Source organism: Cobetia sp. D5 (genome assembly GCF_035666195.1).
In the GTDB taxonomy this organism is placed as follows: Bacteria; Pseudomonadota; Gammaproteobacteria; order Pseudomonadales; family Halomonadaceae; genus Cobetia; species Cobetia amphilecti.
The window spans coordinates 2,361,136-2,476,478 of the sequence record NZ_CP142020.1 but is presented as its reverse complement, the minus strand read 5'-3'; the positions used below and the strand labels follow the sequence as shown (position 1 = coordinate 2,476,478).

The window sequence follows — 115,343 nt, the reverse complement described above, 5'->3', positions numbered from 1 at the left end:
GCTGGATGATGCCGGTCGCGAGAGGCTGATCCGCACTATCATTGCAGGACTGCCCGGTGCAGAAGAGGGCTACAGCCTGGCGGAATTCCGCGCCGCGCTGGCGGCCTATGACGGAATTGACGCCGCGCGCCTGCGCCAGCATCTGGCCACCTTCCTCAAGGCCATCGTGCCGGTGGCGGAAGAGGTCGGCATTCGACTGGCCATTCACCCCGATGATCCGCCACGGCCGATGTTCGGCTTGCCGCGCGTGGTCTCGAGCATGGTGGATGCCGATTGGCTGCTGGGTGTCGTGCCCAGCCCGGCCAATGGCCTGACATTCTGTACCGGCTCCTACGGTGCCAATCCGGATATTGATCTCAGCATCATGGCGCGCCGCTTTGCCTCTCACATCCACTTCGCTCATCTCAGAGCCACCGGGCGTGACAGCGAGGACAAGCGCTCCTTCCATGAAGCACAGCATCTCGAGGGCGACCTGGACATGGTGGAGATCATTCGTGTGCTGGTGGCAGAAGAGCGCCGCCGCCTGGCGTCTGGTGGAGCCCCCCTGCCGATGCGCCCGGATCATGGCCACCACATCCTGGACGATGCACGCCGCGAGACCCGCCCGGGGTACCCGCTGTATGGGCGCATGAAAGGGCTGGCGGAAATCCGTGGCCTCGAGATGGCGATCCAACGGTTGGCGACCTAGCGGCTGGCGATCCAGCGTTTGGTATAACGGCGTCGCGTGATGACAGATACACAAACGGCCACCTCATGGGTGGCCGTTTGTGTATCTGTATGGTGTCATGCATGCCTCACGTTGTTTTGAGCTTTTTTGCTTGAGGAGCATTACGACGTGAGGCATTGATGCGGAAATGGACTTCGTGCTAAAGATGAGAGCTGGCACAAATGCTGATGGCGCTCATCTCAGAGTTTATTGGTCTTGCATGTTGGCATCGGTGATGACGAAATATTTCTTTACGTAGTTTTCGACTGACCATTCAGTTTTCAAACCTGGCTCCATGACAAAGGCATCGCCGGTAGTGACAAAGTGGGTCTCTCCAGTGCCAAGGTTTTTCACCTGAGCTGATCCTTCTATTATGTAGCAGAACTCGATTATACCATCCATCGTTGCAAGGTGGCTGCCTGCCTGACAGTCCCAGGTTCCGAATCGTGCACCTGCTGCTGTATTGTTGCAGTATAGCCAGACGTTCTGCTGTGGATTTCCGGCTGTGGCGCACGATGAGATATCCTTTTGAAAAGGAGCGACATCGGTGCTGGAAAATGGAATGAATCTGGGGATGGAATTCATATGAGTCCTCTGGGGTTGAAAATAAGAATCGAAGATATCTTCAGTAGAGTGATCAATGATCTTCGAATAACGTTATCGAATAGCTATTTATAACAAGACAACGAGAATCAAAATGAGCACTCGACAGGTAAAGCAGAATTTCTCAGCTAACTTGCAGCATCTTTGTCATTTTTATTCCTCTGCGTCCGAGGTCTGCAGAAAGATCGGAATCAATCGGCAACAGTTCAATCGCTATCTGCATGGTGAATGCTTACCCTCTTTTTCCAACATGAAGAAAATATGTGACTTCTTTGGTGTGGAAAGTGAAGAGATCACTATCGATAATCATGACTTTTGCAAGAAGATATCTCCTGTCAAGGCAGATGATTCCGAAGATGCGACTGCAAAACTTGTAAAACGCATGCATCCCGTCATCACCAACCATGGTGAATCATTGCAGAGATTTGTAGGGTATTATTACCGATACTTCATCTCGCATGGCTACCCGGGGCATATCTATCGGTCGTTCAATCATATTTACCAAGAAGATGGAGTCACGTATCTCAAGCACATAGAGCGCGTGCGCAAGACGGATGTTTCACTCGGCGGTGGCTCTTCTGTCAAATACGATGGAGTCGTCATTATGATGGCCAATAGAATTTTCATTGTAGAGACAGAACCATTTCTGAATGCGACAGTGTCAGAAACCATTCTGGCGCCCAATAATCGACCTTCTGAACATTATATACCTGGTCTACAATTATACGCTTCTGCATGTAGTAACCATTATCCCGTGGCTGCGCGGGTGATCTTTGAGTTTCTCGGCAAGAATATCAATGTCAGGGAAGCAATGCGTAAATGTCGCCTGGTACATCATGAGGAGGATGATATTCCTCTCTCCATTCGTGAAGCGATCAAGAATACAATATCACCATCGGATATGCTGTTGCATCCAGCAAAATTATAGACCTCATGGTGCACTCTCTATCTTCCTTCGTGTATTCATGAAGAGCACAGTAGGGAGGGCTGATGGTTCAAGCCCTCCCTTTCTGATCTATTCCTGAATTGGTTCACGCCCTAGCGTGGTCAATGCTTTATTGATATTGTCAAGCCCGATGGTTTCATAGTAATTTGGCCAGACATTCTTGACTACCTTTTCTCTCCATTCTGATTCATCAAGAGATGTGATCTTCATGCCCTGTGTCTTCAATGACTCAATAGCGGATTCCTCTTCGCGCTGAAGGAACTTGAAGCTCTCTTCTGTTGCGAGTTTCCCTGCTTTGAGAATGGCAGATTGGACCTCTTTGGGCTGAGATTGGAAAATCGACTCAGACATGATCAAAGGTTCCAGAAGGAAGTTGTAGTGCAGCCGAGATAAATAATTCTGCACTTCGTAAAACTTGGATTTTTCAATGTCAATAACCGAGAGGTCTTGTCCATCCACTACTTTTTGTTGCAGAGCAGTAAAGACTTCAGACCATGCCATGGGAGTTGGGTTGATCCCCCAGGCACGGTAAGTATCGATCATGATTTCATTCTTGGGAACACGAATAACCAATCCCTGGAGGTCATCAAGTGTCTTGATTTCTCGTTTTGAGTTGGTCAGATACCGGAAGCCAGATAGGCTCCATCCGACGATTCTAACGCCTGCATCACGCACTGTATTGTCAACGACAGACTGAGTTGCATCACTCTTCAGGACCTTCATGACATCATCTTCATTGTTGAAGATGTAAGGAAGCGTGAATAGTCCAGAGGTCGGGGAAAAGGGAGTGATATTGTTGATTGCGACAACAGAGAAGTCGAGCAACCCCATCGCGGCGTCATTCACGGTACTTTGTTCTGTTCCAAGTTGACTATTGACGAAGAGATCAGTCGAGTACTTCCCATTCGTGAGTGATTCAAGCTCTTCTGAGAACTGGGATGCCATGAAATACTGAGAACCGCTTTCTGGTCCACCCAATGTGATCTTGAATGTTTCATCAGCTTGTACGCAAGAGAATGCTGAGGGGATCATCAATGCAGCTGTCACTATTGATGCGATTTTCTTGAGTTTCATTGTTTCACCTTTTGTAATTATATTGGTTCGAGAATCAATTTTCCTGAAGGGTGCTACGATGGCGAGATTGCCAATATGTCACTTGTGTCTCCATATAGTCGTACAAACCGTGTTTACCATCTGTTCCTCCTATCCCTGATTGCCGGCGCCCTGCATGATATCCTTGCATGGTCTCGATGTTCTCACGATTGACATATACCTCACCAAACGCAAGATTCTCACATGCATATCCTATTTCATTGATGTCATCAGAGTAGACTGAAGAGGACAAGCCATATCTTGAGTCATTGGCCAAGTGAACTGCTTGCAATATATCATCCACGATCATGACAGGAAGTACTGGTCCGAATATCTCTTCTTGCATGATTGCCATGGAATTATCTTCTACGACGAGCAGAGTTGGTTGGTAATGAGCGCCATTCGTCTTCACTGAACGTGATCCACCATATAGTAGTTGTGCGCCATCTGCGATGGAGTCATTTACCATTTTCTCTATCTTTTCGAGCGCATTGAAATTGATCAACGGCCCCATCTCTACCATCTGATCTTCGATGGAATCGCCAAAGGTCGTCTCTTTGAAGGCCTGGGTCAATTTACCCAGAAACTCATCTGCAATGGCTCGTTCTACATATACTCGTTCTACGCAGATACAAGTCTGGCCTGCATTTATGATTTTGGAATCTTTTATGGCTTGCACTGCAAGATCAATATCTGCTTTTCTTGAAACAATGGCGGGAGCTTTTCCCCCTAGCTCAAGGTTGACCTTTGTTATGTTCTGAGAACATGAGGCCATGATCTTCTTTCCTGTTTCAACACTACCTGTAAAACTGATCATGCCGACTTCAGGTTGCTTGCAAAGGTGGTCGCCTGCAAGGCCATCGCCATAGATAATATTGCAGACACCCGGAGGAATTCCGATCTTGTGCAATATATGTGTAAATATATCGCAACAGTCAGGTGTTTCTTCACTTGGCTTTATGATTAGGGTATTGCCCGAAAGAAGAGCAGGGGCAAATTTACGCACTATCATGAAGAAGGGGAAGTTCCAGGGCAGAATGGCACCTACGACCCCGATCGGCTTTCTGCTAAGGTAAAGTGTTTCACCTTCTCTGTCGCTTTCCAGAACTTCACCTTCGATGCGGCGTGCCCACCCAGCAACGTAGAGCAAGTATTGTGCAGCACCTGCGACTTCAGCATTAGCCTGGGGAAGTGTCTTGCCTTGTTCCTTGACAAGCTGGAGAGCGATAACTTCCTGTTGACGCATCACTTCTTCAGCTATGAGGAGGAGGTATTCAGCACGCTTTGTCGTTTTCAGGCGAGCCCACTCAGGTTGTGCATCCTGAGCTGCCATGATGGCCATTCTGACATCATGCTCGTTGCTATTGTGAAAGACACTGATGATGTCTTGTGTGTTGGGGTCAATATTCTTCAGTGAATTTTTTTCACGGTAGTCAGTGAAGCTTGAATTGATATAGTTGTGTATTTTTCTCATGTCATGATCCCTTTAGGCAACGCCAGATATCTTGATATCCCAACGGTCACGTGTTTCTAGGTAGGGTATTACTAGCCCGATGGCGAGTGACTTCGCATCGGAGAAGCGGTACCGCGGAAGATCAGTTGTGGGAATGTCCAAATCTTTTGAGGCTTTCCCCAGCACTCTTTGTGCCATGACTCTACCCATCGTACTGCCCATTGCGACGCCACGACCATTGAATCCAAGTCCTGCAAGAATTCCTGGGGCTGGCTCATGAAGGTGAGGCAGCAGGTCGGGAGTAAAGGCAACACGCCCTCCCCAGAAGTATTCAATGTCATTTTCTGAAATACTGGGGTAGACAGTCTTGAATGCAGTAATCAATCGTCGCTTGTCGGAAGCTAGAGAGCACTCCGGAGTCCTCCCGAGACTGCCGAGAAGGATACGGTTGCGATTGTCTCGTCGTGAGTAGTAAATGACACGTCGCGTATCAGCGATCGTATGGCCTTCGGGCAATATCTTCTTATATTGTTCATTTGAAAGTGGTTTGGTTGCTGCTTGCAAGCTGACAAGGGGAATGAATGTCTTGTTCAATCCTGCTAGTACATTATCCGTATAGCCATTGGTGCAGAAGAGTACCCAATCACTGAGAACGCTGCCATCATGGAAGTTGACACGCCATTTATTTCCTTCAGGCACGACGCTTGTGACTCGTGTGTTTCCATGAATTTTGCCACCCATGGAAGATATTTTCTTGGCCATGCTACGGCAATAGGATAGCGGATGAATACAGCCAGCCGACTTTGTCAAAGTTCCAATCCGATAGGAGTTGGAACCTGATAGGCGAAGGAGTTCTTCTGTATCAATCATCTCGATATCCAGGCCTTCACGTGCCCACCCCTGCTGCATGGAGTGCAGGCTTTTCTCTGCCTTTCGGCAGTGCGCTGCTCTTATCCATCCTTTTTGAACAGGCTCACAGTCAAGGTTATTGCTCTTGATGACTGAAAAGAGTTCGTCAGCGGAGTTGATATAGGCCTGTGACAAGCGTGTGCCGAAGACATCACCGAGCTTGCTTCTCATCTGATCGGGTGTTTCGTGTGCCATTGGATTGACTTGGCCGCCCGTTCTTCCTGATGCTCCAAAGCCGGGCTCCTGGCTGTCCAGAATCATGACATTGGTGCCTTGGCTGACAAGTTCAAACCCGGCTCGTAGCCCTGTGAAGCCGGCACCGATAATGGTGACATCCGCTTGATGATGATCATGCAGCGCAGGATATTCCGTTCTTTCGATTGCTGTCTGGCTCCATAGAGAGATGCCAGGCTTCGAAGAGTTCGTCATGAATTTTTCCTGTTGTTGATATTATGTTTCGAGCATATCAACACGTTCTTGCCGTCTGCCATTCACCTCTTTACGCTGTTTTAAGCAGTTGAGCTGAATATGTTTCGCACATCAATATCTTCAGGAGGTGATGGGGCATTATCTAACAATATTCGTCGAGGGCATTATCCTGATGTCATCATGTTGATGAAGGCTGGAAGGAGATGGTTGGCTGTGATGCGGCAGACACTGATCCTGTTTGAATACAAACGGCCACCCATGGGTGGCCGTTGTCGTTACCGCAGATAGGCGCGCCAAGCCGCGCATGGCTCAATTTTCACTCCTCGACGATGTCGAAAGCCCCATTGGTGCGCACGTAGAGCAGGGTCTCGCCGTTGGCACCGGTGGTGATGTCATGGGTAATCTCGCCCTGAGAGCCGAAGTAACTGCCGGTCGCCAGGCGCTGGCTGTCGTTCTTGCCTTCAGTCTCGTGGGTCAGGTCGCCCTTGATGACCACGGCGCGGAATTCGTCGGCGTGGCTTGTGATCTCACCGGAGAAGTCTGCCGGCAGTTTGACCAGGCGGCCGCTCAGCTGGCCGACGTCCGGGTTGCCCCACAGGAAGGCGGTCTTCGGGCCTTGCTCGGCGTCGTCGCTGCCCGGCAGGTCGATCCAGCGGATGTCGTTGGCATCCAGCCACACCATGTTGTTCTCTGCGACATTCAGCGGCTCTTCGTCATTGTGGAAGGCCTCGGATTCCGGCTGTACCAGATAGGGCCCTTCATTGATCTCGATGTAGGCCATGTTGACCTTGTCTCTGGCCGCGGTGATGTGGGATTCCCCTGCCGGCTGGATCCAGAACGAGCCTGCGGGCAGCCACTGTTCATCGGCGTTCTTGTCATCGTTGTGGACCTCGCCCTGGATGACCACGCCACGGTAGGTGATGTTGTGGATGTGGGGCGGTGAGGAGAAACCTTCGTTGAACTTCACCAGGAAACCCGAAGCGCCACCCTTGGTGCGGTCGCCCCACAGGTCGCCGGCGGCCGGGCTCTGGTCACCGCGCAACGGGTTCAGATAGCCCCAGTCGATGTCGGACTGCTGCACGACTTCACTGGTCGGTGTGAGCGTGGAGTGGTCATCGGCGTGGACGGTCATGCTGGCGAAGGCGACCGAAAGGCCGAGCAGAGCAAGGGAGACGGGACGTTTCATGGTGGCTGCCTATCTGTCTGATGATGGAAAGTAAGGGAAATCGCCGATGCGCTGGCAATCGACGCCGTGAATCCTGGAACGGGCAGGCAGCGGGATATAGCGGCAGATGGAGAAAAGACTTTCAATCAAAGCTTGATAATCTGCCGTTCATCCTGGGCGTGTTATCGGCGTCAGGCCCCGAGGCGATGCCATGGCATGAGGCGTGGCGCTCACCTTGAGGTGAGGAGAATTTCTCGATATTCCGAGACGTCAGGGGATTTTTGGCACTTGTTCGCGCATGCCTTCCAGCCCGGCCAGGTGGGTCGAAATGGCCAGGAACCAGATGCGAGCGGAAAACAGAGGGGTTGCGAAGCAACAAATTGGCAGTTCCGGACATTCCTCAAACAGTTTTCGGAATGTCCGGATTATGTGCCAGGTCAGACGAAATCGGGAGCGATCAGGCGCGGGATCGCCAGCACGAATTCCGGGAACAGGATCATCAACACGATCACGGCCAGCATCACACCCAGGTACAGCATGGTGGTCGCCATGGCCTTGAGCAGGGGGATGCCGCCGATCTTGGCGGAAATCATCAGACACAAGCCGTAGGGCGGCGTGATCAGGCCAAGGCCCAACGCCATGACGCCGATGACACCGAACTGCACAGGATGCACGCCTGCCGCCATCGCCAGCGGATAGAAGATGGGGGCCATGATCGCCATGGCGGGCAGGGCATCCATGAAGGTGCCGATCACCAGCAGCACGATGGTCATCACGATGAGCAGCACGGTCGGGTCCGTGATGCTGACGCCCGCCATCAGCTTCGGCGGAATCTGATAGAAGCTGATCAGATAGCCGAAGATGGCCGCGCCCACCAGACTGAACAGCGACAGCGAGCACAGCCTGACGGTGTCGGTGGAGGCATTGAGCAGCTTGGTGAGATCCAGCTCGCGATAGATCACGAAGCCCAGCACCAGCGCGTAGACCACCGCGATTACCGCAGCCTCTGTGGGCGTCACGATGCCCAGGGTGATGCCGCCGATGATCACGATCGGAATCCCTGAGGCCAGAAGACCATCCTTGCCGGAACTGGCCAGTTCCTTGAAGGAGGCGCGCTTGCGCACCGGCACGTTGTAGCGACGCACGTAGCGGGTATTGAGCAGCAGCTGAGCCACGCCAATCATCACGCCGGGCAGAATGCCGCCAAGAAACAGGCCGGCGATCGAGGTGTTGGTCAGCGCACCCCAGACGATCATGTTGATCGACGGCGGGATGATGGTGCCCATCACGGAGGAGGCGGCGGTGACCGCGACGGCGAAGCTGACCGGATAGCCTTCTCGCTTCATGGCCGGAATCAGTACCGTGCCCACGCCGGCACTGTCAGCGGTGGAGGAGCCGGAGACCCCGGCGAACAGCATGCTGACCAGCACATTGACGTGAGCCAGCGCACCACGGAAGTGGCCGACCAGGCGCATGCACAGCGTGATCAGGCGGTCGGTGATCCTCGCGGCATTCATCAGGTTGCCTGCGAGCAGGAACAGCGGCACGGCCAGCAGCACGAAGGAATCCATGCCGTTGTACATGCGCTGGAACATGATCCAGTAGGTCAGGCGCGGGTCCAGCAGGATCAGCGTGGTCGCCGTCAGCACCAGTGCCATGGCGATGGGAATGCCGATCACGATCAATACGCCCAGCACGCCGAACAGCAGCCAGGGCATCAGGTAGAGCCAGTCCATTGGCATCATGGCAGTGTTCTCCGGTCAGTCACATCATGCGCATGGCCGGCGATGGCGGGAGACAGAACGGCCTCCGTTTCTTCCGGCGTCGCCAGTTCTTCCGCCTCGTTGGGCGTATTGAGTGCCGCCTCCATGGCGGTCATGCCGTACAACCAGGCATGCAAGAGTCGCTGCAGGCTGAACAGCACGATGAAGATGCCGCTGGCGGTGAACACCGAATAGACGTAGATCATCGACAGCCCCGAGGCCATGGCACTGCGGCGCAGGCCCGACAGCGCGAAGTCCTTGCCGTGGATGATGAACAACACCCCCAGCAGCAGGCAGGCGAGATCACGGATCCAGCGCGTGACGAGGTCGGCACGACTGCCACGAGGGAAGGCTTCGAGCACGAAGTGATCGGCATGCAGCACCCCGACGGCGGTGCCCAGCATCACCATCCACTGGAATGCGAAGCGACTGAACTCCTCGGTCCAGAACAGGCGAGGCAGGAAGGCCAGGTTGCGACTGGCGATCTGATAGATGATGAAGACGATGAAGCTTGCCAGCAGCACCAGCAAGATGAGATAGAGCAGACGTTCGAGCGCCCGGTTGAGACGCGAGAGCCCTGTGAGCACAGAAGGCATGGCACTGTCCTCGAGAAGAGTGCGAGGGAAGGAGAGCGACGGCACGAGAGTGATGACACGCGAGGTGACGTGCGCCAGGGGCTGAGGAAGGTGGCGGGGCGCCTGTCCTGAAGCCAGAGATGGCTGCAGGTGAGGCACCCCGCCTGACATGCCTTACTTGACGGCGCGTACCTTGTCGTAGATGTCCTGCAGACCCATCTCGGCGATCACTTCCTTGAGCGGCTCAGCGACGATCTCCTGCATGCGCTCACGGTCGATCTCATGCAGCTTGGCACCCTGTTTCTCCAGCTCCGCGAGGGCTGCCGCGTCCTGTTCCAGCTGCACCTTGCGGGCGTAGGCCGCCGCTTCGTGCGCGGATTCCATCAATGTCTTCTGCTGCTGCTCATCCAGATTGTCCCAGGACATCTTGGACATGGTCAGCAGGCGCACGGTGATGTCGTGCTCAGACAGCGCGATGTTGGGGGCGACTTCGTGGAAACGCATGCGCAGGGTCCATTCCGGCTCGTTGAGCAGCCCGTGGATCGCGCCCAGCTGGATGGCGGTGTAGATCTCCTTCCAGGCCACCACGCTCGGTTCGACCCCGAGTGCCTGCCAGGCGACGATCAGCGGCTTGGTCGGGTTGGTACGCAGCTTGAGGCCCTTGAGGTCATCGAGTGAGGTGACCTCGCGCGAGCTGACGATATGCCGCTTGCCGCCCCCGAAGTAGGCCAGCACCTTCACATCGGTCTCGTCACTGATCTTCTGGGCAATCTGCTGGCCGACATCGCCATCCAGCACCTTCTGCCAGTGATCGACATCGCGATACAGGAAGGGAATCGTGAAGACGTTGGCGGTGGGCGAGAAGTCGGTGATCAGCCCGGGGCTTACGATGGACATGTCCAGCGCGCCGGCCATCTGTTGCTCGAACATCTCGGTCTCATGGCCCAGCACCGAGTTGCCCATGATGGTCATGGTGATGTCGCCATCGGTCTTCTCGGCGAGCAGGTCGCGCAGCCGCTCGGCGCCGAGTTGATAGGCGGTATCTTCGGTGCCGGCGTGGCCGAAGCGCAGCTCCATCGCCTGGGCGCTGGCCGAGACACCGAGCGTGGCGCCCAGCAGGGTGCCGGTGGTGGCGGCGATGGCCAGGCTCTTGCCTAGCCCTTTGCCCAGCCGGGAGCCCAGACGTGAGCGCTGGGAGGGAGAGGTGGGAATAGAGGTAGAGGTGGAGATAGAGCGAGAGGCATTGGTTGGATTGATCCAATTCAGCATGATGGCGTTTTCCTTGGCGTTGTTTGTTGTTGTGCCTTGCATCTTCTGGTCTTGCCGTGTTGCCGTGTTGCGCTTGCCAGACCGACAGTCTCCAGACTGCCGGTCCATGCTCGGGGGCTGCGCGGCTTGTCGATGCTCTCAAGGCATGACGTGCCGTTCAGCTGAAGCTTGGTGTCAGTCCTGCGGGGGCGTCGTCAGGACTCCCGCAGGAGCGGCGTATCTTGAGTTCCGGCGGCATGATGACGCTTTCTCGCTCGCCGCCGGGGTTGGCGATCCGGCGCAAGGCCAGGCGCGCCGCCTGCTCCCCGATGGCGTAGGGGTGCGTGGCGATACTGGTCAGGGGCGGGTCGCCCAGCTCGGCTTCCTCGACGTCATCGGTGCCGATCACGGCGCAGTCGCGGCCGGGCTCGAGCCCCATCTGGCGCAGGCCCAGCATGGCGCCGAAGGCCACCAGGTCGTTGTGGCAGACCACCGCCGTCGGGCGCGGGCTTTCCTGCATCAGACTCTTGATCAGTTCATGGCCGACGCGTCGGGTCACGCCGTTGCCGCGTACCAGACGGCGATAGGCCAGGCCGTGGCGGTCCAGCGCGGCCTGATAGCCTAGCCAGCGGTCATGGCTGACCGAGTGATCCGCGCCGCCGATGAAGGCGATGCGCTGATGGCCCAGGCTGACGAGATGATTGACGGCCATCTCGGCCACGCGCCGGAAATCGGTGCCGGCGTAATCGAAGGGCGGCGCGTCCAGATAGCGCATCACCTGGATGCAGGGCATGCCCCAGTCGGCCAGTTGATGGATCAGGTTGGGGTCCGTGTGTTCGGCGGGGCACAGCAGCAGGCCATCGACGCGATGTTCACGCATGCGCTCGATGAAGCGCTGCTGGCGCTCGGGGGAATCCTCGCTGTTGGCGAGGAATGACACATAGCCTTCCTGGTGCAGGGCGGCATCGATACCCGCGACCATGGAGCCGAAGAAGGGGTTGGCGATGTCATAGACCACCACGCCCAGGGTGGCGGTGCGGCTGCCACGCATGGCGGCGGCGCCACGGTTGTAGACATAGCCCAGCGCCTTGATGGAGGCCTGGACCTTCTCGCGGGTGCGCTTCGCCACCAGCGGGCTTTCGCGCAGCACCAGCGAGACCGTGCTGCGCGAGACCTTGGCGTGGGCCGCGATATCCTGGAGCGTGATGCTGCTCGAGGCGCCCTGAGTCGAATGGCCCTGAGTCGAATGGCCCTGTGATGACGGGTCGGCATCTTCCCGAGCAGGGGGTGGCGTGATGGGCGCTTTCATGGCGTCGTTCCTGGGCATTTTCTTGTTGTCATCCCAAGCCTGGGCTGGGGCGCTGGCGTTTTGGATTGTTCCAATTCCTTGTCGTCAGCATAGAGCAATCCCTCGGCTATCCCTTCAGCACTTTGGTCTGGCAGGCGGGTTTGTGCTAGCGGCGTGTCCAGTGGGCTTCATTGACCGCGCTCAAGGGGGATTCGCCTGCCAGCGCCAGCAGCAGGTTGTCCAGCGCACGCTGCGCCATGGCGCGCCGGGTCTCATGGGTCGCCGATCCGATATGCGGCAGCGCCACGACCTGAGGCAGGCGCGTCAGCGGCGAGCTTGCCGGCAGCGGTTCCTGCTCGAAGACATCCAGCCCCGCCCCGCGAATGCCGTCGCGCTCGAGACACTCGATCAAGGCGCCTTCATCGATGACGCGCCCGCGGGCGATGTTGATCAGAAAGGCGCTGGCGGGCATCAGATCCAGCTCGCGCTTGCCGATCAGGCGTTCGGTCTGCTCGCTGAGCGGGACGGTGACGCACACGAAGTCGCTGGTCTTGAGCAGTGAGTCCAGTTCGACGCGGGTCGCGCCAAGCTCGCTTTCCAGCTCAGGCTTGGGGGAGGCGTTCGAGTACTGGATGCGCATGTTGAAGCCGAGCGCGCCGCGCCGTGCGATCGCCGCGCCGATGCGCCCCATGCCGATCATGCCCAGCGTCTTGCCGTGCACATCCGTGCCGAAGTGGGACGGTGTGAGGCTCTCTGTCCATTGGCCATCGCGAACCTTGCAGGCCAGCTCCACCGCGCGCCGCGCCGTGGCCATGATCAACAGGAAGCCGGTGTCCGCCGTGGTCTCGGTCAGCACATCCGGGGTATTGCACAACAGGATGCCGCGCGCGTTCATCGCCTCCAGTGGGTAGTTGTCATAGCCCACCGAGACCGAGCAGATCACCCGCAGGTTGGGGGCGGCGTCCAGCAGCGCTGGCGTGATCACATGGCCTGAACTGATCAGGCCGTGGGCATCTCGCAGGGCATCGCGCAGCGCGTCTTCCCGCGCCTGTGCGGACAGACCCTCAGGCAACACCACGACATCATGATGCTCGCGCAGGGTGCTCATCTGGTCATCGTCGAGTGCCTTGAGCACGACGACCTTGCGGCGGGGCAGGGGATTGGCCGCGTCGCTGGCCATCTGGCTGGCTCCCTGGGGCGAGTAGTGCTGTGCGTGCATGGAGGTCTCCTTGAGTTCATGAGCGTTCGACACGAACGGATCGACAGGCGCGGATCGCGGCTCAGGACACGAGACTGGCGGCCTCTCCGTTCTCGATCGCCGTGAGTGTCTGGCGATCCGGCAGGCCCTCCATGTCACCGCGCACCTGCACCGCGCGACTGCCCAGCAGGTTGGCGCGCAGCATGGCAGCTTCAGGTGACAGTCCATCGAGCAAGGCGCTGATGGCACCCACCGCAAAGGCATCGCCGGCGCCGACGGTATCGACGACCTGGTCGACGCGCTGGCCGGGAACACTGAAGGCGGCTTCCTGGCCGCCGATCAGCCCACGGTAATAGCTGCCCTCAGGGCCGAGCTTGATGATGACGGCCTTGGCACCTTGTTCGAGGTAGTGGCCCGCGATGGCCTCGGGGGTCTTGTGGCCGGTCAGGCGTTCGCCTTCCGCCAGTCCCGGCAGCACCCAGTCAGCGCGGCTTGCCAGCTGATTGAGGGTGTCGCGCATCTCACGCTCGCTCGACCACAGGGTGGGGCGCAGATTGGGGTCGAACGAGATGCTGGCGCCTGCGGCGCGGGCCTGCTCGAAGAGGTGGAAGGACAGCTCGCGGCAGCTGGGGGAGATGGCCGGCGGAATGCCGGTGGCATGCAGGTGGCGCAGGGCGCTGAAATCGATGCCATCGGCATCGCGTGCATTCATGCGGCTGGCGGCACTGCCCTGGCGGAAGTACTCGACATGCGGGTCTTCGCCCTGACTGGCGCGCGCCTTGAACATCAGGCCGGTGGGCGCCTCGTTGTCCCGGGTCAGGTGGCGGCAGTCCAGGCCATTGTCTTGCAGGGTCTGGCGCAGATAGCACCCGAGACTGTCGTCGCCCACGCGGCTCAGCCAGCCGACATGAAAGCCCAGGCGGGCGAGGCCGATGGCGACGTTGGTGTCGGCCCCGGCGATACGGCGCTCGTAATGTGAGACGTGCGCAAGATCTCCCTCGCTCTCGGCGACCAGCATGGCCATGGCTTCGCCAAAGGCGAGGATTTCCAGTGGCGAGGAAGAAGGGGAAGAGGTGGGCGTCGAAGACGCGCTGGCTTGCTCAGACATCATGGCGTGTCCTTTGTCTTGGAGACATTCCTTGTATTTGTCAGGCATGACGGCGCGGCTGGCGAAGCCGCGCCCTCATGGTAGTGCTGTACCGATAGTGCTGCACCGATAGTGCTGCGCCGTCTTGCTGGTCGCGTGTCACTTGTTGCGTACTGATTGTCGCGTACCCGTTGCCGACAGACTCAGTGCTGGCGCGACTCAGTGCTGGCGCTTGCCGTCCACCAGGCGTGGCAGGTCGGCGCTGTCACGCAGGGTCGGGCTCAGCAGCGCTTCGGGCAGGTCCTGGTAGCACACCGGGCGCAGGAAGCGTTCGATCGCCGCGCTGCCCACCGAGGTGGTGCGGCTGTCGGAGGTGGCAGGCCAGGGGCCACCGTGGACCATCGCCTGACAGACCTCGACACCGGTCGGCCAGCCATTGGCGAGAATGCGACCCGCGCGACGCTCCAGTACCGGCATCAGGCTGCGCGCGGCATCGATATCGGCATCGTCCAGATGCAGGGTGGCGGTCAGCTGGCCTTCCAGGTGCTCGCAGACCGCACGCATCTCGTCCAGATCGCGACAGGCGATGACCAGTGAGCTGGCACCGAAGACTTCTTCCTGCAATGCGGCTTCACTCAGGAAGTCGCTGCCGGTGGTGCGGAACAGCGCGGTCTGACACGGGCTTGCGTTGTCGCCATCCAGCGCACCGCGCGCCACTTCCTGTACCTGAGGCAGGGCGGAGAGTTTCTCCACGCCACCGCGGTAGGCGTCATGAATGCCTGGCGTCAGCATCGTCTGGCAGGCACTGGCCGCGACGTTGTCGGCGGCGGTGTTGAGGAAGCGCTCCAGCGCTTCACCTTCCAGTGCCAGCACCAGCCCCGGATTGGTGCAGAACTGGCCGGCTCCCATGTTGAGCGAGGCGATGAAGGCCTGTCCCAGCGCTTCAGCGCGAGCTTCCAGCGCGGCCGGCATCAGCAGTACCGGGTTGATGCTGCTCATCTCGGCGTAGACCGGAATCGGTTGCGGGCGGGCTTGAGCCGTCTTGAGCAGTGCCGTACCGCCACTGCGCGACCCGGTGAAGCCGACGGCCTGAATGCGCGGGTCATTGACCAGTGCCTGGCCCAGGGTGTTGCCGCTGCCGTAGAGCAGCGAGAAGACGCCTTCCGGCAGGTTGCAGCGCTTCACGGCACGCTGGATGGCGCCGCCGACCAGCTCGGACGTGCCCGGGTGAGCGGAATGCGCCTTGACGATGACCGGACAGCCCGCCGCGAGGGCCGAGGCGGTATCGCCACCGGCCACCGAGAAGGCCAGCGGGAAGTTGCTGGCCCCGAACACCGCCACGGGGCCGAGACCGATGCGCCGCTGGCGCAGGTCGGCACGTGGCATCGGGCTGCGTTCCGGCATGGCCGGGTCGATGCGCACATCCAACCATTCCCCGGCGCGTACGACACCCGCGAACAGACGCAGCTGACCGCAGGTGCGGCCGCGTTCGCCTTCCAGACGTGCGCGCGGCAGGCCGGTTTCCTGCAGGGCGCGTTCGGTGATCTGCTCGCCGATGGCCTCGATTTCCTCGGCGATGGTCTCGAGGAAGCCGGCGCGGGTCTCGGCGTCCGTCTCCCGGAAGCTGTCGAAGGCGTCATGTGCCAGCTGGCAGGCCAGCTCCACCTCGCGGGCACCACCGGCCGGATAGGCGGGGTCCAGTCGTTCGCCATTGGCAGGATTGATGGCATGAACCGGCTTGCCGTCAGCCAGCAGGCTCTGCTGGCCGATGAGCTGATGGCCGCGCAGTGTCGTCTGATCGGAAGGTGACATGAGGCGTCTCTCTTTTCGTTGGGCGTGCTGTGCGTGGGACGTACGGTGCGTGGGGCCTGGGGTGCGTGGTAGGTGCTGTGCGTAGGACGCGCAGTGGGTCAAGGGGGCAGCCGCCTCGACAGGCCAGGCCGGTCGAGGCGTCACCGCCTTGGGGGTTGCGCGTCACTTCACGTCATTCCACCGCGCTGAAGGTGACAGGCGACATGCCTTACGGGCACATCTGGCCGCCGTTGATGTCGATCACCTGACCGGTGATGTAGCCACTGGTGGCGTGGGAGGCGAGGAACAGGAAGGTCGGCGCGCATTCTTCTGAGGTGCCGAAACGGCCCATGGCGATGCTGCCGGCGATCTTGGTGCGCAGCTCTTCGCTCTTGTCGGCATGGAAGACGGTATCGATGGTGCCCGGCGACACGATGTTGAAGCGCACGTTGTCCTTGGTGAATTCCTTCACCCAGTTGCGATGCAGGTTGTGCAGCATGGCCTTGGTGCCGCCGTACAGGGAGGCGCCCAGGCCGCCGCCTTCGCGACCCGCGATGGAGCCGGTGCTGATGACGCTGGCGGTGGTGCCGGAGTCCTTGGCGGAGGCCTTCAGGTGCGGCATGGCGTACTTGGTGGTCATGATCGCGGAGCGCAGGTTCAGGTCCATCACCAGGTCGAAGGCGGCATCGTCCAGACTCTCGAGTCCCGCACGCACGCCCAGGCCACCGGCGTTGTTGACCAGCACGTCCATGCCGCCGAAGGCCTTGGTGAAGTCTGCCACCAGTGCGGCGCAGCCTTCGCTGGTGGACAGATCACGTGCGAAATATTCAAAGCGTGCCCCGGTGGTTTCCAGCTGGGCGATGGCGTCACGCGCGGCGTCATCCTGCTGACGGCTGTTGATGCCGACCACGGCACCCTCACGGGCGAAGGCGACAGCGGCAGCCAGACCAATGCCCTTGGTAGAGCCGGTGATGAGAACTTTCTTCTGCTTGAGATCGGTGAACATGTGGGATTCCTGACGGTGGAAAGCCGTACGCTCTTGGAGGCGGCATGGCGAATGAAAGGTGGAGGGGCCTGCGGCGAGCATCGGCTCCCTCTCGGCACGAGTCACCTTAGCCCAGACAAACAGGATCGACAAACAAATAATGACAACTAGCGAATAGTGCTTTAGTGCAGTCCCGCCTCTCGACTGACATGAGAAGGCTGTTATGAAGCCCGGCTCGCGCGGTGCTGACTGGGGCTGTAGGAAGAGGGGACTGTGCTTATCAGGCAAGAGACTGATTTGTCGTAAAATCCCTGATAAATCCAATAAATCAACGGTTTGTGTCAATTCAAGCGATGCTGCTCGGCTAACGAGCCGCAAGACGTTGCGGCCATTGGATAAGGGTCGCAGGGGCTGGGGTCGGCTATCCTAGGGGTTGATCCGGCCAGCCCGTCACGACCTGCAACCCCCGCTCCCTCCCTGCCGTCCGTTTTTGGATTGGTCTAAAGTTCAAGTTGTCATAACTTGTAAAATTCGTGCATCCCGCTGACACTGATCTGCGTATTCGGGGCAGTCATCGCCAACCCCCAAAACGGCTGCCCCACGCTGCAACGCCACAATCGACACAGCCACGCAACGCCTCCATAACAAGACAACGAGAGAGTCTTCGCCATGCGTAAATTGTCACAAGTCCTCTGTGCCTCCGTGCTGACCCTGTCCGCTTCCTCGGTGATGGCAGCCGACTATCCCTACAAGCCCATCACGCTGATCGTGCCCTGGTCTGCCGGTGGCGGTACCGATGCGGTCGGTCGTCAGCTGGCGGCGGGCCTGCAGGAAGAGCTCGGTCAGCCGGTCAATGTGGTCAACAAGACCGGTGGTTCCGGGGTGGTGGGGCACATGGCCATGAAGATGGCGCGTCCCGACGGCTATACCCTGGGGCTTGGCACGGCAGAGATCGCCACCTATCAGCATATCGGCACCGCGCAACTGTCCTATGAGGACTTCACGCCGATCGCGCTGCTCAACCTGGACTACGCCTCCTTCACGGTGAATGCCGATTCCGAATGGAAGACACTGGATGATGCGCTGTCGGCACTGAAGGCCAACCCCAGTGACTACACCGTGTCCGGTTCTGCGCCGGGGGCGGCCTACCATCTGTCCTTCGCGGGCTTTTTGGATCAGCAGGGCATCAACCCGAATGACGTGACGCTGGTACCCAGCGAAGGCGCGGCACCGGGCCTGCAGGAACTGGCCGCCGGTGGCGTGGATATCGTGTTCTCCTCGCTGCCGGAAATCGAATCCATGCGCCAGTCGGGTCGCGTCAAGGCGCTGGCGGTACTCGCCAATGAACGTGTCGATTCCTTCGAGGGCATTCCGTCTGCCAAGGAGCTGACCGGCTCCGAGTGGAGCCAGGGTTCCTGGCGTGGTCTGGTCGGCCCTGAGGGCCTGCCGGAAGAGGTCACCGCGCGTCTGTCTGAAGCCACCGAGAAGGTCTGGAAGTCCGAGCAGTTCCAGGACTTCATGGCCAGTCGCGGTTACGGCACCGTGTGGGAAGATGCCGAAGGGTTCCGTGCCTTCATGAAAGATCAGGACGAAAAGAACGCTGCCACCATCGAAAAGCTGGGGCTGGCCAACTGAGCACGTCGCATCGCTTCGTGTTCGAACGTTTCCTCCTGAGTCTTCATGAGTAACCGCACATGCGTACCAACGACAAGGTAACGGGTGTGGTGACGGCAGCCTTCGGGGCTGCCGTCATATATGCCTCCCTCGACCTGAAGAACCTGCCGCGCCAAGAATATGGGGCCGGTACCTTTCCCACCGTCATCGGCGCACTGCTGATACTGTTCGGGGCCATCCTGCTCGTCCGTGGGCTGCGCAATCGTGAAGTCTGGTTTGCCTGGCAGCACCCCGTGCCGCTGATCACCTTCATTCTGACGCTGGTGGCCATCTGTGCCTCCATCATCGCCTACATCTATCTCACCCCGGTGGTCGGCTTCCCCGTGGTGTCCTTCGTATTGCTCACCTTGCTGCTCTACACCTTCCATCATCGTCGCTGGATGCCCGCTGCCGGCATCGCGGTGACGGCCACAGGGGTGATCTGGGGCGTGTTCGGCCAGTTGCTGCACGTGCCGCTCGAGCTGGGACTGCTGGAAAAGGTGATCTACTGATGAGTGACTTACTGCAAGCCGCCACGATGGTCTTCACCTGGGAAGTGATGCTGATCATCCTGGCCGCCTCCCTCTTCGGGCTGTTCATGGGCGCGATTCCGGGCCTGACCGCCACCATGGCCACGGCCCTGCTGGTGCCGGTCACCTTCTTCATGGACCCGCTGCCGGCCATCGCCGCCATCGTGTCCGCCACGGCCATGGCGATCGTGGCCGGGGACATTCCCGGGGCGCTGTTGCGAATCCCCGGTACGCCAGCCTCGGCGGTCTATACCGAGGAGGCCTATGCGATGGGCAAGCAGGGCAAGGTGGGCCTGGCACTGGGCCTCAACGTGACCTGCTCGATGATCGGCGGCGTGATCGGGGTGCTGATCCTGGCCTTCTTCGCACCGCGCATCGCCGAGTTCGCCATCCAGTTCACCAGCGATGAGTACTTCTGGCTGGCACTGCTGGGGCTGTCCTGCGCGATTCTCGTCTCGGGGCGTGATCCGCTCAAGGGCGGCATCTCGATGCTGGCGGGCCTGGTCATCGCGATGGTGGGCATGGACAGTGTCTCCGGCCAGATGCGTTTCACCTTCGGCAATTACGACCTGCTGGCCGGTATCTCCATCCTGCCGGTGTTGATCGGCCTGTTCGCGATCTCCGAGCTGATTCGCCGCATGCCCGAGACGCGCAACCCGGCGCCGATCGTACCGCCGGTCATCAAGCGTCCCTTCGAAGGCGTCGGCTCGACCCTGTGGAAGTACAAGGGCGGCGTGCTGCGCGGTGGGGCACTGGGAACCGTGATCGGCTCTCTGCCCGGCGCCGGTGCCGATATCGCCTCCTGGATCAGCTATGCCGTCAGCCGCAAGTTCTCCCGAACGCCGGAGAAGTTCGGCAAGGGCCATCCCGAAGGCCTGGTGTCGGCCAGTTCCGCCAACAATGCCTCGCTCTCCGGTGCCTACATTCCGGCGCTGGTGTTCGGTATCCCGGGCGATACGGTGACGGCGATCATCATCGGCGTCCTGATGACCAAGGGCATCACGCCGGGGCCGGATGTCTTCACCGACCAGGCACCGCTGGTGAACGCCATCTTCATGGTCTTCGTGCTGGCCAACCTGTTGCTGTTGCCGCTGGGCTTCATGGCGATCCGTGGGGCGCGTCACATCCTGTCGATTCCCACCGGTATCCTGTTCCCGCTGATCCTGATGTTCTGCATCGTCGGTGCCTTCGCAGCCAACAATGCCATGTTCGATATCTGGATCATGCTCGGCATCGGCCTGATGGGCTTCTTCATGGCCGAGAACGACTTCCCGGTCGGGCCGATGATTCTGGCGGTGATTCTCGGGCCGATCGTCGAGAGCAACTTCATGCGCTCGATTCTCAAGTCCAATGGCGACCTGACCGCCTTCGTGGACCGTCCCATCGCCATGGTGCTTGCCATCGCCGCGGTGGCGGTGTGGAGCATGATCATCGTCAATGGCGTGAAGGCAGGGCGCAAGGCACCGCAGGCAGAGGAAGCGACTCAGCCCCAGGATGCCTGAACGGGCGTCAGCCGCGCGGCCTTTCCTCAACTGGCAGGGTTTCCGGTAGAATTGCACACCATCCGACATGCCTGAAGGTGGACCAAGAGTGATGAGAAAGGGCGACATGACACGATGAGTGAAGCAGCCAAGCATTCACTGGCGCTGGTGGTCTACGAGAAGATTCTGGCGGCCATCATCAGCGGTGATTACCCCGTCAACAAGAAGCTGCCCACCGAGGCGCGCCTGTGCGAGCTGTATGAGGTGTCGCGGCCGGTGCTGCGTGATGCGCTGGCGCGGCTGCGCGAGGACAATCTCGTCGTCTCGCGGCGAGGCTCGGGCAGCTTCGTCATCAATCGACCCGACAGCGCCGTGCTCGAATTCGCGCGCATCTCCAGCATCGCCGACATTCAGCGTTGCTTCGAGTTTCGCACCAATGTCGAGGCCAGTGCGGCGGGCCTTGCCGCACTGCGGCGCACCCCGGAGCAGCTGGAGCACATTCGCCAGCGCTTCGAAGCCATCAACCAGGCCAATCTCAACCATGATCGCGCCTCGGATGAAGACTTCGAGTTCCATCTGGCGATCACCGAAGCGGCCAGCAATCACTACTACGCCACCGTGCTGCGCTCGCTCAACCAGAGCATCAAGGAGGGCATGAACCTGACGCGCGGCCTGTCACTGCGCGCCTCGGAGGAGCGCCTGCGCATCGTGCAGGATGAGCATCAGGCGATCATCGATGCGATTGCCGACAAGGACGCCTCGGCGGCCGAAAGCGCGATGCGGGCGCATCTCGAAGGCGCGCGCCGACGCATGTTCGAAGGCGTTCATGCGCCTTAGCCTCTCAAGAAGTAAGCCCCACAATAGGCAAGCCCCTCCAGAGGTTAGCCCCTCGACAGGTAAGCATTTCGCCAAGAAGTCATGACCCACGACAATGCCTCTGATCGTCACCGATCAGAGGCATTGTCGTATCAGGAGGCGTGAAAACGCGGCCTGCAGGCACGCAAGCAGCCTATGAAGATAGGCCGAGCACGATGCTCGCAAGGCTAGTGTTCGCCCAGCCAGCGACGCGCCACGGCGACGGCGCGTGGCAGGCTGCGGCACCAGATGAGCTTGTGTGCACGCGTGCGAATGCCGGCCCGGCGCAGCTTGACGATCAGATGGCTCGGAAGCCCCGCCAGAATCAGCGCCACTCGCTGGTGATGCATGTCATCGATCAGGGATTTCAGGGCCACGATGGCCGTGCCATCCATGCTCGGTACATCGCTCATGTCGAGAATCACGACCCGGACCCTGTCATCGACCAGGCGCAGTGAGGTCAGCGCCTTCTCGGCCACGCCGAAGAACAGGGGGCCATCGATGTCGTAGAGCGCGATGGCGCTGCTGTCGCTTCCCTCGCACGGTGTCTGGCGAAGCGCCTCGCCCTGTGGCGTGTCGGTGATCTGGCGGGTCTGCGTCAGCTGCATCATGCGGCGTATGAACAGCGCCGCCGCCAGACCGACGCCAACTGCTACCGCCAGCACCATGTTGAACAGCACGGTGAGGCCGAAGCAGATCAACAGGATCGCCACATCGCCTCCCGGGGCGGAACGCAGGCTATGCACGAAGTGGCGAGCTTCACTCATGTTCCAGGCGACGATGAACAGCAGCGCCGCCAATGTTGCCATCGGCACCTTCCCCAGCAGATCCGCCAGTGCGATCACCGCAAGCAGTACCACCGCGGAATGCACCACTGCCGCCAGTGGTGAACGGGCTCCGCAGCGAATGTTGGTGGCGGTGCGTGCGATGGCGGCAGTGGCCGTAATGCCCGCGAACAACGGTGCTATCAGATTTCCCAGCCCCTGGCCGATCAACTCCGCATCCGGGTCATGGCGCGTTCGCGTCAGTCCATCGGATACCACCGAGCACAGCAGGGATTCGATCGCCCCCAGCATGGCAATGGCGATGGCGGGCCCCATCAATGCACGGATCAGCTCGAAATCCAGTGTCAGCGGCTGGCCATTCACGTCGGGCAGCTGCCAGGGAGCCACCAACGTTGGGGCGATGGGCGGAATGCCCGTGCCGCTGCTGCCCGCCGCTTCCCAGCTGAAGCGAGAGGCGATGGTTTCCACCAGCGGGCCCTGGGTGTCACCGCCGAAGGCGAGGTCGAGCGCATGGGCCGCCAGTGCACCGACGATCAAGCCGACCAGTGGTGCAGGGGCGGGCAGGTGCAGGCGTGGCCACAGCAGCATGACGGCCAGTGAAAAGACCCCGATGGAGAGCTCATGAGGGTTCAGCGTCGGCAGGGCGACCAGAATATGCCCGACATTCTCGACGAAGTGCTCGCTGAGCTGTCCGACACTCAGGCCCAGAAAGTCAGGCACCTGCAGGACGGCGATCACCACGGCGATGCCGGCGGTAAAGCCGAGCACGACCGGATAGGGCACGAACTGGATCAGCCGCCCCATGTGCGTCAGCCCCAGCAGTATCAGAATCGCCCCCGCCATCATGGTGGCGATCAACAGGCCGCCGAGTCCGTACTGCTGAACGATGGGAAACAGGATCACCACTAAGGCCGCGGTGGGCCCGGAGACGTTGACGCGTGAGCCGCCCGTCATGGCGATGATTGCCCCCGCGACGATGGCCGTGTAGAGGCCGTGCTGTGGCGCGACCCCGGCCGCGATGGCCAGTGCCATGGACAGCGGCACTGCCACGGTGCCGATGGTCAACCCGGCCAGGATGTCCTGACGCAGATCGGTGAGGCCGTAGCCTGAGTGCCATGCACTGCGCAGGCCGGTGGCAATCGGGGGCAGGCGCATGGGAGAGCGCTTGGAGGTCATCGGGGCGGGTCCTCGCGGAGGGAATCTCGACGCTGAACCTGGTGCTGGCCGTATCAGGGCATGGCGTGGCATGTCCGAACATGACACTGCGCCAGGCGACAGCAGGCCAGCCGTCTGTGACGGACTGCCCTGTCATGATCACATGATAATTAAATGGTAAAAACATTAACATGTAATTAGCATGATCGTCATTCGCTTGCCCAGAGGTTCGGCGCGGGTTCACAAGGATTGGCTTGTCGGTATCGGCGTCCCGGCATTACCATCTGATGTTAATGATTTCGGGAGAGCTGAAGATGGAAAAGAAGACCGCACGCCTGACCCTGATGATTGACCCGCACAAGAAGCAGGCCTTCGAGCAGCTGTGTGCCTCGCAGGATCAGACGCCGTCTCAGGTCGTCCGTCAGTTGATCCGCGAGTATCTGCAGGCGCATGGCGTCGAGTACGCGTCCCAGCCCGGGCGTCCACAACCCCCATCTTCCTGAACGAGCGGGTTGGGTGGGGCGCTCTGACAAGCCCTGCGCTGATGAGCCTGCTCTGACGCAAGAAACAAGAAGCCCCTGACAGGCGAACCGGTCAGGGGCTTCTTGTTTTTGCACTACCTCACGTAGATGAAGGGTGCAGGCTTATAGGTTTCTCACGGGGCATGAAGGCTTGACCTCAGGAACATGTTCTAGCGTGCGCTGGAAATTTCCATCGTTGCATCCTGCTCTCTCCCTCTTGAGATATCAGGCGATCTCGATCTGATAACGGAACTCGCTGGCGATACCGTAGGAGCGCCTCAGCTCCAACGGAGTGCCATCAAAGCCGCTGGCGATACGGTCGATCACCACGACTGGTGTCTCGAGGGCTACACCTAGCAGCTCAGAGGTAGATGCGTCTGCCACGCCGATGGAGAGTGTTTCCCGCGCATGGGCGACCAGCTGCCCACATAGTGTTTCGTAGGTCGGGTAGAGCAGGTCACCCAGTGCATCCTTCGGGGTTTCGAGCAGTGCGGCAAAGCGCTTCTGAGGGAGCCAGATCCGCTCATGGAACAGCGGTTTTCCCTCCAGGCGGCGTAGACGCTCCAAGTGGATGACTCCTGCTCTGGCTCCAAGGTTCAGTGCCTGCCTGACATGCTGGCTGGCTGGCTCGCTCTCCAATGACAGGATATCGCTCTCCGGAATCCGGGTAATGCCCTGCGAGTCGACCTGACGGAAGAAGCGCGACAACGAATGCGTGAATTCCGGGCGGCGAACGAAGGTACCGCGTCCTTGCTGGCGCTCCAGGATACCGTCCTGCACCAGTGTCTCGATGGCCTTGCGAACCGTGCCGATCGCGACTTCATACTCTCGCGTCATCTCGGCTTCGGTCGGGATGGGGGTGCCCGGCACCCAATGACCCTCGGCGATCTGCAGAAGGAATTCATCGCGAAGGCGCTGGTAAAGCGGTAGTCGGCTGTCCGTTCCAGTGATCCCCCGAACTGACCGTGCTTGCGGCATGCATTACTCCTTTGGTCATGGGTCTCTGCTATCAGCGTAAGTTTTACGCTAACCTGTCACTCGAAATACATATATATGTTTGCATGAATTACGGGAGGCATGGCCTGATATTCCTGCTTCCTGACATACACATCGATAGTGAGTGACCCTGATGACTGTAGATTCACTGACTTCCTGTCGTGGCGTTGATTGCCACGCCCATGTCTTTCTTCATGACCTCCCCATGGTGGAAGGTCGTCGCTATTGCCCTGAGTATGATGCCACGGTCGACGCATATCTGGCGCAGCTGGATTCGCAGGGGCTGTCACATGGCCTGCTGGTCCAGCCAAGCTTTCTGGGCACCGACAATCGTTTCCTGCTGCAGGCGCTTGCCGCATCTCCTGAGCGCCTCAAGGGCGTGGTAGTGGTTGACAGTGCCATCTCCATGGCGGAGCTGGATCGCATGGGAGCGAAGGGCGTGGTCGGCATTCGCCTCAATCTGATCGGTGCGACACCGGCGGACTATCTCGGGGAGGAATGGCTGTCGCTCTATCGTGAGCTGGCGCGCCGCCGATGGCATGTAGAAATCCAGCGCAGCGTGGCCGATCTCGCCGACTTTCTGCCGAGCTTGATCGAGACTGGCGTGACACTGGTGATCGACCACTTCGGCCTGCCGAAGGAGGGTGAGCTTACTCCTGGACTCCCCGATCATCAGCGCTTTCTGACGCTGGTGAGTTCTCCGCAGCTGTGGGTCAAGGTCTCCGCGCCGTATCGCTCGGGCGCAACGCTTGAGCAGTCACGACGCTCGCTCGCCGTGTTGCGCCAGGCCATGGGCAATGACCAGCGGCTGATCTGGGGCAGCGACTGGCCGCACACCCGTTTCGAACACGTGGCCGATCATGCAGCCCAGACCCGGTGCATGCGCGAGCTGTTGTTGAGCCCGGAGCTGATCGAACAGGTAATGATCCACAACCCGCGTCGTCTGCTGCAGCTGTAACTTCATTGTCCTGCCACATCTGCCCTGTCCCCACATAACAAGAGTGTTCGCCATGTCGAGTCTTGTCGTCATACTGGCCATCGTGGTCTCGATCGTCTTGGGCTATCGCTTGCGCCTGAACATCGGTCTGTTCGCCATTGCCTTCTCCTATCTGATTGGCTGCTTCTGGCTTGGAATGTCGCCCAACGAGGTGATCGGCCTATGGCCGCTGAAGATCTTCTTCATCATCTTCTCGGTCTGTCTGTTCTATAACTTCGCCATCGTCAACGGCACGCTTGAGAAGCTGGCGGAACATCTGCTGTACCGCTGTCGCAATGTGCCAGCCTTGTTGCCGTTTGCCATCTTCTTTTCGTCGGTGATCATCTCGGCGTTGGGTGCAGGCTACTACACGGTACTGGCCTTCATGGCGCCCATCACACTTTTGTTGTGCGACAAGACTCGCCTGTCGCTGATCGTCGGTGCCATGGCGGTCAACTACGGCGCGCTGGCGGGGGCCAACTTCGTTTCCAGTCAGAGTGGCATCATCTTTCAAGGCTTGATGACCGGTGCCGGCATCTCGTCCGGTGATGCCTTCCATTACAGTTTCGGCATCTTCCTGGCGACCATGGTCGTGCCCATCGTGGTGCTGGGGCTGCTGGTGCTGTTCTCGCTGCGAGAAAGTCAGGGCGGTGTGCAGATTACTGATGCAGCCCAGCCCTCGCCGATGAACCGTGAGCAGCGACTGACATTGCGTCTGACGTTGCTGTTGATGGTCACCGTATTGGCACCGCCGATCACCGCGATGATCCTGCCGGACAATGCGCTGGTGGCTTACGTCAACGACCGCATCAACATAGGGTTGATTGCCAGCGTGTTCTCGGTGATCGCGTTGTTGATGAAGCTGGGGGATGAGCGCAAGGCGATCGCCTCGCTGCCGTGGGGCACTATCATCATGATCTGTGGTGTCGGCATGCTGATCTCGATTGCCATCAAGGTCGGCACTATCGATCTTCTGGCTTCCTGGGTGAGCGGCAATATTCCGGTCTACGCGGTGCCGATCGTATTTGGAGTGATCTCGGCGATCATGTCGCTTTTCGCCAGCACTTTGGGAGTGGTGACGCCTGCGTTGTTCCCTGTCGTGCCGGCGTTGGCCACCCAGCTGGGAATTGACCCGATGATCCTGTTTGTCGCCATTGTCATCGGTGCTCAGTCCACCGCCATCTCGCCATTCTCTTCCGGCGGTAGCCTGATTCTGGGTTCATGTCCCAGTGAAGAGCGTCGCAATGACCTACTGCCCAAGCTGCTGTTCAAGGCGGCGCCGTTGGGCTTCGGGGCTGCGCTGATCTTCAATTTCCTGTTCGCTTTCGTGTATTGAGGAGCGGAGATTTCTCTCCACCTTCTGTAAGCAGAAGCTCTTGCAAGCTCTGACGCAAGAAACAAGAAGCCCCTGACAGGTTCGCCTGTCAGGGGCTTTCGTCTTCAGGGGCAAGGGTGCCGTCCTGCTTGCTCAGGGGAGCGGGATCATTGGCAGAATCTGGCGGGCGACAGGCTGCGCGCGTATTCCGGCAGGGGGTCGTGCGCCACCGTGCGTGCCACCAGGTCGCCCGTCTCGCCCGAGAGTGTCAGGCCCAGGTGGCCATGCCCATAGGCGAGCAGCAGGCCGGGGCAGCCGGGCATTTCGCCTACTACCGGCAGGCCATCGGGGGTGGAGTGGCGCACGCCCATCCAGTGGCGGGCGACGTCGAGTGGCTGACCGAAGAGTGTCTCGCCCCATTGCTTGAGGGCTTGCCAACGCTCCGGCGAGGCGGGGCGCGATGGCGCGCAGAACTCGGTGGTGCCCGCCAGGCGAATGCCTGCGGCCATGGGCGAGGCGTAGAAGTGATGCGCCAGCCAGCCCACCGGGCGCGAGAGTGGCAGCGAGGTGGCGAGCTCGATGTGATAGCCGCGCTCGCTGACCACCGGCAGACGCTTGCCGAGTCCTGCCAGCAGCGTATTGCTCGCGATACCGGCGCAGATCACCACATGCGAAACCTCCTGCGAGGTGGTGGCGGTGTCGATGCGCCAGCCACCACTGGAAAGCGGCGTGAGGGCATCGACCTGCTGCGCCGTCCACTCAAGGCCGCCTTTTTCGAGCTGTGCGAAGAGCTGGCGGCTGAGTGACAGCGGGCTGGTGAGATGGCGGGTATCAGGGTAGTAGAGGCCGCCTGCCAGTCCCTTCGAGTTGAGCGACGGTTCCAGATCCCGCAGCTCGCTTGCGCCCAGTGCCTGACATTCGACTCCGTCATGACGTTTCGCCTGGGCCATCTTCTCCAGCGATGCCGGGGTGATGGCGGTGTCGCGCTGGATCTGCAGGCAGCCTGTCTGGCTGGCCAGTGCAGTGGGCGCTTTGGTCTGCAGGTCATCGATCAGGGCATGCTGTCGTTCGACGGCATTGGCCAGCAGGGCGATCAGGTCCGCCTTGTGGCGCTGGAAATTGGAGGGCGTTGCCGCCTTGAGGAAGCGCCAGCCGAAATCCGCGAGGGCAGGCGTGTGGCGCAGGGCGATGGCAAGGGAGGGCTGCCTGCTCAGCAGGTGGCCCGGCAGCTGGCGCAGGGTATCGCCGCTGGCCATCGGTGAGGTGGCGTAGTTGGCGATGAGGCCGGCGTTGCCGAAGGAGGTGCCTTCGCCGATGGGGTTCGGGTCATACAGTCGAACGTGATAGCCACGTGCCTGCAAGGCGCGGCAGGTCGCCAGACCGATGATGCCGGCGCCAATGACGGCAATGCTGTCGTGACTCGCCGCTTCGGCGGCGGAGGATTGCGGGGTCATCGCGCGTACTCTCTTTGCCGGTCATGCCGGGCGGATTGCCCGACATGATCGGCGTGATGAAGACGGTGGCAGGGCCATGACAGAGCCTTGGAAGACTCATGGTCGAGCGGCGCAGGCCCTGCCGATGGCTCAGTTGTCGCGGTAGAACTTCCAGGAGGCGATGGCGATGCCCACGGCGGTGAGGATGCTCAGCAGGCAGATCACATACAGGGTCAGTCCGAACATGGTCAGGTCCTCAGGAGTGGGTGGGCTGGGATGGGGCGTTCTTGCCGTTGTGGTCCGGCGCCGCGTTCAAGAACTGGTAGACGAGGGTGAAGACCACGATATTGGCGATGACGCCGGCGATCAGCGGCGTGATGCCGCTCAATGCCTCAAGCTCCAGGCTGCTCCACTTCCAGATGCTGGTGGCCAGTGCCCCGGCGAGCATCGCGGCAATGCCGGCCCGCTTGCAGCGAATCTTGAACAGCACGGCGAAGATGAACGGTAGCAGGATGGTCGGCGCCCACAGCGCGTAGCTCAGCAGCAGCGCATCGATGATCGAGGTGGCGTAAAGCGCGAAGACGATGGCGCCCAGCCCGATGGCCAGATTGACGCCGCGCTCGATCCACAGCTGCTGCTTGCCGGACATGGCGGGATTGATGAAGGGCTTGTAGATGTCGGTCACGAAGATGACTGCTGCCGAGTTCAGGTAGGAATCCGCCGTCGACATCACCACGGCCAGCAGTGAGGCGAGCACTAGACCGGTCAGGCCCAGCGGCAGGGCGTCACGAATCAGTTCCGGCATGGCTTGATCCGGCGAGATCTGCGGATAGAGCACCAGCGCGATCAGGCCGATGGTGGAGCTGACGGCATAGAACAGCAGACCGAAGCCGCCGGCCAGCGAGTAGCCGATCTTGGCATGACGGGAATCCGGTGCCGACAGGGCGCGCTGGGTGTAGGGCGGGACGAGGGTCTCGCCGAGCAGGAAGGCGATAAAGATGCTGATGAACATCAGCGGCGTGTAATCGCCCATGATGCTGAAGTGCTCGGTGGGCAGCGCGGCGATCAGGGCATCGGGGCCACCGATCTTGTCGAGTCCGACGATCATGGTGATGGGCAGGAAGACCGCGAGCATCACGAACTGCACCACGTCGGTCTGGATCACGGCCCACATGCCGCCGGCCGTGGAGTACACCAGCACAACCGCCATGCCGATCAGGATGCCGGTGCTGATCTCGATGCCCAGGATGGCATTGAAGACGGTACCGATGGCCAGCGCCTGAGCGCCGAGGATGCCCACGCAGAAGATCAGCGAGAAGATGCCGGTCAGCAGGCGAGCGCTGCGACCATAGTGATGCGCCATGATGTCACCGACCGTTTGGGCGCCCGCATAGCGCTTGAGGCGCGGTGCGATGTAGAGGCCTGCGATGATGGTGGCGATGGGAAAGGCGGAGGCCGCGAACATGAAGGCGTAGCCCTCATCGAAGGCCTTGCCGGCGCGGCCCATCGAGGCGCCCCCGCCGAGGAAGGAAGCGGCGAGCGTGGCGAACAGCACCGGCCAGATGATTTTGTTGCCGGCGACGGCGAAGTCGGCACTGCTGGAGGTCTTCTTGGCACTGCGGTAGCCGATGTAGAGCAGTATCGCGAAATACAGCAATAGCCCCATGAGGTCGATCATATGCATTGTCTGTGGCCCTTTGTTGTTGGTTATGAGGGTCTGGTCAGCTTCCTCCCGCAGGGGGTATAAGCACAACTAAAGGCTGTCTATTAAGTCATAAGAACAATTTAGAGTCTGCCCGAGAAAGGCTAGTCTCGAGAATCCGGACATGAGTGCCCCGCCGCGAGAGCTTTGTCACAAGAGCTCTGCCACGAGAGCCCTGCCACGAGATGAGAGCCCAGCCGTCATGAAACTCAGACACAACCTGCGTCAATTGCAGATCTTTCAGGAAGTGGTACGCACGGGCAGTCTCTCCCAGGCAGCGCGTCGCCTGGCCATCACCCAACCCGCGGTGAGCACGGCGATCACCAATCTGGAAAGCGAAGTCGGCTTTCTGCTCTTTCGCCGCAACCACTACGGCACCCAGTTGACGCCGGAAGCCGTCCATCTGGCCGAAGGGGTCGACAAGGTGCTGGCCTCGGTGGGCCACCTTGATGAGCTGACCGATGGGCTGCGTGACGGCCATGCCGGCAAGCTCACCGTGGCCTCGATGCCGGGGCTGTCTCCCACGGTGATGCCCCGAGTGATGGCGCGCTATCTGGTTGACTTCCCCGACAGCCGTCTGTCGTTGCAGACGTTCAGTTCGCGCAAGATCGCCGAGTGGGTCGCCGAGGGCCAGTTCGATCTCGGCGTCATCGAGTCGGACGCCGCCATCGAGGAGCTGGTGCTCGAGGAGTATCGGCTGTGCATGGCGCTTGCGGTTCCCGAAGGCAATCCTCTCGCCGAGAAGGCATCACTGAGCCCGGCGGACCTGGCCGGGGAGACCATCATCACGCTGGACCAGCATCACCAGAGCACTCTGAAACTCGCGCGGGCCTTCCAGCAGGTCGGCATGACCTTGCAGGCGAGCATCGAGACCCATCTGTTTCCCTCGGTCGCGATGCTCGTCAACGAAGGGCTGGGGATCGCCCTGATCGATCCGGTGACGGCGGAGGCGATGCTGGCACGTCGCGATTGCCATCTGCGCATCGTGCCCTTCACACCGACCATCACTCTGGATGTCGCGCTGGTCACCTCGCGCTTTCATCCCGTCTCGCGTCAGGGGCAGCGCTTCATGCCCTATCTGGCGGCGGAGCTGGCCGCCTGGCAGCAACGCTCGCAGGACAGGTACGCGCCAGGCGCCTGAGCGGGCGCCTCAGACCGATGTTCTCGGCACTGTGCGCTGCCAGTCACGGCGATGGACTTCCTTGTCATCTTCCCAGGCGATCTGCTCGGCTTCGAGATAGAAGTTCTCGGCGTCGCAGCGCATGCGATAGTGACTCTCGACACGGATGTCGAACTGGCCCGGGGTGGTATCGCCCAGGGCACTGTCACGCCCGTGTTGATCGCGTCCGGCGTGGTAATGCCAGACGATCTCGGCACGCGTGCGATCCGCATCTTCCGGATGCGCGGTATAGCGCTCGGTGCAGCGATGCTCGACACGCATGCCTGTGTCCTCGAAGGTCATCGCCCCCATGTCGTCCTCGACGATGGTGGTGATTTCGCCGCTGGCCACGTCCTCGACCACGCTGCGGCTGGGCTTGGCAGCGCGTTGCTCACTGATATTGGCCGGTTGTGCGGACTCCGGTGCCTCGAAGGGGGTGTCGACAGCCACGCCAGTGAAGACCGGCAGCGCGAGTGACTGCAGGCCCGGTTGCAAGGTCAGTGCCGCACGCCTGGCCGCCGGCCACACCATCGGGAAGTTGGCTGTCGCGAGTGCCACACGCAGACGGTGGCCGGCTGGAATCCGGTAGCCCGCCATGTCCAGTTCAAGCGCCACCTCGATGGGCTCGCCCGGCACCAGTGTCTGGGGATTGTCATGATCGCGCAGGTTGAGGTTGAGTACGCCGTAGGTGATGCGCGCGACCTGACCATCCGGCTGCACGTCACTCAGGCGCACTGCCAGCTGGCCGCAAGTCTGGTCACTGGCCAGTGTCAGCGTGACCCTGGGCTTGCCGAGGATATCCAGCGGCGCATCGAGCGGTTCACTGTCAAAGCACACGGCCAGCGCATCATCGAGACGCTGATCGGCCGGCAGGTCAGGCCCGAACCAGATGGCGCAATACTCGCCCTGATGACGACCAGCGGTGAGGGGAGAATCCACCACGACCGGCCTGGACAGTGCTTGCTGGCCCTGACGTGTGTCGTCGCTCAGGCCTGATTCGCTCAGGGACATCTCGTGCATCTCGACATCGCTGGCGGGCCAGCCATCGGTCTGCACCCAGCGCCCCGGACGCTCGGCATACATCGTCTTCGGCGGCAGGGAGTCCTGCACGTAGAAGGTTGCGGACGGCTCGTCCATCACGCCGTTTTCCTTGCCTTTCAGCCAGTGGTCCCACCAGCGCAGCGCTTCCTGCAGGAAGCCGATGGCCGGATTGGGCACCGCGAAGTGCGGATACTTGTGAATCCACGGGCCGATCAGCGCCTTGCGCGGGCAGCTCAGGTTTTCCATCATCCGCCCGACGGTGTTCTTGTAGGCATCTCCCCAGCCACCGATGGCATAGACCGCCGCTTCGATGTCGGCGTAATTGGTGTTGATGGAGCCCTGCTTCCAGTACGCATCGCGGTGCTGATGCGACAGCCAGGTCTCGGCCAGCAGCGGCATCTCGTCGAGACGCTCCTGCCACATGGCGCGCCACTCATCACCCACCAGACGCGGGTCCGGCGGTGCCGCGGAGAAGCTCAGCATGGTGGCGGCCCAGGCCAGGTTCTCGTTGAGCAGGCAGCCACCCTTGTAGTGGATGTCGTCGGTGTAGCGATCATCGGTGGAGCAGAGGGTGATGATGGCCTTGAGTGGCTCGGGCCGGTGCGCGGCCAGCTGCAGCGAATTGAAGCCGCCCCAGGAGATGCCCATCATGCCGAGCTTGCCGCTGCACCACGGCTGATTGGCGATCCACTCGATCACCTCCAGCGCATCGGACTGCTCCAGTGGCAGATATTCATCCTCCATCAGCCCTTGTGATTCGCCGTTGCCGCGCATGTCGACGCGCACCGAGGCGTAGCCGTGGCCCGCGAAGTAGGGGTGGGTGAGGGCATCACGCGCGATGGTGCCGTCACTCTTGCGGTAGGGCAGGTATTCGAGGATGGCCGGCACCGGCGCCTGCTCCGCGTCTTCCGGCAGCCAGATTCTGGCGGCCAGCTGGGTGCCGTCCGAGAGCGGAATCAGCGTGTGCTCGATCTCGCGGACGCGATGGGGGAAGTCGGTCTTGACGCGCATTCACGTATCCTTGTGTCGTCGGGGCGATGGACGGATGCCTTGTCTCGGGATTACTGCTTGTCACGGGAGTGCTGCTTGTCACGGGAGTACTGCTTGCCGCTGGCCGCGACGCAGGAAATCAGAAGTCGGAAGTCGATGCTGGCGCATGCCGTCAAACGCCGCAAGGCGCCGTGGAGGGAAATCCACGGCGCCTTGCGGCGTCATGCGGGGAGGGAGCAAGGATGCATGGCATTTCAAGGCCATGCATCCCGTTAACCACTGCTTGTCTTGAGTGCTGCCCTGCTGACAGGCACACGATCACATCTGGCTACTCCAGACTTGCCCCATAGCCGAAGCTGGCGGCGGGCTCGGCTGCCGTCTCGACCCACACGCTCTTCACTTCGCTGTATTCGCGCAGCGCATCCAGCCCTGAGGAGCGGCCATAGCCGCTTTCACCGTAGCCGCCGAAGGGCGAGCTGACGTGAATGGTCTTGTAGCCATTGACCCAGAAGGTGCCGGCACGCACCTGACGTGCCACGCGGTGGGCGCGACCGACGTCGCGCGTCCAGACGGCACCGGCCAGCCCGAAGCGACTGTCGTTGGCGATGCGGATGGCGTCGGCTTCCTCCTCGAAGGGAATGGCGACCACGACCGGGCCGAAGATCTCTTCCTGCGCGCAGGCCATGGCGTTGTCACCCAGCAGTACCGTCGGCGCGACATGATAGCCGCCGGTGTCTGGAATGGGCTCTGCTGAGCCATCGGCGAGACGCGCGCCGTCCTCGATGGCGCCGGCAAGCATCGACGTCACATGCTGGTATTGCTTCGCGTTGTTGATCGGGCCGATCTGGGTCGCCGGGTCCTGCGGGTCACCGAGGGTGAATTGCGTGGCGGCCTCGGCCAGCGCAGTGGTGAACTTGTCGAAGATCGAGGCCTGCACCAGCAGGCGCGAGCCGGATACGCAGCTCTGACCGGCGCCGGAGAAGATGGCCGCCTGGGCGCCGCGCAGGGCCACCTCGAGATCGGCATCCTCGAACACGATGTTGGCGGACTTGCCGCCCAGCTCCAGCACGCAGGGGATGCAGCGCTGCGCCGCGGCGGTGGCGATGTGGCGGCCGGTGGCGGGTGAGCCGACGAATACCACCTTGCGAATGTCGCCCTCGGCGATCAGCGCCTGGCCGATGCTATGGCCGTAGCCGGCGATGACATTGACCAGCCCGCGCGGCACACCGGCGCGCTCGATCAACACGCCCAGCGCCAGCGAGGACAGCGCCGTCAGCTCCGAGGGTTTGAGAATCACCGCATTGCCGGCGGTGATGGCCGGGGCGATCTGCCAGCCGGCGGTGAAGATGGGGGCATTCCATGGCGTGATCTGCAGCACGGTGCCCAGCGGCTCGTAGGTGACGTAGTTGAGGTGCGAGGTCGGGACAGGAATCACCTCGCCATGCAGCTTGTCGGCCCAGCCCGCGTAGTACTCGAACATCTCGGCGACCTTGGCCACCTCGACCCGCGCATCGCGAATCGGCTTGTTGGCAGTCAGCGCCTCCAGTTCGGCCAGGGTGTCGGCCTGTTCTCGGACCAGGCTGCCTATGCGGTAGATGGCGCGCCCGCGGGCCTGGGCGGTCAGGGCGGCCCATTGCTGCTGGGCCTCGCGGCTGGCGGCATTGGCAAGCGCTACCTGAGAGATGTCGGCATCCGGGAAGGACAGCATCAGGCTGTCATCCTGGGCGTTGCGCACCTCGATGCTCTCACCGCTACCTTTGATGAACTCGCCACCGATCAGGCTGCTGACGACAAGATCGTCGTCATGAGATTGGCTGCTGTCCTGAAACGCCTGCATCAGTTCGGCGATACGCTGAGTCGTTGAGAATGCCGGGGTCATGTCGTGGGTCAGCATGGCTTATGCTCCGTGGCCGAAGAGAGTCGGGTCAGTGCGTTGCACGATGGCGCAGAAATCCTCGCTGTCATCCAGCGTCGCGCGGCTCTCGTTCCATAGCTGAGCGACGGCGTTGGCGAGGGGCAGTTCCATCCCGAGCTGTTGCGCCAGCTCACTGGCCAGCCCGACATCCTTGCGCATCAGGCCCATGGTGAAGCCGGAATCGTAGGACTTGTTGATCACCCAGTTGGGGAACATCACCTGGCTCGCGCCACTGCGCCCGGATCCCGCATTCACGCCTTCCAGCAACTTCTCGGGGGAGACGCCCGCTCTGGCGGCCATGGCAACGGCTTCCGCCGTGCTGATCAGGTGGCAGGCAGCCAGCATATTGTTGGCGATCTTGGCCACATTGCCCGCTCCACAGCGACCGACATGCACTCGGCTGCCGCTCATGGCCTCAAGCACCGGCATGGCGCGTGCCAGCACCTCATCCTCGGCGCCGATCACCATCGACATGCTGCCGCTCGCGGCGCCCTTGGGGCCGCCGGACACCGGGGCGTCGATGAAGTCGATACCACACGTCGCCAGCGCCGCCGCCACCTTGCGGCTGGTCTCGGGAGTCGAGGTGGTGGTGTCGATCACGATCAGCCCCGGCCTGGCCAGGGCCAGCAGGCTTTCGGCCTGGTGGTCGTCTGCTGCATCGCTGACTGGCGCATCTTCGCCGCCCAGACACAGGCGTTCGACATGCTCGGCCTTGGGCAGCGAGAGGATCACCACATCGCTCTTCGCGAGCAGGTCGGTGAGGGAGTTGACTGGCGTGACGCCTGCCGTAGCCGCCTTGTCACGCGCAGCCTGAGAGAGATCGAACCCGAGGACGGGGAAGTCATGACGGGCGAGAGTCGCGGCCATGCCGCCGCCCATGTTGCCCAATCCGATGACACCGACGGTTGTTGTCATTGTGGCGTTCCTGTCGTGGTGAAAGGGGGAGTACTACCCGGTGACTCGAGTATGGACAGCGCTTCTGTGTTCCAGCAATAATCCCGAACTCACTTTAATGTTGCCTTCAAGGCAATGCTGGGGGCGTGATGAGTCTGGTGCAGGATCGACGTATCAGTCATTTCCATGAGGCTGCCAGACTCGGTAGCGTGCGTGCGGCGGCGGATTTCCTGAATGTGGCGCCTTCCGCGGTCAGTCGACAGATCACCCAGCTGGAGCATGAGCTGGGCATGCCGCTGCTTGAGCGCCATCGTCGCGGGGTCAAGCCGACGGAGGCGGGGGAACGGGTGCTGGAGTATTACCGGCAGCGTCTGGCCCAGCAGGAGGTTCTGCTCGAGTCGTTGCAGTCATTGAAGGGGCTGCAGAGTGGCTCGCTGGTGCTGGCGATCGGTGAGGGGTTCATCGAGGGGCTGGCGGGGCCATTGAGTCGTTTCTCCGCGTGCTATCCGGGTATCGAGCTCAAGGTGAATCTGTGCGGGACCAATGAAGTGATCCGGCAGGTGGTCGAGGACGAGGCGCATCTGGGGCTGGTGTTTCACCCGACTCGCGATCCGAAGATTCGCACGCACGTCTCGCGGCCGCAGCCGGTGTGTGCGGTGGTCAATCCGCAGCATGTCTTGGTTCGACAGTTCAGGGCTCAACAGTTCGGGGCTCAGGAAGGCTCAAGCCGGGCGGCAGGCAAGGCCGAGCCACTGTCGCTGGCGGCGCTGGCCAGTCACTCCCTGGCCCTGCCGGAGGTGTCATTCGGCATCCGCCAGATCGTGGCCCAGGCCGAACATCAGGCCGGAGTGATGCTGAGCCCGACCCTGACCTGCAACGCCCTCGCCATGCTCAAGCAATTCGCGCTGCATGGCGGCGTGACCCTGCTGCCGGAATTCGTGGTCTCCGAGGAAGTCGCCGCCGGCCGGCTGTGTCGAATCCCGCTGCAGGAAGCCCAGTTCGTCACGCCGCATGTGCAGTTGATCAGCCGACTGGGCCGTCAGTTGAGCGATGGCGCCAGTCGGCTGTCGAGCCTGTTGCAACAGGACATGACGGCCTTCAGCCCGTCGGAGGGGGGCTCAGTCGGTCAATCGCGCTGACGGTGAGGGATTCAGTACAGAATTGGCGCGCAGGCGTTCGGCGGCAAAATCCAGAAAGGTGCGTACCTTGGCCACCGCGCCGCGCCCCTCGCTGTGCAACAGGTGGATCGGCAGCGGCGGTGGCTCCAGCTCCTCCAGTACGGCCTGCAGGCGACCCGCGGCGAGATCCTCGCCGACCTGATAGGACAGCACACGGGTGATGCCCCAACCACTGCGGGCCGCCTCGATGCAGGCGGCAATGCTGCTCATCGTTAGCCGGGGGCTCACTCGTATGGTGTGTTCTCCTGCGTGGCCGAAGCGCCACTCCTTGCTGGCATTCATGTTGCTCGAGGCAACGATGCGCAGTCCGGCCAAGGCCTCCAGCGAGTCCGGCGTGCCCTCGCGGGCGAAATAGCTCGGTGAGCCACACACCACGCGCCGTACGCTGCCGACTCTCAGTGCCGAAAGCCCCGAGGACGGCAGGGAACCGATACGCACGGCGATATCGAAGCCTTCCTCGATCATGTTGACCACGCGGTCCACCATGACCACCTCGGCGCGCATCTCGGGGTAGCGTTCGAGGTATTCCATCAGCAGTGGCATCACATGGAGACGGCCGAATTCGGTGGGACAGGTGATGCGCAATACGCCAGTGGGGCGTGTCGCGGCGCCGCTGACACCATCCTCCGCTGCCTGGAGCTCCGCCAGGATGCGCCGTGCATCCGCCAGATACCGCTCACCGATCTCGGTCAGGCGCACGCGACGTGTGGTGCGCGTGAACAGACGTGCGCCCAGGCGGGCTTCCAGGGCATTGATTCCGCGTGTCACCGAGGGGGCGCTCATGCCCAGCGCCCGGCTGCCTGCCGCGAAGCTTTCGGCATCCGCCACGGCCACGAAGACCTCAAGTGTCTGCAGTCGGTCCATCTATGGCTCCTCATGGCGTCGATTATTGTCATTATCTGGAATGATCAATTGTGTCTGCTGAGGATTCTATCAGCCAGATGAGGAGAGTAGTGTGGGGATGTGTTTGATCACCCCAACCGCTGGAGCCTCTTTCATGTCAGCCAATCTGCCCCGCCATCCCTTGCCACCGTTCACGCCAGACACTGCGACACACAAGGTGCGTCTTGCCGAAGATGGCTGGAACAGCCGTGATCCCGAAAAGGTAGCGCTGGCGTATTCGCCGGACACCCGTTGGCGCAATCGCGCCGAATTCGTGACCGGCCGTGATGAGGTGGTGGCCTTCCTGACCCGCAAGTGGGCAAGCGAGCTCGACTATCGCCTGATCAAGGAGCTGTGGGCCAGCGCAGGGAATCGGATCGCCGTGCGTTACGCCTATGAATATCGCAATGACAGCGGCCAGTGGTTTCGCGCCTACGGCAATGAGAACTGGCAGTTTGATGAGCAGGGCCTGATGACCCATCGCCACGCCAGCATCAATGAGCACCCCATCGCGCAGAGCGAGCGCAAGTTCCATTGGCCATTGGGGCGCCGACCGGATGACCACCCCGGGTTGAGCGATTTCGGCTTCTGAGTCGTCATCGCCAGCCACGTTTCCTGCAGCGCACTGCGCTTTGCCGCTCTCGGCTCTTTCCTCTTTGCTTTTTCCTCACATTGTCAGGTGAATCATGAACCCACGCCTTGCTGCCGCGTCAGCGCCCATCCGTCTGTTCCGCAATCCGAAGTCCGGCCACTGTCACCGCGTCGAGCTGATGCTGGCGCTGTTGGACATCCCCTATGAGACGGTGGACCTCGACATGGCTAACGGCGCGCACAAGGCGCCCGACTTTCTCAGGATCAGTCCGTTCGGGCAGGTGCCGGCCATCGAGGACAATGGCGTCTTCCTGAGTGATTCCAACGCCATCCTCGTCTATCTGGCCCAGCGCTATGACGGCGAACGACGCTTCATGCCCAGCGACGCCCTGGCAGCGGCCCAAGTGCAACGCTGGCTCTCGGTCGCGGCCGGCGAGATTGCCGCTGGCCCCTGCACGGCACGTCTGGTGACCGTCTTCGGTGCCCCCTTTGACCACGAGCAGGCCATCGCCCGCGCGCATGCCCTGTTCGTCGTCATGGAGTCCCATCTGGATCAGCGGCAATACCTGGTGGAGGAGCGCCTGACGTTGGCCGACATCGCGGGTTACAGCTACATCGCGCATGCCCCGGAGGGGGGTGTCAGCCTGAGCCCTTATCCCGCCATTCGTGGCTGGCTTGCGCGTATCGAAGCCGAGGCGGGCTTCGTGGGCATGGCGACGAGCCCGGTACTGGCCTGAGCCCCACCGTCATTCTGAGGGTTTGTCCATGAATGAGCATCGGCAGGTATTTCATGCAGGTGAGCGACGTGTCCAGGCACGCGCAGGCGTGCCGGAGCATTATCTCGAGCAGGTCGCCCCCTACGTGCGCGACCGGATGCCTGAGCAGCATGTCGCGTTCTTCGCGAGTCTGCCGGTGCTGTTCATGGGCGTGCCTGACAGCGACGGCTGGCCGTGGGCGGTGGTGAGCCTTGCGCCGCCCGGGCAGCTTTGCAATGCCACGCCCGCTGAGCTGCAGGTGCATGCACGACCGGCGCTGGGGGAATTGCTGGGGCTGGATTTCACTCCCGGTACCAGGGTCGGCGTGCTGGGGCTGGATCTGGCCAGTCGGCGGCGCAATCGCCTGAATGGCACCCTGCTTGCCCCTGAAGCGGTGGCGGGCATGGCGCCCGATGGGCTGCGGATCGGGGTCGATCAGAGCTTCGGCAACTGTCCGCAATACATCCAGCAACGTGAGATCGACTGGGCTGCCGAGCAGGCGAAAGCGCTGGTCAGCCGCGAGGTGGCACTCAATGACGAGGCGACATGGAGCGATGAAGAGGCGCGCGCCTTGCTGGCCCAGGCGGACACCTTCTTCATCGCGACCCGCGCAGGTGAGCTGGACGATGCTGCGCCCAACGGCGTGGATGTCTCGCATCGTGGCGGCAGGCCAGGCTTTCTGCACCTGAATGCCGACGGCAGCCTGTCGTTTCCCGATTTTGCCGGCAATCGCTTCTTCAACACCCTGGGCAATATCGAGCTGGATTCCCGCGTCAGTCTGTTGATTCCCGACTTCATCACGGGCGAGGCGTTGGTGCTCAAGGGGCATGCCCGGGTCGACTGGAACCCCCAGCGGGCAGCGCTGGTCGCGGGCGCCGAGCGCATCGTGGATGTGGTGCCGGAGCAGGTACTGCATGTCGAGCATGCCTTACCGGCGCAGGGGCGTCTGATCGAACTCTCGCCGTCGCTTGAGCAGACCGGTGACTGGCCGGCCCCTGACGAGGCGCCCGTACCCTTGCGTCGTCTGCGCGTCATCGACAAGGTGCGCGAAAGTGACTCGATCACCTCCTTTTATCTGGCGCCATGGCCGCTAGCGGGGCAGGAGCGCGAACCGGCGGAAATCGACGCCTATCACCCCGGCCAGTTTCTGACCCTGCGTCTGGCCTCCACGCCACGCAAGCCCTTGTCCTGCGGCGAGATCGCGGTGATGCGTAGCTACAGCATTTCGCAGGCCTGGCGGGCGGGACAGAGTGCCTATCGCATCTCGGTACGCCGCGACCCCAAGGGACTTGCCTCACGACTGCTGCATGATGAATTCGCGGTGGGCGATGTGCTGGAAGCGACACCCCCGGCGGGGGATTTCGTGTTGCAGGACTTGCCAGCACCTTGCGTGCTGCTGTCATCCGGCGTCGGCATCACGCCGATGATCGCCATGCTGGAGGCCTTGATACAGCAGGCAGAAGCGGGGCATCCGCCGCTCGGCGAAGTGGTCTTCCTGCATGCTGCGCGTAATGGGCGTGAGCTGGCATTTCTCGACACGCTGGAGCGCTGGTCGCGCGCCCATGCGTGGCTGCATCTGCATATCGCCTTGTCGCGCCCGAGTGCGGCGGATCTCGTGGCCGGGCGGCATCAATCTGTGGGCAGATTGGAGCTGGTGAGTCTGGCGGGCAGCCTGCCGGACCTTGCCTCCAGCCATGTCTATCTGTGTGGTTCCGAGGGCTTCATGCGCGAGCAATATGCTTCCTTGCTGGCGCTGGGGTTACCGCGGGAGCGACTGCATCACGAATTCTTCGGGCGTGGTTCGCTGGAGGACGGGGAGGCAACCTCGGTTGCGCTATCGTCAGACTTCCAGGCGAGCTTGCCGGAGCGCACTCGGGTCACCTTCACGCCTCGCGTGGCACCCGGGCAGCCATCGGCCAGTGCTGCGGGAATCACACGACAGTGGACACCCGTACAGGGCAGTCTGCTTGAGCTGGCCGAGCAGTCAGGCGTGAATACCCTGTCCAGTTGCCGTGCCGGGCGCTGTGGCAGCTGCGCATTGCGACTGCTCGAGGGTGAGGTCAAGTATCCCGAGCCGCCACAGGCCAGCGTGGCTCAGGGACAGGTTTTGATGTGCTGTGCCTATCCGGCCAATGATCAGCCGCTGGTCATCCAGACGCTTTGAGCTGCGTCATCGGGTGTGAATGGCTCGGCGTGAATGGCTCGGCGTGAATGGCTCGGCGTGAATGGCTCGGCGTGAATGGCTCGGTGCGAATGACTGGACATGAATGACTCGGCGCGGCTGACAAGCTTGAGGAGAATCAGTGAGATAGCGATAGATCAGTTCATGGTCCTGACAAGTGGCTGGCGGTATAGTACGAAGCGTGTGTCATTTATCCGAGCCTGTCGCAGCTTGTTGCCCGCTCGGCATCACAGACAAGGATTTTCACGATGGCTTCATTTCGTATTCTGACGCATCCCGAGCACGGGACGCGTGCCGTCAAGATCGGCTGGTCATGGCCGGCGTTCTTCTTCGGCCTGTTCTGGGCGCTCTACAAGCGCATGTGGCTGCTGGCGGCCAGTCTGTTCGGCTTCATCGTGCTCAGCTCGGTCTTCATTCCGGCGACGCAGGGAGGGCAGCTGATCTCCAATATCCTGTTCCTGGGCCTCAACTTGACCATCAGCCTCAAGGGCAACCTGTGGTACGCGAGCCTGCTGGAAACCCAGGGCTATCAAGAGCAGGCCCAGGTCTCGGCGCGCAATCCCGATGATGCGCTCGCCGTGTACGCCAATTCGCAAAAGGCCTCTGCTGCCGATATCCGCGATCATGAACAAGGCGGCGCTCGCTCTCAGGATCAGGACCCTTGGGGCGATCAGCGTGACGAGCGGGAGACCGAGCGTGAGCGCAAGGATGGCAGGGGTGACAGAGTTGAAAGAGATGAAAAAGATGATGACGACAACGGCGATGGTGGCTCCAGTGGCAAGGGCGGCGGCAACGCCACGGGCACCTTCATCGGCTAAGGGCCGGACCGGGAAGAGATGAGACGATGAACCTTCAAGGACGATTGACGCGCTGGAACGATGACAAGGGCTTTGGCTTCATCACCCCGGCGTCGGGTGGCAAGGATGTCTTTGCCCATATCAGCGCCTACCAGGGGCGCGGGCGACCCAAGGCCAGCGCGCAGGTGCATTATCAGTTGGGCATGGATGACAACAACCGCCCACGTGCCACCCGCTTTCGCACCAATGGGGCCGGAGCTTCGAGTACGTCCGCTGGGGTCATGTTCGCGTGGCTGATGGCGTTGGTCGTCGCGGTCGTTCTCGGGGCGGGATGGCAGCAAGGGCATCTGCCGTGGATGTTGCCTGCAGCGTATCTGGGCATGAGTCTGGTGGCGTATCTGGCCTATCGAGTCGACAAGCAAGCGGCCACACAGGGTGAGTGGCGCGTAGCCGAGAGCACCTTGCACCTGATGGAGCTGCTGTGTGGCTGGCCGGGCGCGCTGATCGCCCAGCAAAGCCTGCGCCACAAGACGCGCAAGACAAGCTACCGGTTCGTGTTCTGGTGTGCGGTACTGCTCAATATCGCCGCCGTGAGCTGGCTGACTATCTCGCCGGATGCCGCGACCCTTCGTGACCTGCTCGGCTTTCCCGTCATGGCAGGCGAGGCCACGATCAGATGGTCATGAGCGGATGATTGAGCGGCGTTATCGAGCGCATGACAACGACAAAGGGGGCCTATCAAAGGCCCCCTTTGTCGTTTTTGCTCACTAGCGATAGCCATCAGAACGGTGCGAAATCATCCTGATCGGCGCTCGAGGCGACCCAGCGGTCTCTGGCCGGTATCGCCCGGCGTTGCGCGCCCTTTGGCGGTATCTGGCCTCGCTCACCATACAGCCACAGCACCAGGTTGGAGCGCTGGCCGCTGGTGATCGGCTGCGCGGCATGCGGCACATTGCCGCGATGCAGCATGGCCGAGCCGGGCGTGAACGAGAAGCGCACTGCGTCGCCGCTCGCGGCGTCCAGAACGTCCAGTTCAGAGCCCTCGAAGGTCTCGTCGGGCAGGTTCATGTTGATGTTGAGAGTCACGGACGAGGCGTCGGTATGCGGCCGAATCGAGGCGTCCGTGGTGGGCTGATAGTGGATCGAGAAGCCGAAGGACTGGCTGTCGTAGCCGATGATTTCCGGGAACAGCAGCCGCGAGATCGGGCGCATGTAGGTGTCCAGCAGCTGCTGATAGAACGCCTGGAAACTCGGTGCCGCCAGATAGCCCTCTGAGCGACGGTCGAGCATGGCGCCGCGTCGATTGAGCACGATGCCGTAGGGCGGGCGCAGCGGAATGCCGGCGTCCCATGCCTGTTCCAGCATGTTGCGCAGATCAGCAATTCGCTCGACATCGAAGAGCTGGAACTGATAGACGTCAGTGGCGACTTCTGTCATCAGCGCCTTGACGTCCGTCTCGCGCTCGGGATTTTCCCACGCCTGCTTGACGGCAGTGCGCAGCGCCTCGTCGATCAGTCCACTGTCGAGGATGGCGAGGTCGTCTTGCTCGACGGCTTCCCATTCACGCCAGGCGTCACTCAGCAGCTGACGATGGCTGTCCCAGAATTGCTGGACGGAGGGGGCGCGCCGCAGCATGGCCTCGCGGGAAGGAAGTTCGAGCTCGCGGGCCTGCTGTAGTCGAGTGGAATGCAATACAGAGTGGGTCATGGGGTGTCTGCTCCAGAAACTTGCGACATAAGGCTGCCGTTTCGGCGATGTTGGGCAATTTATTACGCCGTGCCTTGTTGATAAACAGGCCCCTGGAGTAAACACATTCAATATTCTGTTGATGATCTCCACACGACAGCAGGCCCGCACACAATGCGGGCCTGCTGTCGTTTGCCAGAGTGATACGAGGCGTGTTGTCAGCTCATCAAGCCGTCGACTACACCCAGGCCGTGGAAGGCGATCATGCCGATGATGCCAGCGAAGATCACGTAGTAGAGCGTCGGCAGGATCGTCTTGCGAAGCGTGACGCCTTCGCGACCCAGGAGGCCGACGGTGGCCGAGGCGGCTACCACGTTGTGGATGGCGATCATGTTGCCGGCAGCCGCGCCGACCGCCTGGAGGGCGACCATCATGGCGCTGGAGATGCCCAGAGCCTGGGCGACGTTGAACTGGAAATCGGCCAGCATCAGGTTGGAGACGGTGTTGGAGCCGGCGATGAAGGCCCCGAGGGCGCCGACACTCGGCGCGAACAGCGGGTAGATATCGCCCACGCTATCGGCGATGAACTGCGCCATCGCCACCGGCATCGACACCAGGTCCGCCTCGTTGACGCCGGAGTTGATCAGGATACGCACCATCGGAATCGTGAACAGCAGCACGAAGCCTGCGCCGAGAATGGTGCGGCTGGATTCGCTGACGGCAGCACTGACGTCTCGCATGCGCATGCGGTGCAGCACGATGGTCAGCAGTACCACGACCACCAGAATACCGCCGGGCAGGTACAAGGGCTGCAGGCTGCCGGAGATGTCAGCCTCCCCGAGAATGCCGCTCCAGCCGAAGCTCCATGAGGTCAGCGCTTCCTTGATCGGCGCGATGACGCGCGACATCACCAGCAGCACCGCGAGCAGCACATACGGCAGCCACCCCATGCCGACCGAGAGCGGCTTGCGGCCCTCGACGGACTCAAGTGTCATGTCCAGCTTGCCGATCCACTCCGCCGGCCAGCTGTCAGCGGTCGGGAAGTCCCAGGTCCGGCTGGGCAGCAGAAAGCCCTTGCGCGCCGCGGGTACCACGATGGCGAGCCCCACCATGGCGCCGATCATCGACGGAAATTCCGGCCCCAGCAGCATGCCGGCCAATACGTAAGGCACCACGAAGCAGACACCGGCGAACAGCGCGAAGGGGGCGACTTCCAGCCCTTCACGCCAGGAGCGATTGGCACCGAAGAAGCGCACCATCACCGCGACCATGATCAACGGCATGCAGATCCCGATGATGCCGTGGGTGATGGCGACCTCAGAGGTCACCAGCTGGAAGTAGGCCTCCCAGCTCGAGCCATTTGCGGCCAGTGTCTCGCTGACACCGGCCTTGTCGAGGCCACCGGAGACCCCGACCACGATCGGCGTGCCGACCGCACCGAAGGAGACCGGCGTCGATTGCACCATCATACCCACCACGACCGCCGCCAATGCCGGGAAGCCCAGCGCCACCATCAAGGGGGCGGCGACGGCGGCAGGGGTGCCGAAGCCGGAGGCACCTTCGATGAAGCAGCCGAACAGCCAGGCGACGATGATGGCCTGTACGCGGCGGTCCGGGCTGATGCCGGAGAAACCGTTGCGTATCGCGGCAATGCCACCGGAATGCTTGAGGGTATTGAGCAGCAGCAGGGCGCCGAAGATGATCCACAGGATCGCGACCGTCAGTATCAGCCCTTGGAGTGATGAGGCCAGGACACGAGTGAAGGTCATGTCCCAGGCCAGCAGGGCGATCAGTGCAGTGACCACGAAGACGATGGGCATGGCGAGGCGGGCGGCCATGCGAAAGCCGATCAACAGCACCCCGGCGAGCAGCAATGGCACAAAGGCCAATAGTGCCAATAGCGACTGATTCATGTGCAGCACTCTCCCTATGTTGCGTGGCGCCCCATGTTGCGTGGCGAACGTCGTTTTATAAGACTTTGTTGTTGGTGGGTGCGTGGTTATGTCGCACCTGACGCTAGCTCAAGGTAAGAGAGTCCATTTGTTTCTGCTACTTGAGGTCATCTGGTATTACCAGTGATGACTCTGTGGTTTATTTGCGCCAACTCATTGATAGTCAATGCCTCTGTGAGGTGTCGCAGCCCCCTCATCACGCGCAGCAGGTCAGTTTATTAGACTAAAAGGCGGCAGTTTACCGGGTGAGAGGCGTCTGCTTCCTGAGCGTGACAGGAAGGGCGTCCGGCCAATGACATCTGCATGTCACGCGCTTCACGTGCCCCAAGTGCCCCAAGTGCCCCAAGTGCCCCAAGTGCCCCAATAGAAGGAGGAATGGCGAACAAGAAGCTGGTCGGGTGGGATTGTCTTGCGCGCCATAAGGGCGGGCTCACGTCTTGCTGGCTTGCGTGAATCCCATCTTCCTGGTGGTCGTCATTGTCTCGAGATGATGGGCGAAGTGGAGACCTATTCAGGCAAGGATATATCCCTGGATTATTCAAGAAGTCGCGCTCGATTCAGTGGCAAGTCACTTGTAGTCGTCATGTCTGTCATGCATTGGCGACAGGTTTTCAAGTTTATCTTTCGTTGGCTGATTGAGGATAACAATTGGATACCATTTAAATAAAAGAAAGTACAAATAAGCCGGCTGTGTATATTTACAGGCTCCGGCCGTGTCTTGATACGCTGTCTTTCCTCAATCAATCACGTCTATGGAGAGCGCATGGCACAATGGGGCACGTTGTTGGTCATTCTGGCAGCCTTCCAGTGGGGGATTACCGGTGGGCTGGGGAGCCAGTTGATGTCGTGGGGCTGGCAGACCGAAGTCATTTCGATCTGGCGCGCCCTGATAGGATTCATCTGCATGTTGGGCTGGATGTTTCTACTGGGCTATCACAAGCGCCCGGCCGACTCCACGCGCGGTCTGTTGGTGTGGTCATTGCTGGCGGGGTTAGGGGTCGCTGGTAACTTCATGTTCTATTTCAAGAGTGTCAATGAAAGCAGTGTCGCGGTGGCTGCTACGCTGATGTATAGCGCACCCATCTTTGTCTATATCGCCTCTTTCCTGGCACGGGTCGAGAAGCCGACGCCGACCAAGTTGGCATCGATCGTGGTGGTGATGATCGGCATCGTATTGCTGACAGGTGTGCTGCAATCCGGTTCTGCTTCTGTCACTACGTCAGGTATCGTCTTTGGCTTGTTGGCGGGCGTGTCTTACGCCGTGTTCATCTTCGCCTTCAAGTCCGCTTCGCGGCATGGCAGTGTGCCGGGCATCCTGGCTATTGCGTTGGGCTTGAGCACCTTGATCATGGTGCCGTTCACGGACATGGGGCAGGCGATTGCGGTGCCCTTCGCCGATGAGTGGTGGGTCTTCATCCTGTTCGGGCTGGTGGGCGGTGGCCTGTCCTTCTATTGCTATGTCTTCGGGCTGCGGCATAGCTTGCCCTCGGTCGCCTCCATCGTCGCCATGATCGAGCCGATCACCGCCACTCTGTACGGCCTATTGATTCTGGGGCAGGGGCTGAGTGCCATGCAGGTAGGCGGCATGGTGCTGATTCTGCTCGCGATCACGGTGCTGAGCCTGGCGCAGAATCGCCCGGATGTGCTGCTGCGCATGCCGCTCGGGCTGCGCAAGGCCAGGCCGAAAGATTCGCAGTCGAATCAGGCGGAACAGGCAAATAGATGAAGCCTTTTGAGCTCTGAACCAGCGCCTTCACTCTGCTTGTGATCGTGATGAATGCAATGCCGCGCGGTACACGATGCGCGAGTCTCGAGGGCAATAGCGAAGGGATGAAGGGGCCTGAAGCACGACAACGCCTCGTCAGCATGGCTGGCGAGGCGTTGTCGTGTTGTGACGTGTATGACGTCGAGTGGTGCCAGTGCGTGCTGGATCTGCCTCGCTGTCAGCTATCGCTGAGCACGGCGGCAAGTTCTGGGCTCGGGCGACTGGCGTTGACGAAGAAGTCATTCATCGTCAACAGCAGGTACTTCTTCATCATGTTCTGGGCCGGCAGGAAGATGCGATCTCCGAAGTCGAAGTTGCCTGCCTGGTGCGGCACGGAGTCCTGAACGGCGTAATCCTTGCTGAACAGCAACTGCTCGTTCTTGTCGTAGAGACGATACTGGACATCGAAATCGGCAATGATATCGAAATCCTCGTTGGCGACACCGAAGGTCAGCAGATTCTTGGTCAGGTTCTGGGCGATCAGGTAATCAAGATAGACAGGGCCACGATTCTCATGGGCCTGGATTTCCACCTGCAGGCGGTAGTCGCTGGCACGTGCATCATGGGTAATGCGCGAAGACGCGGGCAATTGCTCACGCAGCAATTGATTGAAGTGGGTCATTGCTGGTGAACAGGCGCGCGACAGCTTGGTGTTGCCCAGTGGTTGCATGGCCTGTTGGGCTGCGCCGGAAAACAGGTTGGCCTGTGGCTGACTGTAATAGACGTCGGAATAGAACACCTTGTGCTGGTAGGCCTGCGCCTCCACCGGCGTGACCTTCGGGACATCGATCTGCGCGCGCGACACACAGCCGGCCATCACCATGAGGGCAATGCCCGCGCTAGCGAGTTTCATCAATGGCATGGGCATTCGAGTGACGGGCATATGACGAATTCTCGGGCGTGGCGAAGTTGTCGCTCACCGTAACATGCGCATGTCACAAGGCTAAACACGGGCCAGACAACGCCTTTCAACTATTGTTAACTTTTGTTGAATATTGTTGCATTTGTATATGTGAAGACTCGCAAGAGGCGCCAGCTCAATCGAACCAGCGCTTGAGTGTCGTCTCCGCGCGCGCGGAATGTTCCGGCTTGATATGCGCGGCGACGATGGCGACGGCACCCGCCATCAGCGTCAGGTCATCGGTGTAGCCAAGCAGCGGTGTGAAGTCGGGCAGACCATCGATGGGCGAGATGAAATAGCCCAGCGCCCCATAGATGGTGGTGCGCGCCCAGAGAGGCGTATCGGGGTCCTGGGCGGCGAAATACATGCGAAATGCGGGGTTGAGCACGCGCTTGCCGGCCTTTCTGGCGGCGCCGCTCACCTTGCGCCAGAAGCCGGCCTCCGAGTAGTCCTCGGCATGGGCGTCGAGGGCCTCCTGGTGTGGACGGCTGCCATCGCCCGTCTGCGCTAGTGCATCCGGTGCTGGCAGCCTGAGTGTCTCAGGCGGCTCGGCGGCGATGATGGTCTCATTCGTCATGGCGCTGTCTCCGTCATCTGAAGGTGTCGGCAATGGCTGCCAGCCTCATATCCTGCGCTTTGGGCCTTACTCTACCATGTGACTTTGTGCGGGTTGCGTCGTTCAAAGAATCCTTCCGTGAGTCACTTCGGGAATCGCTCCGTGTGTCGTTCTGTGGAGCGCTTTGTGAGCCGCTCCGTGCTGGCAATGACAGACAGAAAGACGCCGCCTCCTCACCCGTATCGACCGGGCAAGGAGGCGGCGTCTTTTTTGGCCATCAGGAATTGGTCAGCATCAACGGCTCAGGCGGGCAGGTCGAACAGCAGGGCATGCAGCCGGTGGGCCTCGCTCAGCGCGAGCCGTGATACCTGATCCAGCGTCACGGCGTCGCCTGCGCCCAGCGAGACACCTTGCGCATCACTCGTGCTCAAGCGCGTGGTCCCGTCGATCACGTGCAGATAGTAGCGGCGTTCGGTGTCCAGCGGCAGTTCCAGTGCTGTGCGCTGCTCGTCATCCCCTTGCAGGCCGATGCGATACATCCGGGCATCCTGATTGATGGTCAGCACCCCAGGCGCGGCTTGCGCCGGTGGTGCGATCAACAGGGTCAGGCCGTCGCGGGCGGCGAAGGGCTGCTGCTGATAGCGCGGCGGCAGCCCCTTGGCCTGTGGCGTGATCCAGATCTGCAGAAAGCGCAGTGGCTCGCGCGACGAGGCGTTGTACTCACTGTGCTCGATGCCCGTCCCGGCACTCATCAGCTGGACTTCGCCGACCCCCAGGGTGTGCCGTGAGCCCATGCTGTCGCGGTGCTCGATGCTGCCTGACAGCACATAGCTGATGATTTCCATGTCACTGTGCGAGTGCGGATCGAAACCTGCGCCCGGCGCCACGCGGTCATCGTTGATCACGCGCAGCACGGAGACGCCCATGTGAGCCGGGTCGTAGTAGCTGGCGAAGGAGAAACTGTGGCGGCTCTCCAGCCAGGCGAACCTGGCATGGCCGCGCGCATTGCCGGGACGTAACGTGAGCATGGCAACCTCCTGAGACTGTGCGGGCGCGCATTGAGTGATGAATAGCCAGCCTTCAGCAGGCTTATGAATCGTGCCTGGCCGGGCTCAGCAGACGGTCGAGTGACAGCTTGCCGCCGCCGGTGATCACCAGGCTCGCCGCGATGGTCAGTAGTGCCAGCGCATATTCGTAACCGTTGTTGCTCGCGAACAGACCATTGCCGATATGCACGGTCAGGATGGCGACCAGCATGGTGAAGGCCAGCACGGCAGCCGCCGGACGTGTCAGCAGGCCGATCAGGATCGCCAGTCCGCCGAAGAACTCGCCGCTGCCGGACAGCAGCGCCATCAGGTAGCCGGGTTCGATGCCGATGGAGGCCATCCACTGACCGGTGCCTTCCAGGCCGTAGCCGCCGAAGGCGCCGAACAGTTTCTGTGAGCCGTGGGCCATGAAGATGATGCCGGTCGGGACCCGCAGCACCAGGCTTGCGAGGCTGGAATCGGTGGTCATCAGGCGAGAGAGGGCAGACTTGAACATGTGTGGCTCCATTGATCAGAGGATATGAGGTTTTTCAGATCAGTGTCTTTGATCGATGGAGCTACTATAGAATGGGGCTTATCAAAAAAATAACGGAGGATTCTGGTCTCAATGATCAGAATTTTTGAATCATGGTCTCACCCATCACACTCGACGCCTTGCGCGTGCTGGATGCCATCGAGCGGCGTGGCAGTTTCGCCGCGGCCGCCGAGACGCTGCATCGCGTGCCCTCGGCGATTTCCTATTCGGTCCAGAAGCTGGAGGAAGAGCTGGGCGTGCCGCTGTTCGATCGCTCGCGGCGCAAGGCCGAGCTGACCGATGCGGGCCACCTGGTGCTGGCGCATGGACGGCGCATTCTGCTGGCCACCGAGGAGATGACGGCGCTGGCGCGTCAGGCGGGAGCGGGCTGGGAGGTCGAGCTGCGCATCTGCGTCGATACCATTCTTGATCCGGAGGCGCTCTATCCGCTGTTGGAGGAATTCCAGGCCATCCAGCCGCGCACGCGGGTGGTGTTGAGCGAGGAGGTGATGGCGGGTGCCTGGGATGCGCTGCATGACAATCGCTGTGATCTGGTGATCGGCGCGCCCGGCGAGCCACCGGTGTCGGGTCTTGCGTGCCGGCGGTTCGGCGCAATAGAACCGGTCTTCGCTGTGGCGGCAGATCATCCGCTGACCCGGCTGGCGCAGCCGATTGCCATCGAGGCGCTGCAGGAGTATCCCACCGTGATCGTGGCGGACAGTTCGCGCAGTCTGCCCGGCCATTCTTCCGGCTTGCTGGATGGCCGCAGCCAGATCATCGTCAAGACCACGGCGCAGAAGATCGAGGTTCAGCGCAAGGGGCTGGGAGTCGGCTATCTGCCGCGGCATCGAATCCATCGCCAGCTGGAGGAGGGCAGTCTGGCACTGCTGCAGCTGGAGACGGCGCGCGCGCCGATCGATCTCTCGCTCGCCTGGCGCAGTGGCCGTCAGGGCAAGGCGCTCAAATGGTTCCTCGAGCGCCTTGCCGCCCCCGGCATGGGTGAGGCCTTCGGGCTGTTGCCGCGCGAGGCGGCGACTGACTTGCGTGGAGACTGAACCGAGCAGACGCCCTCAGCCCCAGTCGAGCACCACCTTGCCCGACTGACCGGAGCCCATGATCTCGAAGCCCTGCTGGAAGTCTTCGACGCTCAGTCGATGGGTGATGATGGGCGAGAGATCCAGCCCTGACTGGATCAGGCTGGCCATCTTGTACCAGGTCTCGAACATCTCGCGGCCGTAGATACCCTTGATGGTCAGCCCCTTGAAGATGACCTTGGTCCAGTCGATGGCCATCTCGCCGGGCGGAATGCCCAGCATGGCGATCTTGCCGCCATGATTGATGACATCGAGCATCTGCTCGACGGCGGAAGGCACGCCGGACATTTCCAGCACCACATCGAAGCCCTCATGCATGTCGAGCTCCGCCATCACCTCCTTCAGGGATTCGCGGCTGACATTGACGGTGCGGGTCGCGCCCATCTGCTCGGCCAGTGCCAGTCGATAGTCATTCACGTCGGTGATCACCACGTGGCGAGCCCCGATATGGCGGATGACCGCTGCCGCCATGATGCCGATGGGCCCGGCGCCGGTGATCAACACATCTTCGCCGACCACATCGAACGCCAGCGCCGTATGCACGGCATTGCCGAAGGGGTCGAAGATGGCTGCCATGTCATCGCTGATCTCATCCGGTAACTTGAAGAGGTTGTAGGCGGGCAGGGCGAGATATTCGGCGAAGGCGCCGGGGCGGTTGACGCCCACGCCCTCGGTATTGCGACACAGATGGCGACGCCCCGCGCGGCAGTTGCGGCAATGGCCACAGGTGATGTGCCCTTCGCCCGAGACACGGTCACCGATCTCGTAGCCGCGCACCTCGCTGCCCAGTGCGACGATCTCCCCCGCATACTCATGACCGGTGACCATCGGCACCGGCACGGTCGCCTGCGACCACTCATCCCATTGATAGATGTGCATGTCCGTGCCGCAGATCGCGGTCTTGCGGATCTTGATCAGCACATCGTTGTGGCCGATTTCCGGCACGGCCGTCTCGGTCATCCAGATGCCGGGTTCGGGCTTGAGCTTGGCCAGCGCCTTCATGCATCACCTCCCGTCGTGGAGTCGATCACGCCCATCTCGCGGCCGATGCGCGTGAAGGCGGCAATGGCCGTCTCGATCTGCTCCGGAGTATGCGCCGCCGAGATCTGGGTGCGAATGCGCGCCTGTCCCTTGGGCACCACCGGATAGGAAAACCCGATCACGTAGATGCCGGCCTCCAGCAGGCGATTGGCGAAGTCGCCCGCCAGGCGTGCATCGCCGATCATCACCGGAATGATGGCGTGACCGGCACCCGCGAGGGTGAAGCCGGCCTCCTGCATGCCACGACGGAAGCGTTCGACGTTCTCCCAAAGTTGATGGCGCGCCTCGGCGCTGTCCTCGACCTTGTCCAGCGCCTTGAGGGTCGCCGCCACGATGGGCGGTGCCAGCGAGTTGGAGAACAGATAAGGGCGCGAGCGCTGGCGCAGCCACTCGACGATAGGCCCGCGCGCGGCCGTCACCCCGCCCGAGGCACCACCCAGCGCCTTGCCGAAGGTGGTGGTGATGATGTCGATCTGGTCCATTACGTCATGGTATTCGTGGCTGCCACGCCCGTTGGCCCCCACGAAGCCGGTGGCGTGGGAGTCATCCACCATCACCAGCGCGTCGTAGCGTCTGGCGAGCTCGCAGATGCCCTTGAGGTTGGCGATCACGCCATCCATCGAGAAGACACCATCGGTGGCGATCAGCTTGAAGCGTGCACCGGCGGCATCCGCTTGCTGGAGGCGGGCCTCGAGTTCGCGCATGTCATTGTTGGCATAGCGATAGCGGCTGGCCTTGCACAGGCGCACGCCATCGATGATTGAGGCGTGATTGAGCGCATCGGAAATGATGGCGTCCTCAGGGCCGAAGAGTGTCTCGAACAGGCCGCCATTGGCGTCGAAACACGAGGAATAGAGGATGGCATCGTCCATGCCGAGAAAGGCTGCGAGGCGTTTTTCCAGCACGCGATGCTGATGATGAGTGCCGCAAATGAAGCGCACCGAGGCCATGCCGAAGCCGTCACGCTCCAGCGCCTGTTGCGCGGCCGCGATCAGCTCGGGGCTATCGGCCAGGCCCAGATAGTTGTTGGCGCAGAAGTTGATCACCTCCGACCCTTGCCCCTCGTGTTCATCACCGCCCGCGACCCGCAGGCTGGCACGCTGGGGCGAGGTGATCTCGCGCTCCTGCTTGTAGAGACCTTCTTCATGCAGCTCATTGATCTGACGGCTGAGGTGGTCGTGGAAACTGGCTGGCATGCGTCGCTCCTGTCTGTCGTGGTCCTGTTCGCTTCCGATGGACGCTGAACGCCTGCGGGAAACGTGATGGCACAGGCTTTCAGCGTAGTCGGGGTCTGTCAGCGGTGTGGTGCGGATCGTGCGCTCAGCTGGCCGGACGCTCCTTGAGTTCGTTGCCATCCTCGTCTTCAAAGGTCAGCCCCCAGCTGGTGACGGCGGCCAGCAGCATGATGGCCACGAGGAACCAGCCCTGGAAGACAAACGGGAAGACGGCGGTCGGCGAGACGGAGGGCAGCCAATCATAGGTGCCCTGCATGGACTGGATCGTCGACCAGCCCAGCAGTACCGGTGCACCCCAAGGGAAGATGTAGCCCAGCGCAGAGGTCACGGCGTCCAGCATGTTGGCGCGGCGATAGCGATGGATGCGGTAGCGGGTGCCCAGCGCACGCACGAAGGGCGCGGCCGCGATCTCGGCGGCGGTATTGATGGTGATCGCGCTGTTGAGCAGCGCCACGATGCCCCAGATGGCCACTTCGGCGCGGCGCATCGATTGCTTGATCCAGCGCATCAGCAGGCGCGTGACATGCTCCATGGTGCCGCCGAGGGTCATCAGGTGGGCGGCACCGACGATCAGCAGGATCAGGATGCCCATGTTGACGTAACCTTCGACGCCGCGAACCAATGCGCCAGTCATGACGCCATCGGCCTCGGCATCGAAGGCGATGATCTGTGGCAGGCTGCCGGTGCCGGCGATCAGCATGACAGGAATGGCGAGCAGGATGCCCCAGGTCAGAGAGGTCAGCAGGTGCTGTCCACGCAGTGCCAGTATCAGCACCAGTGCAAAGGGCGCCAGCATGATCAGGCCCGCTGGATCGGCGGCCTCCTGCATCGATTAAACCGCCGCGGGGTCGGTGATGCCGCCTTGCTCGCTGCCGCCGAAGATCACGAACAGCGCCAACGCCGGCAAGGCTGCCGCAATCGAGTACTTGAAGCGGCTTTTCACCACGCCGGGGACATCCGCGCCCTGGGTCGTGGCGGAGACGATGGTGGTGTCCGACACCGGGGCCAGGTTATCGCCGAAGATGGCACCGGACAGAATTGCGGCAAACAGCAGGGTGGGGTCACCGCCCACCGCGATGCCGGCCGGATACATCAGCGTGCAGAAGGCGACCGTGGTGCCGTAACCAGTACCGACAGCGGTCGAGAACACGGCTGCGAGCAGGAAGGTGAGCCCGACGAACCAGCCGCCGGTCATGTCCGAGATGCCGCCCAGCCAGACGAGCCCTTCGACCAGTCCCCCGACCTGCAGAACCTGAGCGAACATCCCGGCATAGAACCAGGCGACGATGGCGACCACCCCGATGGGCTGCGTCAGCCCATCGAACAGCCCGTTGGCATAGTCCTCCCAGCGACTGGTGCAGAAGAACAGGCCGAGGGTCAGCCCGAACAGTGCCCCCATGACCAGGCCGATTTCAGAGGACAGCCCCAGCACGCTGGTCGTGATTGCCCAGACGACAAAGAAGATCAACGGGATGGCGGCGCCCCAGGCACCGAAGCGGAATGTCAGCGAAGGGGAGTCAGGCGCTGCGTGTGAGGCGTCATTGGGCGGGTGAGCAGCGTTCTGCTGCCCATGATCCTGCTGGGAAGTCGGGGACATGTCATTACCTGTCTACGTCATTGTGATTGTTGGGTGACGACTTGAGGCAGGCGCTGGGCAAGACGATCTTCCGCATGGCAAGGCACTTGCTTCACCTTGCATCGGATTGCACTCGGCACATGCCTGAGCGCAATGGCGATGTCCGCATGGCCTTGTCAGCAATACAAACGCCAGCAAGGCTTGTGGATGTTTGATGTCTTGCCAGCATGAAGCGCTGAAAATCCAGCGTTCTGCCAGTCATTTCAGCCTATCAGTGTGTGCTGATGGACTGTCAATGCGGCGAAGGCGCAAGACGTGTCGTTCGTGGCGGGTAGCGAAAAAAGGTGTTCATCAGACGTGACACGGCCCTGCACCTCATTCGAGGGCAGGGCCGTTGTTTTGGATAGATCGCGTTGGACAGATTGCGTTGTCATGCATCGCGTCGGTACACGCTGCAACGCCTCTCACGCCATGGCGGTTCAGCGCTGGGTGAGTGGCGCCGGTGCCGGGATGGCGCGGGTGGCGCGATCACGGCGTACGCGGATCACGAAGGCGATCACCAGCGCGAAGATACCGAAGGCGACCGGGATGGCGGCGACCGAGATCAGGCTCAGCAGGGTCTTGTAGACATCGCCGCCCAGCCAGCTGACCACGACAGCCAGTGCCGCCATGGAGACGATCCAGAAGGCTCGTGAGCGTTTGACGGTCAGCATCTCGCACACCAGGCCCGCGGAGTCGGCGCTGGTGATGAAGAACAGCAGGATGTTGAGTGTCAGGATCAGAGACAGCAGACCGCTGCTGTCGATGGTGTCGATCAACACGAAGACGTCATCGACGCCCAGGCTCAGGCTGCCGAGCCCGAAGACCACGAACCACAGGCATGAGAACAGGGTCGGCACCAGCATCACGCCCAGCACCATGCCACGCAGGGTACGGCCCTTGGAAATGCGGGCGATGAAGACGCCGGTGAAGATGAACCAGCCATACCAGGCCGCCTCGAAGGCATACAGCCAGTCTGCCAGCCATGTCTTGCGTTCTGGGTCGCCCAGGCCGATATCGGTGGCCATCGCGGGGTACTTGAGCAGGTATTCCGGCACCAGGCGCACGAAGGTGGAGAGGATATCGTCGGGCACGGTCAGCACCAGCACGCCGAGCATCAGGATGATCGCGAACAGGGTGTTGTAGTTGCTCAGCCACTTGATGCCGCGCTTGAGGCCCGAGGCGGAGGAGATGATGGCGCACACGGCCAGCACGCAGATGATCAGGGTCGGGCTGAACTCGATGCCGACCAGCTTGACCAGCCCCTGCTGGATCGGGGTGGTGGCGTAGGTGAAGGACAGCGACAGGCCAATGACGGTGGAAACGACGAGGCTGATCAGGTTCAGCTTGCTCCACAGGCCGTTGCCCAGTAGTTCTTCGGCGGGCTTGGCCATCTTCATGTTGTACATGGCGTGGGCGAAGAGCGCGCCGATGGCCAGATAACCGGCCCAGGCCAGCAGGCCCCAGTGATTGAAGGCGTTGAGCAGCGCCATGTCGGTGCTCAGGCCGGCATCGGTGTGATATTTGGGTTCCAGCACGCCCCAGGTAAGCAGGCCGATGCCCATGCCGGTGGCGAACAGCATGCCCATCCAGCTCAGGGTATGGAATTCAGGGTCGCCTTCGCCGAAGCGCAGCTTGCCCAGTGGGGTAAAGCAGACCGCGACCAGCAGCAGCGAGACGGCAAAGGCCGGCCAGGTGAACAGGAAGCCGAAGTTGCCGATCACCGAGCCCTTGATCAGATCGAGACTGGCCAGAAATCCTTCGGGAAACAGGGCGGCGGCAGCGATCAGCAGCGCGATCACGCAGACGGTCGCGATCGAGGTCAGGTATTGCTCCTTGCCACAGGCCGAGTTTCCCAGTCCGCAGATGTCGTCAGCGGAGTGCGCGTTCTGTTGTTCAGGCGCGGATTGATCAGAAGCAGGCTGTGCAGAGGGCGAGTGGTGGGTCATTGTGCGAGTCCTGATGTTGTTATTGTCGTGGCAGGCAACGTGATGCGGGGATGAGATGACGCGTTGAAGAGGCCGATGCTGAGCTCCTGTGAATGGCAAGGACCTCATAAGACTATCCGTACTGGGTAAGCAGTTTTGGATATGCACGACAACTAATTGGCTTGTTGCGACATGGGGGCCCACTCCAGCGCGATATCGGCAGGCGCAAGCGTGATGTGATGCCCAACGCGACTCGCCGAGCCGCCCCTGTGACGGGATGGCTCGGCGAGTGGGGGTTGGCAGGACCGGTCTGGCAGAGCATGCCATGCCAGTGAGGCTTTATGGGGGACTGACACAGGTTCAGGCTTACTCTCAGCCTCAAGCTCAGGCCTGGCTTCTGTCCGGCTTCGGCTTGCCGAGCTTCATGAGGGCGATGCCGGATTCCTGACATAGCGCCACCAGAAGACCCAGCGTCATCGCCACGATCACGAAGCTCATCGGCAGGGCGGCAGCCATCAGGATGGTCTGCAGCGCCTTGAGTCCGCCCGCCATCAGCAGCGTACCGGCCACCAGCCCGATGCAGATGCCCCAGAAGATACGGTGGCGCGCCAGCGGTTCTTCATCGCCCAGCGACAGGATGGTCGTGACCACCAGGGTGCTGGAATCCGAGCTGGTCACGAACCAGCTGATCAACAGGAAGATCAGCAGAGACGACAGGATGACGCTCAGCACGCTGTTGCCCGCCAGGGCATCGGCGGTGGCGAACAGCGCTTCGGGCAGATTCCAGTTGCGCACCAGCGTCATCAGCTCGCCGCTGCCGGCCCCCATGCTGGCCGTCAGCTCCTGATACAGGCCGGTACCGCCGAACAGCGCCTGCCAGATGAAGATGATCAGCGGCGGCGCGATCAGCACGCCCAGAATGAATTCACGCAGGGTGCGGCCCTTGGAGATGCGGGCGATGAACAGCCCGATGAACGGCGCCCACGCCAGCCACCAGGCCCAGTAGAAGATGGTCCAGCCGACCTGCCAGCTGTTTTCTCCCGCGGTCTCGGCGACCCACAGCCCCATCGGCACCACATCGCGCAGATAGGCCAGCAGCGTCTCGCCGAATAGCGAGATCAGCCACAGCGTCGGGCCGCCGATCAGGAAGCTGCCGACCACGAGGACCGACACGCCGATGTTCAGCTCGGAGATGAAGCGAATCCCGCGCTTGATGCCGGAAACCGCCGAGGCGATCGAGATCGCACTGATCGCGACGATCAGCGCCAGCTGGGTGCCGATGCCGGCATCCAGACCGGTGAGGCGATTGAGGCCCACCGCGATCTGGCTGACGCCCAGCCCCAGTGAGGTGGCGATACCGAACACGCAGCCCAGCACGCCCATGATGTCGACGGCATGGCCGATCGGGCCGTAGATGCGATCACCGATCAGCGGATAGAGCGCGGAACGCAGCGCCAGCGGCAGTTTCTTGCGATAGGCGAAGTAGGCCAGCGTCATGCCGACCATGCCGTAGATCGCCCAACCATGCAGTCCCCAGTGGAAGAAGGCCACCTTGAGCGCCTCGACGGCGCGGGCGTGATCCATGGCGGTCGCGCCGGCCAGATCCGCATGCGGGTTGTTGGGGTAGCCGAAGCCACTGGAATTGTCGAAATAGAACATCGGCTCCGCGACACCGAAGAACAGTACGCCGATGCCGACACCAGCCGAGAGCAACATCGAGATCCAGGTGAAGCGCGAGAATTCCGGGGCGCTGTCCTTGGGACCGAGGCGCAGGCTGCCCCACGGCGAACACACCAGGACCAGCGACAGGGCGATCATCGCGACCACCAGCACCAGGTAGTAGGTGCCGAAGGTATGTTCGATCCAGCTGCGCGCGGCACCGAAGATGGTGGCCGCCCCATCGGGTGAGAGACCGGCCCCGACGACGAACGCCAGCAACAGGCCGGCCGAGGTCAGGGTCATGCCCTTGTGCATGCCCTTGAGCGGGCCGCTGGTTTCCACCTGGATATGTGCCGTGAGGGCATTGTTCTGCGAAGGGTGTGGTGCGGGATCACCGAGTGGATCATGGTCTGTCGCTGCCATGAGAAGACTCCTGAATTGTTGTAGTTGTTGTGTGAGCTGTCGTTCTAATGCTGTTCGAGCTGTCGATCTAATTGTTGTTTGTGCTGTCGCTCCTGCTGCGGCCTGAGTGCCTTGAGGCCTTGAGAGCGGAATCGATACGGGCAAGGCCAGTGGCTAAAGTCGGGGATGGTGTTCTCGTTCAGGCCAATGCCGGGGATGGCCAATCTCGAGAACGCAGAGAGCATCATGCGTGCCTGGCTGGGCACTTTTGCTGTCAGTGTCCTGTCAGCAGCGCAACCGGCTGTCAGGCCGAGGGGAGCGCCTTTCCAGACTAGTCAGGTGCGGTGTGGGGACGTTGGAGGCAAGCGACGCCTGCTTGCCACAACACGACGTGAAGAGCATGCAAAAGACGCCAGAAATGACAATGCCCGCTCAGGTGTTGGCCTGAGCGGGCATTGATGATGCTGTGGTCACACGCATGCTTATAAATGCGGGCCAATGAGCCTGTGATTCCGGTACAAGTGCCGAGAGCGCCACGCTGCCTTCTCTACGCTTGTGTCATGGAGCCTTGCATTACGAAATCACTGGCAGAGGCCTTAGCCCGCGTTGGTCTGGCTGACCGTTCGCGGCGTGGCTTGCGGGCCGGTCTTCGGCTGACGACGCGACGTGATCATGCTGCGTGATTCATCGACCAGCGCGACCAGCAGGCCAAGCGTCATGGCGAGGATCACGAAGCTGACCGGCAGGGCGGCAGCCATCAGGACCGTCTGCAGCGCCTTGAGCCCGCCTGCCATCAGCAGTACCGCCGCGACGGAGCCGATGCAGACACCCCAGAAGATGCGGTGACGCGGCAGCGGGTCTTCATCGCCCATCGACAGGATGGTGGTGATGACCAGGGTGCTGGAGTCGGAGCTGGTCACGAACCAGCTGATCAGCAGGAAGATCAGCAGCGACGTCAGCACGGTGCTGAGAATGTCATTGCTCACCAGCGCATCGGCGGTGGCGAACAGCGCCTCTGGCAGATTCCAGTCGCGAATCATGCCCATCAGCTGGCCGGTGCCCGGGCCCATGGCCGCGTTCAGCTCCTGATGCAGGGCGGTGCCGCCGAACAGGGTCTGCCAGATGAAGATGATCAGCGGCGGGGCAATCAGCACGCCGAGGATGAACTCACGCAGGGTGCGGCCCTTGGAGATACGCGCGATGAACAGACCGATGAACGGCGCCCATGCCAGCCACCAGGCCCAGTAGAAGATGGTCCAGGCATCCTGCCAGTCGCGCTCGACCGGCGTGCTCGCGACCCACAGGCCCATGGGAATGACGTCACGCACGTAGGAGACGACCGTCTCGCCGAACATGCTGATCAGCCACAGGGTCGGGCCACCGATCAGGAAGCTGCCGACCACGATGACGGACACGCCGACATTCAGCTCGGAAATGATGCGGATGCCGCGCTGGACGCCGGAGACCGCCGAGGCGATGGAGATCACACTGATGATCGCGATCAGCACGACCTGGGTGCCGATACCCGAGTCGATACCGGTCAGGCGGTTGAGGCCGACGGCGATCTGACTGACGCCCAGCCCCAGCGAGGTGGCGATACCGAACACGCAGCCCAGTACCCCCATGATGTCGACGGCATGACCGATGGGGCCGTAGATGCGGTCACCGATCAGCGGATAGAGCGCGGAGCGCAGTGCCAGCGGCAGATTACGGCGATAGGCAAAGTAGGCCAGCGTCATGCCGACGATGACATAGACCGCCCAACCGTGCAGGCCCCAGTGGAAGAAGGCTTGCTTGAGAGCGTCGACGGCGCGGGCGTGATCCATCGCCATATGGCCGGCGAGGTCAGCGTGCGGATTGTTGGGGTAGCCGAAGCCGCCGGAGTTGTCGAAGTAGAACATCGGTTCGGCGACGCCGAAGAACAGGATGCCGATCCCGACGCCTGCCGAGAGCAGCATCGAGATCCAGGTGAAGCGCGAGAATTCGGGGCGGCTATCCGGCGCGCCCAGGCGCAGCTTGCCCCAGGGAGAGAAGACGAGGGCAATGCACAGGCCGATCAGACCGACGATGGTCACCAGGTAATAGGTGCCGAAGGTGGATTCGATCCAGGCGCGTGCGGCGCCGAACAAGCTGGAGGACAGCTCGGGAGCCAGGCCGGTGGCGAGAACGAAAAGCAGCAGCAGGCCGGCGGAGGTCAGGGTCATGCCCTTGTGCATGCCCTTGAGCGGGCCGGAGGTCTCGACGCGCAGGCTCAGGTCCGGCGAATGGTAGCGCTGAGAACCGACGACTGCCGCGGCGCTGCCGTCTGAGGTGGTTTTTTTGGTGCTGGCGTTTTTGGTACTGGAATTGTCAGGTGAGGTGGGGTCAGGCTGAGGTGGGGTCACGCAATATCTCCTGTTCGAGCTGGTCGTAGGGCCAGCGTTCCCTGTCGCGGTCACGGCGGAATGACCGTTCATCTGTCGCGAAAAATTGTTGTCGATAAGGCAACGAGATGAAGACGTGAATGCTTGTCGAGAGGCGCTAGAAGACGCTAACTCCCTCAAAGCATTACAATATATTATGTATGGAATTGATTTTGATGGCTACAGCTTCTGGAAAATTGGCTGTGTCAGAAAAGCGCGTTCGCCAGCGAGCCCATTCGGTCACGCAGACTCATTGGCAAGGGCTATCGCGCAGGGGCGTCGTGGCTGTCCGAGAGGCAGAAATCATGCAATGATATTCTTGACGTGATGCGACCATTGCTTGTCTGAATGCGACAATGTTGGCCGTCTGTGGGACGCTTTCGGGATAACATCCAAGCGGTGCAGGGTCGTGAGCGGAGCCTGCACCTCAGGGGCTTGCCCTCACGACGTCATTGACGCTGCTTGCGCTCAGCCGCCGGGCAGGGCGGATTCACCTTCTCACTCTCTGGAGCCACTGCACGATGCGACTCGATTACATCGGCCCGCTACCGGAAACCATCGGGTTTCTCTTGCTGCCACGCTTCTCGATGATGGCGTTCTTCGCGGCCGTGGAGCCTCTACGCATCGCCAATCGCATCAGTGGCAAGCCGCTGTTTCGCTGGCTGCTCATAAGTGAGGATGGCCAGCCGGTCACGTCATCCAGTGGCATGACGCTGGTCGCCGACCACAGCATTCTCGATATTCGCTCCCTGCCTTCGCTGGCGGTATGCAGCGGTTTCGAGCCCGAGGCGCACCTCAATCGCGCCTTGACGGGCTGGCTGCATCGTCTCGATGGCGGAGGCTGTGTGCTGGGTGGCCTGGATACCGGCTGTTTCCTGCTGGCGGCGGCAGGACTGCTGGACGGCGAGCGCGTCACGCTGCACTGGGAAAGCCTGCCGGCGTTTCGTGAGCGCTTCCCGACCATCAGCACCTCGGATGAGCTGTTCGAGCTGGGCGCGCGGCGCTTTTCCTGTGCCGGTGGGGCAGCCGCGATGGACATGGCGCTGGATGTGATTGCCCGCCGGCACGGCACGGCGCTGGCGGTGGATGTCTCGGAGCAGCTGGTACACGACCGCATGCGCACGCGGACGGACCAGCAGCGCATGACGTTGGCGCGCCGCCTGGGCACCCACAAGCGCCAGCTGGTCGATGCGGTCGCCCTGATGGAGCAGAACCTGGACACCCCCTTGTCGTTGGAGGAGTTGGCGAAGCGCTGTCGCGTCTCGCTGCGCCAGCTGCAGCGCCTGTTCGAGCAGGAGCTGTCGACCTCGCCGCGGGCCTGGTACCTGCGGTTGCGCCTGGAGCGGGCGCGGCATCTGCTCAAGGAAACCGACCTCGATATTCTCTCGGTCGGGCTGTCGAGCGGCTTTACCTCCAGCTCAAGCTTCTCGCGTGCCTACCGCAACCACTTCGGGCATTCCCCGCGCCAGACGCGCTGAGGCTTGGCCATGGGCGCTGCTTTCAACACAAGGGCGCTGCTTTCAACAATTGCTGCAAGTTCGTGCGCCACCTTGCCTGCGTTCGGCTCTCACCACTGGCTTTTGTCGGTGGTCCTCATGCGGCTGTCATACCCGCGTGTCAAAAACGTGATCTGATGGGAAAGGCTGCCAGAAAGCGGGTATCCACGCCTTGAGATGCCATGCTGTCTGGCAGGGTGCGTCTTGTGCTGGAGGAAGTACGAGGTTTCAGCCGGCGTTTGCCGCGGGTGAGTGACAGCTGCGTGTGGCCTGCAGAGGCATGAGAGCGACTTTCGCAATGACAAGGGGATGGGGAATGAAGCATCTGACAAGCAAGCTGCTATTGGGGAGCGCCATCGCCTTGATGGCCTCCACGACCGCCGTGGCCCACGGCACCGACATGAGCGAGCGCCTGGCAACTATCAAGACGATGTTCGATGCCGACAGCGTCGTGGCAGGCCCCGAGGTGGTGGATTGCACGCTTTCCGGCGGCACCGAGACCCAGTGCTTCAGCATCACGCTCAAGAACTCGCTGGCCGCCGAAGAGATGGGCCCCTGGTGCCCGGGCAATATCTCGGACACTGCTGATGAGGGCGGTATCTGGGTGCGCGACGGCACGTAATACGACGTCGATGGTGCCTTCATCGAGAATCTGGCCACCTTCTATGATGATCCCGAGTGGCAGCTGTTCGATGAGGACACCGGCAAGGTTCACGTCACCGATACCAGGACCGCGTGTGATCAGGCGGCGCGGCCGGATGTGGCCGAGGAGTACAACAACTACTGCGTGGAATGCCGCACGGAATACATGGATGAGGTCGTCGAGACCACCTATGTGCTGCCCTTGGTGCCTGTCGCCCGACAGGGTGAGGCGGCAGGGCGCACGCCTGGCCCGCGGGGCATCGCCTTCAATGGCGTCAGATTCGACGCCGCAGCGCCGCAGGATGCGATTCTCGCTGCCCATACTCTGGCCCCGTTCGACGATTGCGGGGGGCATGTGAATCTGCACGTGGGCTATCACTACCACGGTGCCAATGGCTGTAGCCCAAAACAGGAGAAGTCTGAGGCGGATGCCCCGATGATCGGCTTCGCGATGGACGGTTACCCGATACTGGCCAAGCTGACCGGTGAGGATGCCGAAAAGGCCGGGCTGGATGCCTGCAGCGGTCACGTCGCGGCAGGGATCGGCTATCACTATCACGGTAACAGTGCCGAGAAGAACGAGATTCTGGGCTGCTTCAAGGGCGAGATCGGCTGTGCGCTCGACTCGCCGGATGCGGTCTGCAAGGCAGATGAGCGCCCGGCAGGTGGGCCGCCCGAGGGCGGGCCTGAAGGGCAGAAGCCTCACGACGAGGCCTGATGCCGAAGGCTTCTCTCGTGTGCATGGGGGAGCCCTTGCGAGTGCTGGGGTTGCCTCGGGTTGTCGGCGTGGTTGCGGCTTTCTGACATATTGCCTGCACACTCTGGCGGCACCCTGCGTTCATCCGCACGAATACACAAGGAACGAGCATGATGAAGCTTTCTGGTCTCTCTGGCGTGAGTCAGGCCATCGCCCGCAGTGGCGCAATGTTTGCCATTACCGGCGCCCTGCTGGCAGTCAGTGCCGTGAGTGCGGCGCAGCAACCGCCGCGCGGCAAGCCGCCTCAGGAAGCGTTGGAGGCATGTATCGCCAAGCAGGTGGGAGACCAGTGTCAGATTCAGGTGCAAGGTCAGCAGGATCTGATCCCCGGTCAGTGCATTGCACCGCCCGAGGGCGGCCCTGGCCCGGGGGCATCAGGTGACGCGCCGGCCGATGGCGGCGAAGGCCTTGCCTGTCTGCCCGAGGGTGCCAAGCCGCCGGGCGGCCCAGCGGAGCGCTGAGGCTGAAGGCGCCTGCGCCGCATGCACCGTGAATGCTTCGCCCGCCACTCTGATGATGTTGCATGGAATCAGAGGGCGGGCGTTGCTGTCTGTGGGCTGCCGGTTGTCAGTGCTGGCTTTTGGACTGAAGCGCTCTCTTTTGCATGTGTTCTGGTTGATTCCCCCTTTCTCTCGCGGTGACACCTTGCGCTTACCGCGATGTTCAAGCGTCCTGTCAGGAGTCATTGAATGACCATCACACCTCCTCAGCGTGCAACTGCCGTGCGGCACAAGGCACGCTTGCCCGCTGCTGTGCTGTCAGCCTCGGTCGCGATGCTGATGGCCGGCGCGGCTCACGCTGAAGTCGTGCCGAGCCAATTCTCCTCGGCCGCGCTGGTGAAAGCCCCTGAAACGGTGAGCTGTACGCTGGAAAATGGCACACAGACCCAGTGCACCCGTCTGGTGGTCAAGTACAAGCCGGATGGCCTGAAAACCGGCCCGTTCTGCCCGCCATCTCTGGATGACGAGGGCGGTATCTGGGACTGGGATGGCGAGAACTCGGGCCTGTATCTGCTGGATCGCGCCTTCTTCGAGATGCTCGATACGCTCGGCTTCCATTTCCATGATGACGACGAATCGCTCCACATCATGACGGACCTGAGCAAGAGGCCGGTCGAGGCCAACAACTGCCTCAACGTGGCCGAGGATGAGAGCGTCGAGATGACCGTGCTGCTGCCCCTCGAACCGGTCGAGGCTGACGAGCCCACACCGCTGGGCACCGTCGCCAAGATCGGTCTCGCCCTGGATGGCGTGCCGATCTTCGCTGATGCCCCGTCAGTGCTGGATACCGGCAACCTGCCGGCGCTGGATACCTGCGGCGGGCATGTCGATCCCGGTGGCTGGTATCACTGGCATGCCACGGCGACCGATATCGACACCCTCTATGACGAGCACGGTGTCGATGCCCACTGTCAGCTGCCACAGAGCCATACCGCCCAGTTCGCCTATGCCTTCGATGGCTATCCGATGTTCGGCACCCAGGACGCCGGCGGCAGCGCCCCGACGGACCTCGACAGCTGCAATGGTCACTTCGGCCCGACCGAGCGCCACCCCGAGGGCGAGTACCATTATCACGCCACCGACGAGTTCCCGAATCTACCCAAGTGCCTCAAGGGCGTGGTCGCCAAGGACAACTTCGTGACCACGGCCAGCATGGGCATCGGCTCGCCGCGCATACCGGGCCAGGGCCCCGGACCGGGTGGGCCGGAGAAGGACACGTCTGATCGCCCGGAGTCTGATCAGCCGTCAGAGGCCCCGTCTCAGGCATCCAGCGAGCAGTAGGGGCGGATGTCCATCAGGCTGCCGAGTGGAAGCCTAGGGCGGCAGCTTGGTGCGGCAGCCTGGCGCGCCACCTTGCCGACAGTCGCGCGGACTGCCTGAGCACAAGCGCTGCATGAAATAGCGTGCTGTATGAAGAAGCCCTGCGGCCATGCGAGAGACCTGCATTGCCGCGGGGCTTCATGCTTTTCACCGAAGGATTGTTACCTCATGACGTTCACCCGCTTTTCGGCGCCGCGACTCACGCGGGCAGCCATCTCTCGCCTGGGCCTATTGCTGGTCATGTTCTCCGGGGCTGCGCATGCCCATGTCGATACCGATTCGGTCGGCGGCTTTGCCGCGGGCTTCCTGCATCCCCTGACCGGGCTTGATCACTTCACGGCCATGGTGGCGGTGGGCCTGTGGGGCGTGATTCTGGGGCGGCCCGCCACCTGGCTACTGCCGGTCGTCTTCCCGATGATCATGGCGCTGGGCAGCGTGGTCGGCATCGTGGGCCTGGCGCTGCCTGGCATCGAGATCGGTATCGCGCTTTCCGCGCTGGTGCTCGGCGCCTTCATCGTGTGGCGGGTCGCACTGCCGCTGTGGCTCGCCTGTCTGGTGGTCTCGGTGTTCGCGATCTGTCATGGCTACGCCCACGGGGCGGAATTGCCCCTGGCCTCTGATCCCTTCGCCTTCGCGATGGGCTTCATGTTGGCCACCGGCAGTCTGCATGCCGCCGGTATCGGCGTGGGCGTAGTGGCAGAGCGCTTTCATCAGGGCGTGTTGCTGCGGGTACTGGGCGCAGTGACGGCGCTGTTGGGTGTCTACTTCCTGATGGAGGCCCTGGCATGATGATATGGGATCAATGGCTGTTGGGTGTTCGCGCCGCCACCGGAAGTCCGGTAATTCTGTATCTGCTGCTGACGGCCAGTCTGGTGGGCGTTGCCTGTCAGAGCCGCTTCACGACTGGTGAGTGGCTGCGCGGTGTTCTGCGTCTGATCAATGCCATGGTGCTGGGAATCGTGGTGGCGCTGTACGCGCCGGATTCGCTGGTGATGGCAGTGGTGGGCTTTGCGATCGTCACGGCCTTGCTGGTGTCGATTCATCTACCGCTGCGCACGCTGTGGGGCAGGGCGCTGATGGCGCGTGTCCCGGCAACGTTGTCGGGGCTGGTGGTCGCCCTGCTGTTCGTCGGGCATGACGTGGCCACTACCCCAGTGGCAATACTACTGGGCGTAATGACGGCCATACTCCTCATCGTTGTCGCCGGCTGGGGGATTCTTGCACTGGCCGGGCGCTTGCTCCCCGAGTCGGCTTTCGTCATCGCCCAACGCGTGCTGGGCGCCTGGCTGGTCGCCATCGGCGTGATGACCCTGACCTTCATCGTGATGCAGTGGTGAGGCTGGCCTTTGGGTATCAGTACTTATCACTCTGATTTTTAAGTCGGGCCTAAGGTGAGTAGGCTGCTGTAGATAACAGTGGTCTACTCGCCTATATCTGACAGTTTTCACCTTTGGTTGCCTCCTTTTCAAGGGAGCAAACGTGATCGTCTATCTGCCCCGAATCGTCGTGCATTCAACCATCTGTTAACACGAGAACTCTAAATCTTGGTTAATCTTTAAGTAGGTTTCCCTATGGGTTAATAAGGTTGATTTTTAGATGATGGGGTAAGCAGGTATTGTGAAAAATGTGGCGCTTATTCACACATGAGTCTATATTAGTTATTTTGATATTCGTGCATCTCATGTTTCTAAGGAATATAAAATGTCGCTAGGTATAATGGAGCAGCTTACGCATAGTACAGTAAGAATCGTTACAACTACTGCTGAAGGTGGGAGGGCTTCAGGGACTGGGTTCTATATGCATTTGTTAGTAAAAAGCGATAAGCATGTACCTGTCATTATTACAAATAAGCATGTTGTGGCTGGTGCTGTACAGGGACAATTTAGCGTTACATTGGCAAATGAAAGTGGCGAGCCTATTATTGGGTCGCACGAGACGTTTAGTGTTTCTGATTTCGAGAATATTTGTGTAAAACATCCAGATGAGAATATCGATTTAGTGGCGTTTCCAATAGCCCCTCTAATTCATAAAGTAGAAAAATCAGATAAAAAACTATTTTATGTTCCCTTGCTTATGAATTTGATACCTAGTGAGATAGAGAGAAGTAAATATTCAGCTATGGAAGATATTGTGATGATCGGATATCCTAATGGTATATGGGATAGCGTAAACAACTACCCTGTGATTAGATGTCGGGTTCCGTCTGATTGACTACAGCTTGCGTAAACAGCTCCGGTCGTTCGACCTGCCACTCCTTCATTGCTGCTATAGGCGCTTTGTGGTGTAGTGCCTTCTGAGGAATGTGGTGGTTATAGAGCCAGCAATAACGCTCGAGTGTCTGTTCTAAATCCTCACTTGAGTCATAACGCCGAGTCGCCAGAACATCGCTGATACGCCCATTGAAGCGCTCCACCATCCCGTTCGTTTGGGGTCTGCCTGGCCTGATCAATCGATGCTCAATGCCATGGTGCTGACATTCCTGATCGAAAAGATGATTTCCACTGGGCTTACGTTCGCCACCCACGGTAAAGCGATCGGTAAAGGATTTACCGTTGTCCGTGAGCACGGTTCGAATCGTGAAGGGAGCCTCCTCTTCCACACGCTTCATGAACGCCTGGGCATCCTTTGCAGATTGACTTGATCTGACCTCCAGATACACCCACCGAGTGGCACGATCAATCGCGACGTAGAGATAACGCTTCTGATCTTCGTCAGGCATTTGGGGCAGGTGCTTGATATCAATGTGCACATACCCGGGCTCATAATCCTTGAAAGGCCGATGCTTGGGCTTCTCGTCCTCCTTCGCATCTTGACGCGCCAACTTGGCGAGAGTCGGCACATCACGTCGTTTGAGCATGCGCTGAAGTGCGGAACGCGACAGATTGGGGTTCAGGAATTCCCGAGCAACGACAAGTAGATCATCGAGCCCCAGGCGAAGCAGTTCACGTGCGGCGATGACGATCTCTTCCTGTTCTGAGGTCAGAGTCGCGAGTAGGTTATGACGTGTGTGGGAACGATCCAGGACATCATCACGATAGCGCCAGCGCTGTATAGTTGAGACGCTGACCCCGAACTGACGAGCGAGATCTTTGTTCGTCATGCTGGAGGGAGCTGCTTGGATGTCGGCACGGATTTTCGGTGTCGTCGTCGCTTGCTTATGCAGCTTGATGTCCATGAAGCTTTTCCTGAATCAATTGCTTGATGAGCTCACGAGAGGCTAACAAAGGATAGCTTCGTTGTGAAATCCGATCATCCGGCACCCTACAATTAGAAAAGGAATTACAGCAACGCACTCGAATGTAAACTGGAATGGAAAAAGAGAGTTTCTCACTGATATAGCAAGCTTTCCTGGTTCAAGCGGATCACCTGTATTTCTAGCTAATATTGGTAGTTATATTGATGAGCATGGCAATACCCATATGGGAAGTCATAGAATTAAGCTGCTTGGAGTACATTATGCAGGAGCGATGCATACTGCAGCAGGTGAAATTAGAATTGTAGTTGCGCCTACTACAAATATTGCCACTCCGATAACTCAAATTCCTAATAATATTGGTATTGCTCTAAATTCTTCATGTATTGTCGAGCTTGAGCAAGAACTTGAGCGCATCGCAGGAAAATAATATTATTTGTTAGCTTGATTCGATTTTAGTAAAGGCTGTCTGTTATAAAATTATACTGCTGAGTATTAGGACTTGGCCATCAAGATGTATTCTGCGGCCTTGCATTTTAAAATCATGCACCCCATCGCATGAGGACACCCTCAGTAAGCCCCAAGGAATGGAGCGCATATGCAGTTCATGAAATATGCCAGGCAGTTGGCGCGGAACCCGCTGGGGATCATCGCGTTGTTCATCTCGTTGATCTATGGCTTCGCGAGTCTGTTGCTGAATTCGGCGGCCGAGACGCTGACGGTGGCGGAGCGATGGCCGTTGATCGGTTTCATCGTGGTGTTTCCGCTGCTGGTGCTGGCGGTGTTCTATCGACTCGTGACCCATCATCACGGCAAGTTGTATGCGCCGGGGGATTACGACAAGGACCGCTCCTTCATGCGCACGCTATCGCCAGCCGAGCAAGAGCAGCGTCTGACTCGCGAGGTGCAGGAGTCGCTGGGGGAGAGTGATTGGCAGCAGGGTGGAGCAGACGCCGAGGCTCAGGTATCAGCCGCAGATGAGGATAGCGGGCAGGCCGTCGACGATGCCGATGTCGCGCAGCTGTTGAGCCCTCAGGACGGCACCGACGAGAAGACGTCGTTATCGCGTGCCGAGCATCTGGATCATCATCGCCAGCAGATGACCCAGCTGAAGGATGCGGTGCTGCGTCAGATGCAGGAATCCTCCACTGCGGGCGGTAGTGCGAGCGGCGCGATGACGCGTCATGTGCGTGTCGGGGAGACCGATGCCTGCTTCGATGCGCTGCTCGAGGGGGAAAGTGCCCCCTTCACGTTCATTGAAGTGAAGGTGCTCAAGCACTACGCCAGAGCGCAGACGGTGCTGCAAAGTCTGCTCTACGAAGCGCTGCTGGCGGACCGCACCCTGGAGGCCAATTTCAGGCTGATCGTCGTGGTCGTGCTGACGGAGGATTCGTCTCAGGACATGACGCGGAAGCGGCTGGAGCAAGAGTGGCATCAGCGAATCAATCAGTGCCCGGTCGCCATCGAGCTGCGCTTCATGTCACCGGCGAGTCTGAAGACTTGACCGACAGCTGACGCTCGAGCGGTTCCACCGGGCCTTTCAGTCATCAGCTATATCTGCCGTCAACTATGTCGGTCACCAGCTATGTCTGTGTCCAGATGCGCAAACGCCCAGTCACGACTTTCGTGGCTGGGCGTTTGTGTACGTGAGGGGCTTGCGCTAGTCCAGGGCGCACAGGCGCCGATCGAGGGCTTCACAGAAGGCCTGCCAGGCGTGCTGCATCTCGGGGAGCGCATGATGCGCGTGCAGCGCCGCATGCACCATGCCGCTTGCACTGCGATAGCCGACATCGGCACCGCGCCAGCGCCAGACATCCACCGCTGCTTCCAGCGGTTGGGTCAGCGGGTCATGTTCGGCGGCCAGCACTTCGATCTGGCGTGCCGGCGGCTGCTGGGAATGGGCAGGTGATGGAGAGTAGCTGGCGGAGCGGTCGCCCTCGGCGACGGTCAGCCACATGCTGACCACTTCATCGCGGCCGAGCAGCGGCGCATCCGAACCCAGCGCGAACTCGTTCTCCTTGGCCAGCACGAAGACCGGGTCCATCGGCGGGTAGATCAGCCCCAGCACATAGCTTGTGGGCTTGTCGGGGGCCGGATGCTCCTGATGGTGGGCCGTCTCCATTTCCGCGCCGTGGGTGCCGAGGCTCTGCATGCGCGTGCCCTGCAGGCCGATGTTGGGCATCTCGGTATCGAGTCGGCGCGCCACATCCATCGCCAGTCGAGCGCCGGCGCTGTCACCGACGATGGCCACCGGTTCGACAGTGGCGGAGAGGTGCTCGATGGTCGCCAGACAATCCGCCAGTGCGTCCTGATAGTTGGCTTCCGGCAGCAGACGATAATCGACACTGACCACCTCACGCCCCAGCTGGGCGGCCAGGCTGGAGGCGATGCCCTGATGGCTCTCCGGCGAGCCTATCTGCCAGGCCCCGCCGTGCAGAAACACCACCGGTGCCGGCAGGTTGCCTTCCGCCTTGCGTGCCACCTCCGGGATGAAGTGGCGCAGGCGCAGCGGCGTTGCCCGGCCGGAGATCTCGACGTGATTCTCGTGGGTCGTGACGCCCTCGGCGAGCGGCGCGCCAAGTTGCTGGCACAGTTGTTCATAGCGCTTGCGGGCGTCTGCCAGGGGCATCTCTACCATTTCATCCATGCCGCGCGCGAAGTCATCGATGAAGGCGCGACAGGTGATGGGGGAAGGCGTCATGGTCATGAATCGGCTCTCGGCGGGTGTCCCAAGACAATAACACCCCGCCAGAAGACTGGCAGGGTGCGGGTTTCGACGCTAAATCAGCGACTTGTTATCCGAAGCGGACATCGATTGTCACACGTCTCAGGCCGTCTTGCGGCGGATGGCGATACGACGACCGGCCGCCTTGGGCCAGTCATCGTCGCCTGCCGGCTGGGGCAGGGCGGCAATGCGCTCTGCCACCGATTCCGGACAGGGCGTCGGACGACCGCCACTGATGCTCATTGCCATCAGCATCTGCTCGCTGGTGGCGATCTCGCCGCCGTCGGCATCCGTCAGGGTGAACAGCACATGCTGACGCTTGGCGTCATGGTCCAGCAGCAGCACCTTGACCTTGAGCGTCTGGCCTTCATGCGCTTCCGCCAGATAGCACAGATGCGTCTCCAGGGTGTAGATGGTCAGGTCGTGTTCGCGACGACCCTCGGCATCCAGCCCCACGTGCTCCATCAAGGCTTCGACCGCCATCGAGAAGGCACGCGCGTACTCGGCATCATTCATGTGGCCGTTATAGTCGACCCACTCATGCGGCACCGTGATCTCGATCAGGCCCATCAGATACGTCCCTCGAGGCCTTCGGCTTCCGGCCAGTACTTGCGCGTCAGGCTCAAGAGCTCGACCAGGAATTCATCGCGACGACGGTCCAGCTCGGCGACCGGGCGGCCCGCAGCCTGGTATTCGCAGCCTTCCACGACCTTGTCGATCAGCTCGTCGGTCAGCTCCGGCGCTTCGAGTTTGGTCCACGGCAGTTTCAGTGCCGGGCCGAACTGCTCGAGCATGTGACGCATGCCCGGCTCGCCGCCTGCCAGGTGGAAGGTCAGGAAGGTGCCCATCAGCGACCAGCGCAGACCACAGCCATAGACGACGGCAGCGTCGATCTCTTCGGTGGTGGCGACGCCGTCGTTGACCAGGTGCAGGGCTTCACGCCACAGCGCTTCCATCAGGCGGTCAGCGATGTGACCTTCGATCTCGCGACGCACGATCAGCGGACGCATCGCCAGCTGCTGGTAGTCATCGCGGGCGCCTTCCAGCAGTGCCGGTGAGGTGTGCTCGCCACCGACCAGCTCGACCAGCGGCAGCAGATAGACCGGGTTGAAGGGGTGAGCGACGATGACGCGGCCCGGTGCCTTCTTGCAGTCCTGTTGCAGATCGGTCGGCTTGAAGCCGGAGGTGGAAGAGCCGATCACGACGTGCTCTTCGGCCGCGGCATCGATGGCGCTGAGGATTTCCTGCTTGAGCGGCAGACGCTCCGGCACGTTTTCCTGGATCAGGTCGGCGCCGACCACGGCTTCCTCGAGGGTCGCGGCGAAGCGCAGACGCTCGACGGAGGCACCCTCTGCCAGGCCATCCTTCTCAAGCGCATGCCAGGCATTCGCGACGAAGGCGCGGGTGCGGGCTTCGGCGTCCGGCGCCGGGTCAAAGGCGACCACATCCCAGCCATTGGCCAGTGCGCGTGAGATCCAGCCATTACCGATGACACCGGTTCCTACGACAGACAACTGGCTCATGCGACACCTCCAGCGGTTTCGAGAGCTGCCACGTCGCCAGCGGTCTTGCCGGTGGACGGATCACGCAGCTTGAGGAATTCACGCGTCTCGGCCGGGGTCATCACGCTGGAACCCAGGTTCTCGATGATGCCGGAGGACTTCTCGACCAGCTGGGCATTGGTCGCCATCACGCCCTTGGACAGATAGAGGTTGTCTTCGAGACCGACGCGAGCGTGACCGCCCAGCAGCACGGCCTGTGCGACCATCGGCATCTGCATGCGGCCGATGCCGAAGGCTGCCCAGTTGGAGTTGGTCGGCAGCTTGTTCTTCATGGTCAGCATGGTTTCGGTGTCGGCTTCCGCGCCCCACGGGATGCCCAGGCACAGCTGGAAGAGCAGGTCGTCGTCGAGCAGACCTTCCTGCTGCAGCTGGCGGGCGAACCACACGTGGCCCAGATCGAAGCACTCGAGCTCCGGCTTGACGCCAGCGGCCTGCACCAGGCGAGCGTGCTCGCGCAGCCAGTCAGCGGTGTTGATGTAGACCATGTCGCCGAAGTTCAGGCTGCCGCAGTCCAGGGTGCACAGTTCCGGCAGCAGTGCCTGGATCGGCGCGTGACGCTCGGCCGGGGTCTGGATGTCGGTGCCCGGGCCACCACGAGTCGGGTCATTGGCGTCCGGAATCCAGTCGCCGCCACCACCGGCGGTGATGTTCATGACGATGTCGGTGTCGGCGGAACGCACACGGTCCATGACTTCACGGAAGTGTTCGGTGGAGTGGCTGATGCCGCCGGTCTCCGGATCACGCACGTGAATGTGGGCCACGCTGGCACCGGCCTTGGCAGCCGCGATGCAGTCATCGGCAATCTGCTTCGGCGTCACCGGGACATTCGGGTTCTTGCTGGCGGTATCACCCGCGCCAGTGATGGCGCATGTCAGGATAGTCTTGCGATTCATCGTCGGGCCTCACGTGTCAGAACACTTGTCTGCGGTAAGTCGCAGCAGCAATGTCACCAGACGTCAACCTGCACGTCCCGGTCGCATCGCCTCTGCGCCTTTGTTGAACACAGTGTCGTGAAGTTGAGGGTAGCGAGATGATCAGAAGACGCCGGATACTTTGCGTTTTACGTCAACTTTGCTCAGGCTGGGCGCCAACTCGCCCTGACGGACGCGAATGCGTCGTTGAGAGGCCTCGATCGTGAGCCAATCTGGCTGCGCCAGAGGGGGGGCTTCGTGGCCTCAGGTGCTGCCACCGGCCCGCAGCGTGAACCCCAGGTCGTGGCTCAGTTCTCCGACGGGTTCACCATTGATGCGCGCCAGCAGCTTGCGCGCTGCCATGCGGCCGATCTGCTCTCGCGGTGAGACGATGGTGGTGAGGCGCGGCGTGACATGCTCCCCGATCGGCAGGCCATTGAAGCCGGCGATGGCGATGTCGTCCGGGATACGCACCCCAAGCCGCGCGGCGGCGAGAATGGCACCACAGGCCATGTCATCGTTGGCGAAGTGGATGGCGTCGCAGTCAGGGAATGTCGCTTTGATACGCTCAAGCGCCTGAGCACCGCTGGTCATCTGTTGCCGCACGGGCAGGTCGAGCAGGGGAGCGTCCTCGATGCCGGCTGCCGCCAGCGCCTCACGATGCCCGGCATAGCGCATCGCTGCGCGATAGTCGCGATCGAGCTCGGCACCGGCGAAGTGGATCGTGCGATACCCGCGTGCCAGCAGGTGCTCGGTCATGGCGCGTCCGGCGGCGACATGATCCATACCCACGTTCAGATCCAAGCCTTCCCCCAGCTCCATGATCTCAACGATCGGCTGATTCCAGTTCTCCAGTATCTGGCGCGTCGCATCGTCATGGCGCAGCCCCGTCACCACCAGACCCGCGGCCGACCAGCCCAGAAAGGTACGGATCAGCTGGGTTTCCCGAGCCAGATCGTAATCCGTCTTGCCCAGCAGCAGCTGATAGCCGTGCGCCTCGAATTCGTCCTGCAGGCCCTTGATCACGTCGATGAACACCACGTTGGACAGCGAGGGCACGATCACCGGAATCACGCGACTGGAGGCCGAGGCCAGGCTGCCGGCAATCATGTTGCGCACGTAGCCGACCTTCTCGATGGCCGCTTCGACCTTGATGCGGGTCGCTTCGCGCACGCTGTCGGGGCTATTGAAGTAGCGCGAGACGGTGATCGAGGAGACCCCTGCTTCCCGGGCCACGTCATTCAGGGTCGGCTGCATGGCACCCTTGCGGCTGCGGCGGGGAGATGATGGTGGATTAGACATATGTCGCGTTTTCTCATTTGCCGCTTGTCGTGGCTTGGAGCCTAATCTATTAATGATGTTAGCGCTAACATGGTAGCGCTAACATTCAGTGAAGTGCTGATCGGTGCGCCGCATGAGGTCGCCTTGATCATCACTTGAAACAGCTTCCGCGGGAGATGCGAGATGACAGCAGCAACGACTTCACCAGTGATCGGCCTTGTCGGCCTCGGCGCGATGGGAATGGGCAGTGCGCGCGCCATGCTGGAAGCAGGCCTGGACGTGATCGGCTGTGATATCTCGCCCGCCGCCTGTCAGGCCTTCGAAGCGGCGGGTGGCCGCGCCGTTGCCTCGCCGCTGGAACTGGCGGCCGAGTGTCAGGTGGTGGTGCTGGTCGTGGTGAATGCCGATCAGGTCGAGCAGGTGCTGTTCGGGGCGCAGGGTGAGGGCGGTCTGGCCGAGCGACTCGCGCCGGGTAGCCTGGTGATCCAGTGCGCCACCGTGGCGCCGAGCTTCGCGCGCGAACTCGAAACCCGCCTGAACGGCATGCAGCTGGAGCTGCTCGACGCCCCGATCAGCGGCGGCGCCGTCAAGGCACGCAGTGGTGAGCTGTCCGTGATGTCCTCCGGCAGTGAAGCGGCTTACGTCAAGGCGGAACGCGTGCTGGCGGCGATGGCGGCCAATGTCTATCGGCTGGGCGACTGCGCCGGCCCGGGCTCGAGCGTCAAGCTGGTCAACCAGCATCTCGCCGGCGTGCACATCGCGGCGGCGGCAGAAGCCATGGCGCTGGGCATGAGCATGGGGATCGACCCCGACACCCTGTATGACGTCATCACCCATTCCGCGGGCAATTCCTGGATGTTCGAGAATCGCGTGCCGCACATCCTCAAGGGCGATTACACGCCGCTGTCGGCCGTCGACATCTTCGTCAAGGACCTCAACATCGTGCACAGCACCGGGCGCGAGCTGAAGCTTGCCATGCCGGTGGCCGGCAGTGCCCTGCAGCAATTCACCGCCGCCAGTGGCGCAGGCTTCGGGCGCGAGGATGACTCGGCCGTCATCAAGGTCTATCAGCGTCTCGGCAGTTTCAGCCTGCCGGCCGCGAATGATGAAGGAGCGCAGTGATGCCGATCGTACTGGGCGGAATCGCCGATGACTTCACCGGCGCGACGGATCTTGCCAACAACCTGGTACGTGCCGGCATGCGCACCGTGCAGGTGATCGGGGTACCCCAGGACGCGCTGCAGGAAGGGGCGGCGAACGGGTTGGACCTGACTGAGGTCGACGCCGTGGTGGTCGCGCTCAAGTCGCGCAGCTGCCCGGTGGATCAGGCGATCAGTGAATCCCTCGCGGCGCTTGAATGGCTGAAAGCCCAGGGCGCGCGCCAGCTGTTCTTCAAGTACTGCTCGACGTTCGATTCCACGCCCGAGGGCAACATCGGGCCGGTCGCCGATGCCTTGCTGGAGGCCTTGTCCGCCACGCAGACGGCCTTCGTGCCGGCGTTCCCCATCAACGGACGCAGTGTCTATCAGGGCCATCTGTTCGTCGGCGACCGCCTGCTCAATGACAGCGGCATGCAGCATCATCCCCTCAACCCGATGACCGATGCCGACATCGTGCGCGTGCTGTCACGCCAGACGCCCCATGGCGTGGGGCTGCTCGATCACGCCACTCTACGCCGCGGCGCGCAGGCGGCCCGTCAGCGTCTGGACGAGCTTGCCCATCAAGACGTGTGTCATGTGGTCTGTGACAGTCTCGATGAGCAGGATCTCGAGGTACTGGCCGAGGCGCTGGTGGATCACGCGCTGGTCACCGGTGGCTCTGGCCTCGCCCAGGCCTTGCCTGCCCAGTACCGCCGCAAGGGCTGGCTTGAGCCGATCGATGATGCGGCGGTGCTGGCCCCGGCGCAGGGCGCCGCGATGGTGCTGTCCGGCAGTTGTTCTCGCATGACGCTCAAGCAGGTGGCGCACTTCACGCAGCAGCATGCTGCCTTCGCGCTGGACCCCGTCAAGCTCAACGCGAGCGATGCCCACTTCGAGGCGGCGCTGAGCTTCGCCCGTGAGCAACTGGCGGCGACGGAGCCCAAGCCATTTCTGATCTACGCCTCGGCCGAGCCGGAAAGCGTCAAGGCGGCGCAGGCGTCACTGGGCGTCAAGCAGGCCGGTGAGCTCATCGAGTGCGCCCTGGCCAGTCTGGCCAGCACGCTGGTTGGAGAAGGCGTCGGGCGTCTGCTGGTGGCGGGGGGAGAGACCTCCGGCGCGGTGGTCTCGGCGCTCGATATCCGGGAGCTGCGTATCGGCGGTCAGATCGACCCCGGCGTGCCCTGGACACAGGCACCGCACCCGGCCGCCGGCCCCTCGCAGCCGGAGGCGATGCTCTCGCTGACACTCAAGTCCGGCAACTTCGGGGGCGAAGACTTCTTTACCCGGGCATTCGACGTGCTGGATGCCATGAATCCTCGCGAGGAGAACGCATGAGTCAGTCACGGCACGATATCAACGTGTTGCGTGAGCAGATCGCCACCTACGGCAAGTCACTGTTCGACCGCGGCCTGACCATGGGGTCCAGCGGCAACATCAGCCAGCGGCTGGACGATGGCGGCTGGTTGATGACGCCGACCAATGCCTGCCTGGGGCGCCTGGACCCGGCGCGCATCTCGCGCCTCGACGCCCAGGGTGTGTTGATCGATGGCGACGCGCCGACCAAGGAGCACTTCCTGCATCGCGCCATGTATGACGAGCGCCCGCAGTCGGGTGCCATCGTCCACCTGCATTCGACCCACTCGGTGGCGGTGTCCTGCCTGCCGGATGTGAATCCCTGCGAGTGCATTCCTCCGCTGACGGCCTATTACGTGATGCGGGTCGGCAAGCTACCGCTGGTGCCTTATTACATGCCGGGCGACCCCGCGCTGGGCGATGCCGTGCGTGGCCTGGCCGGCAAGCACTGCGCCGTATTGCTGGCCAATCATGGCCCGGTGGTGGCTGGAAAGACGCTGGAGGCGGCGGTCTATGCCACGGAAGAGCTTGAGGAAACCGCCAAGCTGTTCCTGCTGCTGCAGGGCAAGAACCCACGTGGGATGACCCCGGAACAGGTGGCGGAACTCGAAGCCAAGTTCGGGCGCCCCTGAGTGATGACGTCTTCGTCTGTGAAATCCAAGGATCTGACATGACCCGATTGGCCGCCAATCTCAGCATGCTGTTCACCGAGCATGACTTTCTCGATCGCTTCGCGGCTGCGGCCGAAAGCGGTTTTCGCGGGGTCGAATATCTCTTCCCCTATGCCTATTCCCCGCAAGAATTGCGCGCGAGGCTCGATGAGCACCAGCTGTCGCAGGTGCTGTTCAATCTGCCGCCGGGCGACTGGGAGGCCGGTGAGCGTGGTTTGACCTGCCTGCCGGGGCGCGAGGATGAGTTTCGGGCCTCGGTGGCCGAGGCGATCCGCTATGCCCAGGCGCTCGACTGTCCGCGTGTGCATGCCATGGCGGGCCTGGTGCCGCAGGGCGCGGATGACGCCATGCGCGCGCGCTGCACCGAGACCTATATCAGCAACTTGCGTTACGCCGCCGCCGAGCTTGAGAAGGTCGGCAAGACACTGCTGATCGAACCGATCAACCCGCGCGACATGCCCGGCTTCTATCTGAGTGGCCAGGCACAGGCACGTGAGATTCTCGCTCAGGTCGGCGCCGCCAACCTCAAGGTGCAGTTCGATCTCTATCACTGCCAGATCGTCGAGGGCGATCTGATCCGCAACCTGGAAGCGCAGTTCGCGCATATGGGCCATGTGCAGATCGCCGGCGTGCCGGACCGTCACGAGCCGGATGTCGGGGAAGTGCATTATCCGGCGCTGTTCGACCGGCTGGAGAGCCTGGGATATGACGGCTGGATCGGCTGTGAATACCGTCCACGCGGTGAGACGCGCGCAGGCCTAGGCTGGGGTCGCGAGCATGGCCTGACACCCTGAATCTGATCCAGAGGGCTCGCTCGGCGAAGACCAGGGTTTCGGGGCAGGTGACTGCGCCGGGCGAGCGTTCAAGGATCAGTAGCAAAAATGAGTGGTATTTATTTCAGACCAGGATGTGCAGGAAAGATGAAAAAAATGAGTGACTGACGCCCTTTTAGTCGCATATACCTTCTTCCCATTGCTGCTGAAGAGCGTGAAGCGCTATTTTCTCATCCCGTCTGGTCTGGTTGCTGTACCACTTGAGGGCTGCTGCTGAGTGATCTGCCCATGCGGCAAGCCTACCAACGCCAGAACACAAAAGTGGAGTCCACACGATGCACGTCATGATTACCGGCGCCGCCGGATTTCTCGGTCAGCGCCTGACCGAGGCCTTGATCGATAAGGGCAGCCTGAAGGGGCAGCCATTGTCACGCTTGACCCTGTTGGATCAGATCGAGGCGCCACGTCCCGAGGCGGCGTCATGTCTGGCAGTTGAACCGGCCACCTCGCTGGATATCGAGATCGTGGCAGGCGATATCGCCGATGCCGAGGTGCTTGATCGCTGCCTGGCGGGCGAGCCGCAGGTGATCTATCACCTGGCAGCCGTGGTCAGCTCGGCAGCCGAGGCGGACCTGGCGCTCGGCATGCGCGTCAACTTCGACGCGACTCGCCTGCTGCTGGAAGGCTGCGCGGCGCGTGGATTGAGCGACACCCGGCTGGTGATGGCCAGCTCGGTCGCCGCCTACGGAGGCGATCTCCCCGAGACGCTGAGCGACATGACCGCGCTGGTGCCGCAGAACTCCTACGGCACCCAGAAGGTGATGTCGGAACTGCTGATCAATGACTACAGCCGTCGCGGGCTGGTGGATGGCTGCGTGCTGCGTCTGCCCACCATCATCGTGCGCCCGGGGCGTCCCAATGCGGCAGCCTCGAGCTTCGCCTCCTCCATCCTGCGCGAACCGCTCAATGGCGAAACCGCCATCTGCCCGGTGCCGAGCGAGCTCGAGATGTTCGTGATGTCGCCCCGTCGGGTGGTCGCGGCCCTGCTCAAGGGCGCGGAGGTGCCGAGCGCGGACTTCGGCCTCTCTCGCTGCTTCATGCTGCCGGGCATCACCGTCAGCGTCGCGTCAATGCTCGCGGCACTCAAGGATATCGCCGGTGAGCAGGCGCTGGCACTCGTCAAGCATGAGCCTGACCCGCGTATCACCGCCATCGTCGGCAGCTGGCCGGCACGCTTTGACACCCGCAAGGCGCGTTCGCTGGGCTTCGTCGGCGATGCCGACCTGCACGAGATTCTCGATGCGTATCGCGACGAGAGCGCCATCGCCTAGCCAGCGTCTGGGCATCTCATCCAGGACGAGCTCGCCAGACACCTTTGCCAGACCTGCTCGTCACATCAGTACGTCAATAACAACGATCGGCGTCATGCCAGCCGGCAGCGCCGACACCGCATACCTTGCGCCACACAATAACAAACTACAGGAGTAGCACCCCATGACAGACGCTGCCGTCGCGGGGCCACAGGTCATCATCGGCCTGGGCATCGCCATCTTCGTCATGATCTATCTGGTATTGAAAACCCGCGTGCATGCCTTGCTGGCCTTGATCATCGCCGCCTCGCTGGCGGGGTTGATCGGCGGCATGCCGCCCAATGAGGTCATCAGTGCCATCACCACCGGTTTCGGCAAGACGCTTTCCACCATCGGTCTCGTGATCGGCTTCGGCGTGATGATGGGGCGTATCCTGGAGGTGACCGGTGCCGGGCAGCGCATGGCCTACGCCATCCTCAATCTGCTGGGCAAGAACAAGGAAGAGGCCGCGATGGCGCTGACGGGCTACATCGTCTCCATCCCGATCTTCTGTGATTCGGCCTACGTCATCCTCAACCCGCTGGTGCGTTCACTGGCGCGCAACAGCGGACGTTCGGTGATCGGTCTGGGCATCGCGCTGGCGGCCGGCTTGATCATCACCCACTCGAGCGTGCCACCGACTCCGGGCCCGCTGGGCGTGGCCGGTATCTTCGGTGTCGACATCGGTCTGATGATCGGCTGGGGCCTGGTGATTACTGCGCCGGCGCTGATTGCACTGGTGATCTATGCCCGCCTGATGGGGCCGCGTATCGAGGCGATGCTGGAAGCCCAGCCGGGTGGTTTCGAAGGTAGCGTCAAGCATGACACCGACAGCATGATGCCTGAATCGGAGCTGCCTTCCCTGCTGATGTCCTGCATGCCGATCGGCCTGCCCATCGCGCTGATCTTCCTCAATACGCTGGTCAGTGCCGTGATGGGCGATACCAGCAATGCGTTTACCAGCACCATAGCTTTCGTCGGCAACCCGGTGATCGCCGTGGGTATCGGGGTGCTGGTCGCCATCTATGGTCTGATGCCAAAGACCCCCAAGCAGGAAGTGTTCGATCATCTGGAAAAGGGCGTCGAGACGGCGGGTATCATCCTGCTGGTCACCGGTGCCGGTGGTGCGCTGGGCTCGGTGCTGCGTGCCAGTGGCGGCGGCGATTACATCGCCATGCAGGTGGCGGCACTGGGGCTTCAGCCGCTGTTGATTCCGTTCATCATCGCCACCCTGGTGCGCTTCATCCAGGGGAGTGGCACGGTGTCGATGATTACCGCGGCATCGATCTCCGCACCTATCCTGATGGGCATGCCGGACGTCAACATGGTGCTGGCCGCGCAGGCCGCCTGTATCGGCGCGATGTTCTTCAGCTACTTCAATGACAGCTATTTCTGGGTCGTCAATCGCATGCTCGGCGTCAAGAGCACCAAGCATCAGATGCTGGTGCTGACCCTGCCGACGACGCTGGCCTGGGCCATTTCCATCATCACCCTGTTGCTGCTCAACGCCATCGTCGGTTGAGCCAGCCAGAGCAGTCAGCTGCATCAAGAACGCCGGGCCTCATCGAGGCCCGGTTTTTCGTTGGATTTTCGTTCATGAGCGAGGTATCAACACGGACATGCGGCGCTTGAGCATTTCCGTCAGCGTGGCTTTCAACATCTGCGCATGTGATAAAGAAAGCAGGGCGATCGAAGGGAAATCAGACATGCCTTCACGAATGGCAATATTGGAGCAACACCTGAGTGCCACGACTCCTGCGAGGCTGAGTTTTGCCCCTGAACTCGAGAGGGACTTTGAACAGTTCGAGCATCGTCGGCGCATGAGTCGTGCCGTAATGGGTTGCTGGAGCCTGATCATCTTTCAGCTGATGTTCGTGCTCTATGACACCGTCTATGCGCCGGTCGCGATGCCGGTGACAGAGAATCTCGCCGTGATGCTGCGCCTGTATGTCTGCATCGCGCTCGCGATCCTCGTGCTGGTCCTCAAGAGCGAGGTCTGTCGCCCCGTCGGGCGCGAGGCGCTGCTGGTCGCGACCCTGTGGGGCGTGATCGGTCTGGCGGCGTGGCTGGCGGTGCGCGAGAACCACCTGCGCTGCTTCCTCGAACTCTATGCGCTGGGCGTGGTGCCACTGGTCGGTATCGTCCTGATGCAGCTGCGTTTCGTCGCGGCTCTGGTGCTGTCGGCAGGGGGGGGGGCCATCGTGATCAGCGTGGCGCTGGGCGTAACGATGCCCTATGCCCATATGGACTTCGCGATCGCCTTCGTCTTCATGGCGTTCTGCCTGTTTTCGCTGATCGCCAGCTTCCGCATCGAGTTCTCGGCCCGTCATGCCTATCTGATGACCTCCATCGATCAACTGCGCCTGCAGGATGTGGAGTCACGCAATGCCGAGCTGCAGGAAATGGCCTGTCTCGACCCGCTGACCCAGCTCTACAATCGCCGTCATCTGATCGAGGTGCTCAAGCAGCACCATGGCGATGCTCAGCAGGCGAAGAGCGGCGTGTCAGCGTCCCATCCGGTGCCACCATTGCCATGTCTGGCGCTGATGATGATGGATGTCGATCACTTCAAGGCCTTCAATGATCACTACGGGCATGTCGCGGGTGACAACTGCCTGTATCAGATCGCTCAGGCCTTGCAGGAAACATTGAACAGGGAAAAAGGTGCTGGCATCGCCGGTGCTCTCGAGGGGGACGAGGCTGCGTTGGCCAGCGTCGTCCGCTTTGGCGGTGAGGAATTTACCGCCCTGGTGGCCGTGCGGGATCTCGAGCATGCGCGCAGCCTGGCCGAGGCGATGCGCTATGCCATCAAGTCGCTCAAGCTGCCTCACCGCGAGTCGGAACTCGGCGTCGTCACTGTGAGTGTGGGGCTTTGCGTCATCCTCTTGTCGCGCCTGCTCGAGGGCGAGGGAATGGAGGATGAGATGACGCGTGACATGGCGGTCGAGACGCTGCTCAGCCGCTGGGTCGATCAGGCCGACAAGGGGCTCTATCGTGCCAAGCGACATGGCCGCAACCGTACCTGCGTGCAACGTGGCAGCGGCCATGGCAAGGCGCGCGCCCAGGCCAGTGATGACCTGCGTGATGACCTGCGTGATGGCCTTCACGATGGCCTTCATGATGAGCGCCAGGCTGCGCAGCAGGGTGAGCGGCAGAATGCGCAGCACGATGAACAGAAGGCTGAGTTGCCTGATCACAGGCCGCCGATGGGCGGAGCGGGCCTGTCATGAGAAGTCAAAAGCGACTCCCCGGCGGCCCCGAGGCGATGATGCCGGCGGCGGTGGCCGCCGAGCGCGGTGTCGTCGAGGGGCTGATCGACGGTCGCGGCGCGTCACGCTGGCGGCTCATGTTCCCCGACGCCCTCGAGACCCGGTATGTGGAAGAGACACGCGTCTCGCGCACGCGCGGCTTGCTGTATTCCGGCATCTTCGCCTTCGTGATGTATGCCACCTTCCTGATCAGTGACACCATTCATCGCAGTGAGGACCTGGCACTGGCCGCCATGCTGCGGCTGGGCGGTGTCTGCGTGGTGGCCATGCTGGTGCTGCCGCTGGTGCAGCGCGCGTCTTCCATGCGGCTCAAGGAATGACTGATGACCGCGCTGGTGATCAACACCATGCTGGTCAGCGCCATCCTGTTGCAGCTGTCGCGCACCGAGCTTTCGCATGTCGATACGCTGTTGTTCGGCTTCTTTCCCATGGTCGGCAACATTCTCTTTCGGCTGCGCTTCCCCCAGGCACTGACGGCGTCGCTGACCTGCACGCTCATCATGGCCGGGGTGATCGTGTTGGAACCTGCCGGTCAGGAGGGGCTGGAGCTGCTGGCGATGGTGATCTTCGTCAGCACCACGGGGCTCTCGCTATTGGCCAACCATCAGCTCGAGCACAATCAGCGTCAGGTGTGGTTGCTGCGCCAGCGTGAGCGACTGTTGCTGGAGGAGAAGCGGGCTGCCGGTCAACGTCTTACCCGAGAGGCCAACTGCGATGCACTGACGGGCGTCTTCAATCGGCGCCATCTGGAGCGGGATCTGGCCCAGCGCTGGGCGGATCTGACCCGTGAGGACGGGCTGGCGATCCTGATGGTGGATGTCGATCACTTCAAGACCTACAACGACCATCATGGACATGTGGAAGGGGATCACTGCCTGCAGCAGGTTGCCGAGGCGCTTCAGGCTGCCATCGGCCCGCAGCCGGGCATGGTGGTGCGCTATGGCGGCGAGGAATTCCTGGTTCTGCTGGAGTCTGTGACCGAGCGGCAATTGCGGGCCTGCGCCGAACGCATCCGCCGCAAGGTGCGTGCGATCAAGCTGATCCACCCCGATAGCGCGGTGGCGAAAGTACTGACCGTCAGCGTCGGTGCGGTGAGCTACAAGGCCGAGCAGCACACCAATCTGACCGATCTGGTGCGTGCGGCGGACGCAGCGCTCTATGACGCCAAGCATCAGGGGCGCGACTGCTGTGTCGTACGGTGAGTTTCTGGCGTGAAAGGGCAGAGCAACAAGAAAAAGGATAGAGAGAAGGGTGAAGAGTGAAGAGTGAAGAAAGGCAGAAATAGATAAAAGGGAAGAGGGAAGAGGGAAGAGGGAAGAGATGGAGACAACTGGGCGCGTTCTCGAAAGGGGCGCGCCTTGTCTTTTTGCCGCCATCAGGGCGCACATACCTGGCCGGCTCAGGGTGCGCAGCACGGCAGAATTCAAGATAAACCGCGTCCGACGGCCCCTGGCATTGGTCGTATTCGAGGCTCGACGTGTGGTTATCTTGATGTACGTCAATAAAGGCGGATGTGTGGCGAAATATAGATGGCAAGCCTGAGCATGCCGAGTGGAAAATACCTGGATGCTGTCATGCAATATGGCGGGCCTGATCGATCACCAACACGGCGATTGATCGGATGGTTGGGCCTGCGGCAAAGCGTCATCGTGCACGATAGCCTGGTGTTTTCTATGCTCTTTGGGTCAGCTGGTAGAAAGATGACTGCCATGATCGATGGAGTTTGGTGGTATGCCTTGTCGTCACGGGCCTGACCGTGATATCGCTGCGACTGTGCGTCCCACAACGGGATGAACAGAGTGCAACCCCTGGAGTCCTGAGGAGTCGCCCATGGAACTGGATCCCGTGATCCTGTCACGCATACAGTTCGGATTTGTCGTGTCCTTTCATGCCGTCTTTCCGGTGTTCACCATCGGTCTGGCGTCCTATGTGGCCTTGTTGCATGGCCTTTTCTACAAGACAGGCAATGCCGCCTGGGAACGTCTTGCGGCGTTCTGGGTAAAGGTATTCGCCGTGGTCTTCGCGATGGGCGTGGTCTCCGGCATCGTGATGGCCTTCCAGTTCGGCACCAACTGGAGCAACTTCAGTTATGCCACCTCCAACTTCATCGGCCCGATGCTCAGCTATGAGGTGGTGACTGCCTTCTTCCTCGAAGCCGGCTTCCTCGGCGTGCTGTTGTTCGGGCGTGGCAAGGTGCCGGAAGGCGTCCACCTGTTCGCGGCGCTGATGGTGTCATTGGGCACCTTCATCTCCTCCTTCTGGATCCTGTCCTCCAACAGCTGGATGCAGACACCGGCGGGCGTCGACTTCATCGATGGTCACTTCTTCGTGAATGACTGGAGCGCGGCCATCTTCAATGCTTCCTTCCCGTATCGCTTCACGCATATGGCGATCGCCTCGTTCTTGACCGGCGGCTTCGTGGTGGCCGGGGTGAGCGCCTGGTATCTGCTGATCGGGCGTGATGTCGAGGCCAACAAGCGCGCGCTGTCCATGTGCATGTGGCTGCTGCTGGTGCTGGCGCCGGCGCAGGCGGTGGTGGGTGACATGCACGGCATCAACACGCTGGAGCACCAGCCGACCAAGGTGGCGGCGATGGAAGGCAACTGGGAGACCCAGTCGGGCGCGCCCTTGCTGCTGTTCGCCTGGCCGGACAAGGAAGCCCAGATGAACCACTTCGAGATCGCGATTCCGAAGCTGGCCAGCCTGATCCTGACCCATGACCCCGATGGCGTGGTGCCGGGCCTCAAGGAGGTCGAGCCCGACATGCAGCCGCCGGTGTGGTTCGTGTTCTGGTCGTTCCGCGTGATGGTGGCGGTGGGGCTGGTGATGATCGCGGTGGCGTTCATCGGCCTGTTTCTGCGTCGCGATGGCAAGCTCTATCGCTCGCGCCCCTTCCTGCAGACGCTGCGTCTGATGTCGATCGCGCCATTCTTCGCCGTGCTGGCCGGGTGGTTCGTCACCGAGGCCGGGCGCTCTCCGTGGCTGGTCTACGAGATGATGACCCAGCAGGAGGCTGTCACGCCGTCACTGACCGGCTGGATGGTGCTTGCCACGCTGATCGGCTACTTCCTGGTCTATCTGGTGGTCTTCGTGACCGGCAGCTACTACCTGACGCGCGTCATCCGTGGCGGCATGCAGCCTGAGTTGCCGCATGACGATGTCGAAACCGCGATGCGCCCGCTGTCCGCCGCGCACGAGAGTCTCGATGATGATGCCAGCCGTACGGTAAGGAGTTGAGCACATGGAACTGATCAATCTGACCATGATCTGGGCGCTGATCATCGGCTTCGGCATCATGATGTACATCCTGATGGATGGCTTCGATCTCGGGGTCGGCATCCTCTATCCCTTCGCCCCGGATGAACACGCCCGCGACGTGATGATGAATTCGGTCGCGCCGGTCTGGGACGGCAATGAAACCTGGCTGGTGCTGGGCGGGGCCGGCTTGCTGGCGGCATTTCCGGCGGTGTACTCGATTCTGCTGCCGGCGCTGTATCTGGGGGTCTTTCTGATGCTGGCCGGGCTGATCTTCCGCGGGATCGCCTTCGAGTTCCGCTTCAAGTCCACGCGCAATCGGCATTGGTGGAACGTCGCCTTCAGTGGCGGTTCCTACGTGGCGACCTTCTGTCAGGGCGTGGTGGTCGGGGCCTATATCCAGGGCTTTGCCACCGAAGGCCATATCTATGTCGGCGGCGCCTTTGACTGGCTGACCCCCTTCACGGTGATCACCGGGCTCGCGCTGGTGGCGGGCTACGCTCTGCTGGGCGCCACCTGGACCATTCTGAAGAGTGAAGGCGAGGTTCAGGCCTGGGCCTATCGCATCACGCCCAAGCTGTTGATTGCCGTGCTGGTCGGCTTCGGGGTCATCAGCCTCTACACGCCGTTCGTAGATGAATACGTGCGCGAGCGCTGGTTCAATCATATCGGCATGTTCTGGGTCTTCCCGGTGCTGGCACTGTGCTGTGCGGCCTTCATCTGGCGTGCCGTCAGCAAGCGTCTGGAGGGCCAGCCGTTCGTCGCGACCCTGGGGCTGTTCCTGTTCACCTATCTGGGGCTGATCTTCAGCAAGTGGCCGTATCTGGTGCCGCCGGACATCACCATCTGGGATGCAGCGTCAGACCCGGGCGCGCAGCTGTTCCTGCTGATCGGCGTACTGTTCGTGATTCCCATCGTGCTGGGCTATACCGCCTGGAGCTACTGGGTCTTCCGCGGCAAGGTGCAGGACGGTGGCTATCACTGATCTCACGCAAGGGGCAGCGCAGGGGGCAGAGCAGGGGGCAGCACAGGAGGCCCCGACCAGCGCCGCTGGCAATGACACGTCGCGCGCCAGCGTCAGCGACGCCAGTGTCACTGGCAAGGAGCGCGACAAGGCCAGACGCAAGGCTGCCGGCAAGTGGCTCACCCAACAGGCGACGCGCGAGCGTCGCCTGTTGGCTATGGCGGCGCTGTGCGGCACATTGGCGGGGCTGGCAACGGTTGCGCAACTGGTACTGCTGGCCTGGCTGGTCACTCAGGTGATCGAGCAGCCCGAGGCGTTGGCTCGCCTGTGGTGGCCGTTTGGCGGCCTGGTGGCGCTGCTGGCGGTGCGCGCCATGCTGAGTGCCGCGCAGGAGCTATGTGCCCAGAAGGCCAGCCAGCGCCTGCGCCAGCGGGTGCGTCGAGAGGTACTGGATCACCTGCAGGCATTGGGCCCGGTGCGCGCCGCGCAGTTTCATGGCGCCGATGTGGCCCAGCGCTGGGTCGAGCAGGTCGAGGCGCTGGAAGGCTACTTTGCGCGTTTCCACGTGCAGCTGCGCCTGGTGCTGATCAGCCCGCTGGTGATTCTGGCCATCGTGGTCAGTCAGGACTGGCTGGCGGCGATTCTGCTCGCGCTGACCGCGCCGCTGATTCCGCTGTTCATGGCGCTGGTCGGCATGGGGGCCGAGTCGCTCAATCGCGAGCAGTTCGTCGCGGTCGCGCGCCTGTCGCGCCACTTCGTCGATCGCGTCCGCGGGATCACCACGCTGCGCCTGTTCGGCCTGGGCGAGCAGGCCACGCGCGAGGTCACGCTGGTCGCCGATGATTATCGCCGCCGCAGTCTGCGCACGCTGCGCCTCGCCTTCCTCTCATCAGCGGTACTGGAGTTCTTCTCGTCGGTGTCGATCGCGGTGGTCGCGATCTATATCGGCTTCGGTCTGCTGGGCGATATTCCCTTCGGGCCCGCCCAGTCGCTGACCCTGTTCAGCGGGCTGCTGATCCTGCTGCTGGCACCGGAGTTCTTCCAGCCGCTGCGCACCCTGTCTCAGCACTATCATGATCGCGCCTCGGCCTTGGCTGCCGCAGACTCGCTGCTGGAGCTGCTCGACACGCCCATCGCGTCGGCGCGTCAGGCCTCCACGACGGCGTCGGACAGTGTCTCGCTGCCCAACGATGTGATGTTGCAACTGGAGGCCGTCACGCTGACGCATCCCGGACGGGGCAGGGTGCTTGGCCCGCTGGATCTCACCTTGAAGGCCCACGAGGTGCTGGTGATCAGCGGCCCGTCCGGGGCCGGCAAGTCATCGCTGTTGCAACTGATGGCGGGATTCGTGGCGCCTGATGAAGGCCGCTGTCGTCGCCATGCGGCCACAGGCCTTGCCTGGATGGATCAACGCCCGCTGCTGATGCAGGGCAGTCTGGCCGACAACCTGCGTATCACCGCGCCAGACGCCAGCGACGATGACATCGCGCAGGCGCTGACGCGCGCTGGACTCGCCGAAGTGCTGGCCGCCTTGCCACAGGGCATCGATAGCCCGTTGGGCGAAGGCGGGCGTGGGCTATCCGGCGGCCAGGCTCAGCGTCTGGCGTTGGCGCGGGTCTTCTTGAGCGATGCGCCGCTGGTGTTGCTCGACGAGCCGACCGCCAGTCTGGACGCCGAGACCGAACAGCGCCTGATCGCCGGTTTCCAGGCGTTGGCCGAAGAAGGCCGCACGCTGGTCATCGCCACCCACCATCCGGCCTTGAGGGCCATGGCGACGCGTCAGCTGCATCTGACCCGTGATGGGGTCGTTGGCACCACTGGAGAGACACAGGATTCTGGGGAGGGCGCATCATGATCGGACCCGCTCGCACTCTCGGTCCTGGCTCCACCCCCTCGACGCGCGAGGCGCTGGCCGCGCTGGCGCCCTGGTGGCGGGTGCATGAGCGCTATCGGCGTCGACTGCTGCTGGGCGTGGTGCTGATGACACTGACCGCGCTGTCGGCACTCGGACTGCTGGCGGTCTCGGGGTGGTTCATCACGGCGTCGGCCCTGACGGGGGCGGCGCTGGCTGCCGGAGCCGTTGCGGTGCTGGATGTCTACACGCCGGGCAGCGCGATTCGCCTGTTTGCCGTTTCGCGCACCGTCTCGCGCTATCTGGAGCGTCTCTACAATCACGACACCATCCTGCGACTGCTGGCCAGCCTGCGCGGCAGTGCCTTTGCCTCGCTGGTCAGCATGGACCCCGCGCGGCTGGCTGCTCGGCGTTCCAGTGACTGGCTCAATCGTCTGACCGCGGATATCGACACCCTCGATGCGCTCTATCTGCGTCTGGCGGCGCCTCCGGTGATGGCCTTGCTGCTGATCGTGGCGCTGCTTGGCATCACGCTGGTGTGGCTGCCGGGCGCGACGCCGTGGCTGGCGCTCTTGCTGTTGACTGGCTGGGCGTGGCTGACACTCGGGCAGGCGCGCTGGGGCCTGGTGGCCAGCCGCCGGCGCGTGACCACTCTGGAGACATTGCGCTCGAGCCTGATGGAGGCGCTGCGCGGGCATGCCGAACTCGAGGCCTACGCGGCGCTTGGCCATGTGCGTAAGCAGCTGGAGGCGGTGGAGGCGCGTCTGTTGGCGGACCAATGGCGGCTGGCGGTCATCAGTGCCGTCGGCAATGCGCTGGCCGTGCTGGTGATCGGGCTTGCCTGGTTGCTGTTGCTGGCGATGGGCATGCTCGCCCTGCGCGACGGCCAGCTCAGCGGCCCGATGCTGGTGATGTTGCCGCTCGCGGCGATGGCGCTGGGCGAGGGGCTGGCGGGGCTACCGGCGGCCTTCAGTCAGGCCGGGGCGACGCTTGGCGCTGCGGAGCGCCTCAATGATATCGAGCACGCCGCGGGCGTCATGCATGGCGATGCTCGCCTGCCAGCAGGGCCGATCAGCGTGACGCTGGAGCAGGTCAGCTACCGCTATCCGGGCGCCTTGTTCGAGGCATTTTCAAACGTCTCGCTCACTATCGAGGCCGGTGAGCAGGTCGCGATCTGTGGCGCCTCCGGCGCTGGCAAGTCGACGCTGGCGGCGCTGCTGACCGGGCAGACCAGCCTGGTCTCCCGCGGCCTGCAGAGCAGGCGCAATGAAGCGCTGAAAGGGTGTGTTGAAGAGAAGAGCGCAGTGGGTGGACAGCAGAGCGGGCGGGTATTGCTCAATGGCCGTGAGGTGCATCACTACGCGCCTCTGGCGATTGCCGGTGGCGTCGGCTGCCTCACCCAGCAAGTCGATCTGTTCGATGCCAGTCTGGCTGACAACCTGCGACTGGGGGCCGCCGACGCCGATGATGCCGCGCTATGGCGGGTGCTGAACGCGGTGGATCTCGCCGACTGGGTCGCGAGTCTGCCGCAGGGGCTGGCGACACGTGTCGGTGAGGGCGGTCGTCAGGTGTCGGGCGGTCAGGCCCGGCGCATCAGTCTGGCGCGCCTGGCGCTGACCAACCCCGGCCTCGTGCTGCTGGATGAGCCCTTCTCGGGGCTGGATGCCACGACAGCGCAACGCGTCGCGCTGGGGCTTGCTGACTGGCTGGCGGGCAGAACGGTGATCTATCTGCTGCATGAGCATGATCTCGCGGCACCACGCCCCGGCACCGAGGCCGTGACCCGCGTCTGCTGGCTGGATCGCTGAGCATCCATCGGGATCAAATCATGGCAGGGTATAAATGCGAAAAAGCCTCCCGGGCAGGGTGCCCGGGAGGCTTTCTTGTCACTGGACCCGCCGATCAGGCTCAGTCAGTTGGGCTCAGTCAATCAGTCCCAGTCGGGGGCGATGTCCGGGTTGGCGATACGCTCGCCGCGGTCCAGCTCGGCGATCTTGGCCATGTCCTCGCCGGTCAGCGTCAGCGAGAAGGCCTCGATGTTGCTGCGGATGTTCTTCGGCTTGGTGGAGGACGGGAAGGTCACGATGTCCTGCATCTTCAGCCACGCCAGGGCGATCTGCGCCGGGCTGACACCGTGGCGGTCCGCGATGATCTTGAGGGTCTCGTCATCCATCACCTTGCCGACGGCCAGCGGCATGAAGGCGCTGACTTCCAGCCCCAGCTCTTGACACTTGTCGAGCACCTTGCGGTTCTGCAGGAAGGGATGCACCTCGACCTGATTGGTCAGCAGCTCATCACGCCCCAGAATGCCGACGGCGCGTTCCATCTGCTCGCAGGTGAAGTTGGAAATGCCGATATGACGCGTCTTCTCCTCGGCCTTCATCTTGGCGAGCGCCGGCAGGTAGTCCTCCATGGCGACTTCGTCATTGGGTGACGGCCAGTGGATCAACAGTAGGTCGACGTAGTCCATCTGGAGCTTCTCGAGGCTTTCCTCGACGCTCTTTTCCAAGTCACCGGGCTGGAGGCGGTCGTACCAGATCTTGGTGGTGACAAACAGCTCGCTGCGTGGGATGCCGCTGTCGGCGAGCACCTGTCCCACTTCGGCTTCATTGCCGTAGAACTGGGCGGTATCGAAATGACGATAGCCGGCGTCCAGCGCCGCCTTCATGCTCTCACGCAGGGTGTCGCCTTCCAGACGGAAGGTGCCAAAGCCGGGATTCGGTAGGGTAGTCGACATGCGGTAACTCCTGTTGACGTTCCCGCCGGGTGTGGCGGGGACGTTTCCATGTGTTGTGTCGTGTTTACTGGGGCTGTGAAACTGGCGCGACAATGGCGTGCCTAAGCATCAGTCATGTGCCGGTTGCGCAACAATCCTGCGCCGCCCGCCATGCGCCTCATTCGTTGGCCGTGATCACGAATTTCAGGGCGCGACGCTCACCACTCTTCAGTTCCGCGAGGCAGGACGGCAGCGCCGTGAACGGCTCGATGCAGGGTGCCGGCTGATTCATGGAGCCATCGGCGATCGCTTCGAGCAGACCTTCCCCCGCCTCGACCAGGCGTGCCCAGTCCTCGTCGTCGCCCGCCCAGTGCAGCGCGCCCAGCGCGACTTCGTGCTGCGAGATGGCGCGATCGAAGGCCGGCGCGGCCGGCTGCTCCAGACGGTCCTGGATGCAGACGATGTGGCCATTGGCCCCCAGGTGGCGGGTCATCTTGTGGGCGTGATCACCATTGACGGTATCGATCACGGCGAAGACCGGCGCGTCCAGCTGCTCGGCGTCCGCAAGCGTCTCGTCGGCGCCCAGCGCCTTGAGGTCCGCGTGGCGCTTCTCGGAGGCAACACCAATGACGTGGAAGTTGCGCTGTCTGGCCAGCTGGATCAACCAGCGGCCCACGCTGCCGGAGGCGCCGGTGATCAGCAGGCGTCGCCCGGTCTTGATGGGTAGCTTGTCGATGGCAAGCCAGGCGGTCAGTGCCGGACACGGGAAGGCGGCGGCGTCATTGAAGCCCAGGGTGACGGGCAGGCGCATCACGGCGCGCGCCGGTACACGCAGGCGTTTGCTGAAGGTGCCCGGCCCCGCCAGGGTGGTGTGGACCGCGATGCGATCCCCCGGCGATACGTGACTGACATTGGCACCGCAGGCGATTACCTCGCCGGAGGCATCGACCCCGGGAATCTGGCCGGCTTGCCACAGCTCGCTGTCCATCGCCATGAACTTCCAGTCGACGGGATTGAGGCCGATGGCACGCGTGGCGACCAGTACCTCGTCGTCACCCGGGGCGCCGATGTCCACCTCTGACTGCTCGAGCGCCTCAGGCTCGCCCGGGCCTTGCCAGACCCAGGCGGGCGCCCGGGTGGCGCTGTGACTGATGTCTTGTGTGGTGGTCTCTGTGGAATCTGACATGGGATCTCCTTGCAGCGTGAACGGTTAATCCTTTCCGCCATGGCGGGGGCAGGTCGCGCGACTCGCCCGGCTTGCCAGTGCGCTCAGCCAGCCGGGCAGATCAGTGCAACCCTTGCGCCCTCATGAGAAGTGCGGCAGCACCTCACGCCCCAGTTCCTCGAGGGTTTCCGTGAGCGGGCGGCGATTGCGACGCAGGTGGAAGCCGATGTGATTCACCCCGGCATCCTGCATGGCCGACAGTTCTTCCATGAGGGCAAGGCGGCCACTCGACAACCCGAAGCGATGACGACGCACCGGGGCGTGCGGGTCTTCTTCCAGATTGAGATGGATGAAACTGACGTAGGGTTTGTCACCGGCGACCTGACGCCAGAGCGCCACGCGACGGATGTGATCCTCCGGCGTGCCCGGGTAGGCCAGCCAGCCGTCCATCTCGCGACCGATCCACTCGGGCGTCTGCTGGGAGAGCCCGGCACTCAACAGCGGCGGACGCGTCGCGGCAGGCAGGATGGCCTGACCTTCGCTCAGGGCGTCGTCCGCCTGGCCCTTGATGACGTCCACCGCGTGACGGAAGGCGGCACCACGGGTCGCGAACTCCTCACCGAACAGCGGGTATTCCGCCGGTCGGTCGCCACTGGCGACGCCCAGCAGCAGGCGGTCTTCGCTCAGGGCCTGCACGCTGGCGGCGGCCTTTCTCACCAGCCACGGCTGGCGCAGCGGCAGCACCGCAGCGGCAGTACCCAGCAGCAGGTTGTCGGTGTGACTGGCCAGATAGCCCAGGTAGGTGAACAGCTCGAAGACCTGACCGGCATCGCCGAAGGCGGGGTCGAACAGCGGCACATCCCGCAACCAGGCGGCGCGGAAGCCGAGCCTGTCGACCTGGCCGATCAGCTCGGCATGGGCGCGCATGTCAGGCACGCCGAAGGGCGTGGAGGGGGCTCTGTCAGTGCGGACCCAGTCATTGTCGAGGGGCAGTTCGACGCCCAGGGTCAGGGGGCCTTGGGTAAGGCGATCCAGCGGGCGGGTCGGGGAGATCATGGTGGACTCCTTCAGCAAGCAGGTGGGTAGACGACGGTGCCCCCGAGCCAGCAGGCTGAGCTGTCGGAATCGGGGGCACGTCGTGATGGCGGGAGGCTTCGCGGCGGATCAGGCGGTCGCGATGGAAGAGTCGTGACGCTTGTCGAGGCGACCGGCCACCAGGGTCAGCAGCAGGGCGGCGGTGACGATCAGCGCGCCGATCCAGGCGGTGTCGGTCAGTGCCATCCCGGAGACCACCTGGCCACCGACGATGGAGCCCAGCGCGATGCCGATGTTGAAGGCGGCGATGTTGAGGCCGGAGGCCACGTCAACGGCCTGCGGCACGAAGCGTTCGGCCTGCTGCACGACGTAGACCTGCAGGCCCGGCACGTTGCCGAAGGCGAAGGCACCCCAGATCAGGATGGTGATCACGGCGGTGATCGGGTTGGCGGCAGTGAAGGTCAGCACGCCGAGGATGACGATCAGGCCACCGAAGATCAGGGTCAGGGCGCGAATCGGACCCATGCGGTCGGCCAGCTTGCCGCCCTGGAGGTTGCCGATGGCGACCGAGATACCGTAGACCAGCATGATCAGACTGATGGCGCCTTCATTGAAGCCACTGACGTCCTGCAGCAGCGGGGCCAGGTAGGTGAAGGCCGTGAAGGTGCCGCCGTAGCCCAGAATGGTGATCAGGTAGACCAGCAGCAGGCGCGGATGGGTCAGCACCTTGAGCTGTTGGGCGAAGGTGGCCGGTACGCTCTTCTTGAGATTGTTGGGCACCAGGATGGCGCTGCCGATCAATGCCAGCACGCCGAGGACCGAGACCACGAGGAAGGTGGCGCGCCAGCCGAAGTGCTGACCGATCCAGGTGCCCAGCGGCACGCCGGTGACCAGTGCCACGGTCAGGCCGGTGAACATGATGGCGATCGCACTGGCTTCCTTGTCCTTGCTCACCAGGCTTGTCGCGATGGTGGAGCCGATGGAGAAGAAGACCCCGTGGGCCAGGCCAGTCAGTATGCGTGCCGTGATCAGCGAGCTATAGCTGGGTGCCTGCCAGGCCAGCAGGTTGCCGGCGATGAACAGTGCCATCAGGGCCAGCAGTACCAGCTTGCGATTGAAGCGGCCGGTCATGGCGGTCAGCACGGGGGCGCCGATGGCGACACCGACGGCATACAGGCTGACCAGCAGGCCAGCGGAAGGCAGAGAGACGCTCAGGTCCTGAGCGATGGTGGGTACCAGTCCGACGATCACGAACTCGGTGGTCCCGATGGCAAAGGCGCTCAATGTCAGCGCCAGCAGGGCAAGGGGCATGGCAGTTCTCCATCAGCAATGGGTGGGTCTTGGATGCTGTGCAGTCTGCCGTGAGATACCTTTGTGATAAACGCGCGAAATGATGAAAGACTTTTGCAGTTTTCGTAAAGATTCCCGATGACGACGTCCTTTCCCCCCATCTTTGCAGCGCCTGTCTCTGTCAGCTTGTGTCGCCATCTCGATCTCATGCCAGATGGCGCCACAGGGTGACTCAACAGCGTGATTCAACAGGGGGGCTCGACAGGGGGGCTCGACAGGGGGGCTCGACAGGGCGACTCAACCGGGCGACTCAACAGCGGGATTCACCAGGGTGACTCCACAGGGCGGGGCGCAGCGGCTACACTGCGCGCCGAGAATTTTCATTCACTCCCTGTTCACATCGGAGATCGTCTTGGCCGCGCCTGACACCCCGTCTTCCTCTCAGCCTGATGCCCGCACTGCAGAGACTCCCTGTTCCTTGCCGCGCCTCGTCATGCCCTCGACCTGGCGGGGCTGGAGCCTGCTGGTGATCTTCCTGCTGCTGGTCGTGATGGGTATCTGGCCGGTGATCGGCTGGATCAACCAGCAGACCCTGTTGTGGGGCATGCCGTCCTTGATCATCTGGAGTTACCTGATCATCTTCGCCTGCAGTGGCGCGATGTTGCTGGGCAATTGCCTGTTGCGCCGTCGCCACGGCGCAGACCCGCTGTCGAAAGCGTCCGCTGGCGAAAGAGACGGAGGCGCCGCGTGATCGATCCGCATGTTTTTTCGTCCGTGCATGACAGCGTGCCCTTGCTGGTCACGCTGGGGTATGTCGTCCTCGCCATGGCCATCGGTCTCGGCGCGCGGGGTGGCCGACGCATGGACACGCTGGAGCAGTGGGGAGTCGCCGGGCGCTCGATGGGGCCCGTGACGCTCTATCTGTTGATCGCCGCCGGCAGTGTCAGTGCCTACACCTTCATGGGCGCGCCGGGCTGGGCCTACAGCAAGGGCGTGCCGGTGTTCTATGTCGCCATCTATCTGGCCTATCTGGCGCTGGTGGCCTGGTACTTCGGCCCCAAGGTGTGGAAGTTCGGCGAGCAGTTCGGGCATGTCACCCAGGCAAGCGCGATCGCGGACCGCTATCAGAGCCCTCTGCTGGGCGCGCTGTCGGCGCTGGTGATGTCGATTGCCTCCATCGCCTATGCGGTCCTGCAGACCATCGGCTCGGCCTACATCCTATTGGTGATGAGCGGTGGGCGCATTCCGCTCTGGGCTGGCGTGTTGCTGGTGCTCAGCGCGATCGCCGTCTATCTGTTCGTCAGCGGCCAGCGCGCCATCGGGCGCACCAATGCCTTCCAGGGCGTGTTGATGCTGGTGGTTGCCTGGGTGATCGGCCTGTGGGCGGCCTATCTCTCCACCGGCGAATGGGGCTTCAGTGGCGTGTTCACGCGTCTCGAGGCCAGCCATCCGGAGTATCTGCGTCTACCCGGCGCCGGCGGCGACATGAGCTTCAGTTTCTGGACCACCTCGATCATCGTCTCGATGCTGTCCTTCATGCCGCCGGTATGGACCCAATGGATGAGCGCCGCCTCCGCCGGCACCATCCGCCGCAGTGCCAGCTGGCTGCCGACCTACTATGTGGTGATCCTGCCGCTGGTGGTGGTCGGCTTCATCGGTATCTACAGCCTGCCGGAGCTTGAGCGCGCCGACACCGTGGTGCTCGAATACGCGATGGCCAACATGCCGGTCTGGCTGGTGGGCCTGTTGGGCGCGGGCACGCTGGCGGCCTCGATGTCCTCCAGCGAGCCCTTCATTCACTCGGTGGCCCTGAGCCTGAGTCGTGATGTGCTGCAGCCGGGCCTCAAGCTTGATGACCAACGCGCTGGCAAGCTGGCGCGCTGGCTGATCTTCCCGGTGATGTTCCTGATCGTGGCACCTTTGGCGATCTGGGAGCCGGGCAATCTGGTGATGATCCTCTTGATCGGGCTGGGCTTTGCCTCTCAGGTATTGCCGGCATTTGTGGGCATGTTCTTCTGGCCGCGCGCCTCGGCGGCAGGTGTCATCAGCGGCATCAGTGCCGGCTTCGTGGTCACGGTGCTGTTTACCGTCGTATGGCCGCATCCGCTGGGCCTGCATGCCGGTTTCTGGGGGCTGATGCTCAACCTGCCGGTCTTCGTGCTGGTGTCATTGCTGACACGGCCGGTGGATGAGGCGGTGACGTTGCGCTTCTTCCGCATCGCCGCTCCCTGGAGCCTCAAGCGCTGAGATGGCGCAGGGAAGATCGAGAGCGGAGTGCTGTCGGGGGCATCACTCCGCTCTGATAATCGAGCGTTTGGCTCGACCAAACAGTTGTCTGAAATTTGGACAAGCGTTTGACAAGGTTGTGAACGATTGTCACGTTTGCGCCCGATCGCTTATTGATCCGTGTCGCCTTGTATAGAGTGAGATCATTGATTGGCTGTCCTCAAGGGAGGGGACGTGAATGAATGATCTGATGGTGCAGGTGGACAGACAGATACAGTGTGAGGGCGGTCTGGGAGTGCATTTCCCGGCCGAGATAGAAGCGCGCTTCGAGCACGATATCCATGTCGCGCGCAGCCACAAGCTTGCCTGCATGGGCGCGGTGGCGATCAGTATCTATGTGTTGTTTCTGCTCAATGACTGGCGCTTTCGCCCAGACCATATGCTGGAGGCCATCATCATTCGCGTCGGGGTCATGACGCCCATCGCCCTGATCTGCATCTACATGCTCAAGCGGGGTGTCTCGCCGGTACTGCGTGAGATGTTGATGACCGCGCTGGTGTGCTTCGCGATGATCTTCACGGCCCTGTTGATCCAGTTGTCAGTCTCGCCACATTCCTTCCTCGACCTGTTCGCACTCGGCCTTATCGTGCTGGTGGGCAATGTCCTGTTTCAGCTGCGCTTCTGGTATGCCCTGTGCTCTTCGGCCTTCCATTTCGGCGTGATGCTGTATCTGGTCAATGCCCATCCTGCGCCCTATGCCTCGGCGGGTTTCATGGCGTTGATGGTGTTCCTGTCCATCACGCTGTTTTCGATCATTTCCAATCTGCGCAGCGAAAAGGCCGAGCGCCTTTCCTACCTGTTGTTGCTGCGAGAGCAGCTCAGGGTCGAGGAGTTCACCGAGAAGAATGAAGAGTTCCGACGCCTGGCCTCGATCGATCCCTTGACCGAAGTCTATAACCGGCGCCACTTCGACAGCCTCGTGAGCTCCCTGCTCGGCAAGCAGGTCGACAGCCGGCTTCAATACGGCGTGGCCATGATCGATGTCGACCATTTCAAGGCCTACAACGACCACTACGGCCACGTGAAAGGGGACCTGTGCCTCAAGCGTATCGCGACGGCCATCTTTGAAAGCGTGCATCCCGATGTCGATATCGTGGCGCGTTTCGGGGGCGAGGAGTTCGTGGTGCTGCTGCCATCCTGTACGCCGCAACAGGCGTTGGCGCGCGCAGAAGAGATTCGCCGCCATGTTCGCGACCTGGCGCTACCGCATGGGGGGAGTTCACGCCATGGCATCGCCACCATCAGCATCGGGGTCTCGGCCGCCGGCACCGGCCAGGGCTGCAGCTTCGAGACCATACTCAAGCAGGCGGATGAGGCGCTCTATCGCGCCAAGGCCTCGGGGCGAGATCGCTGCGAGCTGTTTGCTCAGCAGGATCAGCAGGCGCTGGGCCGCGCCTTCGCCGGCTAGCGTCGGGGTGTCGTCGTGGAGTCTGAGACGAGAGCCCAAGGGGGCGTGCGCTCACGTCTCGTGTGACAGCCCCAGCTGCTGGCGAAGCCACGGCAGCATGATCTGCTCTGCCTGATGCGCCCGCGCCCCGGGGTAGACCAGATAGAATCCCTGGCCCTGGTCCGGCAGACCACACAGAGTGACCAGTTGCCCCTTCGCGATGCCTTCCGCCGCCATCAGGCGCGGTGTCAGCGCGATACCTTGATCCGCCAGAGCGGCATCGATCGCGAGACTGGTGTGATTGACCCAGAGCCGATCGGCCTTCTCAAGCCCCGAGAAGTGCGCCGCAAAGGTATGCCACCCCTGATGGCTGTCCTCGATCAATACGCTGCCGCGCATATCGAGCCTATCCAGTCGCTCGCCCAGCTGTTCCCGATAGCCGGGACTGCAGACGGCGATACGCTCAAGCCCCGTCAACCATATCGCCTTGAGTCCGGCGTCATGCTGGCCATAGCCCTGGCGGATGGCGAGATCGATCCCGTCCTGATGCAGATTCGAAAGGCCCTCGCTTGCGTGTACCCGCAGTTGCCATTCGGGATGTGCGTGGCGAAAGCTTGCCAGCCGAGGCATCAGCCACTTGGCGGCAAAGGAGGGCGGTACGCTCAACGACAGGGTGGTGTCAGCGGGGTCATGGCTGGCATCGCGCACGGCCTTGTCGATGTTGCCCAGCGCCAGGGCGATCTGCTCATGAAAGCGCTGGCCTGCGTGAGTCAATGCCAGACCACGCGGGAGACGATGGAAAAGCTTTATCCCAAGCTGTGTTTCCAGCTCGCGTACACGCTGCGCCACGGCGCTCTGGGTGAGCGACAGCTCTTGCGCCGCGCGGCGGAAATTGAGATGGCGCGCTGCCGCATCAAAGGCCGGCAGCGCGCCCAGGCGCAGTTTCGTGTTCAGGTTCTTGCTCATGTTCTTGCTCACGTTCAGGGGCGTGCTCATGTCATGCTCATGCTCAGAGCCATGCTCATGTTAAGCGCCATGGGCGCTTGGCCGGCGGGGGCGACGACACCCCTCCGGCGCCAGCACGCTATCTGAGCGGGAAGCCGACGCACCGCGTGTGACGTCATATGGCACAAGAGTGAAGATTTTCTACAGGGTAATGCAAATAATGCCCGCTTGTCGCGACGCGGAGCACAGCCGAACATGGCGCTATCGGCCTCGCACGGCGCTATCGGTCCCACATGGCGCTATCGGCCCTACATGGCGCTATCGCCAGGGGCGCCATGTGGTTGGCTCCCCAAGTATCCTCGCCACAAGGAGTACCCCATGCCTCGCTCACGATTCTCGGCACATCTTGCCTTTCTGGCGCTCGGTACCATCTGGGGCAGCAACTTCCTGTTCATGAAATGGGCGGCGGAGTGGATCACCCCGGGTCAGGTGACCCTGCTGCGTGTCGTGGCAGGCTTCATCCCCCTGGCCCTCTATGCTGCCTGCCAGGGCGTTCTGCACCGGGCGCACTGGCGCCATCTGCACCACTTCGTTGTCATGGCCCTGCTGGCGACGGCGCTGTACTACCTGGCATTCGCCTATGGCAGTTCGGTATTGCTGTCGAGTGTCGCGGGCATGCTCAGCGGCGCCATCCCGCTCTTCACCTTCGTGGCGGCAGCCTTGTTCCTGCGCAACGAGCCGATCAATGCACGTTCGATCACCGCGACCTTGCTCGGCATCATCGGTATCGCGCTGATTGCCCGCCCATGGCAGGGGCTGCAGGCGGATGTCTCGTTGGCGGGCGTGGCCGCCATGCTCGGCGGCGCGATGTGTGTCGGCTTGTCATTCGTCTATGCCAAACGCTTCGTGATGCCGTTGGCGATTCCTTCGCTGGCCCTGGCTACCTATCAGACGGGGATAGCCACTCTGCTGCTGCTCGCTGTCATTGATCTTGAGGGTATCCTGGCGCTGAGCAACGACGGTGTTGCCTTGACCGGGCTGGTAATCGGCCTCGGGGTGTTGGGAACCGGCTTAGCCTATGTGCTTTATTACTTCATCGTCGGCGAACTTGGCGCCATCAAGGCCTCTGGCGTGACCTACCTGCCCCCGGTGGTCGCCGTCATCATCGGAGTGCTGCTGATAGGGGAGCCCATCCGCGGACTCGACCTGCTGGCAATGGCGATCATTCTGGTAGGCGTCATCCTGTTGCAATCCGCGCGTCAGAAGCAGGAGGTTGCGCCTCCCAAGCCAGGCGACAGCGAGACTGAACAGGCACTGCCTCGCTCAGGTGGCCTCGAGGCCTCGAATCACTCGGGGCGATGATCAACACCTTGGATCACGACTGAGGCCGCAGCAGAGAAGCACGACTGAGCATCGCAATTGCATCTCGCAACTGCATCTCGCGATAGTGATGGGGAATGATCGAACGCCTGATGCTGCACCCTGCCTGTGAGTGGGGTGCAGCATCATGTTTCATCCGGTGTGACCTGTCTCAACCCTGTGCCACTTACCTCGAATGCCTGACACGGGTAAGGTTGAGGCAAATGGCCACAGGTTGATGAAATTTGCCTCATGTCTGAACCGCAGCCCGACCCCTCTGAATCCTCCGGGCTTTCAGAACAGCCCGCGCCATCCCGCATGCCTCCTCTAGCGTCGGCGACGGCGTCGGAGCCCCTCCCTGCGCCGTATCCGCGCCCGGATTCACCGCCACTGCTGGCGCCGGGGGCCGCTGAGCACACGCTGAATGTCTGGTTGGTGCCGCGCTTCTCGATGTTGACGTTGTTCTGCCTGCTGGAACCGCTAAGGGTCGCCAATCGCTTCGGACGGCCGCTGTTCGCCTGGCGTCTGCTGTCCAGTGATGGCGAGGCTGTCGTGGCCAGCAATGGCGTGCGCATCGACGTCGATGGTGCCTTGTCGTCTCTGGTCGATGAGCCGTCGTCGGGTGGCCAGGGTGGGGCGCAGACGCGCTTGATGGTGGTGTCATCCTACGGGCCGGAAGTCAGCGTCGGCAGCCAGGCGCGTGGCGTGATTCGTCATCTGGCAGCCCACGGCGCCTGGCTGGGAGGGTTGGATACCGCCCCCTTCATTCTGGCGCGCGCCGGGGTGCTCGCCGGTCATCGGGTCGCCCTGCACTGGGAGAGCGTGCCGGCCTTTCGCGAGGAATTCCCTCAACTCGAGATCAGTCAGGCCGACTATGAATGGCAGGGCGAGCGGCTGACGGGGTCTGGCGGCGCGGCCAGTATCGACATGATGCTGGCGTGGATCGAGTTTCTGTACGGGCCGTCGCTGGCGGACGCCGTCGGGCGGCAGCTGGTGCATCAGCGTGGGCATCTGGCCACGCCTGCTGCGGTCAGCACTCCAGACGATTCGCTGCCACGCAGTGTGGTCAAGGCGCTGGCCGTGATGGAGGCCAATCTTGCCCAGGTGCTCTCGATCCCCGACATCTGCCGTCTGGTCGGCCAATCCCAGCGCCAGTTGACGCGTCTGTTCATGGCGCATTTTGAGGAAACGCCCAAGCAGCGCTATCTCGGCATGCGCCTGGATCATGCCCGGTGCGTATTGGCCGACAGCAGTCGCAGCGTCTCCCAGGCGGCCCTCGGCGTCGGATTCACGCATCTGGCGCACTTCTCGCGTGCCTATCGCCAGCGATTCGGTGAGCCGCCCAGCGCGACCGCGCGCCGTGGTCAGGCCACGCCCTGAGGCGGGTCATCATCCTGCGCTCCCTCAAGGCGTCACGGATGGCGCCAGGGCGCAAAAAGAGCCGCAAAAGGGAGTATGATCGCGCCGCCGTGCCGAAACAGCGTCACAGAAGACGACTCGGCAGAAGAGGCCATCACGGTTCGCGACAAGCATATACGCCATTGTTTCATGCGCACGCCAGCGCACTGCAGGAGGCTTCACGAGAATGAACTGGATAACCTGGCTCGATCTGGCCGGTGTGATGATCTTTGCCCTGACCGGTGTCGTCGTGGCGTGCCGTTCACGCATGGACCCGATCGGCATGCTGGTGCTGGGCGCCGTGACCGGTATCGGCGGCGGTACGCTGCGTGATCTCGTGCTGGGAATCGGCCCGGTGTTCTGGGTCGAGCAGCCGATCTATCTGTGGGTCATCCTGTTGACGGTAATGGTGGCGACGCTCGGCTTTCATTATATCCATCGCCTGACGCGGGTTTTCCTGCCGGTCACCGATGCCTTCGGGTTGGCGCTGTTTACGGTGTTGGGCGCGCACAAGGCGCGCATGCTGGGCGTGGATGGCATCGTGGCCGTCTTGATGGGCACCATGAGTGGCGTGGCGGGTGGCATGATCCGTGATGTGCTCGCGCGCCGTGTGCCGATGGTGCTGCGTCAGGAAATCTACGCCTCGGCGTCGCTGGCGGGTGGCATTCTCTATATCGCGCTTCTCGAGGCGGGTGTTGGCCTGGCGTGGGCCACTGGCGCTGCCATCTTGCTGATACTGGCGATTCGCCTGCCGGCGATCTATTGGCATCTGACCTTGCCGACCTTTGCCTGGGTAATCATCCCGCCACCCCCGCTGGCTTCGCAAGACAGTGGCCAGAGGCATGATCAGGCCCCGTCGGGGGCAGAGGGCACGGGCGGGGAGAGTCGCGAGGGCGTGCACGCCGCGCCAGATGGCAGACCTCGTCAGCGCTCGGAATTCGCGACGACGCTGGGCGGCTCGATCGGCGCCAGCGATGTCTCGCCCTCAGGTCAGCTGGAGACACCACCGGCGCCTCCGTCATTGCCGCGGCGCACGCCCAAGGCACGGGTCAGGATGCTGCGCCCCGGCGAACGCCGCCGTGGTGGGCTCTAGGCGACATCCTTTTGCTGAGTGATTTGATCGGCAAGCCATATTGCAGAAGCGATCATGATGCGCATCATTATTGTGATTTCTGCAAAGATGCATGGGACCATGCATGTTGCACTTTCAAGGAGATCACAGCATGCGCAGCCGTTCGGATGACCTCGAGTTGCTACTGGCCGTGGTGGATAGCGGGGGCTTCAGCGCCGCCGCCAATCGGTTGAACATTCCGGTGGCCAAGGTATCGCGGGCCATCCAGCGCCTGGAGGGTGAGCTGGAAACGCCGCTGCTGAACCGCACCACACGCAGCGTGGCACTGACCGATGAGGGGCGTGGCTTCGTCGAGCGCGTGCGCGAGGGCTTGTTGCTGCTCGGCAGTGCCGAAGAGGCCCTGTTGCAGCAGCGCGATCAGCCCAGCGGGCGGCTGCGCGTCGATGCCGCGAGCCCCTTCGTGCTGCATCAGCTGGTGCCGCTGGTCGCGGAGTTCTCACGCAGCTATCCCGGCATCGCGCTGGAGCTGTCTGCCGCCGATGACATCATCAATCTGCTGGAACAGCGTACCGATGTGGCCATCCGCATCGGCGAGCTGGATGACTCCACGCTGCACGCCAAGGTGCTGGGGCGCTCCACGCTGCATCTGGTCGCAAGCCCCGCCTATCTGGCCGAGCATGGCGTGCCGTCCAGTGTCGCGGCGCTGCAGACCCATCAGCTGCTGGGGTTCCTGCCCCCCAGTCGTCTCAATCGCTGGCCGCTCAAGGGTGCCGCACAGGGCTTCGACACGACACCTCATCTGCCGACCACCAGTGGCGAAGTCATGCGTCAGCTGTGCCTGGCGGGACATGGTATCGCCCTGATCTCGCGCTTCATGCTGGGCAATGACCTCAAGACCGGCGCTCTGGTGGAAGTGTTGCCCGGCCAGATCCAGAGTCCCAATCCCCGCGAGCAGATCCAGGCGGTCTATTACCGCAACAGTACGCTGTCGCCGCGCATCAGCGCCTTCGTCGAGTTTCTCGCCACCCGCCTGACGCTGTGAGTGGCTGATGTCTGGCGCCCCAGATTTGCCCTGACAACAGCGGATAAAGGGGCGCTGATTTGTCCTGGCACAGAGTTTTAACGATTATCCCGCACCTGAAGCATGGCAGTGGAGTCGGGCTGATTTAAATAAAGTTTATAATATCTTGATGAAATCTGTTTATTGACGCATGTTGCATGGCGTATTTCACGGGCAATAGCGATATATTGGGCTGACAAGGATGTAATCAGCGCTTCAGGGACGAGCAGATGATAGCCAAGGAAAAAGAGGCCTACAGTGGCGACGATGAGCGCGCCAGGTACGGTCACCGCCAGGAAGAGGATGTGGCCTTCCATCTACGGCGTGCCTTCGGGGATGACCCCGAGGTCGTGATCTTCAATGATCTGCGACTGAAATACGGTGAGGAGAATGCCCAGATCGATCATCTGGTCATGCATCCCTTCGGCTTCATCATCATCGAGTCGAAAAGCATCACTGGTGAAGTCAGGGTCAATGCGGCAGGTGAATGGCAGCGCAGCTATCGAGGCAATTGGTCTGGGCTCAAGTCACCACTGCGTCAGGCGGAATTGCAGCAGGATATTCTCAAGCGCCTGTTGATCGAGCATCGCACTCGTTTGATGAACAAGACCCTGGGGCTGCAAGGCGGCTTTGCCGGTCGACAATGGAAAGTGCTGTGCGCCGTCTCGAGCAATGCCATCGTGCACCGTGACGATATGGCCAAGGGGGTCTCGGCTCAGGTGGTGAAGCCGGAGTTTCTCCACGAGCAGGTCAGTGGTCTGATCGGGGCGCGGTCGATGGTCAAGCGTGCCTTGCTGTTCGATACGCGTCCGGAGTTCACCAAGGATGAGCTTGAGCGTGTCAGCGAGTTCCTGCTCAAGCAGGACGCCCGTTCGCGTCGCGCGCATGCCGTCGAGAGCGTCCGTCGCGAGGTGAGTCGTCGCCCGCAGCCGGCAGCGAAGACGCCAGACGCCGCTGACAGTGCCGCGAGTCGATGGGCGGTCAATGAGGGTAGTCTCCGCGAATCTGACAGCAAAGCCCTCGCCAACAAAGATCTCGGTAACAATGGCGCGGGCTACAGTGCTCATGGCAGCAATGGCATTGGCGACAATGCGCCTGGCAGTCATGAGCTTGACGACCAGGAGCGCCATAATAAGAAGCAGCGCGCCATGGCCAGGCAGGGAGGCGATTCGAGTGCAGTGGCAGTTGCCATCCCCGCCGCCGCGGCAGTCAATGAGGCGAAGGCAAGCGCCGAGAGCGTCGCCAAGCCCAAAGCTGAAACCAGAGCCGAAACACCAGCGCCGCCAACCGAGGCACCAGTCGGGTCGCCAGTGCCTGAAGCGTGCCTGGCCTCGCCCCAGTTGAGCGAGCATCTCGACAGAATCACCGCACGCCTGAAGGCTTCCGCCACCACGCAAGCGCCACCGGAAGTGCGTGTCCAGTGCCAGAAATGTCAGGAAAAAGATGCACTGCTGGGGCGTTATGGCCCCTACGGCTATTACGTCAAATGTCAGGTCTGCAACGCCAATACATCACTCAAGCAGGGCTGTCCGGCCTGCGAGCATCACAGCGTACGCCTTAGCAAGTCCGGGGCGGTCTACTCGGGGCATTGCCCGCAATGTGAGCACGAGTTCGTGATATTCCGACAGCTCGATTGATGTGGTGCCTTGCAGACAGACAACGCCCGCATTCCTTTATCAGGAATGCGGGCGTTGTCATTCAGAGGGCCGGCGCGACCGACCTCTCTATTATCGACTCAATTATCGACTCAATTGTCGACGGGCCAGACCTTGAAGATACGGTACGGCGCCTGGCCGCTGTCCTTGCCGTCATTGAAGGGCGGCGTGCTGTCGAGCTGGTTGACGGTGACATAGAGCCAGCCGTCGGCTGCCATGCGCACGCCATCCGGCCAGTCGAGACGCTCATCGCGCACCAGCGGCGTCAGTTTGCCATCGGCGCCCAGTACATCCAGCCCATGCTGATTGAGGTTGGTGAAGTAGTGGATACCCCCGGCGGTATCCGCGCCATCGGAAACGGGCTTGTCGCCGACGCGCGTGATGGCAGCGGCGATGGTGGAGTGATCGGCGCCTTCGCGCAGCAGTCTGGCCGGTACGCTGTACCAGCTGTGGCCGGTCATGGCGCCGAAGAAGACCGTCTCGCCATCGCCGGACAGGGTGATCGGGTCGACGCCGACCTTGGCAGGCTTGCCATTGAACTGGACGTCCTTGCCATCGATCTTGAGCTTGGCACCGGGTTCTGCCTCAAGCGCCGGATGCTCGCTGAAGCGGGTGGCCTCGCCGCTCTCCAGGTCAACGGTGATCAAGCCCGGATTGGCGATGTCTGCCAGATAGGCCACGCCACGGCTGCGGTCCACTGCCAGGTCCTGTACGAAGCTGCCCTCGGGGGCGATATTCGCCGGTAGAGTCAGCTTGGTAATCAGCTTGCCCGAGGCAATATCGAAGCCCCACAGGCGGGTCTTGCCCAGATGCAGCCCCATGTCGGTGATCCAAAGCCCGCCCTGGCCATCCTGATAGATGCCCAGCGGGGAATCGATGGTCGCATCGCTGTAGCGGCCGGCATGCGTCTGCAAGGCGGGGGAGGGCCAGGCGCGGTAGCTGTTCTGACCGGTGATCTCGACCAGCTGCACGTCGTGATCCCCATCCATCGGGTGGATGGTGGCGAAGACCTGTCCATTGGGCGTCACCGCCACATTGCCGGGGCGAATCTGCATGACGGCGACAGAGCGCATTTCACCGTAGGCAGGCCCGGCCTTGAGCGCTGAGGTGGTGGCCGGCAGGGTCGTATGGCCGTTGGCGCAGCCCGTCAGCAGGCCGGTAAGCAGGGCGACCATGCCCAGATGTCGGGTCGAACGGACGGGGTCAGGCATCAATGTTTCCTTGTCGTGGTAATGCTGGTGTTACTGTCGCAGTGAGCGATATCTTGAAGGCAGGGATTTCTCTATGACGATAATTGCCTGAAAAATCATGAGCATAGAGTAACCTAAAGCACCGTGCAGACCAAAAAAAACGCCCTCATGGAGGGCGTTTTTCATTGCAGCGTCAGTGCCTTGCGGCCAGCGGCCGATTCGATCAGGCGTGACGCGAGATCATGGCGTCGAAGTTTTCCTTCGGCTGGACGCCGGTCAGGGCTTCGAGCTTCTCGCCGGACTTGAACAGCGCGATGGTTGGCAGGCCGCGGACGCCATTCTGGGCGGCGAGGTCCGGTGCATCATCGACATTGATGGCGACGACCTTGAGGGCATCACCCTGTTCTTCGGCGATGGATTCGACGATCGGGTCGAGCATCTTGCACGGGCCGCACCACGGTGCCCAGAACTTGACCAGTACCGGCTGCTCGCTCTCGATGACTTCCTGGGTGTAGTTGCTATCGACGACTTGTGCGAAATCCGCCATTTGTCTCTCCTGTGCATCACGAGGGATGCGTGATTCAAAAGGGCACTTGGTGTGCTTGATGGGCACACACTAACGCTGCTCGACTTTTGTTCGCAAGCGCATTCGCTTTTGAGGCCAGGCAACATATGCGTGCCGTTTGCGCAACAGTGGCGATGGTGTGACCGCCTACCCGCTGGTACACCGAGCCAAGCGACACTCTGATCGCGCTTCATTCGCCCTCCATTCAACCTCCATTCGCTCTCCATCGCTGCCATCGATTCCCGCGCCGGCTGTCATCCAACTGTCATGCATGTGTCACTTGATATATGGAAAAACACATATATGATATTTCGCATGTCACCGCGCTTCAGCCGGCTGGCAGGCAACCTGACTTGCCATGCGTCAGGTGCCGGTGAGAGGGGGTCGGGAGAGGGAATCGGGTGGGGGAATCGGGTGGGGGAATCGAGAGGGGAGCAAGATGGCTCAGGCATACGCGAGGACATCGCCATGAAACCGTCAACCAATGACGTTATTGATGGAGTGGGAGACATGGCGGCGTGCCTGACACCGTTGCAGGTCTTCAAGTGCCTTGCCGAGGACACTCGCCTGACCGTCGTGCAGCTATTGGCCCAGATGGAAGAATTGTGTGTCTGTGAGCTTATCTGGCTGCTGGAGCAGCGCGCCATGCCCATCTCCCAACCCAAGGTCTCGCGGCATCTCGCCCAGCTGAGAGATGCTGGCCTGCTGACCAGTCAGCGGCGTGGCCAGTGGGTGCACTACCGCCTGGCACCTGACCTGCCGGCCTGGTGCCATCAGATACTCACGACCCTCTGTCAGGCCAACGCCCACGAGGTGTCGCGCTGGGTGGCGTGGCTGGAGACGATGCCCAACCGCCCTGTGCGCTGTTGCTGAGCGCACAGGCTGTAGAACGTTAGCCGAATCTTTTCGAACACTCTCAAGGAAATGCCCATGTGTCCTGCTCATAGCGCTCCGTCCTATTCCTCGTCCATCAGCGTGCCGGAGGGCATGCCGGCCCTGCGCGTCGGTATCAACGGCTTCGGGCGCATCGGTCGTCTCGCCCTGCGCGCGCTGTGGAAGCTGCGCGAGGATATCGCGCTGGACGTGGTGCGTATCAATGACCCGGGTGGCGATGCCGCGACCTTCGCCCATCTGCTGGAATTCGATTCCGTGCATGGCCAGTGGTCGCCGGGCGCCGGTATCACTAGCGACGCGGACTCCATCTCCCTCGATGATCAGCGCACGGCATTCTCAAGCCAGCGTGAGATCGGTGACACCGACTGGTCGGGCTGCGATGTGGTGATCGAGGCCTCCGGCAAGAAGAAGAGCACCGAGGTGCTGAACGCCTATCTCGAGCAGGGCGTCACGCGGGTCGTGGTCTCCGCGCCGGTCAAGGAAGAGGGCGTGCTCAACATCGTCATGGGCGTCAATGACCACCTCTACAACGCCGAACAGCATCGCATCGTGACGGCGGCCAGCTGCACCACCAACTGCCTGGCACCGGTGATCAAGGTGATTCAGGAGCAGTTCGGCATTCGTCATGGCTCCATGACCACCGTGCACGACATCACCAATACCCAGACGATTCTGGATGCGCCGCACAAGGACCTGCGCCGCGCGCGTGCCTGCGGCATGAGCCTGATTCCGACGACCACCGGTTCCGCCAAGGCGATCAGCGCCATCTTCCCGGAACTGGAAGGCCGCTTGAACGGCCACGCCATTCGCGTGCCGCTGGCCAATGCCTCCCTGACCGACATGGTATTCGAGCTCAACCGCGAAGTGACGGTGGAAGAGGTCAATCAGGCGCTGCAGAGCGCGGCGGAAGGTGAACTGGCCGGCGTGCTGGGCTACGAGACACGTCCGCTGGTGTCGATCGATTTCCGTACCGATTCCCGCTCCAGCATCATCGATGCGCCCTCGACCATGGTCGTCGCGGGCACCCAGCTCAAGCTGTACGCCTGGTATGACAACGAGTGGGGCTATGCCAACCGCACCGCAGAGCTAGCGCTGAAAGTGGGCCTGGGTGATCTGGCCGACGCCAGCACACAGGAGCGCTGACATGCTTGCCCGCCTGCGAGAGCTGCCCCATGAGGTGCGCCAGTACCTGCTGGTGACGGGGAATTACTGGGCCTTCACGCTGACGGATGGCGCACTGCGCATGCTGGTGGTGCTGCATTTCCATTCGCTGGGCTATTCGGCGCTGGATATCGCGCTGCTGTTCCTGTTCTACGAAGCCTTCGGTGTCGTCACCAACCTGGTCGGCGGCTGGCTGGGGGCGCGGCTCGGCCTCAATCGCACCATGAATGCGGGGCTTGCGATGCAGCTGGTGGCGCTCGGCATGCTGTTGGTGCCGGAGCCCATGCTGACGGTGATCTGGGTGATGATTGCCCAGGCGCTGTCGGGCATCGCCAAGGACCTCAACAAGATGAGCGCCAAGAGCGCCATCAAGGTGCTGGTGCCGAAGGGGCAGCAGGCGGCGGAATCGCAGAGCGCGCTGTATCGCTGGGTCGCGCTGCTGACCGGTTCCAAGAATGCCCTCAAGGGTCTGGGCTTCTTCCTCGGTGGCGCGGCGCTCAGTCTCATCGGCTTCCAGAGCACGGTATTGGCCATGTGGCTCATGCTGGCCGTGGTGCTGGTGCTGTCATTGCGCAAGCTCTCGGCATCGTTGGGGCAGCGCAAGGCCAGCCGCAAGCCGGCGTTTCGTGAGATGTTCTCGACCTCGCGGGCGGTCAATGTGCTGTCGGCGGCGCGCATGTGCCTGTTCGCTGCACGCGATGTCTGGTTCGTGGTCGCCTTGCCGGTCTATCTGGCCGAGGTACATGGCTGGAGCTTCTGGACAGTCGGTATCCTGATGGCCGCGTGGGTGATCGGTTACGGCGGGGTGCAGACCCAGGCCCCGCACATCACGGGGCCGATCGCGCGTCGCTTGAGCGGTGATGCAGGCGTGCGCTGGATGACCGTGCTGCTGGCCGGTGTGCTGGCGCTGTTGCCCGCGCTGATGGCGAGCATGTCGCTGGACGCCCAGCAGGGTGTCGATAGCAGTGCCGCCATCCTGTTGGGGCTGCCACCCCTTGAGTGGTTGATCATCGGCCTGCTGGTGTTTGGCGTCATCTTCGCCGTCAATTCCAGCTGGCACAGTTACCTGATCGTGCGCTTCGCGCGCAGTGAAGGCGTGTCGATGGATGTCGGCTTCTATTACATGGCCAACGCCATGGGGCGTCTGCTGGGCACGTTGCTGTCCGGTTGGCTCTATCAGGCCTATGGTCTGGAAGCCTGCCTGTGGTGGTCGGCGGCACTGGTGGCGGCGAGTGCCGTGATGGCCATCGCATTGCCCTCGGACACGCAGCATGCCTCCACTCAGGAGACGTCGGCCAACTGAAGCCTTCGCCGGGCACCTGACGCCTAAGCCCTTATGCAGGAAGCCCTCATGCAGGAAGCCCGTCCCATCATTGGGGCGGGCTTCCTGTCATTTGGCGGCGATAGTCTGGTGGGTGATGCAAGTGACGAGAATCAGGTCATTGCGCATTCACCTGATGTCACCGTAGCGTCAGCAAGTGAAAATTCTTTCGTATAGCTTTTGCTAAGCCCCTCGCTGGATTTCTGGTCGTTATCCTTTCCTTTCCGCTCCAAGAGAAACGTCATGTCACATCCGGATGAAACTGCAAGGCGTGAGCGCGACCCTGCGACGCCTGATGCCCCGCTTGCGAGCGACAAGGCGCGGCGCAGTGAAGTGCTGCGCACCTTCTTCACCTTGGGGCTGACCAGCTTCGGCGGCCCGATTGCCCACCTGGGATACTTCCACGATGAGCTGGTACGCAGGCGAGGCTGGTTGAGTGACAAGGCCTACGCCGAGCTGGTTGCGCTCTGTCAGTTCCTGCCGGGGCCGGCCAGCAGCCAAGTCGGTTTCGCGCTGGGCATGGTGCGTGGCGGTGGCGTGATGGGCGGGATACTGGCGTGGATCGGCTTCACCTTGCCGTCTGCGCTGGCGTTGCTGGTGTTGGCGCTGGTGGCGGGCAGCCTCGAAGGGCCGCTGGCCTCGGGGGTGATCCACGGATTGAAGCTGGTGGCGGTGGCCGTCGTCGCCCAGGCGATCTGGGGCATGGCGCGCAAGCTGTGCCCGGATTTTCGGCGTACCTGTTTGGCACTGTTGGCCATGCTGGGCCTAGCGCTGGCGCAGAGCGCCTGGGCGCAGGTCGGGGTGATCGCGATGGGCGCAGTGCTCGGCAGCCTGCTGTGTCGTGATGACAAGGCGGCATCCATGCGCCAGCAAGCCCAGGCAGCGGGGCTGTCACTGCCGGTCTCGACGCGCCTGGCGCGCTACTGCCTGGTCGCGTTCTTCGTGTTGTTGATCGGCCTGCCGCTGGTGGCCTCGGGTAGTCTGGTCGATATCTTCTATCGTGCCGGGGCGC

100 protein-coding genes and 1 pseudogene (2 of these 101 only partly in view) are annotated in these 115,343 nt (G+C 61.9%); 54 read left to right on the top strand and 47 right to left on the bottom strand.

Going from position 1 to position 115,343, the window contains the following annotated elements; translation table 11 throughout:
• Positions 1-688, top strand: the 3' portion of a protein-coding gene (uxuA, locus tag U0O11_RS10365; protein WP_324689814.1) for a mannonate dehydratase. It extends 491 nt beyond the left edge of the window; the window shows 688 of its 1,179 coding nt (coding positions 492-1,179); the start codon falls outside the window, past its left edge; it ends in the stop codon at positions 686-688.
• Between the two features lie 225 nt (positions 689-913).
• Here the strand turns inward: uxuA and U0O11_RS10360 are convergent, their stop codons facing one another.
• On the bottom strand, positions 914-1,291 hold the full coding sequence (locus U0O11_RS10360; protein ID WP_216060851.1) for a cupin domain-containing protein: 378 nt from the start codon (positions 1,289-1,291) through the stop codon (positions 914-916).
• Between the two features lie 112 nt (positions 1,292-1,403).
• Between U0O11_RS10360 and U0O11_RS10355 the strand changes: the two genes are divergently transcribed.
• Entirely contained in the window at positions 1,404-2,237 is an 834-nt protein-coding gene (locus U0O11_RS10355) for a helix-turn-helix domain-containing protein (protein WP_324689812.1), read from the top strand.
• An 87-nt stretch (positions 2,238-2,324) separates the two neighbouring features.
• On the opposite strand, the gene U0O11_RS10350 is transcribed toward U0O11_RS10355, so the two are convergent.
• The 12 genes from U0O11_RS10350 to U0O11_RS10295 form a co-directional block, all read right to left on the bottom strand.
• On the bottom strand, positions 2,325-3,329 hold the full coding sequence (locus U0O11_RS10350; protein WP_324689810.1) for a TRAP transporter substrate-binding protein: 1,005 nt from the start codon (positions 3,327-3,329) through the stop codon (positions 2,325-2,327).
• 34 nt (positions 3,330-3,363) lie between these two features.
• Positions 3,364-4,821, bottom strand: coding sequence for an aldehyde dehydrogenase (aldA, locus tag U0O11_RS10345; RefSeq protein WP_324689808.1), 1,458 nt, complete (start codon positions 4,819-4,821; stop codon positions 3,364-3,366).
• A 12-nt stretch (positions 4,822-4,833) separates the two neighbouring features.
• Positions 4,834-6,138 carry an NAD(P)/FAD-dependent oxidoreductase gene (locus tag U0O11_RS10340; RefSeq protein ID WP_216060848.1) on the bottom strand — a complete coding sequence of 435 codons (1,305 nt, stop codon included), beginning with the start codon at positions 6,136-6,138 and terminating at the stop codon, positions 4,834-4,836.
• A gap of 316 nt (positions 6,139-6,454) precedes the next feature.
• A complete protein-coding gene (locus tag U0O11_RS10335; RefSeq protein ID WP_324689805.1) occupies positions 6,455-7,324 on the bottom strand; it encodes a DUF4437 domain-containing protein in 870 nt (289 codons plus the stop codon).
• Positions 7,325-7,740: 416 nt separating this feature from the next.
• Complete coding sequence (locus tag U0O11_RS10330) at positions 7,741-9,048, bottom strand: TRAP transporter large permease (RefSeq protein ID WP_191237251.1); 1,308 nt, start codon at positions 9,046-9,048, stop codon at positions 7,741-7,743.
• A complete protein-coding gene (locus U0O11_RS10325; RefSeq protein ID WP_324689802.1) occupies positions 9,045-9,662 on the bottom strand; it encodes a TRAP transporter small permease in 618 nt (205 codons plus the stop codon). The genes U0O11_RS10330 and U0O11_RS10325 overlap by 4 nt, the downstream gene beginning before the upstream one ends.
• Before the next feature lie 153 nt (positions 9,663-9,815).
• Positions 9,816-10,910 carry a TRAP transporter substrate-binding protein gene (locus U0O11_RS10320; protein WP_324689799.1) on the bottom strand — a complete coding sequence of 365 codons (1,095 nt, stop codon included), beginning with the start codon at positions 10,908-10,910 and terminating at the stop codon, positions 9,816-9,818.
• Between the two features lie 157 nt (positions 10,911-11,067).
• Positions 11,068-12,198, bottom strand: a complete 1,131-nt coding sequence (locus U0O11_RS10315; protein ID WP_324689798.1) for a LacI family DNA-binding transcriptional regulator — start codon at positions 12,196-12,198, stop codon at positions 11,068-11,070.
• A 145-nt stretch (positions 12,199-12,343) separates the two neighbouring features.
• Positions 12,344-13,357, bottom strand: coding sequence for a 2-hydroxyacid dehydrogenase (locus U0O11_RS10310; RefSeq protein WP_442872656.1), 1,014 nt, complete (start codon positions 13,355-13,357; stop codon positions 12,344-12,346).
• A 100-nt stretch (positions 13,358-13,457) separates the two neighbouring features.
• Positions 13,458-14,486 (bottom strand): sugar kinase, encoded by a 1,029-nt coding sequence (locus U0O11_RS10305; protein WP_324689794.1) that lies wholly within the window; start codon positions 14,484-14,486, stop codon positions 13,458-13,460.
• 195 nt (positions 14,487-14,681) lie between these two features.
• The gene (locus U0O11_RS10300) at positions 14,682-16,274 is read right to left on the bottom strand and encodes an aldehyde dehydrogenase (NADP(+)) (protein WP_324689792.1); all 1,593 of its coding nucleotides are present in this window, start codon (positions 16,272-16,274) and stop codon (positions 14,682-14,684) included.
• Between the two features lie 208 nt (positions 16,275-16,482).
• Positions 16,483-17,259 (bottom strand): SDR family NAD(P)-dependent oxidoreductase, encoded by a 777-nt coding sequence (locus U0O11_RS10295; protein ID WP_324689790.1) that lies wholly within the window; start codon positions 17,257-17,259, stop codon positions 16,483-16,485.
• A gap of 648 nt (positions 17,260-17,907) precedes the next feature.
• Between U0O11_RS10295 and U0O11_RS10290 the strand changes: the two genes are divergently transcribed.
• From U0O11_RS10290 to U0O11_RS10275, 4 genes are all read left to right on the top strand, one after another.
• Positions 17,908-18,873 carry a Bug family tripartite tricarboxylate transporter substrate binding protein gene (locus U0O11_RS10290; RefSeq protein WP_324689788.1) on the top strand — a complete coding sequence of 322 codons (966 nt, stop codon included), beginning with the start codon at positions 17,908-17,910 and terminating at the stop codon, positions 18,871-18,873.
• Between the two features lie 59 nt (positions 18,874-18,932).
• Positions 18,933-19,403 (top strand): tripartite tricarboxylate transporter TctB family protein, encoded by a 471-nt coding sequence (locus tag U0O11_RS10285; RefSeq protein WP_107334525.1) that lies wholly within the window; start codon positions 18,933-18,935, stop codon positions 19,401-19,403.
• Positions 19,403-20,923: a tripartite tricarboxylate transporter permease gene (locus U0O11_RS10280; protein WP_043334188.1), complete on the top strand. Its 1,521-nt coding sequence runs from the start codon at positions 19,403-19,405 to the stop codon at positions 20,921-20,923. Before U0O11_RS10285 ends, U0O11_RS10280 begins: the two co-directional genes overlap by 1 nt.
• A gap of 114 nt (positions 20,924-21,037) precedes the next feature.
• Entirely contained in the window at positions 21,038-21,739 is a 702-nt protein-coding gene (locus U0O11_RS10275; protein ID WP_324689784.1) for a FadR/GntR family transcriptional regulator, read from the top strand.
• 206 nt (positions 21,740-21,945) lie between these two features.
• On the opposite strand, the gene dauA is transcribed toward U0O11_RS10275, so the two are convergent.
• A complete protein-coding gene (gene dauA / locus U0O11_RS10270; protein ID WP_324689782.1) occupies positions 21,946-23,718 on the bottom strand; it encodes a C4-dicarboxylic acid transporter DauA in 1,773 nt (590 codons plus the stop codon).
• Positions 23,719-24,011: 293 nt separating this feature from the next.
• On the opposite strand from dauA, the gene U0O11_RS10265 reads away from it, so the two are divergent.
• Complete coding sequence (locus tag U0O11_RS10265; protein ID WP_131432268.1) at positions 24,012-24,200, top strand: CopG family transcriptional regulator; 189 nt, start codon at positions 24,012-24,014, stop codon at positions 24,198-24,200.
• A gap of 243 nt (positions 24,201-24,443) precedes the next feature.
• Here U0O11_RS10265 and U0O11_RS10260 read toward each other — a convergent pair whose 3' ends face one another.
• Entirely contained in the window at positions 24,444-25,196 is a 753-nt protein-coding gene (locus tag U0O11_RS10260; protein WP_215823002.1) for a GntR family transcriptional regulator, read from the bottom strand.
• 151 nt (positions 25,197-25,347) lie between these two features.
• Between U0O11_RS10260 and U0O11_RS10255 the strand changes: the two genes are divergently transcribed.
• Positions 25,348-26,172, top strand: coding sequence for an amidohydrolase family protein (locus U0O11_RS10255; RefSeq protein ID WP_276315199.1), 825 nt, complete (start codon positions 25,348-25,350; stop codon positions 26,170-26,172).
• 52 nt (positions 26,173-26,224) lie between these two features.
• On the top strand, positions 26,225-27,526 hold the full coding sequence (locus U0O11_RS10250; RefSeq protein WP_324689777.1) for an SLC13 family permease: 1,302 nt from the start codon (positions 26,225-26,227) through the stop codon (positions 27,524-27,526).
• A 146-nt stretch (positions 27,527-27,672) separates the two neighbouring features.
• Here U0O11_RS10250 and U0O11_RS10245 read toward each other — a convergent pair whose 3' ends face one another.
• Positions 27,673-28,959, bottom strand: a complete 1,287-nt coding sequence (locus U0O11_RS10245; protein ID WP_324689775.1) for an FAD-dependent oxidoreductase — start codon at positions 28,957-28,959, stop codon at positions 27,673-27,675.
• Between the two features lie 235 nt (positions 28,960-29,194).
• Positions 29,195-30,622, bottom strand: coding sequence for a sodium:solute symporter family protein (locus U0O11_RS10240; RefSeq protein ID WP_324689773.1), 1,428 nt, complete (start codon positions 30,620-30,622; stop codon positions 29,195-29,197).
• Between the two features lie 220 nt (positions 30,623-30,842).
• Here U0O11_RS10240 and U0O11_RS10235 point away from each other — a divergent pair, with 220 nt between their 5' ends.
• Positions 30,843-31,781, top strand: coding sequence for a LysR family transcriptional regulator (locus tag U0O11_RS10235; RefSeq protein WP_054557146.1), 939 nt, complete (start codon positions 30,843-30,845; stop codon positions 31,779-31,781).
• A gap of 9 nt (positions 31,782-31,790) precedes the next feature.
• Here the strand turns inward: U0O11_RS10235 and U0O11_RS10230 are convergent, their stop codons facing one another.
• The 3 genes from U0O11_RS10230 to U0O11_RS10220 all read right to left on the bottom strand — a co-directional run bounded on the left by U0O11_RS10230 (position 31,791) and on the right by U0O11_RS10220 (position 36,660).
• Positions 31,791-33,851, bottom strand: a complete 2,061-nt coding sequence (locus tag U0O11_RS10230) for a CocE/NonD family hydrolase (RefSeq protein WP_324689771.1) — start codon at positions 33,849-33,851, stop codon at positions 31,791-31,793.
• A gap of 307 nt (positions 33,852-34,158) precedes the next feature.
• Positions 34,159-35,724, bottom strand: a complete 1,566-nt coding sequence (locus U0O11_RS10225) for an aldehyde dehydrogenase family protein (RefSeq protein WP_324689769.1) — start codon at positions 35,722-35,724, stop codon at positions 34,159-34,161.
• 3 nt (positions 35,725-35,727) lie between these two features.
• Complete coding sequence (locus U0O11_RS10220; RefSeq protein ID WP_324689767.1) at positions 35,728-36,660, bottom strand: NAD(P)-dependent oxidoreductase; 933 nt, start codon at positions 36,658-36,660, stop codon at positions 35,728-35,730.
• A gap of 128 nt (positions 36,661-36,788) precedes the next feature.
• Here U0O11_RS10220 and U0O11_RS10215 point away from each other — a divergent pair, with 128 nt between their 5' ends.
• Entirely contained in the window at positions 36,789-37,778 is a 990-nt protein-coding gene (locus tag U0O11_RS10215) for a LysR family transcriptional regulator (RefSeq protein WP_324689766.1), read from the top strand.
• Here the strand turns inward: U0O11_RS10215 and U0O11_RS10210 are convergent.
• Positions 37,758-38,681 carry a LysR substrate-binding domain-containing protein gene (locus tag U0O11_RS10210; protein WP_324689763.1) on the bottom strand — a complete coding sequence of 308 codons (924 nt, stop codon included), beginning with the start codon at positions 38,679-38,681 and terminating at the stop codon, positions 37,758-37,760. The two genes, U0O11_RS10215 and U0O11_RS10210, sit on opposite strands and share 21 nt — an antisense overlap.
• 133 nt (positions 38,682-38,814) lie before the next feature.
• Here U0O11_RS10210 and U0O11_RS10205 point away from each other — a divergent pair, with 133 nt between their 5' ends.
• The 5 genes from U0O11_RS10205 (at position 38,815) to U0O11_RS10185 (ending at position 43,710) form a co-directional block, all read left to right on the top strand.
• Positions 38,815-39,291 carry a nuclear transport factor 2 family protein gene (locus U0O11_RS10205; RefSeq protein WP_324689761.1) on the top strand — a complete coding sequence of 159 codons (477 nt, stop codon included), beginning with the start codon at positions 38,815-38,817 and terminating at the stop codon, positions 39,289-39,291.
• A 94-nt stretch (positions 39,292-39,385) separates the two neighbouring features.
• On the top strand, positions 39,386-40,027 hold the full coding sequence (locus tag U0O11_RS10200; protein WP_324689759.1) for a glutathione S-transferase family protein: 642 nt from the start codon (positions 39,386-39,388) through the stop codon (positions 40,025-40,027).
• Positions 40,028-40,055: 28 nt separating this feature from the next.
• Positions 40,056-42,209 (top strand): 2Fe-2S iron-sulfur cluster-binding protein, encoded by a 2,154-nt coding sequence (locus U0O11_RS10195; protein ID WP_324689757.1) that lies wholly within the window; start codon positions 40,056-40,058, stop codon positions 42,207-42,209.
• Between the two features lie 266 nt (positions 42,210-42,475).
• Entirely contained in the window at positions 42,476-43,045 is a 570-nt protein-coding gene (locus U0O11_RS10190; RefSeq protein WP_324689755.1) for a DUF2628 domain-containing protein, read from the top strand.
• A 26-nt stretch (positions 43,046-43,071) separates the two neighbouring features.
• On the top strand, positions 43,072-43,710 hold the full coding sequence (locus tag U0O11_RS10185; protein ID WP_324689753.1) for a cold shock and DUF1294 domain-containing protein: 639 nt from the start codon (positions 43,072-43,074) through the stop codon (positions 43,708-43,710).
• A gap of 94 nt (positions 43,711-43,804) precedes the next feature.
• Here the strand turns inward: U0O11_RS10185 and U0O11_RS10180 are convergent, their stop codons facing one another.
• Together U0O11_RS10180 and U0O11_RS10175 are read right to left on the bottom strand one after the other, a co-directional pair.
• Positions 43,805-44,731 carry a 2OG-Fe(II) oxygenase gene (locus U0O11_RS10180; RefSeq protein ID WP_324689752.1) on the bottom strand — a complete coding sequence of 309 codons (927 nt, stop codon included), beginning with the start codon at positions 44,729-44,731 and terminating at the stop codon, positions 43,805-43,807.
• 197 nt (positions 44,732-44,928) lie between these two features.
• Positions 44,929-46,623 carry an L-lactate permease gene (locus tag U0O11_RS10175; RefSeq protein ID WP_324689751.1) on the bottom strand — a complete coding sequence of 565 codons (1,695 nt, stop codon included), beginning with the start codon at positions 46,621-46,623 and terminating at the stop codon, positions 44,929-44,931.
• An 802-nt stretch (positions 46,624-47,425) separates the two neighbouring features.
• On the opposite strand from U0O11_RS10175, the gene U0O11_RS10170 reads away from it, so the two are divergent.
• On the top strand, positions 47,426-48,388 hold the full coding sequence (locus U0O11_RS10170) for a DMT family transporter (protein WP_324689749.1): 963 nt from the start codon (positions 47,426-47,428) through the stop codon (positions 48,386-48,388).
• Positions 48,389-48,605: 217 nt separating this feature from the next.
• Here the strand turns inward: U0O11_RS10170 and U0O11_RS10165 are convergent, their stop codons facing one another.
• The 4 genes from U0O11_RS10165 to U0O11_RS10150 form a co-directional block, all read right to left on the bottom strand.
• On the bottom strand, positions 48,606-49,289 hold the full coding sequence (locus U0O11_RS10165) for a hypothetical protein (RefSeq protein WP_324689747.1): 684 nt from the start codon (positions 49,287-49,289) through the stop codon (positions 48,606-48,608).
• Positions 49,290-49,464: 175 nt separating this feature from the next.
• A complete protein-coding gene (locus tag U0O11_RS10160; protein WP_324689745.1) occupies positions 49,465-49,905 on the bottom strand; it encodes a YkvA family protein in 441 nt (146 codons plus the stop codon).
• Between the two features lie 281 nt (positions 49,906-50,186).
• Positions 50,187-50,912: a pirin family protein gene (locus U0O11_RS10155; RefSeq protein WP_324689743.1), complete on the bottom strand. Its 726-nt coding sequence runs from the start codon at positions 50,910-50,912 to the stop codon at positions 50,187-50,189.
• Positions 50,913-50,973: 61 nt separating this feature from the next.
• Positions 50,974-51,426 (bottom strand): DoxX family protein, encoded by a 453-nt coding sequence (locus U0O11_RS10150; RefSeq protein WP_131432257.1) that lies wholly within the window; start codon positions 51,424-51,426, stop codon positions 50,974-50,976.
• 131 nt (positions 51,427-51,557) lie between these two features.
• Between U0O11_RS10150 and U0O11_RS10145 the strand changes: the two genes are divergently transcribed.
• A complete protein-coding gene (locus tag U0O11_RS10145; protein WP_324689740.1) occupies positions 51,558-52,499 on the top strand; it encodes a LysR substrate-binding domain-containing protein in 942 nt (313 codons plus the stop codon).
• A gap of 15 nt (positions 52,500-52,514) precedes the next feature.
• On the opposite strand, the gene tdh is transcribed toward U0O11_RS10145, so the two are convergent.
• The 7 genes from tdh to U0O11_RS10110 form a co-directional block, all read right to left on the bottom strand.
• Positions 52,515-53,540: an L-threonine 3-dehydrogenase gene (gene tdh / locus U0O11_RS10140; protein ID WP_324689738.1), complete on the bottom strand. Its 1,026-nt coding sequence runs from the start codon at positions 53,538-53,540 to the stop codon at positions 52,515-52,517.
• Positions 53,537-54,775, bottom strand: a complete 1,239-nt coding sequence (locus U0O11_RS10135; protein WP_324689735.1) for a glycine C-acetyltransferase — start codon at positions 54,773-54,775, stop codon at positions 53,537-53,539. Before U0O11_RS10135 ends, tdh begins: the two co-directional genes overlap by 4 nt.
• Before the next feature lie 124 nt (positions 54,776-54,899).
• On the bottom strand, positions 54,900-55,643 hold the full coding sequence (locus U0O11_RS10130; RefSeq protein WP_324689733.1) for a Na+/H+ antiporter NhaC family protein: 744 nt from the start codon (positions 55,641-55,643) through the stop codon (positions 54,900-54,902).
• A 3-nt stretch (positions 55,644-55,646) separates the two neighbouring features.
• The gene (locus U0O11_RS10125) at positions 55,647-56,411 is read right to left on the bottom strand and encodes a Na+/H+ antiporter NhaC family protein (protein WP_324689731.1); all 765 of its coding nucleotides are present in this window, start codon (positions 56,409-56,411) and stop codon (positions 55,647-55,649) included.
• 458 nt (positions 56,412-56,869) lie between these two features.
• On the bottom strand, positions 56,870-58,378 hold the full coding sequence (locus U0O11_RS10120; protein WP_324689729.1) for a BCCT family transporter: 1,509 nt from the start codon (positions 58,376-58,378) through the stop codon (positions 56,870-56,872).
• Between the two features lie 363 nt (positions 58,379-58,741).
• On the bottom strand, positions 58,742-60,439 hold the full coding sequence (locus tag U0O11_RS10115) for a BCCT family transporter (protein WP_324689727.1): 1,698 nt from the start codon (positions 60,437-60,439) through the stop codon (positions 58,742-58,744).
• Positions 60,440-61,014: 575 nt separating this feature from the next.
• On the bottom strand, positions 61,015-62,802 hold the full coding sequence (locus U0O11_RS10110; protein WP_324689725.1) for a BCCT family transporter: 1,788 nt from the start codon (positions 62,800-62,802) through the stop codon (positions 61,015-61,017).
• Positions 62,803-63,341: 539 nt separating this feature from the next.
• Between U0O11_RS10110 and U0O11_RS10105 the strand changes: the two genes are divergently transcribed.
• The 8 genes from U0O11_RS10105 to U0O11_RS10070 all read left to right on the top strand — a co-directional run bounded on the left by U0O11_RS10105 (position 63,342) and on the right by U0O11_RS10070 (position 69,746).
• Entirely contained in the window at positions 63,342-64,298 is a 957-nt protein-coding gene (locus U0O11_RS10105; RefSeq protein ID WP_054557162.1) for a GlxA family transcriptional regulator, read from the top strand.
• Positions 64,299-64,632: 334 nt separating this feature from the next.
• Positions 64,633-64,938, top strand: coding sequence for a hypothetical protein (locus U0O11_RS10100; RefSeq protein ID WP_324689723.1), 306 nt, complete (start codon positions 64,633-64,635; stop codon positions 64,936-64,938).
• Positions 64,939-65,076: 138 nt separating this feature from the next.
• Positions 65,077-65,676: a YHYH protein gene (locus U0O11_RS10095; protein WP_324689722.1), complete on the top strand. Its 600-nt coding sequence runs from the start codon at positions 65,077-65,079 to the stop codon at positions 65,674-65,676.
• A gap of 149 nt (positions 65,677-65,825) precedes the next feature.
• The gene (locus U0O11_RS10090) at positions 65,826-66,176 is read left to right on the top strand and encodes a hypothetical protein (protein WP_054557164.1); all 351 of its coding nucleotides are present in this window, start codon (positions 65,826-65,828) and stop codon (positions 66,174-66,176) included.
• Positions 66,177-66,404: 228 nt separating this feature from the next.
• Positions 66,405-67,496 (top strand): YHYH protein, encoded by a 1,092-nt coding sequence (locus U0O11_RS10085; RefSeq protein WP_324689721.1) that lies wholly within the window; start codon positions 66,405-66,407, stop codon positions 67,494-67,496.
• A 207-nt stretch (positions 67,497-67,703) separates the two neighbouring features.
• Positions 67,704-68,324 (top strand): HupE/UreJ family protein, encoded by a 621-nt coding sequence (locus tag U0O11_RS10080; protein WP_054557166.1) that lies wholly within the window; start codon positions 67,704-67,706, stop codon positions 68,322-68,324.
• Positions 68,321-68,872, top strand: coding sequence for a hypothetical protein (locus U0O11_RS10075; protein ID WP_054557167.1), 552 nt, complete (start codon positions 68,321-68,323; stop codon positions 68,870-68,872). Before U0O11_RS10080 ends, U0O11_RS10075 begins: the two co-directional genes overlap by 4 nt.
• 364 nt (positions 68,873-69,236) lie before the next feature.
• The gene (locus tag U0O11_RS10070) at positions 69,237-69,746 is read left to right on the top strand and encodes a hypothetical protein (RefSeq protein WP_324689720.1); all 510 of its coding nucleotides are present in this window, start codon (positions 69,237-69,239) and stop codon (positions 69,744-69,746) included.
• Here U0O11_RS10070 and U0O11_RS10065 read toward each other — a convergent pair.
• The gene (locus tag U0O11_RS10065) at positions 69,721-70,710 is read right to left on the bottom strand and encodes an IS481 family transposase (protein ID WP_324689533.1); all 990 of its coding nucleotides are present in this window, start codon (positions 70,708-70,710) and stop codon (positions 69,721-69,723) included. The genes U0O11_RS10070 and U0O11_RS10065 overlap by 26 nt on opposite strands.
• 292 nt (positions 70,711-71,002) lie before the next feature.
• On the opposite strand from U0O11_RS10065, the gene U0O11_RS10060 reads away from it, so the two are divergent.
• Positions 71,003-71,158: a hypothetical protein gene (locus U0O11_RS10060; RefSeq protein WP_324689719.1), complete on the top strand. Its 156-nt coding sequence runs from the start codon at positions 71,003-71,005 to the stop codon at positions 71,156-71,158.
• A 168-nt stretch (positions 71,159-71,326) separates the two neighbouring features.
• Complete coding sequence (locus U0O11_RS10055) at positions 71,327-72,232, top strand: hypothetical protein (RefSeq protein WP_324689718.1); 906 nt, start codon at positions 71,327-71,329, stop codon at positions 72,230-72,232.
• A 156-nt stretch (positions 72,233-72,388) separates the two neighbouring features.
• On the opposite strand, the gene U0O11_RS10050 is transcribed toward U0O11_RS10055, so the two are convergent.
• From U0O11_RS10050 to U0O11_RS10030, 5 genes are all read right to left on the bottom strand, one after another.
• Entirely contained in the window at positions 72,389-73,435 is a 1,047-nt protein-coding gene (locus U0O11_RS10050) for an alpha/beta hydrolase (RefSeq protein WP_324689717.1), read from the bottom strand.
• A gap of 120 nt (positions 73,436-73,555) precedes the next feature.
• The gene (locus tag U0O11_RS10045; protein WP_324689716.1) at positions 73,556-74,023 is read right to left on the bottom strand and encodes a thioesterase family protein; all 468 of its coding nucleotides are present in this window, start codon (positions 74,021-74,023) and stop codon (positions 73,556-73,558) included.
• Positions 74,023-74,976 carry an L-carnitine dehydrogenase gene (locus tag U0O11_RS10040; RefSeq protein ID WP_324689715.1) on the bottom strand — a complete coding sequence of 318 codons (954 nt, stop codon included), beginning with the start codon at positions 74,974-74,976 and terminating at the stop codon, positions 74,023-74,025. The genes U0O11_RS10045 and U0O11_RS10040 overlap by 1 nt, the downstream gene beginning before the upstream one ends.
• Positions 74,973-75,908 carry a 3-keto-5-aminohexanoate cleavage protein gene (locus U0O11_RS10035; protein WP_324689714.1) on the bottom strand — a complete coding sequence of 312 codons (936 nt, stop codon included), beginning with the start codon at positions 75,906-75,908 and terminating at the stop codon, positions 74,973-74,975. The genes U0O11_RS10040 and U0O11_RS10035 overlap by 4 nt, the downstream gene beginning before the upstream one ends.
• A 282-nt stretch (positions 75,909-76,190) precedes the next feature.
• On the bottom strand, positions 76,191-77,228 hold the full coding sequence (locus U0O11_RS10030; RefSeq protein ID WP_324689713.1) for a LacI family DNA-binding transcriptional regulator: 1,038 nt from the start codon (positions 77,226-77,228) through the stop codon (positions 76,191-76,193).
• A gap of 162 nt (positions 77,229-77,390) precedes the next feature.
• Between U0O11_RS10030 and ltnD the strand changes: the two genes are divergently transcribed.
• The 13 genes from ltnD to U0O11_RS09965 all read left to right on the top strand — a co-directional run bounded on the left by ltnD (position 77,391) and on the right by U0O11_RS09965 (position 93,640).
• On the top strand, positions 77,391-78,329 hold the full coding sequence (gene ltnD / locus U0O11_RS10025) for an L-threonate dehydrogenase (RefSeq protein ID WP_192839235.1): 939 nt from the start codon (positions 77,391-77,393) through the stop codon (positions 78,327-78,329).
• On the top strand, positions 78,329-79,681 hold the full coding sequence (gene otnK, locus U0O11_RS10020; RefSeq protein ID WP_324689712.1) for a 3-oxo-tetronate kinase: 1,353 nt from the start codon (positions 78,329-78,331) through the stop codon (positions 79,679-79,681). The genes ltnD and otnK overlap by 1 nt, the downstream gene beginning before the upstream one ends.
• On the top strand, positions 79,678-80,331 hold the full coding sequence (gene otnC, locus U0O11_RS10015) for a 3-oxo-tetronate 4-phosphate decarboxylase (RefSeq protein ID WP_077371185.1): 654 nt from the start codon (positions 79,678-79,680) through the stop codon (positions 80,329-80,331). Before otnK ends, otnC begins: the two co-directional genes overlap by 4 nt.
• Positions 80,332-80,369: 38 nt before the next feature.
• Positions 80,370-81,164: a 2-oxo-tetronate isomerase gene (gene otnI / locus U0O11_RS10010; RefSeq protein ID WP_324689711.1), complete on the top strand. Its 795-nt coding sequence runs from the start codon at positions 80,370-80,372 to the stop codon at positions 81,162-81,164.
• Between the two features lie 314 nt (positions 81,165-81,478).
• Positions 81,479-82,474, top strand: a complete 996-nt coding sequence (gene denD / locus U0O11_RS10005) for a D-erythronate dehydrogenase (RefSeq protein WP_324689710.1) — start codon at positions 81,479-81,481, stop codon at positions 82,472-82,474.
• A 163-nt stretch (positions 82,475-82,637) separates the two neighbouring features.
• Positions 82,638-84,014, top strand: a complete 1,377-nt coding sequence (locus tag U0O11_RS10000) for a GntP family permease (protein WP_215822963.1) — start codon at positions 82,638-82,640, stop codon at positions 84,012-84,014.
• A gap of 298 nt (positions 84,015-84,312) precedes the next feature.
• Complete coding sequence (locus U0O11_RS09995; RefSeq protein ID WP_324689709.1) at positions 84,313-85,722, top strand: GGDEF domain-containing protein; 1,410 nt, start codon at positions 84,313-84,315, stop codon at positions 85,720-85,722.
• Complete coding sequence (locus U0O11_RS09990) at positions 85,719-86,081, top strand: hypothetical protein (protein WP_324689708.1); 363 nt, start codon at positions 85,719-85,721, stop codon at positions 86,079-86,081. Before U0O11_RS09995 ends, U0O11_RS09990 begins: the two co-directional genes overlap by 4 nt.
• A gap of 3 nt (positions 86,082-86,084) precedes the next feature.
• Positions 86,085-86,963, top strand: coding sequence for a GGDEF domain-containing protein (locus tag U0O11_RS09985; RefSeq protein WP_324689707.1), 879 nt, complete (start codon positions 86,085-86,087; stop codon positions 86,961-86,963).
• Positions 86,964-87,591: 628 nt separating this feature from the next.
• Entirely contained in the window at positions 87,592-88,998 is a 1,407-nt protein-coding gene (locus U0O11_RS09980; RefSeq protein ID WP_054557186.1) for a cytochrome ubiquinol oxidase subunit I, read from the top strand.
• 4 nt (positions 88,999-89,002) lie between these two features.
• Positions 89,003-90,001 (top strand): cytochrome d ubiquinol oxidase subunit II, encoded by a 999-nt coding sequence (cydB, locus tag U0O11_RS09975; protein ID WP_054557187.1) that lies wholly within the window; start codon positions 89,003-89,005, stop codon positions 89,999-90,001.
• Positions 89,988-91,835 (top strand): thiol reductant ABC exporter subunit CydD, encoded by a 1,848-nt coding sequence (gene cydD, locus U0O11_RS09970; RefSeq protein WP_324689706.1) that lies wholly within the window; start codon positions 89,988-89,990, stop codon positions 91,833-91,835. Before cydB ends, cydD begins: the two co-directional genes overlap by 14 nt.
• Complete coding sequence (locus U0O11_RS09965) at positions 91,832-93,640, top strand: amino acid ABC transporter ATP-binding/permease protein (RefSeq protein ID WP_324689705.1); 1,809 nt, start codon at positions 91,832-91,834, stop codon at positions 93,638-93,640. The genes cydD and U0O11_RS09965 overlap by 4 nt, the downstream gene beginning before the upstream one ends.
• A 122-nt stretch (positions 93,641-93,762) precedes the next feature.
• Here the strand turns inward: U0O11_RS09965 and dkgB are convergent, their stop codons facing one another.
• The 4 genes from dkgB to U0O11_RS09945 form a co-directional block, all read right to left on the bottom strand.
• Positions 93,763-94,569, bottom strand: a complete 807-nt coding sequence (gene dkgB / locus U0O11_RS09960; protein WP_054557189.1) for a 2,5-didehydrogluconate reductase DkgB — start codon at positions 94,567-94,569, stop codon at positions 93,763-93,765.
• Between the two features lie 157 nt (positions 94,570-94,726).
• A complete protein-coding gene (locus U0O11_RS09955) occupies positions 94,727-95,734 on the bottom strand; it encodes an alcohol dehydrogenase catalytic domain-containing protein (protein ID WP_324689704.1) in 1,008 nt (335 codons plus the stop codon).
• Positions 95,735-95,854: 120 nt separating this feature from the next.
• A complete protein-coding gene (locus tag U0O11_RS09950; protein WP_192839228.1) occupies positions 95,855-96,769 on the bottom strand; it encodes a TIGR03571 family LLM class oxidoreductase in 915 nt (304 codons plus the stop codon).
• A 108-nt stretch (positions 96,770-96,877) separates the two neighbouring features.
• Entirely contained in the window at positions 96,878-98,059 is a 1,182-nt protein-coding gene (locus U0O11_RS09945; RefSeq protein WP_324689703.1) for an MFS transporter, read from the bottom strand.
• Between the two features lie 457 nt (positions 98,060-98,516).
• Here U0O11_RS09945 and U0O11_RS09940 point away from each other — a divergent pair, with 457 nt between their 5' ends.
• The 3 genes from U0O11_RS09940 (at position 98,517) to U0O11_RS09930 (ending at position 101,732) form a co-directional block, all read left to right on the top strand.
• Positions 98,517-98,789: a hypothetical protein gene (locus U0O11_RS09940; protein WP_192839227.1), complete on the top strand. Its 273-nt coding sequence runs from the start codon at positions 98,517-98,519 to the stop codon at positions 98,787-98,789.
• Positions 98,790-98,863: 74 nt separating this feature from the next.
• A complete protein-coding gene (locus U0O11_RS09935; RefSeq protein ID WP_324692515.1) occupies positions 98,864-100,285 on the top strand; it encodes a sodium:solute symporter family protein in 1,422 nt (473 codons plus the stop codon).
• A gap of 217 nt (positions 100,286-100,502) precedes the next feature.
• The gene (locus U0O11_RS09930) at positions 100,503-101,732 is read left to right on the top strand and encodes a GGDEF domain-containing protein (protein WP_324689702.1); all 1,230 of its coding nucleotides are present in this window, start codon (positions 100,503-100,505) and stop codon (positions 101,730-101,732) included.
• 51 nt (positions 101,733-101,783) lie between these two features.
• Here U0O11_RS09930 and U0O11_RS09925 read toward each other — a convergent pair whose 3' ends face one another.
• Positions 101,784-102,707 carry a LysR substrate-binding domain-containing protein gene (locus tag U0O11_RS09925; RefSeq protein WP_324689701.1) on the bottom strand — a complete coding sequence of 308 codons (924 nt, stop codon included), beginning with the start codon at positions 102,705-102,707 and terminating at the stop codon, positions 101,784-101,786.
• A gap of 327 nt (positions 102,708-103,034) precedes the next feature.
• Here U0O11_RS09925 and U0O11_RS09920 point away from each other — a divergent pair, with 327 nt between their 5' ends.
• The 5 genes and pseudogenes from U0O11_RS09920 to U0O11_RS09900 all read left to right on the top strand — a co-directional run bounded on the left by U0O11_RS09920 (position 103,035) and on the right by U0O11_RS09900 (position 109,182).
• Positions 103,035-104,018, top strand: a complete 984-nt coding sequence (locus U0O11_RS09920; protein WP_324689700.1) for a DMT family transporter — start codon at positions 103,035-103,037, stop codon at positions 104,016-104,018.
• A gap of 315 nt (positions 104,019-104,333) precedes the next feature.
• Complete coding sequence (locus tag U0O11_RS09915) at positions 104,334-105,395, top strand: GlxA family transcriptional regulator (protein WP_324692514.1); 1,062 nt, start codon at positions 104,334-104,336, stop codon at positions 105,393-105,395.
• A 205-nt stretch (positions 105,396-105,600) separates the two neighbouring features.
• Positions 105,601-106,221, top strand: a pseudogene (locus U0O11_RS09910) (trimeric intracellular cation channel family protein); the annotation flags it as partial.
• A 415-nt stretch (positions 106,222-106,636) separates the two neighbouring features.
• Complete coding sequence (locus U0O11_RS09905) at positions 106,637-107,527, top strand: LysR family transcriptional regulator (protein ID WP_215822950.1); 891 nt, start codon at positions 106,637-106,639, stop codon at positions 107,525-107,527.
• A 248-nt stretch (positions 107,528-107,775) separates the two neighbouring features.
• Entirely contained in the window at positions 107,776-109,182 is a 1,407-nt protein-coding gene (locus U0O11_RS09900) for a nuclease-related domain-containing protein (RefSeq protein WP_324689699.1), read from the top strand.
• Between the two features lie 110 nt (positions 109,183-109,292).
• Here U0O11_RS09900 and U0O11_RS09895 read toward each other — a convergent pair whose 3' ends face one another.
• Both U0O11_RS09895 and trxA read right to left on the bottom strand, forming a co-directional pair.
• The gene (locus U0O11_RS09895) at positions 109,293-110,411 is read right to left on the bottom strand and encodes an L-dopachrome tautomerase-related protein (protein ID WP_324689698.1); all 1,119 of its coding nucleotides are present in this window, start codon (positions 110,409-110,411) and stop codon (positions 109,293-109,295) included.
• Between the two features lie 202 nt (positions 110,412-110,613).
• Positions 110,614-110,937, bottom strand: coding sequence for a thioredoxin (gene trxA, locus U0O11_RS09890; protein ID WP_054557199.1), 324 nt, complete (start codon positions 110,935-110,937; stop codon positions 110,614-110,616).
• Between the two features lie 486 nt (positions 110,938-111,423).
• Here trxA and U0O11_RS09885 point away from each other — a divergent pair, with 486 nt between their 5' ends.
• The 5 genes from U0O11_RS09885 to chrA form a co-directional block, all read left to right on the top strand.
• The gene (locus U0O11_RS09885; protein WP_431195348.1) at positions 111,424-111,828 is read left to right on the top strand and encodes a metalloregulator ArsR/SmtB family transcription factor; all 405 of its coding nucleotides are present in this window, start codon (positions 111,424-111,426) and stop codon (positions 111,826-111,828) included.
• 114 nt (positions 111,829-111,942) lie between these two features.
• Positions 111,943-112,992 carry an ArsJ-associated glyceraldehyde-3-phosphate dehydrogenase gene (locus U0O11_RS09880; protein ID WP_131433055.1) on the top strand — a complete coding sequence of 350 codons (1,050 nt, stop codon included), beginning with the start codon at positions 111,943-111,945 and terminating at the stop codon, positions 112,990-112,992.
• A 1-nt stretch (position 112,993) separates the two neighbouring features.
• Positions 112,994-114,313, top strand: a complete 1,320-nt coding sequence (arsJ, locus tag U0O11_RS09875) for an organoarsenical effux MFS transporter ArsJ (RefSeq protein ID WP_324689697.1) — start codon at positions 112,994-112,996, stop codon at positions 114,311-114,313.
• A gap of 48 nt (positions 114,314-114,361) precedes the next feature.
• Complete coding sequence (locus U0O11_RS09870) at positions 114,362-114,508, top strand: hypothetical protein (protein WP_324689696.1); 147 nt, start codon at positions 114,362-114,364, stop codon at positions 114,506-114,508.
• Positions 114,509-114,574: 66 nt separating this feature from the next.
• Positions 114,575-115,343 carry the 5' portion of a chromate efflux transporter gene (gene chrA, locus U0O11_RS09865; protein WP_324689695.1) on the top strand. 494 nt of this gene lie beyond the right edge of the window, so only the first 769 of its 1,263 coding nucleotides appear in the window; its start codon is at positions 114,575-114,577; the stop codon falls past the right edge of the window.

Bases quoted from the DNA above. Each gene is read 5' to 3' on its own strand.
- trxA (WP_054557199.1), bottom strand. From the start codon at position 110,937: ATGGCGGATTTCGCACAAGTCGTCGATAGCAACTACACCCAGGAAGTC.
- U0O11_RS09880 (WP_131433055.1), top strand. From the start codon at position 111,943: ATGCCGGCCCTGCGCGTCGGTATCAACGGCTTCGGGCGCATCGGTCGT.
- U0O11_RS10275 (WP_324689784.1), top strand. From the start codon at position 21,038: ATGAGTGAAGCAGCCAAGCATTCACTGGCGCTGGTGGTCTACGAGAAG.
- U0O11_RS10065 (WP_324689533.1), bottom strand. From the start codon at position 70,710: ATGGACATCAAGCTGCATAAGCAAGCGACGACGACACCGAAAATCCGT.
- U0O11_RS10075 (WP_054557167.1), top strand. From the start codon at position 68,321: ATGATGATATGGGATCAATGGCTGTTGGGTGTTCGCGCCGCCACCGGA.
- arsJ (WP_324689697.1), top strand. From the start codon at position 112,994: ATGCTTGCCCGCCTGCGAGAGCTGCCCCATGAGGTGCGCCAGTACCTG.
- U0O11_RS10130 (WP_324689733.1), bottom strand. From the start codon at position 55,643: ATGCAGGAGGCCGCCGATCCAGCGGGCCTGATCATGCTGGCGCCCTTT.
- U0O11_RS10340 (WP_216060848.1), bottom strand. From the start codon at position 6,138: ATGACGAACTCTTCGAAGCCTGGCATCTCTCTATGGAGCCAGACAGCA.
- U0O11_RS10045 (WP_324689716.1), bottom strand. From the start codon at position 74,023: ATGGGCCTGATCGAGATCACGGTGCCGCATGAGTGGGTCGACTATAAC.
- U0O11_RS10200 (WP_324689759.1), top strand. From the start codon at position 39,386: ATGAACCCACGCCTTGCTGCCGCGTCAGCGCCCATCCGTCTGTTCCGC.
- U0O11_RS10160 (WP_324689745.1), bottom strand. From the start codon at position 49,905: ATGACGAATGAGACCATCATCGCCGCCGAGCCGCCTGAGACACTCAGG.
- U0O11_RS10205 (WP_324689761.1), top strand. From the start codon at position 38,815: ATGTCAGCCAATCTGCCCCGCCATCCCTTGCCACCGTTCACGCCAGAC.
- U0O11_RS09930 (WP_324689702.1), top strand. From the start codon at position 100,503: ATGAATGATCTGATGGTGCAGGTGGACAGACAGATACAGTGTGAGGGC.
- U0O11_RS09870 (WP_324689696.1), top strand. From the start codon at position 114,362: ATGCAGGAAGCCCGTCCCATCATTGGGGCGGGCTTCCTGTCATTTGGC.
- aldA (WP_324689808.1), bottom strand. From the start codon at position 4,821: ATGAGAAAAATACACAACTATATCAATTCAAGCTTCACTGACTACCGT.
- otnI (WP_324689711.1), top strand. From the start codon at position 80,370: ATGACCCGATTGGCCGCCAATCTCAGCATGCTGTTCACCGAGCATGAC.
- U0O11_RS10240 (WP_324689773.1), bottom strand. From the start codon at position 30,622: ATGCATATGATCGACCTCATGGGGCTATTGCTGTATTTCGCGATACTG.
- U0O11_RS09885 (WP_431195348.1), top strand. From the start codon at position 111,424: ATGAAACCGTCAACCAATGACGTTATTGATGGAGTGGGAGACATGGCG.
- U0O11_RS10185 (WP_324689753.1), top strand. From the start codon at position 43,072: ATGAACCTTCAAGGACGATTGACGCGCTGGAACGATGACAAGGGCTTT.
- U0O11_RS10090 (WP_054557164.1), top strand. From the start codon at position 65,826: ATGATGAAGCTTTCTGGTCTCTCTGGCGTGAGTCAGGCCATCGCCCGC.
- U0O11_RS10115 (WP_324689727.1), bottom strand. From the start codon at position 60,439: ATGGCAGCGACAGACCATGATCCACTCGGTGATCCCGCACCACACCCT.
- U0O11_RS10195 (WP_324689757.1), top strand. From the start codon at position 40,056: ATGAATGAGCATCGGCAGGTATTTCATGCAGGTGAGCGACGTGTCCAG.
- U0O11_RS10055 (WP_324689718.1), top strand. From the start codon at position 71,327: ATGCAGTTCATGAAATATGCCAGGCAGTTGGCGCGGAACCCGCTGGGG.
- U0O11_RS10230 (WP_324689771.1), bottom strand. From the start codon at position 33,851: ATGCGCGTCAAGACCGACTTCCCCCATCGCGTCCGCGAGATCGAGCAC.
- U0O11_RS10310 (WP_442872656.1), bottom strand. From the start codon at position 13,357: ATGGCCAGCGACGCGGCCAATCCCCTGCCCCGCCGCAAGGTCGTCGTG.
- U0O11_RS10165 (WP_324689747.1), bottom strand. From the start codon at position 49,289: ATGCCATTGATGAAACTCGCTAGCGCGGGCATTGCCCTCATGGTGATG.
- U0O11_RS10315 (WP_324689798.1), bottom strand. From the start codon at position 12,198: ATGAAAGCGCCCATCACGCCACCCCCTGCTCGGGAAGATGCCGACCCG.
- U0O11_RS10190 (WP_324689755.1), top strand. From the start codon at position 42,476: ATGGCTTCATTTCGTATTCTGACGCATCCCGAGCACGGGACGCGTGCC.
- U0O11_RS10135 (WP_324689735.1), bottom strand. From the start codon at position 54,775: ATGCCAGCCAGTTTCCACGACCACCTCAGCCGTCAGATCAATGAGCTG.
- U0O11_RS10030 (WP_324689713.1), bottom strand. From the start codon at position 77,228: ATGTCTAATCCACCATCATCTCCCCGCCGCAGCCGCAAGGGTGCCATG.
- U0O11_RS09985 (WP_324689707.1), top strand. From the start codon at position 86,085: ATGACCGCGCTGGTGATCAACACCATGCTGGTCAGCGCCATCCTGTTG.
- U0O11_RS09965 (WP_324689705.1), top strand. From the start codon at position 91,832: ATGATCGGACCCGCTCGCACTCTCGGTCCTGGCTCCACCCCCTCGACG.
- U0O11_RS10220 (WP_324689767.1), bottom strand. From the start codon at position 36,660: ATGACAACAACCGTCGGTGTCATCGGATTGGGCAACATGGGCGGCGGC.
- U0O11_RS10125 (WP_324689731.1), bottom strand. From the start codon at position 56,411: ATGTCCCCGACTTCCCAGCAGGATCATGGGCAGCAGAACGCTGCTCAC.
- dauA (WP_324689782.1), bottom strand. From the start codon at position 23,718: ATGACCTCCAAGCGCTCTCCCATGCGCCTGCCCCCGATTGCCACCGGC.
- otnK (WP_324689712.1), top strand. From the start codon at position 78,329: ATGCCGATCGTACTGGGCGGAATCGCCGATGACTTCACCGGCGCGACG.
- U0O11_RS10060 (WP_324689719.1), top strand. From the start codon at position 71,003: ATGCATACTGCAGCAGGTGAAATTAGAATTGTAGTTGCGCCTACTACA.
- U0O11_RS10250 (WP_324689777.1), top strand. From the start codon at position 26,225: ATGTCGAGTCTTGTCGTCATACTGGCCATCGTGGTCTCGATCGTCTTG.
- U0O11_RS09905 (WP_215822950.1), top strand. From the start codon at position 106,637: ATGCGCAGCCGTTCGGATGACCTCGAGTTGCTACTGGCCGTGGTGGAT.
- U0O11_RS10035 (WP_324689714.1), bottom strand. From the start codon at position 75,908: ATGAATCGCAAGACTATCCTGACATGCGCCATCACTGGCGCGGGTGAT.
- U0O11_RS09915 (WP_324692514.1), top strand. From the start codon at position 104,334: ATGCCTCCTCTAGCGTCGGCGACGGCGTCGGAGCCCCTCCCTGCGCCG.
- U0O11_RS10255 (WP_276315199.1), top strand. From the start codon at position 25,348: ATGACTGTAGATTCACTGACTTCCTGTCGTGGCGTTGATTGCCACGCC.
- U0O11_RS10305 (WP_324689794.1), bottom strand. From the start codon at position 14,486: ATGATGTCTGAGCAAGCCAGCGCGTCTTCGACGCCCACCTCTTCCCCT.
- U0O11_RS10280 (WP_043334188.1), top strand. From the start codon at position 19,403: ATGAGTGACTTACTGCAAGCCGCCACGATGGTCTTCACCTGGGAAGTG.
- U0O11_RS10080 (WP_054557166.1), top strand. From the start codon at position 67,704: ATGACGTTCACCCGCTTTTCGGCGCCGCGACTCACGCGGGCAGCCATC.
- U0O11_RS09945 (WP_324689703.1), bottom strand. From the start codon at position 98,059: ATGCCCCTTGCCCTGCTGGCGCTGACATTGAGCGCCTTTGCCATCGGG.
- U0O11_RS10325 (WP_324689802.1), bottom strand. From the start codon at position 9,662: ATGCCTTCTGTGCTCACAGGGCTCTCGCGTCTCAACCGGGCGCTCGAA.
- U0O11_RS10100 (WP_324689723.1), top strand. From the start codon at position 64,633: ATGAAGCATCTGACAAGCAAGCTGCTATTGGGGAGCGCCATCGCCTTG.
- U0O11_RS09955 (WP_324689704.1), bottom strand. From the start codon at position 95,734: ATGTCAGATTCCACAGAGACCACCACACAAGACATCAGTCACAGCGCC.
- U0O11_RS10085 (WP_324689721.1), top strand. From the start codon at position 66,405: ATGACCATCACACCTCCTCAGCGTGCAACTGCCGTGCGGCACAAGGCA.
- U0O11_RS10105 (WP_054557162.1), top strand. From the start codon at position 63,342: ATGCGACTCGATTACATCGGCCCGCTACCGGAAACCATCGGGTTTCTC.
- U0O11_RS09980 (WP_054557186.1), top strand. From the start codon at position 87,592: ATGGAACTGGATCCCGTGATCCTGTCACGCATACAGTTCGGATTTGTC.
- U0O11_RS09925 (WP_324689701.1), bottom strand. From the start codon at position 102,707: ATGAGCACGCCCCTGAACGTGAGCAAGAACATGAGCAAGAACCTGAAC.
- U0O11_RS10180 (WP_324689752.1), bottom strand. From the start codon at position 44,731: ATGACCCACTCTGTATTGCATTCCACTCGACTACAGCAGGCCCGCGAG.
- denD (WP_324689710.1), top strand. From the start codon at position 81,479: ATGCACGTCATGATTACCGGCGCCGCCGGATTTCTCGGTCAGCGCCTG.
- U0O11_RS09950 (WP_192839228.1), bottom strand. From the start codon at position 96,769: ATGATCTCCCCGACCCGCCCGCTGGATCGCCTTACCCAAGGCCCCCTG.
- U0O11_RS10260 (WP_215823002.1), bottom strand. From the start codon at position 25,196: ATGCCGCAAGCACGGTCAGTTCGGGGGATCACTGGAACGGACAGCCGA.
- U0O11_RS10285 (WP_107334525.1), top strand. From the start codon at position 18,933: ATGCGTACCAACGACAAGGTAACGGGTGTGGTGACGGCAGCCTTCGGG.
- U0O11_RS10245 (WP_324689775.1), bottom strand. From the start codon at position 28,959: ATGACCCCGCAATCCTCCGCCGCCGAAGCGGCGAGTCACGACAGCATT.
- U0O11_RS09920 (WP_324689700.1), top strand. From the start codon at position 103,035: ATGCCTCGCTCACGATTCTCGGCACATCTTGCCTTTCTGGCGCTCGGT.
- U0O11_RS09995 (WP_324689709.1), top strand. From the start codon at position 84,313: ATGAGTCGTGCCGTAATGGGTTGCTGGAGCCTGATCATCTTTCAGCTG.
- U0O11_RS10265 (WP_131432268.1), top strand. From the start codon at position 24,012: ATGGAAAAGAAGACCGCACGCCTGACCCTGATGATTGACCCGCACAAG.
- cydB (WP_054557187.1), top strand. From the start codon at position 89,003: ATGGAACTGATCAATCTGACCATGATCTGGGCGCTGATCATCGGCTTC.
- U0O11_RS10300 (WP_324689792.1), bottom strand. From the start codon at position 16,274: ATGTCACCTTCCGATCAGACGACACTGCGCGGCCATCAGCTCATCGGC.
- U0O11_RS10050 (WP_324689717.1), bottom strand. From the start codon at position 73,435: ATGACCATGACGCCTTCCCCCATCACCTGTCGCGCCTTCATCGATGAC.
- U0O11_RS10215 (WP_324689766.1), top strand. From the start codon at position 36,789: ATGAGTCTGGTGCAGGATCGACGTATCAGTCATTTCCATGAGGCTGCC.
- U0O11_RS10225 (WP_324689769.1), bottom strand. From the start codon at position 35,724: ATGCTGACCCACGACATGACCCCGGCATTCTCAACGACTCAGCGTATC.
- U0O11_RS10210 (WP_324689763.1), bottom strand. From the start codon at position 38,681: ATGGACCGACTGCAGACACTTGAGGTCTTCGTGGCCGTGGCGGATGCC.
- U0O11_RS10350 (WP_324689810.1), bottom strand. From the start codon at position 3,329: ATGAAACTCAAGAAAATCGCATCAATAGTGACAGCTGCATTGATGATC.
- U0O11_RS10155 (WP_324689743.1), bottom strand. From the start codon at position 50,912: ATGCTCACGTTACGTCCCGGCAATGCGCGCGGCCATGCCAGGTTCGCC.
- U0O11_RS10355 (WP_324689812.1), top strand. From the start codon at position 1,404: ATGAGCACTCGACAGGTAAAGCAGAATTTCTCAGCTAACTTGCAGCAT.
- U0O11_RS10235 (WP_054557146.1), top strand. From the start codon at position 30,843: ATGAAACTCAGACACAACCTGCGTCAATTGCAGATCTTTCAGGAAGTG.
- U0O11_RS10330 (WP_191237251.1), bottom strand. From the start codon at position 9,048: ATGATGCCAATGGACTGGCTCTACCTGATGCCCTGGCTGCTGTTCGGC.
- U0O11_RS10175 (WP_324689751.1), bottom strand. From the start codon at position 46,623: ATGAATCAGTCGCTATTGGCACTATTGGCCTTTGTGCCATTGCTGCTC.
- U0O11_RS09895 (WP_324689698.1), bottom strand. From the start codon at position 110,411: ATGCCTGACCCCGTCCGTTCGACCCGACATCTGGGCATGGTCGCCCTG.
- tdh (WP_324689738.1), bottom strand. From the start codon at position 53,540: ATGAAGGCGCTGGCCAAGCTCAAGCCCGAACCCGGCATCTGGATGACC.
- U0O11_RS10120 (WP_324689729.1), bottom strand. From the start codon at position 58,378: ATGACCCACCACTCGCCCTCTGCACAGCCTGCTTCTGATCAATCCGCG.
- U0O11_RS10150 (WP_131432257.1), bottom strand. From the start codon at position 51,426: ATGTTCAAGTCTGCCCTCTCTCGCCTGATGACCACCGATTCCAGCCTC.
- dkgB (WP_054557189.1), bottom strand. From the start codon at position 94,569: ATGTCGACTACCCTACCGAATCCCGGCTTTGGCACCTTCCGTCTGGAA.
- U0O11_RS10360 (WP_216060851.1), bottom strand. From the start codon at position 1,291: ATGAATTCCATCCCCAGATTCATTCCATTTTCCAGCACCGATGTCGCT.
- U0O11_RS10170 (WP_324689749.1), top strand. From the start codon at position 47,426: ATGGCACAATGGGGCACGTTGTTGGTCATTCTGGCAGCCTTCCAGTGG.
- otnC (WP_077371185.1), top strand. From the start codon at position 79,678: ATGAGTCAGTCACGGCACGATATCAACGTGTTGCGTGAGCAGATCGCC.
- U0O11_RS10000 (WP_215822963.1), top strand. From the start codon at position 82,638: ATGACAGACGCTGCCGTCGCGGGGCCACAGGTCATCATCGGCCTGGGC.
- U0O11_RS10040 (WP_324689715.1), bottom strand. From the start codon at position 74,976: ATGAGCCAGTTGTCTGTCGTAGGAACCGGTGTCATCGGTAATGGCTGG.
- U0O11_RS09990 (WP_324689708.1), top strand. From the start codon at position 85,719: ATGAGAAGTCAAAAGCGACTCCCCGGCGGCCCCGAGGCGATGATGCCG.
- U0O11_RS10290 (WP_324689788.1), top strand. From the start codon at position 17,908: ATGCGTAAATTGTCACAAGTCCTCTGTGCCTCCGTGCTGACCCTGTCC.
- U0O11_RS10335 (WP_324689805.1), bottom strand. From the start codon at position 7,324: ATGAAACGTCCCGTCTCCCTTGCTCTGCTCGGCCTTTCGGTCGCCTTC.
- ltnD (WP_192839235.1), top strand. From the start codon at position 77,391: ATGACAGCAGCAACGACTTCACCAGTGATCGGCCTTGTCGGCCTCGGC.
- U0O11_RS10070 (WP_324689720.1), top strand. From the start codon at position 69,237: ATGTCGCTAGGTATAATGGAGCAGCTTACGCATAGTACAGTAAGAATC.
- U0O11_RS10295 (WP_324689790.1), bottom strand. From the start codon at position 17,259: ATGTTCACCGATCTCAAGCAGAAGAAAGTTCTCATCACCGGCTCTACC.
- U0O11_RS09900 (WP_324689699.1), top strand. From the start codon at position 107,776: ATGATAGCCAAGGAAAAAGAGGCCTACAGTGGCGACGATGAGCGCGCC.
- U0O11_RS10145 (WP_324689740.1), top strand. From the start codon at position 51,558: ATGGTCTCACCCATCACACTCGACGCCTTGCGCGTGCTGGATGCCATC.
- U0O11_RS09935 (WP_324692515.1), top strand. From the start codon at position 98,864: ATGGCCATCGGTCTCGGCGCGCGGGGTGGCCGACGCATGGACACGCTG.
- U0O11_RS10320 (WP_324689799.1), bottom strand. From the start codon at position 10,910: ATGCTGAATTGGATCAATCCAACCAATGCCTCTCGCTCTATCTCCACC.